The following is a 103,563-nucleotide window of genomic DNA, read 5'->3' on the forward strand; positions in this document are numbered from 1 at the left end:
CAGGCTGCCGCCCAGGCCTCGGACGGGCACCTCCCGCAACTGCTGCCGGTGCTGGACTGACCCTCCCGGGAGCGTCGCCGTCCCCCGGACCCCCGGGTGGCGGTACCGGCCCGGGACCCGGAACGCGAGCGGGTCCCGGTGCCGGAGCCGGGGAGGCCGGCCCGGGCGGCCGGCCGGGGCCGCGGGATGGCAGGGTGGCACGACGGGTGCCGTGCCGGTGTTCGAAGGATGCCGTCGATCGGTCCGCTTCTTCGAATACAGTGCCAGGGCGTGCGACCGGCCGAGCGTCGTGCGGCCCCCGTCCCGAGGAAAGGCGCCCCGTCGTGATGCCACTGTGGTCACGCGCCCAGCAGCAGGACTACCGCAGCCGGGTGCGGGGCTGCCTGCTCGGCGGGGCCATCGGCGACGCGCTCGGTGCCGGCGTCGAGTTCGAGGCGCTGGAGAAGATCCGGGCCCAGCACGGCCCGCAGGGCGTCACCGGCTACGTCCCCGCGTACGGGCGCACCGGCGCCGTCACCGACGACACCCAGCTGAGCCTGTTCACCGTCGACGGACTGATCCGCGCCCACATCCGACGCGACACCGGCAGCTGGCACCCGCCCACCGACCTGCACCTGGCCTACCTGCGCTGGGCCGCCACCCAGCGGGACTGGGGCCCGGACGAGCGCCGCCCCGACCTCGGCTGGCTGGGCCGCGAGGAGTGGCTCTACGCCCAGCGCGCCCCCGGCCAGGGCTGTCTGTCCGGGCTCAGCGGGCCCGACGCCGAGCGGCTCGGCACGCTGGAGCGGCCCAAGAACCCGCACTCCAAGGCCTGCGGCACGGTGGTGCGGGCAGCCCCCTTCGGGCTGCTCACCACCTGGGAGCCGGGCCTGGTGTTCCAGCTCGCCGTGGAGTGCTCGGTGCTCACCCACGGCCACCCGACCGGCTACCTCGCGGCGGGCGCGCTCGCGGTGATCGTCCAGTCGGTGGCCCGCGGCGGCACCCTGGAGGAGGGCGTCCACCTCGCGCTCGCCCTGCTCTCCGAGCGGCAGGCGCACGAGGAGACCACCGCCGCGCTGCGGGCCGCACTGGACGCCGTCCGGGCCGGCGAGCCCTCCGCGGAGCGGGTCGAGGCGCTGGGGGAGGGCTGGGTCGCCGAGGAGGCGCTGGCGATCGCGGTCTACTGCGCGCTGGTCGCCCACGACGTCCGCTCGGGCCTGCTGCTGGCCGTCAACCACTCCGGGGACAGCGACTCCACCGGGGCGATCTGCGGCAACCTGCTCGGAGTGCTGCACGGGGACACCGCGCTGCCGCCGGGCCTGGTCGCGGGCGTCGAGGGGCGCGCGGCGATCCTCGAACTCGCCGACGACTTCGTGCTGGAGCTGATGCACGGCACCGAACTGCACGACCAGCGGTCCCCGGAGGGCGCCACCTGGTCCGCCCGTTACCCGGTGACGGGCTGACGGCGGCCCGCCATACGGCAGTTGCCCGTAGCGCCGGCCGCCGCCGGTGGCGACGGACACCGCTACGGGCAACTGGTCCGAGTGCGGGAAGCCGGGGCGGGTCAGCCCGGGAGATCCCCGAAGGCGCCGCCCGCCGCCGCCGAGGCGAAGGCGTTCCAGGCCTCGGTGGTGAAGCGCAGTTGGGGGCCCAGGGGGTCCTTCGAGTCCCGGACGGCCACCTCCCCCGCGCCGGGGACGGCGACCTCCACGCAGGCGCCCTGGCCCCCGCTGTGACTGCTCTTGCGCCAACCGGTTCCGTACTCGGACGGGGTGATCATTCGTGGAATTCCTTCTCGATGTCGGCTATCAGCGACCGGCTCTCCGCGACACCGAGTGCGGCCGCTCTCAGGTAGTCGTACAGACCGGTATAGCGGCGCACATCAGCCTCCTTCTCCAGGTAGAGATCGCTCGTCACACCTTCGAAGTAGACAACCGTGGAATCGGCTGACTCCGGGAACTCCAGCAGGGAGAATGTCCCGGTCATGCCGGGATGCGCCCCGTGCGAGAACGGGATCACCTGGATGGTGATGTTCGGCCGGGTGCTGAGTTCCAGCATCCGCTGCAGCTGCTCGGCCATCACCGCCCTGCTGCCGACCTCGCGGCGCAGCACCGCCTCGTCTATGACGGTCCACAGGCTGCCCAGCTGGTTCTCGCCGTGGACCCGCTCCTGGCGCTTCATCCGGACCTGCACCCGGCGCTGCACGGCGATCGCGTCGGTGTCCGGCTGGGTGCCCTCGACCACGGCCTGGGCGTACTGCTCGGTCTGCAGCAGGCCGGGCACGAAGGAGGACTCGTACGCGCGGATCGAGGAGGCCTCGGCCTCCAGCCCGATGTAGACGCTGTACGGCGTCGGCATGTCGTTGAAGTCGTGCCACCAGCCGCGCTGGCGCGACTCCTTGGCCATCTCCATCAGGCTGGCGCGCATCTGCTCGTCGGTCACCTTGTACACGTCGCAGAGGTCGCGCACGTCCCGCTGGCTGATGCTGCGGCGACCGTTCTCCAGCCGACTGATCTTCGACTGGGAGACCATCAGCCGTCCGGCGACCTCCTCCGCCGTCATGCCGAGGCCCTCGCGGAGCTTGCGCAGCTCGGAGCCGAGGCGTCGGCGGCGGACGGTGGGATTGACGTTGGCGGACACTTCGACCTCCGGCCGGACCTCTCGTGATCGTTGGATCGGCAGTCCTCGGAACACTTCGGACATTGGGACCAACCCCCCTGACTTGGAGCAGCATGTCACCTTGGGCCAGGTCGGCGCCGGGGAATCCCAGCAGCGCGGTAGAACAGATCATCGGAAAAGCGCTTCCGCGAGACAGCGGAAGCCCCCAGGTGGTAATGCGGCTCGGCGACTCGTTCGGGCAGTGCGGTGGAGAGTCCCCGGACGGCGTCGCACGTGCCCCCGGCACGTGCGGGGGCGGGCGGCTGCGGCCTCCGGGGACGGCAAGAGGGGCGGTCGCCGGGCGACTTGCGTCGCGGGGCGACCGCCCCTCGGTGCTTCTGGTGGTGCTTCCGGTGGTGCTCGCGGTGCTGGTGGTGCTCATCGTGCTCGCGGTGCTGGTCGTGCTCGCGGTGCTCTTCGTGCGGGTGGTACCGGTGGTACCGGTCGCGCATCGGTGCGCTCAGCGCCTTCGAGGGGCGCGTGCGGTGCGGCGCGCGCTGTCGGGCGCGCGGTGGGGCGTCCTGCTCGACGTGCTGGGGGCGGCCCCGGAGCGCGGTTCAACGGGCGGTTCCGCGGCCGTGGTTCAGAGGCGGTGGTTCAGCGGACGCCCACCCGGGAGGCGGGGACCCGCCCGCCCGGACCCCGGCCCGCCGTACGGGAACCGGAGCGGCTGGGGGCCGCAGCGGTCCCGGGGCTCTGGGACGAACGGTTCTGCTGCGCCGGCAGGCCGTTCTGCACGTCCATCACGGCGTGCGCGACCATCCCGCCGAGCGGGTCGTACCGGATCAGGTCGCGCAGCCGCGACCGCGAGGACCGGCCCTCGTTGCCCGGGTACAGGTGCTTGCCCAGACCCACCGAGTGGGCGAGTGCGGCGAGCGCGGCGGTCCGCGGGTCCGGCGGCACGCCGGTGCGGATCGCGGTGTCCAGCCGTTGCTTGATCGCGGCGTTGGTGCAGTCGTCGGACGCCTGGTACCGGGTCGTCGGCAGCACTCCGCACACCTGGCCCGGCACGGCGGTCACCATGCCGCAGCGCTCCAGGTGCGCCAGATAGGTCTGCCGCAGCCCCAGCCGGGGCCCGCCGATCCAGTGCGCCGCGCGGACCGGACTGCCGCGTCGGCGCAGCAGTTCCAGTGCGTGGTCAAGGGTCGGGTCGCCGGTCGGCCGTGCGAGCACGACGGCGATCCGGTCTCCCTCCGGTACGATCCGTCCGGCCAGGGACAGCTCGACGAGCTGCGCCCCGGCGAGTCCGAGGTCGAGGGTCTGCGGCTGCGCCGTGGTACCCGTGGTCGGGTCCAAAGCGAGCAGCAAGAGTTCCTCGGGAACAGTTCTGCGGCTCTTGCCCATCCAAGCCTCCCCGCGTGGATGAGAGACAGGGTGACGCCTCTCACACGGGCTTGTCGAGTACGCCTCCGAATCGTGACCTTGCGGTGAAGGCGCGGAACCGGCGGCCGCAGGCCCGGCGTCTGACCGGTGAACAGGCCGCGGTACGGCTGTGCGATGGCAATAAGGGCCGGTCGGGCGGGGTGTGCGCGGTGGGATCGGCCGCCGGTGGCGGAGACTGTACAGGTACACGGGGCGGGGCGTCGGCTTCCCGAAATCGGGTTCGCCGGTGCCCCGCCGGGCGTTGAGGAGGCTGGGATACGTGGGCGAGTCCCCCGACAGGGTGCTGAGGGACGGCGAGCGGGAGCGGGACCGGGAGCGCGAACGGACCGGTGCGGCGGCGGCCGGCGGCGTCGGGTCCGCCGAGCCGGCCGAGTCCGCGGAGGCGGTCGAGTCAGCCGAGTCCGTCGAGTCAGCCGAGTCCGTCGGGTCGGCCGTGGGCGGGTCCGGCGCGACTGCTGCCGGGGCGTCAGCCGCGTCCGCCAGCGCGGCGGCCGACGGACCTTCGGCGGGGACCTCCGGCGAGGCGGCCTCGAAGGCGGCTTCGAGGACAACCCCGAAGGCGGCTCCGGCAGGGGCCTCGAAGGCGTCCGACGACGCTCCGGCGACGGGGGGCAAGGGCGGTTCGACCGTACAGCTCCGCGTCCGGGATGTGGACAGCAAGACGACGATGCTGCGGCTGCCGGTGGACGACAAGACCACCGCGCTGCGCCTGCCCGAAGAGCTGTTGAAGGGGGCCGGCAACGGCGGTTCCAGCGACGAGGGTGGGGAGAAGGAGCCGCTGACGGCAACCGACGCGGCCGAGAAGCCCGCCGGGCGTCCGGCCGCGGCCGACCCGCGTCTCGCCATGCGGACATCCGCTGCAGTCGCCAAGGGTGCGGCGGAGAAGGAGGAGAAGGAGGCGAAGGAGGAGCCGAAGAGGACGGCGGCCGAGCCCTCCGAGGCCGACTCCGAGGCCGACTCCGAGGCCGTCGTCGACGACGCGGACGACTCCGCCGACGAGGACCCCACCGCCGACTCCTCCGCGGGGACCTCCCTCCCCGCCGCTTCCGCTTCCCCTTCCGCCTCCGCCGCCCCCGACACGCTGACCGAGACCGGGCAGCCCGGTCAGAAGCCGGGCCGGGCCGAGAAGCTGGAGAAGCCCGAGCCGCTGCGCGTCCCCGCCGCCCCCGCGGCCCGCACCGTCCCCGACTCCGAGCCGGAGCCGCACCCGGAGCCCCGACCGGTCCCCGAACCCGAGCCGGCCCCCGGCCCGGAGCCGTTGCCGAAGCCTGCGCCCAAGCCCGCACCCGTGCCGCCGGCCCCGAAGCCGCTGCCCGAGCCGGACCCGCGCCCGGTGCCGCCGGCCCCGCCGCTGCCGAGGCCGGAGCCGCTGCCCGCGCCCGAGCCCGAGCCGCTGCCGTCGCCCGAGAACACCGCCGAGGCGATGGAGGTCCTGGCGACCCTCAACGCGCGCCCGGTCTCGCCGCTGCGCCGGGCCCTCAAGCGGATCACCATCTGGACCGTCTTCCTGGCCGTGGTGCTCGGCGCGGTCGTGGTGGCCCAGCTGCTGCGTCCGCTGCCGGACGCCACGGTGAAGATGACCGCCGCGGGCAGCTACAGCTTCGCCGGCGACCAGCTGGACCTCGCCTGGCCGGCCGCGGGCCAGTCCGCGGCCGAGGTGGTCGGCGTCGGCAGCCTCGGCAGCTCGGGTCAGGAGACCCCGGCCCCGATCGCCAGCGTCACCAAGGTGATGAACGCCTACCTGATCCTGCAGAAGTACCCGCTGAAGAAGGGGGAGAGCGGCCCCAAGATCACCGTCGACAAGCAGGCCGCGCAGGAGTCCGGAAACGTCGACGAGTCCAAGGTGACGCTCACCGAGGGCCAGGTCCTCACCGAGTACCAGGCGCTGGAGCTGCTGATGCTGCCGTCGGCCAACAACGTGGCCCGGCTGCTCGCCCGCTTCCACTCCGGCTCCGAGGCGGACTTCGTCAAGTTGATGAACGACACCGCGGCCAAGTTCGGGATGACCAACACCATCTACGCGGACCCGGCGGGCTACAACCGGGAGACCAAGTCCACCGCCAAGGACCAGCTGAAGCTGGCCGAGCAGGTCATGCAGGACGAGATCTTCCGGCAGATCGTCTCCACCCCGGAGACCAACTTCAACAACGTGAAGATCCCCAACACCAACAACCTGCTCAACGCGAAGACCGGAGTCATCGGCGTCAAGACCGGCTCCAGCAGCCCGGCCGGCGGCTGCCTGATGTGGGCCGCGTACAAGGAGGTCGGCGGCGTGAAGCGGCTGATCCTCGGCGTCACCCTGGGTCAGCCGGCCACGTCCCCGGCGCCGGGCGACGGCATCCTGCCCACGGTGCTGAAGGTCAGCGGCAAGCAGATCCAGGCCGCGCAGAACGGCGTGACCGGTCAGACCGTGGTGAAGAAGGGCGACGTGGTCGGCGCGGTCGACGACGGGCTGGGCGGCAAGGTCCAGGTCGTCGCGACCAAGGACCTGGTGGTGGCCGGCTTCCCGGGCGTCTCCGGCACGGTCACCCTGGACGCGGCGAAGATCGGCCACAGCGAGAAGGCCGGCAAGGAGGTCGGTGTCCTGCGGGTGGGCTCCGGTGACGGCAAGCAGGAGGTGCCGGTGGCCCTCCAGTCCGACCTCAACCCGCCGTCCATCCAGTCCCGGCTGCTGCGCGTGCTGTGAGCCGCTGAGCCGGTGAGCCGCTGAGCCGGCGCACCACCGCACCACCGCACGAACGCGGAAGGGGAGCCGGTCCGCACCGGCTCCCCTTCCGCGTTCCGTTCCCCGTTCCCGCCCCGTTCCTGCGGCTACGTGTCCGGGTCGAGCAGCGCGAGCGTGAACCCGCCGAGCGGCGTGACCTGGTCCGGGGTGCCGTACCGGGAGCGGAGCGCCTGCGCCTGGTCCGTCGGCACGGCGCCCAGCGGGTCCGGGGTGTCGCCGAGGACGAGCAGCCAGATCCGGGACGCCGTGCCCAGACAGGCCTCGGGCTGCGGGCACGGCGTGGGCGAGAGGTCCTCCGCGTCCTCGGCACTCCGGGCGACGAACACCGGGTACGGGCGGACGTCCGACGGCAGGTAGTAGCTGACCCCGGGCCACACCATCGCCCAGGACTGGTTGCCCAGGGGAGCCGCCATCCCGTCCCCGGCGCGGTAGCCCGCGGCGATCGTCCGGGCGGCCGCCTTGTACGGCTCCTCCGAGCGGCTGTGCGAGCCCACGTAGCGCACCGGGGGCTGCTCGGGCAGGGCCGCCACAGCCGGTACGGCCAGCAGCGCGCCCGCCAGCAGCCCGGCCGCCAGGACGGCCCGCCAGGGCGCGGTGCGGCGCCGCACGCGGGCCGCCAGTGCGCCGTACGCCGCCCCGACCCCGCCCCCGGCCAGCACCGCCCAGGCGGGCACCGTGAACAGCAGGTACCGGTCGACGAAGTACGAGGTCCCGCCCAGCCGGGACACCAGCCAGACGCTCACCACCGGCAGCTCGGCGAGCAGCAGCAGCTGCCAGGCCTGCAGCCGCCGGCCGGGCAGGGCCAGCGCGGGGAGCGCCAGCAGCACGAAGGAGTAGAAGACCAGGTCCGAGCCGAACAGCTGCTCGCCGAAGCGGGCCAGGCCGCGGAGGGAGGGCGTCATTATCCAGCCCAGCTGCCGGTCCGACTGGCGGCTGCCCAGCAGCATGATCGGCACCACCGGCACCGCCGCGACCGCGACCGCCAGCGGGTACTGCCACAGCAGCCGCCGGTCCGCCGCCTCCCGGGTGCGCCACAGGTGCAGCGCCACCACGGCGACCTGTCCGGCCACCGTGCTGAACGAGATCAGGTGCCCCGCGCCCGCCAGCGCCATGGCCGCGCAGTACGGCGCCCAGCGCCGCCAGGTCGGCCGCTCCAGTGCCCGCAGCAGGAAGAACGTGGCGGCCGCGATCGCGAGGGTCACCAGCGCGTACGAGCGTGCCTCCTGGGCGTAGCGGGAGACCAGCGGCGGCACCGCGAACAGCAGCCCCGCGCCGATCGCCGCCGCCCGGCCGCCGAACAGCCGCCGGGCGGTGAGCGCCACGAAGGCGGCCGCGCCCGCCATGGCCAGGACGGACGGTGCCCGCAGCGCCACCGCCGAGTCACCGAAGACCGCGGTCCAGCCGTGCATCAGCAGGTAGTACGCGCCGTTGCTGGCGTCGATGTGCTGGAGCAGCCGCAGCAGGTCGCCCAGCGAGCGGGTGGCCACCGTCGAGGTCGCGATCTCGTCCCGCCAGAGATCCGGCGTCCCCAACCGGTACCCGCCCACCGCCAGCATCACCAGCGCGGGCCACAACCAGACCTGCTCCGACAGCCGGACGACCGGGCGCACAGCAGGTCTCATCTGGTCCTTCGTCTCCTTCGCGGGGTGCGCCCGGGCGGATCGGGCTCCTCCCGGCAGGCTACTTGACCGCTCCTGACACCCCGTCGGCCACCCGTGCCCCCGGCCTGCGACGCCGCCTCCCACCCCTGATCCGGTACGCTGTGAGCGGCCTCGCCACACCCGGGGCCGCGCCTCAGTAGCTCAGGGGATAGAGCACGGCTCTCCTAAAGCCGGTGTCGCAGGTTCGATTCCTGTCTGGGGCACGACGAACACGCAGGTCGCAGGCCTCCGCCCACTCCGGGCGGGGGCCTGCCGCTTTTCCGGCCCAGGCGCCCCCCCCGGGCCGCCTGCGGCGCGGCCCGGACGCCTCCCCTCCGGCCCGCGTCCGGGCCGGGCCCGCCACGGGTCAGGTGAGCCGGACGAGGGTGCGGGGCTCGGCGGGGCGGGTGGTGGCGAGGGCGAGGTCGGCGAGCAGGGCCTCGTTCTCGCGGGTGGTGCGCAGGACGGCGGGGTCGAGGTCGACCAGCAGGACCTCGCGCCGGTCCTCGCTCGCCTCGGCGAGCAGGCGGCCGTCCGGGCCCCAGACCGCGCTGCCGCCACAGGTGTCCCAGGAGCCGGTACGGCCGATGTGGTTGGACAGCACCGTGTAGACGGTGTTGTCGAGCGCCCGGGCGGGGAACCAGGTGCGGGACTCGTGGTGGCCGTGGCCCTTGCTGAACAGCGCGCCGACCAGGTAGGCGTGGCAGCCGTCGAGGGCGGCGGCGCGGGCGTGCTCGGGGAAGCCGGAGTCGTAGCAGATGCCGAGGCCGAGCCGCCAGCCGTCCAGCTCCAGGGTGCAGCCGGCCGTCCCGGGCCGGTAGAGCTCGCGTTCGGACTTGAACAGGTACTGCTTGTCGTAGCGGGTGGCGAGGCCGCCGTCCGGGCCGAGGACGAGGGCGGAGATCCGCAGGTCGGCACCGTCCCGCACGGCGGCGCCGACGACGGCCACGGTCCCCGTCGCGCGGCAGGCCTCGGCGATCGGCGCGAGGCGCGGGTCGCCGGGCTGGACGGCGTACTCGCGGGGATCGCTGCGGATCAGCTCGGGCTCGTACCCGGAGAGGAACTTCTCGGTGAAGAGCACCAGCCGGGCTCCGGCGTCGGCGGCCTCGCGGATCAGCTCGGCGGCCTGGGCGGCGTTGGCGGATATGTCGCCCGCCACGGCCCGGGTCTGGACGGTGGCGATCCGCAGCGGCTGCCCGGGGTGTTCGGCAGGGGCGGTGGCGGAGGTGGGAGCAGCGGTGGTGGACATGGCCGTCACGCTAGCGGACGGCCTCGCTCCGCTGACGCGGCCTCAGTGGACGGGCCCCCGGTGCACGGCCTCGGCGGACCGCCTCGGTGGACGGTCTTCGCGCCGTCTCAGCGCACGGTCTCGTCGGGCCGGTCGGCGGCGCCCTCCGGCACGCCGCCGTCCGGATCCCCGTGCCGGGCCGCCGCGTCGCCGTCCAGCAGCGAGTCGTCCAGCAGTGGGCCGTCCAGCAGTGGGTCGTCCAAGGGCGAATCGTCCGCGGGTGAGTCGCCCAGCGGATCGGCGGCGCGGGGCGGCCGGCCGGGGGCCACGATGACCCGCTGGACCCGGGGCCGGGTGCGCCAGTTGACCCGCCGTACGTCGCGGGCCAGTGCGCCCGGGCGCCAGAGCTCGATCACGGCCGTGACGGTGCCCAGCACGATCCCGGCGGCCAGCCACCCGCCCAGGACGTCGCTGGGCCAGTGCACGCCGAGCGCGATCCTGGTCCAGCCGATGGTCAGCACCGTCGCCGCCGCCACCGCGCAGGCGGCGGTCCGGCCGCGGCGGTGGACCCGGTACCAGACCAGGCCGACCAGGACGGCGCAGGTGATCGCGGAGGCCATGGCGTGGCCGGACGGGAAGGCCGGGCCGCCGGCGTGCGAGACCGGGTCGGTGAAGGCGGGGCGGCCGCGGTCGAACGCCGCTTTCAGGGCCCACAGGGCGCCCCAGCCGACCAGGGTCTGCGCGGCCACCCAGCCGGCCAGCACCCGTGCGCCGATCAGCCAGAGCCAGACGGCCGCGAGCCCGAGGAGCGTACGCATGGTGATCGTGCTGCCGATGTCCGAGAGGGTCTGCACCGCTGCGGTCCAGATCCGGTGCTCCCGGGCGTAGGTGTGCAGTTCGCCGATCCACTCCTGGTCGAAGCGCTCCAGCGGGTGCCAGTGGCTCGTCACCAGAGCCGCCAGGAGGCCGAACAGCGCGGCACAGCCCACCGCGAGCGCGGCGTCCCGAAGGAGTCTGCGACTACGCGCAGTGACGGAGTTCGTGCTGTTGGTCAGGTGCATGGCTGACACCTTCCCAGTGTCCCGCGCCGATGAGGACCCCGGGTGATAGCGATTCGGCATCGTTTGTGCGGAGGTCCTGCGTGCGCGGGGGCGTGGGCGCGGGCGGACAGCGGGGGTGCGTGGGAACGCGTGCGGCCGGGCGCGGGTTCAACCGGTAGGCGACGTGCGCGTGAGGGCCGGGTGAAGAAATCGCTCCGGGGGCGGTCGGCCGAGGGCACGGGACGTGCCCGGGTGGTCACCGAGCGTCCAAAGTCGAGTGAAAAACGGCAGGATACTGCATCGCGCGGAAGAATCAGAGTGACTTGGGAATGTTGTCCGGAATCTGTTCGTTGGATCGTTACGTGTGAGCCCCCCGGGCCCGCACTCCTTGCCCTCGGGGGCAGGCAGGCAGACCTCGGCAACACCAGCAAAGGGAGCAAGCATGGCCACCCGTGCCGTCGTTCGCGACAGGGCCGACCGGACTCGCGCGGCCCGCCCGACCAACCTCGAGGCCGACCGTGACCTGGTCGGCATGTACCTCGACGAGATCGCCAGGACGCCCCTGCTCGATGCCGCCGAGGAGGTCGAGCTCTCGCTGCGGATCGAGGCCGGGGTGTACGCCCAGCACCTGCTGGACGAGGACGAACTCCCCGCCGGTGTCACGCGTGAGGAGCTGGAGGCGATAGCCGCCGACGCCGAGCGTGCCAAGGACGTCTTCATCCGCTCCAACCTCCGGCTCGTGGTGGCTGTCGCCCGCCGGTACCCGCGCAGCGGCCTCCCGCTGCTGGACCTGATCCAGGAGGGCAACGCGGGCCTGGTGCGCGCCGTCGAGAAGTTCGACTACGCCAAGGGCTTCAAGTTCTCCACCTACGCGACGTGGTGGATCCGGCAGGCGATCACCCGCTCCATCGCCGACCAGTCCCGGACGATCCGGCTGCCCGTGCACCTGGTGGAGGAGCTGGGGCGGATCCGGCGGGTGCAGCGCGAGAAGTCCAAGGAGCTGGGCCGCGAGGCCGAACCGGCCGAGATCGCGGCCGAGTTGGACACCACCGAGGCCCGGATCAAGGACGTGCTGGACTGGGCGCGCGACCCGGTCAGCCTCAACATGTCGGTGGACGACGAGGGCGAGACCCAGTTCGGCGACCTGGTGGAGGACACCGGGGCGACGTCCCCCGAGGACGCCGTGATGGTCATGCTCCGCCGTGAGGAACTGGACGACCTGATCGGACGGTTGGACGACCGCACGGCCTCGATCATCCGCTCCCGCTACGGGATGGAGGACGGCCGCGAGCGCACTCTCACCGAGGTGGGCAAGCAGCACGGGCTCACCCGCGAGCGGATCCGCCAGATCGAGAAGCACGCGCTGGCCGAACTGAAGAAGATCGCCGACCACGCGGGCTTCGAAGCCGCCTGACCGGCAGGCCTGCCGAGTTCCACCCGGGCCCTGGTGCGGAGCGCTCCGCACCAGGGCCCGAGGCGTGCCCGGCAGGCTCTTAGGCTGGAACGAGCAGGACGGGACGGACGTGGACGGACGGGACGGACGGACATGACGAACGACGGAGTGGACAGGGTGAGCGAGCAGGAGCAGGAGCAGGGCCAGGGCCAGGACCAGCGGGAGCAGGGCCGGGCCCCGCAGCAGACGCCCGCGGCCAAGGCCCGGCTGGTCTTCCGGGACCCGCTGGACCAGCAGTCCCGGGACGACACCGACGCCGGCTGGAACGAGCGCTCCGGGGCGGGGGAGAGCGGTGGGCGGGGGCTGGACTGGTACCTGAGCCAGCGCCCGCCGCACCACGGCGGCTGAGGGAAGGACGGGGCCGGTCGGCGGGTCAGCGCAGCGGCGCGACGAGCGCGTCGCGGATCTCGGTCAGTAGTTGGACCTCCTTGGCCTCGGCCTCCGCCGCCTGCTCGGCGAGGGTCTTGCGGCGCGCGGCCAGCCGGTTCATGGGCACGATCAGAACGAAGTAGACGACGGCGGCGGTGATCAGGAACTGCAGGACGGCACTGAGCACCGATCCCCAGAGGATGAGGATCCCGGACGTGACCTCACCGTTCGGGCCGACCTCGCAGGGGCCCTTGAGGCAGGAACTGTAGGAACCCAGGTCCTTCGTTCCGAAGACGCCGACAATCGGATTGATCACGCCTTTGACGAAGGCGTTGATGATGTTGGTGAATGCCGCGCCGATGACGACGGCGACGGCGAGTTCGATGACATTTCCGCGCAGCAGGAATTCCTTGAAGCCCTTCATGCCGCCTCGAACGACGAAGTCGTCACCGGGTTACGGGTGATCTTCCGCAGCTCCGGATTGACAACCCGTCCGGCCCAGTGCGCCCCCGCCCGGCGGCTGGCCGAGCCGCGCGGGCCCGAGCGCGAGCGCGCCGGCCACCGCCAGCAGCACCAACGCGGGCACCCCGGCCCGCCTGCGCACCGCGCTGCGCCATCGGTGCCAACCGCCGCACCCGCGCCGGATCGGCGGGAAGCTCGGCACCTCCTGCCGGGGCGGCACGGTGGGTGCGGGCAGGGGGACGGAGAAGCTCGCGGTCGTCATCGACGCACCTCCGGAAGGTCGGGTGGCCGGCCCGGGCGGACCGGCTGACGACCCCCACGATGCGCACCCCGGCCGACGGCGGAAAGCCCCTTTCCGCAGCCTGTGGAAAAACCCGCCCCTGTGGACGACTTCGTACGCTCACACAGGTGACTCCGGTTCGCCGAGCTGACGGGAAGCCCAGCCAGCGGGAGCCGAGCCTGCGGAAGCCCAGCCAGCGGGGAGCCGAGCCTGCGGAAGCCGAGTCGGCGGGGAAGCCGAGCCGGCGGGGAACGCGGAAAGGCCCGCCGCCCCCGCGTGAGAACGGGGGGCGACGGGCCTTTCCGAGGACTGCGGGGCGGCCGGTCTCAGCTCGCGGCCGGAGCCGGGCTGGCCGGCGCCGAGAAACCGCTGCCCGAGGTGGACGAAGCGGACGACGCGGGGGTCGACGTCGACGGGGTCGACGACGAGCCCGAGCTCACCGAGCTGCTGGAGGAGGAGCGGCTGTCGGTCCGGTAGAAGCCGGAACCCTTGAACACGACACCCACTGCGGAGAAGACCTTGCGGAGTCGTCCCTGGCAGTCGGGGCACGTGGTCAGCGCCTCGTCGGTGAACTTCTGCACCGCCTCCAGGCCGTTGCCGCACTCGGTGCACTGGTACTGGTACGTGGGCACTTGTCTTCCTCCTGGCACTCTCGCCTGATGAGTGCTAACGATGGTCAATGATGCGGCATTCCGCTGGATCAGTCCAGCGACTCCGGTGTGAGATCGGCCCCGCTCGCCGCCCCGGCGTCCGGGCCGCCGACCACCGCCCGCTCCCGCTCAGCCCTTGGCCGCGCCCACCAGCTGTCCGGCGCCGGTGCGCTCCCCGGAGCCGCCGGCCGAACCGGCAGCCGACCCGGCCGCCGGATCCTGCGCCGACCCGGCCGTCGAACCCGCGGCCGAACCCGTCGCGGCGGCGGACCCGGTGCCCGCGCCCGCCGCCGGCGCCACCAGCAGGTGCCGCAGCGAGAACAGCGCGAGCAGCCCCAGCCCGGCGCCGATCACCGGCACCAGGAACCCGGCCGACGGCCCGTGCCCGTCGATCAGCTTCCCCGCCACCATCGAGCCGACCGCCAGGCCCAGCCCGATGGCGCCGGTCAGCCAGGTGAAGGCCTCCGTCTTGGCGCCGTCCGCGACCAGCGTCTCGACCAGGGTGTAGCCGCTGATCAGGGTCGGCGCGATGGCCAGGCCGCAGACCAGCCCGGCGACGGTGAGCGCGATCAGGTTGGGCATCGCCCACAGCGTGGAGCAGCCCAGCACCAGCAGCGCGAAGCTGGCCAGCATCCGCTGCTGGACGGGCCGCCGCCAGGCGATCACGCCGTACAGCACGCCGGCCAGCATCGAGCCGCCCGCGAAGATGCCGTACACGGTGCCGCCCGCGTCGTGCTGTCCGACCGAGTCGGCGAAGGCGTTCACCGAGACCTGCATGCCGCCGAAGACCGCGCCGACCCCGAGGATGGAGCCGGCGAGCAGCCGGACGCCGGGGGAGGAGATCGCGGAGACGCGCTCGACGCCGGGCTGCGGCACGATCCGGGCGGGGGCGGTGCGCCGCTGGGCGGCGAAGGCCAGGCCGCCGACGACGGTCAGCGCGGCCTCGGCGATCAGGGCGGTCGCCGGGTTGGCGAGCGCGGCGATGCCGGAGGCCAGGATCGGGCCGATCACGAAGGTGAACTCGTCCGTGACGGACTCGAAGGCGAAGGCGGTGCTCACCCGGGCCGCGGAGGCGTCGGACGGGCCGTCGGCGGTGAACCGGGCGATCCAGCGGGCCCGGACCATCGCGCCGATCTGCGGCACGCTCGCACCGGCCGGCACGGCGGCCAGGAACAGGCTCCAGGCCGGCGCGTGGCCGAGCGCCAGCGCGATCAGCGCGGCGACCGAGGCGCCGTGCACCAGGACGGTCGGGACGAGCACCGCGGGCTGCCCGTACCGGTCGGCCAGCCGCCCGGTCTGCGGCCCGATCAGGGCCTGGGCGACGGCCGCGACGGCGGTGACGGTACCGGCGGTGCCGTACGAGCCGTGGGTCTGGGTGACGAGCAGCAGGATGCCCATGCTGAGCATCGCGTACGGCAGTCGGGCGACGAGGGCGGGCGCCAGGAAGGTCCAGGCCCCGGGGGTGCGCAGCAGCTCCCCGTACCCGACGCGGGTGGGGGCCTGGGCTGCGGTGGTGTCCGCGGTGCTGTCCGCGGAGGTGTCGACCGTTCGGCGGGCCGTCACGGTCGGTCCTTCCTGCTGCCTGGTAGCGCGGCAGGGCATGGGGTGGCCCCGACGCGCCGAGAGTCGTCCTCTCGCGCGTCGACCGGGGTAGATACCGGGTCGGCCCGGTGCGGTTGCCGGGGGCCGGACCGCGGCCGCCGAGCGGTCGCGCCAACTCTGCGTCAGGCAGATGCTGGGGGTGGTCTAGCGGGTTATACGGCGTGGTCGAACCAGCATACAGTTACGCGCGTAGATTCCGCCAGTCCAGCCCTTCCCCGGGGCACCTCCGGACCCGGTGGCCCCACCGACCCGGCCCGCCGGACCCGGTCCGCCCGGGCCCGCCGGACCCGGTCCGGGGCCCGGCTCAGCGGACCCCGGCCCGCCACACCGCACCGGCCTCCGCCGGTCCGCCTCAGCGCCCGTTGAGCCATCCGGCGAGCTTGCCGCCCCGGTCCACGGCCCGCAGCCGCCGCTCCGCCGCCTCGCTGACCTCGTCCGTGGTGACCACCAGCAGCTCGTCCCCGCCGCGCAGCACCGTCGTCTTGTCCGGGACGAAGGAGTTGCCCTCGCGCACGACCAGGGTGACCGCCGCCCCCTTGGGCAGCCGCAGCTCGCCGATCTCCACGCCGGACATCCGGGAGGCGGGGGAGAGTGCGACCGACAGCAGGTGGCCGTGCAGCTTCTCCAGCGGGGCGGACTCGATGCCCAGGTCCTGGCCCATCGCGCCCTCGCCGATCCGCAGCCGCTTGGCCACCCACGGCAGGGTGGGCCCCTGGAGCAGGGTGAAGACGACCACCAGGATGAAGACGATGTTGAACACGTCCTCGGCCTTGTGCGCGCCGGTCACCACCGGGATGGTGGCGAGCACGATGGGCACCGCCCCGCGCAGCCCGGCCCAGCTGAGCAGTGCCTGCTCGGCGGCCGGCACCTTGAAGGGGGTCAGCGAGACCACCACGGACAGCGGCCGGGCCAGGAAGACCAGCACCGCGCCGATGACCAGGGCGGGCACCACCGAGGAGCCCATGGTGGCCGGCGTGCAGAGCAGGCCGAGCAGGACGAACATGCCGATCTGCCCGATCCACGCCAGTCCGTCGGCGAAGCCGCGAACGGCGGGCCCGTGCGGCAGCTTGGAGTTCCCGAGGATCACCGCGCAGGTGTAGACGGCGAGGAAGCCGGAGCCGTGCAGCAGCGCGCCGCCGGCGTAGGCGAGCACGGTGAGCGCCATCACGGCGATCGGGTAGAGGCCCGAGGAGGGCAGGGCGACGTGCTTGATCCCGTACGCGCCGAGCTTGCCGACGGCGAAGCCGATCGCCGCGCCGATGGCCAGCTCGGCGAGGATGGTGCCGATCAGCACGTACCAGGGGTCCAGTTCCCCGGCGGTGGCGAAGGCGACGACCAGGATGACCACGGGGGCGTCGTTGAAACCGGACTCGGCCTCCAGCAGGCCGGTGAGCCGGTGCGGCAGCGGGACCATCCGCAGCACCGAGAAGACGGCCGCCGCGTCGGTCGAGGAGACGATGGCGCCGAGCAGCAGCGAGGTCCGCCAGTCCAGGCCGACCAGCCAGTGCGCGCCGGCCGCGGTGGCGAACACACTGACCGCGACGCCGACGGTGGCGAGCACGGTGGCGGCCGGCATCACCGGCTTGATCTCGCGCCAGCTGGTCTTGAGGCCGCCCTCGGCCAGGATCACCACGAGCGCCGCGTAGCCGATCACCTGGGTGAGTTCGGCGTTGTTGAAGGTGAAGCCGATCCCGTTCTGGCCCAGCGCCACGCCGATCCCCAGGTAGATCAGCAGGCTGGGCAGCCCCGACCGGGTGGAGATCCGCACGGCGACCACCGCGAAGAGGAGGATCACGGAGGCTTCGAGGAGGAGCTGGTTCAGATGGGAGACGTTCACGCAGGGGCACCTCGGGCAGGCAGGGGCGGGCGGGGTGTCTGGTGGTGCTGTGAGGTCGACCAGCGTTAAGAGGGCGTCAATGCTCCCCTTGCGGATCGTTACTCAGTCTAACATTTTGCCATATCTTTAGCTTGGTCCCCCGTTCACGGTGCCCGGCCGTCTCGGCCTAATGTGGTGCCCTGTCACGGCCGCAGGCCCTGAACACGCCCGCCCGCCCCGAAGTCAGGACCGCAAGGACCCAGATGCCCCGCTCGAAGAAGTTCCGGCGCGCCCGTCTGTTCGTGATCGTGCTGGTCGTGCTGCTGGTGGCCGGCGTCGGCTACGGCGGCTACCGCGGGGTCACCGCGGTCCGTGCCTCGTTCCCGGAGGTGGACGGCAGCGTCAAGGTCGCGGGCCTGAGCGCGCCGGTCGACGTCAAGCGGGACGCCAACGGCATCCCGCAGCTGTACGCCGACACCCCCGAGGACCTGTTCCGCGCCCAGGGCTACGTCCAGGCGCAGGACCGTTTCTGGGAGATGGACGTCCGACGGCACATCACCGCCGGCCGGCTCTCCGAGATGTTCGGCGACGGCCAGGTCGACACGGACGCCTTCATCCGCACCATGGGCTGGCGGCAGGTGGCGCAGAAGGAGTACGACACCAAGCTGGCGCCGGAGACCAAGAAGTACCTGCAGGCCTACGCGGACGGCGTGAACGCCTGGCTCTCCGAGCACCCGGGCGGCGAGAAGGCCTCACTGGAGTACGCCCTGCTCGGCGCCGTCAACAGCGGCTACACGCCCGAGCAGTGGACCCCGGTCGACTCGGTGGCCTGGCTCAAGGCGATGGCCTGGAACCTCTCCGGGAACCTCCAGGAGGAGGTCGACCGTTCGCTGCTGGCCCAGGACTTCAGCACGGACAAGATCGCCGAGCTGTACCCGGACTACCCGTACGCCCGCAACGGCACCATCGTGAAGACCGGCACGGTCAACGGCGACACCTACCGCCCCGCCGACGGCTCCGCGCAGCCGGGCGCCGGCAACGGCACCGCCACCGCCCAGGGCGCGGCCACCACCAAGGCGCTGCTGCAGGGCCTCACCGACCGGATCGACGGGATGCCGCAGCTGCTCGGCCGCCCCGGCCAGGGCATCGGCTCCAACTCCTGGGTCGTCGCCGGCACCCACACCACCACCGGCAAGCCGCTGCTGGCCAACGACCCGCACCTCGGCCCCGGCCTGCCCTCGGTCTGGTACCAGATGGGCCTGCACTGCCGGACGGCCTCCCCGGCCTGCCAGTTCGACGTCTCCGGCTTCACCTTCGCGGGCATGCCCGGCGTGGTCATCGGCCACAACAAGGACATCGCCTGGGGCTTCACCAACCTCGGCGCCGACGTCACCGACCTCTTCCTGGAGAAGGTCACCGGCCCGGACACCTACCAGGTCGACGGCAAGGACGTGAAGTTCGAGCTCCGCAAGGAGACCATCAAGGTCGCCGGCGGGGAGGACCGCACCATCACCGTCCGCACCACCCAGACCGGCGCCCCGCTGATCTCCGACCAGAGCAGCGAGCAGCAGAACGTCGGCAAGTACGCCCCCAACGGCCCCTCCGCCCCCGACCGCGGCACCAGCGGCTACGGCGTCGCCCTGCAGTGGACGGCGCTCAGCCCCGGCAAGACCATGGACGCCGTCTTCGAGCTGGACAAGGCCAAGAACTGGGACGACTTCCGCGCCGCCGCCAAGGACTTCACCGTCCCCGCGCAGAACCTGATCTACGCCGACGCCAAGAACATCGGCTACCAGGCCCCCGGCACCATCCCGGTCCGCGGCAAGGGCGACGGCACCTACCCCGCGCTGGGCTGGGACTCCGCGTACCAGTGGAAGGACCCGATCCCCTTCAACGCGCTGCCGTGGAGCCTCAACCCCTCCTCCGGCTACATCGTCACGGCCAACCAGGCCGTGGTGGACGCGGGCTACAAGTACAGCCTCACCAAGGACTGGGAGTACGGCACCCGCGCCAAGGAGATCACCGACCAGATCGAGGGCCTGCTCAAGAACAACGGCAAGATCTCGCCGGACGACATGCAGACCCTCCAGCTGGACAACACCAACGTGATGGCCAAGACGCTGGTCCCGCTGCTGCTCAAGCAGCAGATCGACGACCCGTACGTGCGCGAGGCCCAGGACCTGCTGAAGGACTGGAACTACCACCAGGACGCCGACTCGGCCGCCGCCGCCTACTACAACGGCGTCTGGCGCCAGCTGCTCACCCTCGCCTTCGGCCAGAAGTTCCCGGCCGACCTCCGGGCGAAGGACAACTGCCTGCTGGTCCGCCAGCAGGACGACCCGACCAAGCCGGACAGCGCCACCAAGATCGTCACCGAGTGCGGCACGCGGGACCCGGGCAAGGCCCAGCCGGACGGCGGCGACCGCTGGACCGAGGTGGTGCGCCAGCAGCTGGAGAAGCCCGACAGCTCGTGGTGGACGTACATCGACTCCCAGCACAACGTCCAGAAGGGCCTGGACAACCTGCTCAAGGAAGCGATGAAGAACGCCCGGCAGGAGCTGACCTCGCTGCTCAGCAAGGACGTCTCCAGCTGGAGCTGGGGCCGGCTGCACAAGCTGGAGCTCAAGGAGCAGACCCTCGGCACCGACGACTCCTCGATCGCCTCCGGCGTGCTCCACAAGCTGCTCAACCGCGGCCCCTACCGCCTCTCCGGCGGCTCGGCGGCGGTCGACGCGGCCGGCTGGAACGCGGCGGCCGGCTACCAGGTCGACTGGATCCCGTCGATGCGGATGGTGGTCGACCTCAACGACCTGGACTCCTCGCGCTGGATCAACGTCGGCGGTGCCTCCGGCCACGCCTTCCACGACAACTACAACGACCAGACCGACCTCTGGCTCAAGGGCAAGCTGCTCACCTGGGCCTTCGGGCCTGACGCGGTCGAGAAGGCCACCAAGCACAAGCTGGTGCTCACCACCGGCTGACGCCCGTACGGACACCCGGCGGCCCCGTTCCCCCAGGGAGCGGGGCCGCCGCCGTTCCGCCTCCGTCCCCGCCGCCGTTCACGCCTCCGGGCCCAGCCGCCGCACCCCCGAGGGCGTGACCGCCAGGTCCACCGGCCGGTCGTGCGGCTCGGCGGGCACCCGCTCCAGCAGCTCGTGCTCGTACAGCAGCACCGCCAGCACCGGCCTGACGCCCGCGCGCCCCAGCCGGGCCAGCACCCGGTCGTAGCTGCCGCCGCCCCGGCCCAGCCGCAGCCCGGCACGGTCCACCGCCAGGCCGGGCAGCAGCACCACCGAGGCCGCCGTCACCGCCTCCGGGCCCAGCCGCGGGCCGACCGGCTCCAGCAGCCCCCGCCCGGCCGGCGCCAGCTCCCGGGGGCCCGCGTACTCGGCCCAGTCCAGGTCGTTGTCCGCCAGCAGCACCGGCAGCAGCACCCGCACCCCGCGCTCCCGCAGCGCGTCCAGCAGCGGCCGCGTCCCGGGCTCGGCGCCCACCGAGACGTACGCGGCGACCGTGGCGCCCGGCCCGGCCAGCTCCCCGGCGTGCCCGGCCAGCGCGAGCGCCGCGTCCTCGCGCTCCCCGACGGGCAGTTCGCGCCGCCGCGTCAACAGCCGTGTCCTCAGGTCGCTCTTCTCGTTGTGCACCGGATCCTCCACGTCTCCAGACCGTCGACGCGCAGAGCCTGCCACGCGAAAGGGCGCCCCGATTGTCCACCCCGCTGCTGGTCCAGGCCCTGGCCGCGCTGAGCGCCCCCGCGGTGGCCGGCGCCACCGTGCTCGGCCTGCGGGCCCGGCGCGAGCGGGCCGAGGCGGCCGCCGAGGCGCAGCGGCAGGGCGCCCGGATCGCCGAACTGGAGGAGCGCTGCGCCGAACTGGAGCGCACCGCCTCCTGCGACCCGCTCACCGGCGTGTGGAACTACCGCCACCTGCAGCTCACCCTGGACCGGGAGATCGAACGGGCCCGCCGGGCCGAGCACACCGAGCACGGGGAGGGGCCCCGCCCGCTCGCCGTGCTGATGCTGGCCATCGCCGGCTTCGACACGGTCGTCGCCGAACACGGCCGCGCCCGGGCGGGCGCGATACTGCGCGACCTCGCCCAGCGCCTGGCGATGGAGATCCGCCGGTCCGACACCCTCGGCCGCTACAGCGGCGAGGAGTTCCTGGTGGTGCTGCCCGACACCGGCGCGGAGGGCGCCGCGCAGGTCGCCGAGCGGCTGGTCTGGTCGGTCCGCCGGCACCTGCTGCTCGACTGGTCCTCCGGGACGCGCGAGCCGCGGCCGGCGCACGGCAACGGCCTCACCGCCGCGGCCGGCGTCGCCGTCCTGCCGGAGGACGGCACCCACGCCGCCGTCCTGCTGCGCGCCGCGGACACGGCGCTCGCCGAGGCCCGCGCGGCCGGCGGCGACTGCTGGCGGATCTCGCCGCGCGCGGCCGGCCGCTCCGCCGACCAGCCCGCCGAGCCACCCGGCGACCAGCCCGCCGACCGGCCCGCCGACGCGCTTCCCGAGCCGGTCACTCGCCGTAGGGATCACCGCCCGACTGCCGAACGTGACCGTTCGGAAAAGCCGGGTAGTCTGTCGCCCTGTGCCGGCGGGGACCCCCTCGCCCAGCCGGTCCCATCCCATACGCCAGCCTCTGTGGCCGTGCCCCGCGACGTGCTGTCCTAGCCGTCCGAACGCGCTCGGTCGGGCGAAAACGTGCCTGAGTAAGGTAAACGCATGACGACGACCAACTCCCGAGTTCCGGTAACCAAGGCCGTGGTACCCGCGGCCGGACTGGGCACCCGCTTCCTCCCGGCGACCAAGGCCACCCCGAAGGAGATGCTCCCGGTCGTCGACAAGCCGGCCATCCAGTACGTCGTCGAGGAGGCCTCCGCCGCCGGCCTGTCCGACATACTGATGGTCACCGGCCGTAACAAGCGCGCGCTGGAGGACCACTTCGACCGCGCCTACGAGCTGGAGGAGCTGCTGGCGCGCAAGGGCGACGAGCAGCGCCTGGCCCGGGTCCGGGAGTCCGTCGAGCTGGCCAACATGCACTACGTCCGCCAGGGCGACCCGAAGGGCCTCGGCCACGCCGTCTCGGTCGCCGAGCAGCACGTGGCCGGCCAGCCCTTCGCCGTCCTGCTCGGCGACGACCTGATCGACCCGCGCGACCCGCTGCTCTCCCGGATGATCGAGGTGCAGCAGGAGCTCGGCGGCTCGGTCGTCGCCCTCATGGAGGTCGACCCCTCCCAGATCCACCTCTACGGCTGCGCCGCCGTCAAGGCGAACGGCTTCGGCGAGGACGTCTTCCAGGTGACCGACCTGGTCGAGAAGCCCGAGCCCGGCGAGGCCCCCTCGAACTACGCCGTCATCGGCCGCTACGTCCTCGACCCGCTGGTCTTCGACGTGCTGCGGGAGACCCCGCCCGGCCGCGGCGGCGAGATCCAGCTGACCGACGCCCTGCGCGAGCTCACCACCCGCGAGCCCGCCGACGGCGGCCAGGTGCACGGCGTGCTCTTCAAGGGCCGCCGCTACGACACCGGCGACCGCGCCGACTACCTGCGCGCTATCGTCCGTCTGGCCGCCGAGCGCGATGACCTGGGCCCGGAGTTCCGCTCCTGGCTGCGGGAGTTCGTCGGCTCCGAGATGCAGGACTGACACGACTGACACGACAGAGAGCGAGTCGCCGATGACCGGGTCCACCGAGCACAGCACCACGCCCGCAGCCTGCTGCGACGACGGAGCGGACCCGGCACCGGCGGCCCCCCGCCTCTGGACGGTGGACGAGCACCTCGCCGACGTGCTCGCCGCCGTCGGCCCGCTGCCCGCGATCGAGCTCGGCCTGCTCGACGCCCAGGGCTGCCGGCTCGACGAGGACGTGACCGCCGACGGCGACCTGCCGCCCTTCGACAACAGCTCGATGGACGGCTACGCGGTCCGCACCGCCGACACCGAGGGCGCCACCGACGCCTACCCGTCGGTGCTCTCGGTGGTCGGCGACATCGCGGCCGGTGCGGACGACCTGCCCAAGGTCGGCCCCGGCCAGGCCGCCCGGATCATGACCGGTGCCCCGCTCCCGCCCGGCGCCCAGGCCGTGGCCCCGGTCGAGTGGACCGACGGCGGCAGCGGCACCGGCGTGGCCGCCGCCGCGATGACCGCGCCCGTCCCGGACGAGGAGGTCCGCGTCCTGCGCCCGGTCGCCGACGGCGCGCACATCCGCCGCCGCGGCAGCGACGTCGCGGCCGGCGCCACGGTCCTGGAGGCGGGCACCCGGCTCGGCCCCACCCAGCTCGGCCTGCTCGCGGCGATCGGCCGGGCCACCGTGAAGGTCCGCCCGCGCCCGCGGGTCGTGGTGCTCTCCACCGGCAGCGAGCTGGTCCAGCCCGGGGAACCGGTCGGGCCCGGCCGGATCGCCGACTCCAACAGCTTCACCCTCACCGCCGCCGCCCAGGAGGCCGGCGCCATCGCCTTCCGGGTCGGCGCCGTCCCGGACGACGCGGACCGGCTGCGCGCCGTCCTGGAGGACCAGCTCGGCCGGGCTGACCTGATCGTCACCAGCGGCGGGGTCAGCGTCGGCGCGTACGACGTGGTCAAGGAGGTCTTCGAGAGCTACGGCGGCGTCGACTTCCGCAAGCTGCGGATGCAGCCCGGCAAGCCGCAGGGCTTCGGCCGGATCGGCGGCGCGGCCGGAGTGCCGCTGCTCGCCCTGCCCGGCAACCCGGTGAGCGCCTACATCTCCTTCGAGCTCTTCGTCCGCCCGGTCATCCGCACCATGCTCGGCGCCGCCGACGTGCACCGCCCGGTGGTCCGCGCGCTCTGCCCGCAGGCCCTGCGCTCCCCGGCCGGCCGCCGGCAGTTCCTCCGCGGCCGCCACTCGGCGGCGGACGGCACGGTCCGGCCGGTCGGCGGCGCGGAGTCGCACCTGGTCGGCGCACTGGCCCGGGCCGACTGCCTGATCGTCGTCCCGGAGGACGTCACCGACCTGCCCGCCGGCAGCGAGGTGGACGTGGTCCTGCTGGACTCCTGAGCGCCGGAGCCCGGGCACCGGGGCGAGAGCGCCCCGGAGGCGAGCGGGCGAGTGGCGGCTGTACGGTAGCGCGGTACTTCGACCCGCGCGCCCCTGGAGCCACCCGTGACGACACCTCCCCCCGGCGACCGCCTCACCCACGTCGACGACCAGGGCGCGGCCCGGATGGTCGACGTCTCCGAGAAGGCCACCACCGTGCGCACCGCCGTCGCGGCCGGGCGGGTGAGGGTCTCCCCGAAGGTGGTCGAGCTGCTGCGCGGCGAGGGCGTGCCCAAGGGCGACGCCCTCGCGGTGGCCCGGATCGCCGGGATCATGGGCGCCAAGAAGACCCCGGACCTGGTCCCGCTCTGCCACCCGATCGCGGTCTCCGGCGTCAAGGTCGACCTCACGGTCGCGGACGACGCGGTGGAGATCACCGCCACCGTGAAGACCGCCGACCGCACCGGCGTCGAGATGGAGGCGCTGACCGCCGTCGCGGTGGCCGGGCTGACCGTGATCGACATGGTCAAGGCCGTGGACAAGGGCGCCGCCATCGAGTCCGTCCGGGTGCTCGGCAAGACCGGCGGCAAGAGCGGCGACTGGTTCGCGCCGGAGGTGGGCGCGTGAGGACTCCGGCCGGGAGGGCGCTCGCCGTGACCGTCTCCAACCGGGCCTCGGCCGGGGTCTACGAGGACAAGGGCGGCCCGCTGCTGGTGGCCGGCCTGACCGCGATGGGCTTCACCGCCGACGGCCCCCGGGTCGTCCCGGACGGCGAGCCGGTGGAGGCCGCGCTGCGCGAGGCCGTCGCGGCCGGCTACGACGTCGTGCTGACCACCGGCGGCACCGGCATCTCGCCGATGGACCTCACCCCCGAGATGACCGCCCGGGTGATCGACCGGCAGATCCCCGGCATCGCCGAGGCCATCCGTGCGTACGGCCGGGAGAAGGTGCCCACCTCGGCGCTCTCCCGCGGGCTCGCCGGGCTCGCCGGACGTACCCTGATCGTCAACCTGCCGGGCTCGACCGGCGGCGTCAAGGACGGCCTGGCCGTCCTGGAGCCGCTGCTCGCCCATGCCGTCGACCAGCTCGGCGGCGGGGACCACCCCCGGCCCGACGCCCCGGCCCCCGGGGCTCCAGCACCCAGGAGACGGCACTGAACGCCGGCTGGCCGGTAGAACTCCACGAGGGGGAGGTCGTGCTGCGCCCGATCCGGGCCCGCGACCAGCGCGAGTGGCAGGAGGTGAGCCGCCGCAACCGGGACTGGCTGCGGCGGTGGGAGGCCACCGTGCCGCCTGGCCCGGCCGGTCAGGTCGCCGGGCCCCGACCGACGTACCGGCAGATGGTCCGGTTCCTGCGGGGCGAGGCCTCGGCGGGCCGGATGCTTCCCTTCGTCGTGCTCTACAAGGGCCAGCTGGTGGGCCAGTTGACCGTCGGCGGGATCACCTGGGGCTCGATGTGCTCGGCGAACATCGGGTACTGGGTCGACGAGGCGGTGGCCGGCCGGGGCATCATCCCGACCGCCGTGGCGCTTTCGGTGAACTACTGCTTCCGCACCCTCGGACTGCACCGGATCGAGGTCTGCATCCGCCCGGAGAACACCCCGAGCCGACGCGTGGTGGAAAAGCTCGGCTTCCGCTCGGAGGGAATCCGCCCGCGCTATCTCCACATCGACGGCGACTGGCGCGACCACCTGGTCTACGCGCTGACCGACGAGGAGGTCCCGGAGGGGATGCTGGAACGCTGGCGGGCGCTCAGTTCCGGCCGTGAAGCCAGTAATTGAATATATGTTCGAAAGAAATATCGATATGGCATCGGCCCGATGGCGGACCGTCACAAACACCGGCAAAATAGTCAGAGAATCAGCTTGATCACACGACACGCCGTGCCAAATTGCTGCCAGGCCTTCCCCGGCGCCCGTACGGTGTGAATCGTGAGCAGTAGCGGCCTTATCTACGCCGTCATCGTAGGGGCCTGGGCCGCCTATCTGGTGCCGATGTGGCTCCGCAGGCAGGACGAACTCAACGAGGCGCGCCCGACGGAACGCTTCAGCACCGCCATCCGCCTGCTGGCCGGGCGTTCGGCGCTGGAGCGGCGGGCAGCCCGGGCCCTGGGCGACGAACCGCGTGACGACGAGCACAGCAACGACGGCCCTCCCGGGCGGGACGGGGCCGCCTCCGGCGACCCCGCGGAGCGGGAGCCCGAACCCCCGGCGGAGCGCCCGGCCGAGCGGCCCGCCCCGGTGTCGCCGGGCGGAGCCGCGCGCCGGGCGCGGCTGCTGGCCCGCCGGCGCCGGATGGTCACCGTCCTCTTCCTCTCCTTCGCGCTCGGCGCGGTGGTCGCGGCGGTGGCCGGACTGGCCTTCCTCTGGGTCCCGGCCGTCCCGGCGGTCCTCCTCACCCTGTACATCGGCCACCTGCGCAAGCTGGAGCGCCAGCGGTACGAGGTGAAGCTCGACCGCGTCCGGGCCGCGCAGGCGGCCGAGCGGCTGCGCAAGCGCGAACAGCAGCGGGCCGAGGCCCCGGCGGCCGACGCCGCCCGGGCCGAGGCCCCCGGCGCGACGGACCAGGGCCCGGCCGCGCCCGCCGAGGCGCGGGCCGAGCGCCGCCCGCACCTGCGGCTGGCCGCCGCCCCCGAGGAGCCCACCGTCGCGGTCGCCTCCGCCTCCGCGGTGGCCGAGGCGACCGAGCACGAGGAGTGGGTCGACGGCATGCGCGAGCGCGGCGCGGCCGGCCCGGACTCCTGGGAGCCGGTGCCCGTCCCGCTGCCGACCTACGTGACCGCGCCGGTCGCGCCCCGGGTCTCCCGCGGCCTCGACCTGTCGGCCCCCGGCACCTGGACCGCAGGCCGCCCCGCGGAGCCCCGCAGCACCCCGCTGTTCGACCAGTACGCCGAGCCGCAGGCCCCCGAGGTCCGCCCCCGCGCGGCCAACGAATGACCCGGACCACCCCCCGGCCGGCACCCTGCCCCGGGGGGTGGTCACGGACCCCCTCCGAAAGGTGCTAGAGTTTCTTCTCGTTGGGGCTGTGGCGCAGTCCGGTAGCGCACCTCGTTCGCATCGAGGGGGTCAGGGGTTCGAATCCCCTCAGCTCCACCCAACGGACCAGCTCCGGCCGGTCCACCGAATCCCGCCGGGAGGCAACTCCCGGCGGGATTTCGCGTTTTGTGACACCGGGTCGGCTCCGGGCCGCCCCGGAGGGCGCTGTGGGCGAGATCACACCATCGGACGCGTGGGGTTTCTGACGCCGTTTGGGCTTCAGGGGTCTCGGTTATGGTGGGTGGGCCCAGACGCTGACGAGGGAACGATCTGGTCTATCTCAACGGGGTGCCATCGCGGTGCGCGAGTTCGGTCTGACACGGTGGGCGCGGCAGACGGACCCGGGAGGGCCGGGCCGGACCCCGGCAACCGGAAGATCGAATTCCTGGACCCTCGCGGCGACCTGCGTCGCGGCCGTGTCACTGGCGGTGTTCGCCTTCTTCCGTCACACCCACGGCGCCACCATGGTCGACATGCTGGTCTACCGGGCCGAGGGCCAGGCCGTCGTCCGCGGCGAGGACCTGTACGCGATGCGGCTGCCCGGCTGGGACCTGCCGGCCACCTACCCGCCGTTCGCCGCGATGCTCTTCGTGCCGAGCACCTGGTTCGACGTGAGCACCCTGCGCGTCCTGGTGATGCTCCTCAACTACGGGCTGCTCGCCCTGGCCGTGCACCTCTCGCTGAAGCTGGCCGGCTGGTCGAAGCAGCACCGGCCGGCCGTGGTGATCCTGGCGACCGGCCTCGGCATCTGGCTGGAGCCGGTCTTCACCACCTTCCAGTACGGCCAGGTCAACCTCGGCATCCTCTGCCTGGTCCTGTGGGACCTGACCCGCCCGGACCGCCACCGGTTCAAGGGCGTGGGCATCGGGCTGGCCACCGCCATCAAGATCACCCCGGGCCTGTTCGCGGTCTACCTGTTCCTGACCGGACGGGTCCGCGCCGCGCTGGTCTCGGCCGGCACCTTCCTGGCGGCGGGCCTGATCGGCTGGGCCCTACTGCCGGACGCCTCGTACGGCTTCTGGACCACGTACCTGTGGGACCCGAGCCGGGTCGGCGTGACCGTCCTGGTGGACAACCAGTCGCTGCGCGGCGCCGTGTGCCGGCTGCTCGACGTCAACGACCCGGGCGCGGTCGGGCTGGTCGCCTCCGCGCTGGTGGGCGCCTTCGGGCTCGGCGTCGCGGTGCTGGCCGGGCGCTCCGCGCGGGTGCTGCGCCGGGCCGACGCCTGGGGCGGGGTCTGCGCCGCGTTCACCGCGCTGCTGGTCTCGCCGATCAGCTGGACCCACCACTGGGTCTGGTGCGTGCCGCTCATCGCCCTGCTGGCGGTCGAGGCCCGCACCAGGGGCCGACAGGTGCTCCTGGGCGTGAGCCTGCTGGTCTTCCTCTCCCACGTCATGTGGACGGTGCCGCACCGGTGGGGGCGCGGGGTGGCCTGGTACTGGCAGCTGCCCGGGGCGATCTACCCGCCGATCGGGATCGCCGTCCTGGCCGTGCTGGGGGTGCGGCTGTACCGCGCCCGGCGGCGGGCCGTGGACGGGACCGGTGGCGGGGCCTGGGCGCTCCTGGCCGCCAAGCTCGACCGCGACCCCGCGCTGACCAACCGGACCTGACGGCCCGGACCCGACCGACCCGAGCCGACCGACCGACCCGACGGACCCAGACCGGACGGATCCGACTGACGTGACCACCCAGACCGCCCCCTCGCCGCCGCCCGCCGCCGCACCCGCCGCCCGCAACGCCGCCGCGGCCCTGCTGGTCGGCCCGGCCCGGCGCACCGCGCTGCTCACCGTGCTCTGCTTCGCGGTGATGTGCGCCATCGGCCTGCAGGGCTGGACGTCGGTGTCGCTCGGCGGCTTCGACCTCGGCATCTTCGACCAGGGCGTCCGCGGCTACGCCCACCTCGGGCTGCCCGTCTCCTCGCTGAAGAGCTACCACCACGAGTTCCCGCCCGGCTTCTCGCTGCTGGGCGACCACTTCTCGCCCGTCCTGGCGCTGCTCGCGCCGCTCTACTGGATCTGGGACGACCCGCGCTCGCTGATCATCGGGCAGTCGCTGCTGTTCGCGGCCGGGGTGCCGCTGGTCCGGCGGATCACCGCGCACGCCTTCGCCGACGCCCGGCCGCGCACCGGGCGTCGGGCCGCCGACCTGGCCGGGCTGGTGTACGCGCTCGGCTGGCCGCTGCTGGTCGCCGCCAGGGTCGGGTTCCACGAGGTCGCCTTCGCGGTGCCGCTGACCCTGCTGATGCTGGAGCGCGGCCTGGCCCGCCGGTACGGCACGGTGGTGCTCGCCGCCGTCCTGCTGTGCTGCACCAAGGAGGACCTCGGCCTGATGGTCGGGGCGTACGGGCTCGTGCTGCTGCTGCGCTCCCGGCGCACCGGAGACCGCACCGGGCGGTTCACCGGCCTCGGGCTGCTGCTGGGCGGGCCGGTCGCCTCGGCGGTGGCCATCACCTGGCTGATCCCGGCGATGGGCGGGGAGCCGGGCTACTACTGGAACTACGCGGCGCTCGGCACGGACGGCGGGGACGCGCTGCGCCACCTGCTGCACGACCCGTTCCTGCTGCTGCGGACGGCGTTCGACCGGCCGCTCAAGCCGCTGCTGCTGCTCTGGCTGTTCGGCACGACGCTGCTGCTGCCGCTGCGCTCGGCCACCGTGCTGTGCGCGGTGCCGCTGCTGGCCGAGCGGATCCTGTCCAGCAACCCCAACCACTGGTCGATCGCCCGGCACTACGACTCGCTGCTCTGGCCGCTCCTGCTCACCGCCGCGATCGAGGTGCTGGGGCGGATGAGCGCGGCCGAGCGGCCGCCGGGGACCCGCCGGCGGGCGCGCCTGCTGGGCCTCGCCGCGGCCGGCATCGCGCTGGTGGCCGCCGTACCGATCGGACTCCTGCAGCTGGTGGTGCCGTCCTCCTGGGAGGCCAAGCCCAGCGAGGCCGCGCTGGTGCAGGCGGCCGCGCTGATCCCGGACGGGGCCTCGGTGGAGGCGGACAACCAGATCGCGCCGCGGCTGACCGCCCGGACGGACGTGGTGCTGGTGGACGCCACGCCGCGGGGGCGCGAATACGTGCTCACCCGGTCGAACAAGCGGTCGTTCCCGTTCGCCGCGGACACCGAGCAGGCCGCGCGGATCGACCTGCTGCTGGCGCACGGCTACCGGCAGGTGTGGGCGCAGGACGGCGTGGTGCTGCTGCACCGGGAGGGCACCGAGCCGGTCCCCGGCGAGCACGTGCCGGGGCCGGACAGCAAACCCGTCCAGGACGTGGTGCCGTCCGACGTGGGGCACGACCTGTTCCGCGGCTGACGCCCGCGGCGGGCCGGACACGGCCGAGGGCCGGCCGGAGACGATCTCCGGCCGGCCCTCGGCCTGTGCGGGGCGGTCGGCGCCGGTCGGCGCCGGTCAGGGGCGGTCGGCGTAGGAGCCGCTCTGGTGGCTGCCCTGCGGCGGGACGGCGCCGTAGCGGCCGGGCCGCCGGCCGTGCGGGTGCCGGGTCAGGTTGTAGCCGATGACCCCCGCCAGGGCGGCCAGGAAGCCGCCGCCGATCGTCCAGTACCAGCGGCTGTTCCAGCCGGAGAACCAGCCGGTGTACCAGTGCTCCTCCTCCGCCACCGGGGCGGCGGCCCTGGCGGTGCTCGCGCCGCCGCCCGCCGGCGGGACCAGCGGGGCCTTCAGCTCCCCGCCCTCCGGCTGGGCGTTGTCGGAGTCGCCCTTGGCGGCCACGTGCAGCTGGACGGAGGCGGCGAGGCCGAGGTCCGGCTGCGGCACGTCGGTGACCGACAGCCGCACGTAGTAGGTGCCGGGCAGCGGGTCGCCGGACCACGGCTCGGCCCAGGTGCGGACCTCGCGCAGGGTGCAGTCGAGCGTCAGCGAGCCGACGTTCTGGTCACCGGTGGCGTTCTGGGTGCCGGCCGTGCAGGACTGGCGGCGGCGCAGGCCGTCGAAGACCTCGACGGACCAGGTCTGCGGGCCGTGCCGGTCGGCCGCCGGGGCCAGGTTCACGCTCAGCTTGACCGTCGGGGTCTGGCCCTCGGAGGCGCCGAACGCCCAGTACAGGTAGTCGCCGGTGGAGGCGGAGACCTTGGCGTCCTGGCCGGGGGACAGGTTGACGGCGGTCAGGAAGGAGGTGCCGGCCTTGGTGGCCGGGGCCGGGGTGCCGCTCCCGGTGGCCGAGGGGGACGGCGCGGCCGAGGCGGCCGGGGCTCCCAGGGCTCCCAGGGCGAGGGCGGGCAGCAGGGCGAGGGCGGCGAGGGCGCCGCGGATCGTCGTACGCATGGTCAGTTCTCCCGCCAGACGGAGATCCGCCACCGCGCGATCCAGCCGAACAGCAGGCCGAAGACCAGGCCCGCCAGGGTGAGGGTGAGCAGCAGGATCCAGCCGCGGCCGAGGCCCATCGCCGCGCCCTCGGGGGCGGGCGAGGAGGACGCCAGGTCCACGGTCAGCTCCAGCGGCAGGCCGGGGTCGGCCTGGACGCCGGCCTGCGGGGCCAGCGAGTTGCTGACGACCAGGCAGACGGTCGTCGCCGGCTTCTCCTTCGCGTCCTTCGAGGCGGTGGGGCCGGCCGTGACGTACCCCTGGGAGTCGTCGGTGGACCAGCGCAGGCCGGTGGAGATCACGTCGGTGCGGCCGCCGCCGGCGTCGGTGCCGCGGACCAGCTCCTGGCCGGTGGCGCTGGTGGCCTGCAGCAGCACGCCGTAGTCCCGGGCCACCGGGCGGTCGAGGCCGACGCTGACCGAGGCGCGCAGCTCCTGGCCGGTCTTGACCGGGACCTTGTAGACGCGGTGCTCGGAGAACTTCTCGCGGTCGGTGTAGACGCCAGGGGCGAGCACCGGGGCGCTCTCGCAGGTGTCGGTGCCGGCGGTCTTGACCGGGGTGACCGTGTAGGTGTCGTTGGAGCGGTCGACCAGCTGCTTCACCTTGTCGGTGAGCTGCTCCTGGGTGCGGACGTCGGTGTAGGTGCCGCCGGTCGCGTTGGCGATGCAGAGCAGCTGCTGGCGGGTCTTGTCGTCGTGGGCCAGGCCGAGGGTGTCGACCACCAGGTGGATGCCCTGGGAGGCGAGCTCGCGGGCCACGTCGCACGGGTCCGGCGGGGCGCAGGAGTCCTCGCCGTCGGTGATCAGCACCACGCGGCGGGTGGTCTCGCCCTTGCCGAGGTCCTGGGCCGCGCCGCGCAGGGCCAGGCCGATCGGGGTCCAGCCGGTGGGCCGCAGCGTGGCGACGGCGGTCTTGGCCTCGACCTTGTTGGTCTTGCCGACCGGGAAGAGCTGCTTGGTGTCCTGGCAGCCGAGGTTCTTGTCGTCGCCGGGGTAGTTCGCGCCGAGCGTGCGGATGCCGAACTCGGTCTCCGCGGGCAGCGCGTCGATCACCTCGTTCAGCGACTGCTGGGCCACCGAGATGCGGCTCTTGCCCTGGATGTCGGTGGCCCGCATGGAGCCGCTGACGTCCAGGATGAGGTCGACCCGGGGGGCCTCCTTGGACGCCGGAGCGGCACCGGCTGATGGTTCGTCGGCGTGGGCGGGCAGGCCGAGCAGCAGTGAGGCGCCCGTTATCGCCACTGCGGCCAGCAGGCTGCCGAGCCTGGTCTGTGGTCGTCGTCCGGTAGTCACCCGGCCGATCCTAGGGATCATCAGTTCGCCATGGCGAAACGAGCCCGGATCGTACGCCGACCACCCCCGGCGCGAACTCCGGCGCGCGGGTGGGCAATCCGCGCTCACGCCGGCCTTACGCGCGGTGGATAGCCTTCGTGGCCGACGGAGGAACGGGGGCGCGGTGGAGCTGGCGGCGGTCGGGAAGCGGTACGGGCGGGGCGGGCGGTGGATCCTGCGGGGGGTCGATCTGGCCGTCGGGCCGGGGGAGTTGGTACGGATCGCCGGCCCGAACGGGAGCGGCAAGTCGACGCTGCTGCGGCTGGCGGCCGGGATCGAGCGGCCGAGCACCGGCCGCGTGGTGCGGCCCGGCCCGGCGGCGTACGTGCCCGAACGCTTCCCGCCGGCGCTGCCGTTCGACGCCGCCTCGTACCTGCTGCGGGTGGGCCGGGTGCACGGGCTGTCGGCGGAGCGGGCCCGGCGGCGGGCGGGCGAGTGGCTGGAGCGCTTCGGCATCGCCGACCGGGCGGGCACCCCGCTGAGCCGGCTGTCCAAGGGCACCTGCCAGAAGGTCGCGGTCGCCCAGGCCCTGCTCGCCGAGGCCCGGCTGCTGGTGCTGGACGAGGCCTGGACCGGTCTCGACCCGCAGGCGCGGGCGGTGCTGGACGAGGCGGCCGCGGAACGGGCGGCGGCGGGCGGGACGGTGCTGTTCGTCGACCACGACCCGGCCCGGCTGGCCGGGCTGACCAGCGCCGCCTACCTGGTCGGCGCGGACGGCGGGCTGCGGGCCGTCGAGCACGCGGCGGCGACGCCGGCCGACGGCGGCCCGGTGATGGAGATCGAGGTGGACGTCCCGGACGGCGCCCCGCTGCCGGACCTGCTGCCGGGCGCGCCGGAGCGCACCGCCCTGGCCGGGACGGCGGTCCGGCTGGCCGTTCCGGCCGCGCACTCGGACGCGCTGCTGCGCCGGCTGCTGCTCGGCCGCCCGGCCGTCCGGGTGCTGGCGGTGCGTCGGCGCGGGGCTGCGGAGGGCGGCCGGTGACCGGGCGGATCGGCCCGCTGACGCGGTACCACGTGGAGCTGCTGCTGCGTTCGCACGCCTGGCTGCCGCCGTTCCTGGCGTACGTGCTGCTGCTGGTGGTCGGGGTGACGGCGGGCGACCCGCTGCTGGGCAGCCTCGGCCTCGGCGCGGGGGCGCTGCTGCCGGTGAGCGCCTGGTACGTGCGCGGGGCGCTGGCCGCGGAGCCGCCGGCCGCGCGGGCCTGCCTGGTCGCGGTGGCGGGCCCGGCCCGGGTGCACCTGGGCGCGCTGGCGGCGGCGCTGACGTTCTCGCTGGCGCTGGCGGTGGGTCAGGTGGTGGCGCTGGGCTGGGTCGGCGGGCCGGTCGCCGACCCGGGGGCGACCGGCCGGTCGGCCGTCGGGACGGCGCTGTCGGCGGGGCTGCTGACCTCGGTGGTCTGCGCGCTGCTGGGGGTGCTGGCTGGGGCGCTGGCCGGCCGGCCGGTGCTGACCGGCGGGCCGTACGGCATCCCGGCGGCGCTGACGCTGGTCGTGCTGTTCCTGGTGGTGCCGGTCTCGCCGGCCAACGCGGCGGTGAGCGGACTGGTGGAGTCGGCCCGGACAGGCCGGGTGGAGCTGCCGTGGGGGCCGCTGCTGCTCGCCGTCGTCCTGCTGGCCGCGGGTGGGGCGGGGGTCGCGGCGCTGGCCGGGCGGCGGCCGGAGTGAGCGGGCCGGTCGGGGCGGGACGGTGTGGGCGGGCCGGTGGGGGCGGGACGGTGTGGGCGGGACGGTGGGGGACGGTGCGGTCGGGACGGTGTGGGGGGCGTGCTGATTCCGTCAGGGGCGGACACACCGTACGGAAGAGCCCATATCCGTGGATAGTGCTCGTTAGGGTGACGAACCGGGGTGGGGGTGCCGCCGCAACCGGCGCCCGCGCCCCGGCCTGACAGCCGCTCACGTGTCGGGGCGGACCGGCTCCCGGTCCGCCCCGACCGGCATCCCCCGGACGGCGGCACCGGGCACCCCGCGATCCCCAGGACGGTCCGTGGCGACACCCTCCGCCGTGACGAGATCCGCCGCCCGGCCGGGCCGGCCGGTGCGCGCCGGGCGCACCACCGAACTCGTCCTGGTGCTCGCCGCCGTCCTGACCGCCGTGTTCGGCTACGTCGAGGTCGGCGTCGACCTGGACGGTGCGGCGCCGGCCGACGCGGCCGAGTACGGCGCGGCGCTCGGCGCGCTCGCCCTGGCGGCGCACGCCGTCGTCCGGTGGCGGGCCCGGTACGCGGACCCGCTGCTGCTGCCGATCGCGGTGCTGCTGAACGGGATCGGCCTGGTGGTGATCTACCGGCTGGACCGGGCCACCTCCGGCCGCGCCGCCGCCCCCGCCCAGCTGCTCTGGTCGGCCCTGGGGGTGGCGCTGTTCATCGCGGTCGTCCTGCTGGTGCGCGACCACCGGCGGCTGCAGCGCTACGCCTACCTCGGGGCCCTGGCCGCGCTGGTCCTGCTGGTGCTGCCGATCTTCTTCCCGCCGGTGTACGGCTCGCGGATCTGGATCGTGCTGGGGCCGCTCTCCTTCCAGCCGGGGGAGTTCGCCAAGGTCCTGCTGGCGGTCTTCTTCGCCGCCTACCTGGCGGTGCACCGGGACGCCCTGGCGCTCACCGGCCGTCGGGTGTGGCGCCGGCAGCTGCCGCGCGGGCGGGTGCTCGGGCCGGTCCTGCTGATCTGGCTGGCCTTCGTCGGGGTCCTGGTGCTGGAGACCGACCTCGGCACCTCGCTGCTCTTCTTCGGCCTGTTCGTGGTGATGCTCTACGTGGCCACCGCGCGCACCGGCTGGATCGCGATCGGGCTCGTCCTGGCGGCCTTCGGGGCGGTGACGGTGGGATGGCTCTCACCGCACGTGCACAGCCGGGTCGCGGACTGGCTGGACCCGCTGGGCTCGATCGCGGCGGGCCGGGGTGCCAACCAGATCGCCCAGTCGCTGTTCGCCTTCGCCTGGGGCGGTGAACTGGGCACCGGTCTCGGCCACGGGCACTCGGCGCTGATCGGCTTCGCCGCCAAGTCGGACTTCATCCTCGCCACCATCGGCGAGGAGCTCGGCCTGACCGGGCTGATCGCGGTGTTCCTGCTGTACGCGGTGCTGATCTCCCGGGGCTTCCGGACCGGCATCGCGCTGCGCGACCCGTTCGGGCGGCTGCTGGCGATCGGGCTGGCCGCGATCGTCGGGCTGCAGGTGTTCGTGGTCGCGGGCGGGGTGCTGGCGCTGATCCCGCTGACCGGGATGACCATGCCGTTCATCGCCCAGGGCGGCTCGTCGGTGGTGACCAACTGGATCATCGTGGCGCTGCTGGTGCGCATGAGCGATGTCGCCCGTCGGCCCGTGGCCCAGGAGGAGGTCTGATGGCGCGCCGACGGACGCGGGGGAACGGTCCGCAGGGGCTGCCCGGGATCTCCGTCACCGGGCGGCGCGCGGGCACCTTCTGCCTGCTGCTGGTCGCGGCGCTGTGCGTCCAGGCCACCCGGGTGCAGGTCTTCCGGGCGAAGGACCTCGACCACAACAGTGCCAACCAGCGGCTCACCATCGAGCGGTACGCCCGGCCGCGCGGCGACATCCTGGTCGGTTCCGAGCCGGTGACCGGATCGGAGCCCACCGGCGGCCGGTACGCGTACAAGCGCAGCTACACCGACGGCCCGACCTACGCGGCCGTCACCGGCTTCGCCTCCCAGGCGTACGGCAACAGCCAGCTGGAGGGCGTCGAGGACGACCTGCTGACCGGCACGGACGGCCGGCTGGCCGGCTGGGCGCTGTGGGACGCCGTGTCCCGCCGGCAGAACCCGGGCGGGGACGTGCACACCACGCTGCACCGCGCCGCCCAGGAGGCCGCGGTGCGCGGGCTCGGCCGCCGGCGGGGCGCGGTGGCCGCGATCGAGCCGGCCACCGGACGGATCCTGGCGCTGGCCAGCACGCCCTCGTACGACCCGGGCAGCTTCGCCGGCTACGCCGCCGCCGACCAGGAGGCCTGGAACCGGCTGCAGGCCGACCCCGGCCGGCCGATGCTCAACCGGGCGCTGCGCCAGACCTACCCTCCCGGCTCGACCTTCAAGGTGGTCACCGCGGCGGCCGCGCTCGCGAACGGGGTGGTCACCGACCTCGACGCGCCGACCGGGGCGCCCTTCCCGTACGTGCTGCCCGGGACGACCACGCCGCTGGTCAACGACACCCCGGCCTGCGACCGGCCCGGGCTGTCGCTGGACGCCGCGATGACCGCCAGCTGCAACAGCGTGCTCGGCCACCTCGGGGTGCGGACCGGGCTGGACCGCATGGTGGCGATGGCGGAGGCCTTCGGCTTCAACGACGCCGAGCTGGACAGCCCGGTGCGCGCGGCCCGGTCGAACTTCGACACCCGGATGGACGAGTCGCAGGTGGCGCTCTCCTCGATCGGGCAGTTCGACACCGCGGCCACCCCGCTGGTGATGGCGATGGTCGCGGCCGGGGTGGCGAACGACGGGACGGTGATGCGTCCACAGCTTGTGGACAAGCTGACGAGGAGCGACGGCACCACGGTGCAGCGGATGGAGCCGGAGACGTACCGGCGGGCGATGACCCCGGCGGTGGCCGCGCAGGTGCGCACGCTGATGACCGACGTGGTGGAGAACGGCACCGGGGGCAACGCCCGGATCGACGGGGCCGTGGTCGGCGGCAAGACGGGGACGGCCCAGCACGGGGTGGACAACAGCGGGACGCCGTACGCCTGGTTCATCGCCTGGGCCAAGCCGGCGGGCTCGGACGCGGTGGCGCCGGTGGCGGTGGCCGTGGTGGTCGAGGACGGTGACGCCACGGACGTCACGGGTGGTGCCCTGGCCGCTCCGATCGCCCGCTCGGTGATGCGGGCGGTGCTCGGCGGATGAACCGCCGCGAGGGCTCTGAGCTGCTGCTTTAGCTGCCCGGTGGCAGATGCGCCGTTTGCGAAGTGTCCGGTTTGTACAGCGATATACGCCGTTTCGGACAATGCGCGTATCCGGACTGTTCGTTTGCGACACTGGTGCTTTCGCCAGGTACTGTCCCATCTTTGTTCGGTTGGTCTTCCATGACACCTCCTGGCGTCTCGGGTGACCGGCCGCTAGGACACCCTCCCCCGCCTAGAAGGACCGCAGTTTTGGCCAGCAACACCCTCGGTGCGCGTCTGCTGCGACGCAAGCCCGTCTCGACCCTGATCGCGGAGAGCGAGGGGCGCGACGCCCTTCCGGCGGGCGCACCCGAGGAGGGCGGGCGTTCCGGTATCCACCTGCGCCGCTCGATCGGCCTCTGGCAGCTCTCCTCGATCGGCATCGGCGCCACCATCGGCACCGGCATCTTCTTCGTGCTGAACACCGCGGTGCCCGCGGCCGGCCCGGCCGTCATCCTGTCCTTCGTGATCGCCGCGGTCACCGCCGGACTCACCGCGCTCTGCTACGCCGAGATGGCCTCCGCGATCCCGGTCTCCGGCTCCTCGTACTCCTACGCCTACGCCACCCTCGGCGAGGGCGTGGCCTTCGGCGTCGGCATCTGCCTGCTGATGGAGTACGGCGTCTCCGCCTCCGCGATCGCGGTCAGCTGGGCCGAGTACCTGAACAAGTTCCTCGACCTGGCCTTCGGGGTGAAGATCCCCGAGCAGCTCTCCGGCGCGCCGGACAGCAGCCACTGGTTCAACCTGCCGGCGCTGCTGCTGGTCGCCATGGTCTGCTTCCTGCTGATCCGCGGCGTGAGCGAGTCGGTGAAGGTCAACGCGGCCATGGTCGGGATCAAGATCCTCATCCTGATCCTGTTCATCGGCGTCGCGCTGACCGGCTTCCACTCCGGCAACCTGACCCCGTTCATGCCGCTCGGCATCGGCGGCGTGCAGGTCGCCGCGTCCAGCATCTTCTTCTCCTTCATCGGCCTGGACGCCGTGTCCACCGCCGGCGAGGAGGTCAAGAACCCGCGCCGCACCCTGCCGCTGGCGATCATCATCTCGCTGGTCGTGGTGACCCTGCTCTACATCCTGGTCGCCCTGGCCGGCATCGGCGCCCAGCCCTGGCAGAAGTTCGACGGCCAGGAGGCCGGCCTCGCCCAGATCCTCCAGGACATCACCGGCCAGAGCTGGCCCGCGATGGTCTTCGCGATCGGCGCGATCGTCTCGATCTTCAGCATCACCCTCGTGGTGATCTACGGCCAGACCCGCATCCTGTACTCGATGGGCCGCGACGGCATGCTGCCCAAGCGCTTCGCCGAGCTCTCCCCGCGCACCGGCACCCCGATCTGGAACACCATCGTGGTCGGCCTCGGCGTGGGCGCGCTGGCCGCGTTCATCCCGCTGAACGTGCTGGCCGACATCACCAGCCTCGGGACGCTCATCGCCTTCTCGGTCGTCTCGATCGGTGTGATCGTCCTGCGCCGCACCCAGCCCGACCTGCCGCGCGGCTTCCGGGTGCCCGGCTACCCGGTCGTCCCGCTGATCAGCGTCGGCTTCTGCATCTACCTGATCACCGGCCTGCACGCCGACACCTTCCGGGCCGGCGCGATCGCCCTCGCCGTCGCCGTGGTCGTGTACTTCGGCTACAGCATCAAGCACTCGCGCCTGGAGCAGGCGGAGCCGGAGGCCGTCCCGGCCGACCGCACCGCCGGCTGACCCGCAGGCGAACCAGACGTGAAGGGCCGCCGACCGACAGGACACCCGGCGGCCCTTTTCGTGCCGTCATCCGCCCAGTGCCCCACGCCATGGCGACAGGGCCGGGCCCGCACCCCTAACCTTCCACCATGGTGAGCACCCGCACGCCCGGCTACCTCCGCCCGCGCGGCCGCTTCACCGGCCGCCGCAGAACGCCGGCCCAGACCTTCGTGACCGAGGCGTCGTCCAGACCCGGACGGCCCCCGAGGGGCTTCTCGGTCCGCCCGTTCCCCCGCCAGCGTGGCGAGAGCACCTTTCCGCCCACGCCCGATCGGCTGAATCCCGCCGCGCTCGCCGCGCTGGCCTCGATGCGGACCGTGCAACTCCTCGGCTGCCTGATCGCGGCCGGCTGGGCCGCGGCCTTCCCGCTCGTCTCCGACCTGCCCAACCAGCGCCAGTGGGGCCTGATCGCGGCCCCCGCCTACGCCCTCGCCGGGCTGCTCTGCCTGACCCTCCCGCGCCGCTTCGCGGCCCGCACGGCCGCCGCCGTCGCCCTCGTGGGCGCCGTCCTCGTACCGCTCGGACTGCTCGCCCTGCACGGCCGCCACCAGTCCGAGGTCATGGTGGTCGAACGCTCGGCCCACCTCCTGCTCACCACCGGCGACGCCTACCTGCCGCACCCGGCGGTGGTGACCGACTACAACCCGTACCTGCCGGCGATGGCCCTGTTCGGGCTCCCGCGCCAGGTGCTCGGCGACTCCACCGCCTTCGCCCGGGTCGCCGGTGACGCCCGGATCTGGTTCGCACTGACCTTCTTCGCCTGCCTGCTGGCCGCCTGGCGACTGCTGCGCCCCTCCCGCCCCGACGGTGCCGACCCGCGCGCGCCCCTGCTGCCGCTGGCCGTCCTCACCGCCTCGCCGCTGATAGCGCTCGCGCTGGTCGTCGGCGGTGTGGACCTGCCGCTGATCGGCGTCTGCTGCCTCGCCATGGCCCTCGCCGAGCGGGACCGCACCGTCGGTGCCGGGCTGGTGCTCGCCCTCGCCTGCACCCTGAAGTGGACGGCCTGGCCCGCGCTGCCGGTCGCCGTCCTGCTGCTCTGGCGGCTGTACGGCCGCCGGCCCGCCGCCCGGACCGCGCTGATCGGGACCGGGGTGAGCGCGGCGGTGATCCTGCCCTCCGTCCTGACCCAGGCGGACGCGCTGGCGGAGCAGGTGGTGCGCTTCCCGCTCGGGATGACCGCGATCCGCACGCCGGCGGGCAGCCCGCTGCCGGGCAAGGTGCTGGCCGGCTTCGGGCCGACCGGGCACTCCATCTCGATGGCGCTGATGACGGTGGCGCTGATCGGGGTCGCGATCTGGCTGCTGGCCCGGCCGCCGGTCTCCGCGATCGCCGCGGCCGACCTGCTGGCCGCCGGGCTCGCGATCGCCTTCATGCTGGCCCCGGCCGGGCGGTTCGGGTACCTGGCACTGCCGGTGGTGCTGATGATCTGGCCCAGGCTGGCGGCCCGGCGCTGGAGCAGCCGGCGCCCGGCCCCGCCGGGCCGGGTGCCCCAGCCGGTGGAGCCCGCCCTGCCGCGGAGCTGAGCCGAACGTCCGGAGCCCGGCCCCGCTGCTCAGCGGGGCCGGGCTCCGGACCGTACCGGTGGCCGTCAGCGGCCGGCGGCGGCCTTCAGGAGGGAGGCCACTGCGGGACCGGCCGCGTCGACGCCGTGGCCGCCGCCCTGGACCTCGGCCGCCACCGCGAGGTTGCCGCGGAAGGCGGTGAACCAGCTGTTGGTGGTGGACGCGCCCTGGACCTCGGCGGAGCCGGTCTTGGCGCCCGCGTTGTCGGTGATCCCGGCCATCACCTGGCTGGCGGTGCCGCCGACCGCGGTGGCGTTCATCATCGCGCGCAGCTTGGCGGCGACGTCCGGCGAGATCTGCCGGGCCGCGGCCTGCTGCGGCAGGCCGGCGACCAGGATCGGCTGCTTGAACGCCCCGCTCTGGACGGTGGCGGTGATCGAGGCGATGGCCAGCGGGTTCATCTGGACCTTGCCCTGGCCGATGTAGTTCATGGCCTGCTCGTCCTTGCTGCCCGGCGTCGCCGGCACCTTGCCGTCGGCGTTCGGCAGACCGGTCTTCCACTCCAGGCCGATGCCGAACACGTCCTTGGCCGTGGCGGACAGCGTCTCCGGCTTGAGGCTGGTCAGACCCTGGTTGATGAAGGCGGTGTTGCAGGACACCATGAAGTCCTGCTGGAGGGTGTTGTTCGGGAACGCGCCCGGGAAGTCGTTGGGGATCGGGACCGAGTTGCTGCTCTTCTCCGGGCAGGCCACCACGGTGTCCGGGTTGATCCCGGCCTCCAGCAACGCCGCCGAGGTGACGATCTTCATCGTCGAGCCCGGCGCGAGCAGCCCGGCGAAGGCCCGGTTCTGACCGTTGGCGGGCGAGTTGGCGAAGGCCAGCACCTGGCCGGTGCTGGGCTCGATCGCCACGATGGAGCCGGGCTTGCCCCCCAGGTCGGTCATCGCCTTCTCGGCCGCGGCCTGGATGGTGTTGTCGATGGTCACCTTGAACGGCTTGCCGGGCTTCGGCTCGACGATGGTGAACAGCTTGTCGGTGGCGCCCTTGCCGGCCGGGTCGCTGATCACCACGGCCTTGCCCGAGTCCTGGTCCCTGGCCGGGTCCGGCGGGAGCAGCTTCTGGGCGTTGTCCTGCAGGGTGTTCATCAGCGCCGGGGTGAGCGAGGCACCCTGCAGCGGCTTGCCGTTGCGGTCCACCACGGTGGACGGCGGGGCGAAGACCTGCTGGGCGGCGATGGTCTCGTTGCCGGACAGGTGCGGGTGGATCACCGACGGCGCCCAGTGCACGGCCGGGGTGTTGTCGCTCATCTTCACGACGCCCAGGAAGCCCTGGTAGTCCCAGGCGCGGTTGGTGCCCTCGAACTCGGCGCGCGCCTTGAAGCTCATCAACGTGCCGGTGGGCCCGGGGGTGGCGGAGGCGGACGGCGAGTCGGTGGCGCCCGGGGTGCCCGCCGACGGTGTCGCGGAGGCCCCGGCGCTCGGCTTGGCGGGGCCGGGGGTGCCGGTGGCGGCGGCGAAGACCTGCTGGGTGGTCGGACCGGTCGGGGTGAGGGTCAGCGCGCTCGGCTTCACCTGGTCCCGGAACGCCGTCAGCGCTGTGGTGGCCGCGGCCGGGTCGTCGGTCAGCGAGGCCGCCTTGGCGATGTCCCCGGCCGCCCAGGCCGCCAGGAAGTCCTTCGCGCCGGCCGCGGCCTGCTCGGCCGACGGCGGCTCGGCGACCACCGTGCGGGGCTTCTTGTCGGACCCGGAGCCGTCCGAGCCCATCAGGCTGTACGCGCCGTAGCCGCCGCCCGCGAGGACGGCGATGGACACGCCGGTGATGATGCCGATCTTCGCGCCACTGCGCATGGTGCAGGTCCCCCAGGGGTCTCGCGGCCGGGCGCAACCGGCCGGGGCCGGAAACGCGGTACGCCCCCACCCTAGGCAGGCGGAATCGGTGCGCCCGCGAAACGCCCGCCACTTGTGACGGATCTGGTACGTGTCGTGCACCGCGTACGGACGATTCGGGGGGAGCGGGTGTGCCCCGGGGTGCCAGCGGGGCCGGCTCCCGGTCCGGGGCCGGCTCGGTGCGGGCTCGGCGCGGGCTCGGCGCGGGCCGGGGGACCGGCCGTCAGATCCAGCTGTTGAACCACATCCGGCGGCGCCAGTCCTCCAGCGGGATGGTCTGGCCGGTGAACAGCGGGAAGAAGAACAGGAAGTTCCAGACGATCAGCAGGACCAGCAGGCCGGCCGTCGCGGAGCCGATGATCCGGCGGTCCCGGGAGGCGCCGGGCGGCCCGATCAGGGCGCCGACCAGCATCGTCACCGCGAGCACCAGGAACGGGACGAAGACCACCGCGTAGAAGAGGAAGATCGTCCGCTGCTGGTAGGCGAACCAGGGCAGGTAGCCGGCGGCCAGGCCGCACAGCAGGGCGCCGGCCCGCCAGTCCCGCCGCAGCGCCCAGCGCCACAGGCAGTAGACCAGCGCCACTACGGCCGTCCACCACAGCAGCGGGGTGCCGATCCCCAGCACCTCGCGGGCGCAGTCGGCGGCGGTGCAGCCGTCCTGGCCCAGCTTGGGGGACTCGTAGTAGAAGGAGACCGGCCGGCCCAGCACCAGCCAGGACCAGGGGTTGGACTGGTAGGTGTGCGGGTCGCTCAGGTGGGTGTGAAACTCGTAGACCGTCGAGTGGTAGTGCCACAGGGCCCGCAGGCCCTCGGGTATCCAGGGGTAGTCGGTGGACCGGCCGACCGCCCAGTCCCGGCCCCAGCCGCCCTTGCCCGGCACGTTGCTGCTGGCGAACCAGCCCCACCAGGACGCGACGTAGACCGTCATCGAGACCACGACGACGGAGACGAAGGCGGGCACCACGTCCCGGGCGAGCACCGCCCGGAACGGGTGCGGTGCTCCGGCCAGGCGGCGGGCGCCGACGTCCCAGAGCACGCTCATCAGGCCGAACGCCGCCATCACGTACAGACCGCTCCACTTGGTGGCGCAGGTCAGGCCGATGCAGACGCCGGCCGCGATCCGGTACGGGCGCCAGCCCAGGTTCACGCGCTGGGCGAGCTCCGCGTCCTCCACCCCGCCGAGCCGCTCGGCCAGCAAGGCCCGGGTGCGGTCGCGGTCCAGCAGCAGGAAGCCGAAGGCGGCGACGGTCCAGAACATCACCACGAGGTCCAGCAGCGCCGCCCGGCTGAGCACCAGGTGCAGGCCGTCCACCGCGAGCAGCAGGCCGGCCACGCAGCCCAGCAGGGTCGAGCGGAACATCCGGCGGGCGATCCGGGCCAGCAGCAGCACCGACAGGGTGCCGAGCAGCGCCACCGAGAACCGCCAGCCGAAGGGATTCATGCCGAACAGCTGCTCGCCGAAGCCGATGATCCACTTGCCCACCGGCGGATGGACCACGTACGAGGCCGTCGAGCGGTACGGGACGGCCGCACCGGGCGTCATGATCGTGGTGTTGGCGTCCTCCGGCCAGCTGATCTCGTAGCCGCCGTGCCAGAGCGCGTAGGCGTCCTTGGCGTAGTACGTCTCGTCGAAGATGATCGCGTGCGGCTGCCCGAGGTTGCCGAACCGCAGGATCCCGGCGAACACCGCCACCGCGACCGGGCCCAGCCAGCCGGCCCAGCGGCACAGGAAGAACCACAGGCCCTGCGGCAGCGCGAGGCCCATGCCCAGCAGCAGCGGGGACTGCGGCACGTCGCGCGGGGTCACCCGGGGGCCGTCCGGCATCGGCGGGACCAGGCGCTCGGCCAGCGGCGCCGTCGGGCGGGCGACGTACCCGTGGCGGGCCAGGCGCTCGCGCCAGGCGGGGGCCGCGGGGGCGGCGTGCACGGCGGGCTCCGCCGGGCGGGGGGACGGCAGGCCGAGGCCGCCCCGCCCGGAGTGGTCCGTACCGGTGGGCGTCTGGGCCGCCGTGTCGCCGTTCATCCGCCACATCGTAGGGGCGCTCTTCGTACGCGTGTCCGCTCCCTCGGAAGCTGCCCGAATCGTCACCAAAAGCCCCGCACGGTGGCAGCTGCGAGGATGGGGCCCGTGACAGGAGTACTCGTTCTCGCAGGCACCCCCATCGGCGACGTCTCGGACGCCCCGCCCCGACTGGTCCACGAACTGGCCACGGCGGACGTCATCGCGGCCGAGGACACCCGGCGGCTGCGCCGGCTCACCCAGGCACTCGGGGTGGCCCCGGCGGGCCGGGTGGTCTCCTACTTCGAGGGCAACGAGGTCGGCCGGACCCCCGAACTGGTCGACGCGCTGCTCGGCGGCGCCCGGGTGCTGCTGGTGACCGACGCCGGCATGCCCTCGGTCTCCGATCCCGGCTACCGGCTGGTCGCCGCCGCCGTCGCCGCCGAGGTCAAGGTCACCGCGGTGCCCGGGCCGTCCGCGGTGCTCACCGCGCTCGCGCTGTCCGGCCTGCCGGTCGACCGCTTCACCTTCGAGGGCTTCCTGCCCCGCAAGACCGGCGACCGGGCCCGCCAGCTCGCCTCGATCGCCGCCGAACCGCGCACGATGGTCTTCTTCGAGGCGCCGCACCGGATCGCCGAGGCGCTGGCCGCGATGGCCGAGGCGTTCGGGCCCGAGCGCCCGGCCGCCGTCTGCCGCGAGCTCACCAAGACCTACGAGGAGGTCAAGCGCGGGCCGATCGGCGAACTGGCGGCCTGGGCGGCGGACGGCGTCAAGGGCGAGATCACCGTGGTGGTCGCGGGCGCGCCGCCGGCCGCGCCGCAGGAGCTGACCCCGGCCGAGCTGGCCCGGCTGGTGGCCGTGCGCGAGGAGGCGGGGGAGCGGCGCAAGGAGGCCATCGCGGCCGTCGCCGCCGAGCTCTCGCTGCCCAAGCGGGAGGTCTTCGACGCGGTCGTGGCGGCCAAGAAGGAGGGCCTGGACGGGGCCCTGAAAAAGGCGTGAATTCCGGGGGGTTGCGTGGCGCACGGTGCGTCGTACCGTGGAGAGAAGGCCCCGGTAAACACCCGCTGAGCTGAAGTTTCGGTCGCGGTTTCCGGTCCCCGGGAGGCCCTTCGTATAGGGCTTCCCAACCGGCATCCAAGTCTTCACAAGTGGGGCGTCGGTCGAGGCGGTCCGGGCATTTCCTGGAATGGAAAGACCCAGCCGGGCGAGCGCCCGGCGGGCGCTGGGAGACGGCTATGAGTGACATTGTCGGTAACCCCCGCGGTGGCAACGCGCTGAGCACGGCCGGCCTGGCCGGGCGGGCGCACACTCCCGTCGAGACCGTGCGGGAGGCCTACTCCTTCGCGTGCCTGCGATGCGGGTACGGCTGGGAGCAGTCGTACGACATCGAGCACCACGTGGCCAAGGACGGGCACGTCGTGTTCGAGTACCACGCCAACGGTGTCCGGGTGCCGTCCCCGCTGCTCAAGCCGACCTGCCCGGGGTGCGGCGGCCACACCGTCCGGATCATGCGCGAGGGCCGGGTGGCCTCCGCCGACCAGCCCTGGCAGCACGCCCCCGGCTACCCGGCGCACGCCGAGCCGGCCGGGCCGTCCCCGGCGGTCGACCCCGCCAAGCCGCGCGGACGCTGGGCCCGGTTCTGGTCGCGGCTGCTGGGCTGACCCCGAGGACGCGGGAGCACCGCCCCCGGCCGGGACGCAACTCGGTCGAGGGCGGTGCGCGTGCCCGACTAAGCTTGCCGACCATGGCGGCCACTGCAGACCACAGCACCACCGGGGCGAGCGCCCCGGCGTACTACGTTTCCACCCCGATCTACTACGTCAACGATCGCCCCCACCTGGGCCACGCGTACACCACCGTGGCGGGCGACGTCCTCACCCGCTGGCACCGCCAGCGCGGCGAGAAGGTGTGGTACCTGACCGGCACCGACGAGCACGGCCAGAAGATCATGCGGACCGCCGAGGCGAACGGCGTCAGCCCGCAGGAGTGGTGCGACAAGCTGGTCGAGGAGGCCTGGAAGCCGCTCTGGGAGCACCTGGAGATCGCCAACGACGACTTCATCCGGACCACCCAGCAGCGGCACACCGACCGTGTGCAGGAGTTCGTCCAGGACCTGTACGACAAGGGCGAGATCTACAAGGGCGGCTACTCCGGCCCGTACTGCGTCGGCTGCGAGGAGTACAAGCTCCCCAACGAGCTGCTCGACGGCGCGACCGCGGACGAGAAGCTCTGCCCGATCCACAAGAAGCCGGTGGAGTGGCTGGAGGAGGAGAACTACTTCTTCCGGCTGTCCGCGTACACCGAGAAGCTGCTGGAGTTCTACGCCGAGAACCCCGGCTTCATCGCCCCGGAGACCGCCCGCAACGAGGTGCTGCGCTTCGTCGAGCAGGGCCTGCAGGACCTCTCCATCTCCCGCTCCACCTTCAACTGGGGCGTGCCGCTGCCCTGGGACGAGAAGCACGTCCTCTACGTCTGGGTGGACGCGCTGCAGAACTACATCACCGCCGCCGGCTACGGCAGCGACCCGGAGCGCTTCGCCGAGCTGTGGCCCGCCTCCGTGCACCTGGTCGGCAAGGACATCCTGCGGTTCCACGCCGTCATCTGGCCCGCCATGCTGATGGCCGCCGGACTGCCGCTGCCCAAGCGGGTCGTCGCCAACGGCTGGCTGATGGTCGGCGGCGAGAAGATGTCCAAGTCCAACCTGACCGGCATCGCGCCCACCGACCTGACCTCGCACTTCGGCGTGGACGCCTACCGCTACTACTTCCTGCGGGCGATCCCGTTCGGCACGGACGGCTCGTTCTCCTGGGAGGACTTCACCGCCCGCTACACCTCCGAGCTGGCCAACGACTTCGGCAACCTGGCCTCCCGGGTCGCCGCGATGGTCGGCAAGTACTTCGACGGGGTGCTGCCCGCCGCCGCCGCGCCGGGCGACGCCGAGCAGGCCGTCGCGGACGGGCTGGCCAAGGCCGTCGAGGCGGCCGACCGGAAGATCGGCGAGGAGCTGGACTTCGCCGGCGGCATCGCGGCGGTCTTCGACTTCGTCAAGCAGGTCAACGGCTACATCACCGAGCAGGAGCCCTGGAAGGTCGCCAAGGACGACTCGGAGGAGGGCCGGGCGCGCCTCGCGACCATCCTCTACACCGCCGCCGAGTCGCTGCGCGCCACCGCCGTGCTGCTCAACCCGGTGATGCCGTCCACCGCCGCGAAGCTGTGGGACTCGCTGGGCGCCGAGGCCGCCGGCCTGGGCGCGCTGTCCGCGCAGACCATCGCCACCGCGGCCGACTGGGGCCGGCTGCCCGCCGGGGCCACCGTCACCAAGGGCGAGATCCTCTTCCCGCGCCTCGAAGAGAAGCCGGCCGCCTGACGTGACCGCCAAGGCCGCCAAGGCCGACGACCGGTCGACCCCGCCGCCGCTGCCGGAACCCCTGGCAGTGGCGGTGGCCGACTCGCACACCCACCTCGACATGCAGTCCGGCAGCCCGGCCGAGGGCCTGGCCCGCGCCGCCTCGGTCGGGGTCACCACGGTGGTCCAGGTGGGGTGCGACATCCCCGGTTCGCGCTGGGCCGCCGAGCTGGCCGCCCAGTTCGAGCAGGTCCACGCGGCCGTCGCCCTGCACCCCAACGAGGCGCCGCGGATCTTCCTCGGCGACGCGGACGGCTGGTCCGGGCAGCAGCGGGAGGCCGGCGGCGCCGCCGCGCTGGACGAGGCGCTGGCCGAGATCGACCGGCTGGCAGCACTGCCGCAGGTGCTGGCGGTCGGCGAGACCGGACTGGACTACTTCCGCACCGGGCCGGAGGGCGTGGAGATCCAGAAGGAGTCGTTCCGACGGCACATCGAGATGGCCAAGCGGCACGGCAAGGCCCTGGTCATCCACGACCGGGACGCCCACGAGGACGTCATCGCCGTCCTGCTGGAGGAGGGCGCCCCGGAGCGGACGGTCTTCCACTGCTACTCCGGCGACGCCGAGATGGCCAAGACCTGCGCCGAGCACGGCTGGTACCTGTCCTTCGCCGGCCCGGTCACCTTCAAGGCCAACCAGCCGCTGCGGGACGCCCTGCTGGCCACCCCGCTCGACCGGATCCTGGTCGAGACCGACGCCCCCTTCCTCACCCCGCACCCCTACCGCGGCCGGCCCAACGCCCCGTACCTGATCCCGGTCACGGTGCGCTCGATGGCGGCCACCCTGGGGCTGCACGAGGACGAGCTGTCGGCGGCCATCGCCGAGAACACGGCGCGGGCCTTCGGGTACTGAGCCGCTCCGCGCGGGGCGGTGGCCGACGCGTTTCGCGCGCGGCAGCAGCCCGTCCCGCACGGTGGCGCGCCCGGGCGGCGGGGTCCCCGAGGGGTGCCCCGGGTGGACGGCCGTCCGGGTCGACGCGTCCGGGCGGCGGCCCCCGCGCCCGTATCCTTGGCGCGTGAGCACCACCGACCCCACCCCTGACAGCGCCCCCCAGCCTCCGGCCGGGGGGACCCCCTTGCTGGGCGGCGCCGACATCCGGGAGCTGGCCGCCGCGTTCGGCGTGAAGCCGACCAAGCAGCGCGGGCAGAACTTCGTCATCGACGGCAACACCGTGCGGCGGATCGTCCGGGCCGCCGAGGTGACGGAGCAGGACGCGGTGGTGGAGGTCGGGCCGGGGCTCGGGTCGCTGACGCTCGCGCTGTTGGAGGTCGCGCGGCACGTGACGGCGGTCGAGATCGACCCCGTGCTGGCCCGGCACCTGCCGGACACCGTCGCCGCCCGGATGCCGGGCAAGGCGGACTCCTTCGACCTGGTGTTCAGCGACGCCATGGAGGTCACCGAGCTCCCGGGGCCGGCGCCCACCGCGCTGGTCGCCAACCTCCCGTACAACGTGGCCGTGCCCGTCCTGCTGCACATGCTGGCGACCTTCCCCAGCATCGAGCGGACCCTGGTGATGGTGCAGAGCGAGGTCGCCGACCGGCTCGCCGCCAAGCCGGGCAACAAGGTGTACGGCGTCCCCTCCGTCAAGGCCAACTGGTACGCCGACGTGAAGCGGGCCGGCGCCATCGGGCGCAACGTCTTCTGGCCCGCCCCCAACGTCGACTCCGGGCTGGTCTCGCTGGTCCGCCGCGAGCCGCCGAAGACCAGCGCCAGCCGCGAGGAGGTGTTCGCCGTCGTCGACGCCGCGTTCGCCCAGCGGCGCAAGACCCTGCGCGCCGCCCTGGCCGGCTGGGCCGGCTCCGCCGCCCGGGCCGAGCAGGCGCTCGCCGCCGCCGGGATCGACCACAAGCTGCGCGGCGAGATGCTGACGGTCGAGCAGTTCGCCGCGATCGCCGAGCACAAGCCCCCGAAGGACGAGGACAGCGAGTGATCACCGTACGGGTGCCGGCCAAGGTCAACGTCCAGCTCGGGGTCGGCGGACTGCGCGCCGACGGGTTCCACGACCTGGCCAACGTCTTCTTCGCGGTCGCGCTGGGCGACGAGGTCACGGCCACCCCGGGCGAGGGCGTCACGCTCAGCTGCTCCGGACCGGACGCCGCCGTCGTCCCGCTCGACGACAGCAACCTCGCCGCCCGCGCCGCCCGGCTGCTCGCCGCCCACCACGGCATCGCCGACCCCGGCGTGCACCTGCACATCGCCAAGGCCATCCCGGTGGCCGGCGGCATGGCCGGCGGCAGCGCCGACGGAGCGGCCGCACTGGTCGCCTGCGACGCGCTGTGGCAGCTGGACACCCCGAGGGAGACGCTGCTGGAACTCGCCGCGGAACTGGGCTCGGACGTGCCGTTCGCCCTGCTCGGCGGAGTCGCGCTCGGCCGCGGCCGGGGCGAGATCCTGGAGCCGCTCACCGTCGAGGGCACCTACCACTGGGTCTTCGCGGTCGCCGACGGCGGCCTGTCCACCCCCGCCGTCTTCCGCGAGTGCGACCGGCTGCGCGAGGAGGCCGGCACCGGCTCCCGCCACACCGACGTCGCCACCCCCGACGCCGACCCGGCCCTGCTCGCCGCGCTCGCCCAGGGCGACGCCGTCGCCCTCGCCGCCGCGCTCGCCAACGACCTCCAGCCCGCCGCGCTCTCGCTGCGCCCCGCGCTCGCCGACACCCTGCGGGCCGGCACCGAGGCGGGCGCGCTCGGGGCACTGGTCTCCGGCTCGGGGCCGACCTGCGCCTTCCTCGCCAAGGACGCCGACGCGGCGGGCGCCGTCGCCGAGGCACTGCGGGCCTCCGGCACCTGCCGGACGGCGCACGCGACGTACGGGCCGGTGGCGGGGGCCGCGGTCGTGGCGTAGCGCTCGGGCGCCTCGCCGTGGCGGGTCCGTGCTGCGGCGGCGGGTCCGGCATGCGGCGGGAGGTTCGTGCTGCGGGGGTCCGTGCGGTGGCGGGTGGTTCGCGCTGCGGGGGTTCGTGCGGTGGCGGGTGGTCCGTGCTGCGGCGGGTGGTCTGGGCGGACCGCGGGGGCAGCAGCGCGGTGAGGGTGTCGCCGCTGGCCCATTAGGCTGGGGAGATCGGGGTGTCCCCGATTCAGGGGCGGCGGGCCGCCCCGCGACCGCCGAACCCAGGAGCGCAGCACACGTGGCCGTCAACCTCGCCACCATCGAGTCCGTCACGAAGGTCTACGGCACCCGCACCCTGCTGGACGCGGTCAGCCTGGGCGTCAGCGAGGGCGACCGGATCGGCGTCGTCGGCCGCAACGGCGACGGCAAGACCACCCTCATCCGGATGCTCGCCAAGCTGGAGGAGCCGGACAGCGGTCGGATCACCCACTCCGGCGGACTGCAGATGGCCGTCCTCACCCAGCACGACTCGCTCGACCCCGAGGCCACCATCCGGCACGAGGTGATCGCCGACCGGGCCGACCACGAATGGCTCGGCGACGCCCGCATCCGCGACATCATCGAAGGCCTCTTCGGCGGCCTCGACCTGCCCGGCTTCGCCGACGGCCTCGACACCGTCATCGGCCCGCTCTCCGGCGGCGAGCGCCGCCGGATCGCCCTCGCCAAGCTGCTGCTCGGCTCGCCCGACCTCATCGTCCTGGACGAGCCCACCAACCACCTCGACGTCGAGGGCATCAACTGGCTCGCCGAGCACCTGCAGAAGCGCCGCTCCGCCCTCGTCTGCGTCACCCACGACCGCTGGTTCCTCGACCAGGTCTGCACCCGGATGTGGGACGTCCAGCACGGCGAGGTGCACGAGTACGAGGGCGGCTACTCCGACTACGTCTTCGCCCGCGCCGAGCGCTCCCGGATCGAAGCCGTCGAGGAGCAGAAGCGCCAGAACCTGGCCCGCAAGGAGCTCGCCTGGCTGCGCCGCGGCGCCCCCGCCCGCACCTCCAAGCCGCGCTACCGGATCGAGGCCGCCAACGCCCTGATCGCCGACGTGCCGGAGCCCCGCGACAAGTCCGAGCTGATGAAGTTCGCCAACGCGCGGCTCGGCCGGACCGTCTTCGACCTGGAGGGCGTGACCGTCAAGGCGGGCCCCAAGCTGCTGCTGGAGAACCTCACCTGGCAGCTCGGCCCCGGCGACCGGATCGGCCTGCTCGGCGTCAACGGCGCCGGCAAGACCTCGCTGCTGCGCGCCCTGCGCGACGCCTACGCGAGCGAGGGCGACGTGCAGCCCGCGTCCGGCCTCATCAAGGTCGGCAAGACGGTGCGGCTGGCCTACCTGTCGCAGGAGGTCGCCGAACTCGACCCGGCGACCCGGGTGCTGCAGGCCGTCGAGCAGGTCCGCTCACGCGTCGACCTCGGCAAGGGGCGGGAGATGAGCGCCGGCCAGCTCTGCGAGCAGTTCGGCTTCGGCAAGGACAAGCAGTGGACGCCGGTCGGCGACCTGTCCGGCGGCGAGCGGCGCCGCCTCCAGCTGCTGCGCCTGCTGATGGACGAGCCCAACGTGCTGTTCCTCGACGAGCCCACCAACGACCTGGACATCGAGACCCTCAACCAGCTGGAGGACCTGCTCGACGGCTGGCCCGGCTCGATGATCGTCATCAGCCACGACCGCTTCTTCATCGAGCGGACCACGGACACCGTCCACGCGCTGCTCGGCGACAAGAAGATGCGGATGCTGCCGAACGGCGTCGACGAGTACCTGGAGCGGCGGGCCCGGATGGCCGCCGAGGCCGCCGCCGCCAGCGCCGCTCCGGCCGCCGCACCGGCGGCCGAGACCGCCGCGACCGGGCTCTCCGGCGGAGACCTGCGGGCGGCGAAGAAGGAGATGCAGAAGCTGGAGCGGCAGATCGCCAAGCTGGACGAGAAGGAGTCCAAGCTGCACGCCCAGCTCGCCGAACACGCGGCCGACTTCTCCAAGGTCGCCGAACTGGACGCGCAGCTGCGCGCGGTCCGGGAGGAGAAGGAGGAGCTGGAGATGAGCTGGCTGGAGCTGGCCGAGCAGGTCTGAGCTCCGCTCCCTCGGGGCGGCCGAACGCTGCACCGGGTCGGTGGCTTCACCGGGTCGGTGGCTTCATCGGGTCGGGCGCTTCATCGGGTGGGCCGCTGCACCCGGTCGGCCGGTCGTCTCACGGGATCGGCCGACCGTCCTGCCGGAGCGGTCGGCCGTCCTGCCGGAGCGGTCGGCCGTCCGAGGAGCGATTCGAGCTCGTCCGCCGCACGGCCCAGCGCGCTGCGCGTCGGATCGTGCGGGCCGGTCGGACGGTCCGCCGGCGTGGTCGGCGGCCGGTGCGCGCGGGCGGCGGCGGTCAGTTCGTCCAATGCCCGGCGGACCCGGTCGACCTCGGCCGGGTCCGGCACCCGGTCGCCGTACCGGACCTGCGCCGCGAACGCCGCCACCGCGCCGCCCAGCCGCTCCAGCGCAGCCGTCGCCGGCAGCCACCGCTCGGCCAGCCGACCGGCGGGCGGTGGCTCGGCCAGCCCCTGCCGCACCTCCTGGCGGGCGTCCGCCAGTGAGCGGTACGCCGTACGGCGCAGCCACACCTCGGCCCGGTCGGCGCTCCCGGTGACCACGTCGGCCCGGTCGGTGCTCCCGGTGACCACCGCGTCCAGGTAGGCCCGCAGCGCCGTCGTCGCGTCCACCAGCCGGGGCTCGATCCGGTGACGCGGACGCTCCGGCCACAACAGGTACCCGAAGAGCAGGACGATCGCGCTCGCCAGCACGGAGTCCAGGACCCGGGGCCCGAACTCCGCCGCGCCGCTCTGGCCGCCGAGTTGGAGCAGGACCAGCGCCATCGGCGTCATCACCACGGTGTTCAAGCCGTAGTGCACCGCCGTGACGTACGGCAGCAGGGCCACACAGAGCGCGGTGACCGCCGTCAACGCCCAGCGGTCGGTGGTCAGCACGAGCAGCCCCGCCGTCACCGCGACCCCGAGCACGGTGCCGACCGCACGGCTCACCGCGCGCAGGAACACCGAACCGAGGTCCGGCTTGAGCACGAAGGCGATCGTCATCGGGACCCAGTAGCCCTTGCTGAGCGGGTAGTTGACGGTGACCGCCGCCCCGGCCGCGATGCACAGCGCGACGCGCAGGCCGTAGCGGAGGGACGACCGGGACAGCGGGCCCGGTACCGGCGCGGGTGGTGGCGCGGGCGCGGCGCCGAGACGGGTGGCACGGCCCGCCACGGTGTCCGCGGCGGCGCGCAACGCCACGTCCAGGGCCCGCCGGGCAGGCGTGTCCGGCCGCCAGTCGGGAACGTCGACCTCGCCGCCGCCCCGGCGAACCGCCGCCGCCAGACGGCCCGGCACCCCGGCCACCTCCGGCGGGACGGGACGACGCGCCCACAACAGGCCCGTCGCCGCCTCGGTGGCGGCGAGCACGGCCTCGTACCGGCCGTCGGAACCGCGGCCCCCGGGACCCCTCTCCGGGAGGAGGTCCTGGACCTGGCTCAGGCGGGCCGTCAGCACCTGCCGCGAGCCCGCCGCCCGCGACGTGCCCACGTCGGCGAGCGTACGGCCGAGCGCGTCGTACGCGGCCGCGAGCGCCCGAACCCGCGGATCGGCGCCCGGCCGACCCGGAACCCCCGCCGGCAGCCCCAGCACCACCACCAACGCCGCACCGGCCAGCACCATCGGCGCCGCCGCCCACCACGGGTGCGGCAGCGGCATCCCGCTCCCCAGCGCGGCCGACACCAGCAACAACATTCCGGCCGCCGACCCGCGCGGACCCGTCGCACTCAGCGCACCGGAGACGACAGCCGTCAACGTCAGCGCCACCCCGAGAGCGACCCCGCCGACCCCGGCGTACTGAAGGGCCGTGCCCACCAGCATGCCCAGCGCGGAGGCCGACACCGCCGCCCCGATCCGGACCACCCGCAGCCGCGAAGGCTCCACCCGGTCGTTCATCGTCGCGTGCATCGCCCCGAGCCCGGCGAACACCCCCAGGTCCACCCGGTGCGCCAGCAGACCCGCCGCCAACGGCACCGCCATGCCCACCGCCGCCCGGACCATCAACGCCCACGGCACCGGCACCCGCGCCGGCCGTACGGCACGCACCCACCAGGGGGCGGCGGTCTCCGGGGAGCCCGAACTCATGCGGTCACGTCCGTTCTGCGGCCTCGGATCGCTGCTGTGCGACGCTGCGCGGCAGATGGGCGTACCGGACCAGTCTAACGAGGCCCCGGCCGCTGCTTGTACGTGTCAAGTTCGTACCGATCGCGTACGGGCCGCCCAAGGTCCCTGCCCGCCCGACAGGGGCGGTGGCTACCATGACGGAGGCGAAAAACCGCCCCACGGCGGGCGGTAGGCCGAGTAGGACGGTACGACCGAGAAGTTGACGGTGTGTTGCGGCAAGGAACCGCCCGGGTACGCCCGGGCCGGTGCCCGGCCGTACGGGGGAGAGGTGAACTGCTGTGGCAGATGACGGCAAGCCGGGGACGACCACCAACCCGACGGGGACCGCGGGAACCAACCCGGCGCCTCCGTCCACGGATGCCAAACCGTACGTGCTGCCCACCAATCCGAAGATGTACGGCCCCACGATCAGCGAGTCGCAGACCTACGGGGACGCCAACGCGCTGGTCGCGGCCTTCGGCAACCACGACGTCAAGGTCGAGCTGGATACGCTGACCGAGTTCTCGAAGAAGGTCGAGGCCCTGCTGCAGGTCATGGAGGGCTCGGCGGCGGCGCCGTACAAGGTCCAGGAGCAGAAGCTCACCGAGCAGAGCTTCGCCAGTGCGAAGTTCGCGGAGGCGACGGCGCTGACGACCGCCTACGAGAAGGTCCACGCCCAGCTCGTCCAACTGCACAAGGATTTCGCGGCCCAGATCCAAGCGATGCAGACGGCGGTCTCGAAGACGGCCAGCAACTACGCGACCAACGAGGACCACACGACGGCGGCGCAGAACGCTGTCGCCGCCGGCGCGGATGCCGCCGCACCGACGCCGCGGTCGGACGACATCAAGTACTGATGGCGGTCTGGGGAGAACCCTACGGGGAAACGGGGAGCAAGTAGTGTCAGGCGGAACGAACTTCGAAAGCATCGACCACGCCCAGTTGCGGAAGATGGTCGACAGCACGGATCCTGCGACGGTCCTCAGCCGGGGCACCCAGCTCCAGGCGGCCGGCAGGGTGCTGAAGGAGCTGAGTTCGGCACTCAAGTCGCACGTCAGCAGCGTCACCTGGGAAGGGCCTGCCGCCGAGAACTTCAAGACGTGGGCGACCAACCTCCAGCAGTCGGCGCAGATCATCGGCGACCACGCCACGACCGCCGGTGACGCGATGCACCAGGCAGGTGAGGCGCTCAGCACCGCCAAGTCCGCTGTCCCTGCGGTGCCACAGACGGAGATCGACACGGTCGCCAAGCGCAACTCGCAGACGGTCTACATTCCGGCGGGAGCGCAACTCGCCGTCGGGCAGTCCGTCGACGACTACATGAAGTCCGTCAACAAGAACTGGGTCACCGAGTATCAGGCCAACCAGGCGCAGGCGAAGATCGCCAAGGAGCACCAGGACGCCGTTCTCCAGATGGAGAAACTCGCCCAGGCGTACAGCGCCGCGACGACGACGCTGAACGGGATCCCCACTGATGTGGTGCTGCCGGGCACGCCAGATGCAGAGAGCACCAAGCACGAGTCGACGACTGTCGCGGGCGGCGGGGGCGGCTACAGTGGTTCCGCGGGGAGCCCTCGCACGCGTGGTAGCAGCGTCGCGAACAGCTACAGCCCGTCGGGCGGGGGCAGTTACGGCGGCGGTGGCTCGGTCACGCCGTACCACCCGGGATCGGACCCTAGCGGTCCGTCCGGCGGCCACACCAGCCTGACCCCGCCGCAGGGCGGTGGTCAGCTGCCGCCAGCGCCGCAGGACCCGGGCTCCACGATCCCGCCGTCCCACCCGTCTGACCCGGTCAACCGTCCGGGCACCGGCCTGGACAGCCTCCCGACCCTGCCGACGCAGACCGGTCCTGGCGGCGGTCCACTGCCGACCGACGGGCCGACCACCACCCCCGTCTACCCGAGCGGCCCCGCCGGCCCCGGTGGCGGCCCCAACGGTCCCGGCGGAGGGCCGATGCCCGGCCTTCCGGTCGGACCGGGTGGGGGTTCGGTGAAGTCCAAGGGCGGTGGCAGCGACTACTTCCCCGGCAAGGGTGGCCTCGTCAACCCCCGCCCGCCGTTCGGCGGTCAGACACCCGGGAAGAACGGCACCCCGGGTATTCCGACCGGGACGGTCTTCGGTTCCCGTGAAGCGGGGCCGGGGGGCGGCCGGGTCGGGGGCGGGCCCAACGGCAGCGGCATGGGCATGCACCCCGGCATGGGGGGCGGCCACGGCGGAGCCGGCGGGGCAGGCGGAGGCTCGCGCGGTCGAGGCCTGGCCTCGACCGCCGGTGGCGCGGTCGGAGGGCGCAAGGGACCGACCGTCGGCGGGGAGTTCACCCCCGGCGGTACGGGCTTGCGCAACCGCGCCGCCGCATCGGGGGCCGCCGAGGGCGGCGGTCGATCGGCGCAGAACGGCATGATGACGCCCGGCACGGGCGGCCACGGAAGCCGCAAGGAGCGAGACCGACGCAATCGGGCCGACTACCTCCACGAGGACGAGGAGACCTGGACCAGCGGTACGCCGCAGAGCAACCCGGACGTGATTGAGTAGGACGGCAACGACTGCCCGGCCACTGGGCTACCCCAGTGGCCGGGCAGGCTTGTTCGGGGCACGCTTCCCGGTCGGTGGAGAGAGTGACGAGGAGTTGTGATGGGGCGGACGAGCACGCGCATGCACGGGCGAGCGGCTGCTGCGGCACTTCTGGCAGCGGGAATCGTGGTCGGCCCGGTCGCACCGCAGGCTGTTGCCGAAGACACGATCCGGCAGCAACAGTGGCACTTGGACGCCATGCATGCTCCGGAGATGTGGAAGACGTCCCAGGGGCAGGGCATCACGGTTGCGGTGATCGATAGCGGCTTCAAGCTGGATCACCCGGATCTGGAAGGGCAGTTCCTGCCCGGCAAGGACTTCAGCGGGAGCCCTGGCGGCGTGGGGTCGTTCGCGGACGGCCACGGTACAGGCATGTCCAGCCTTATCGCCGGTACCGGCAAGGGAATGAGGGGGACCGGAGCGCAAGGCCTCGCGCCGGGTGTGAAGATTCTGCCGCTGAAGATCAACACGGGCTCAGTCGGGGCACTCGTCTCGACCGACTTCCTCGGCCAGGTCGGGCAAGCCATCGCCTATGCGACGGAGCAGGGCGCAAAGGTGGTCAACATCTCGCAGGGGATCGGTGCCGTCACGGCCTTTCCGGAGGATGTTGCGAAACTGAATCAAGTCATCGCAACTGCCAACGCCAAGGGGGTGCTCATCGTTGCAAGCGTCGGGAACGAAGGCGACAAGGGAAATCCGATCGAGTACCCCGGCGCCCTTCCGGGGGTCGTCGGCGTTGGTGCCTCGGACCAGAACGGTTCAGTCACGGCAGAGTCCGAGCGGGGATCGCAAGTAGTTCTTGTCGCGCCCGGTATGGACATGATCGCGGCTTGTACTTCTCCTACTGGCTATTGCAAGAGTCACGGCACCTCGGACTCGACCGCATTGGTATCGGCCTCGGCGGCGCTGGTCTGGTCGGTGCATCCGACCTGGACCGCCAATCAAGTTCTCCGTGTCCTCATCAACACGGCTGGTAAGCCCGCCAGCGGAGCGAATCGGACCGACACTGTGGGATACGGAGCGGTGCGGCCGCGTATCGCGCTGACGGATCCGGGGGATCCCGGTCCTGCCGATGTCTCGCCGCTTCCCCCTGCCGCGACGGCTGTGCCCTCAGCCGCCCCGCCGGCTTCACCATCTGATACTCCGGCGCCGAGTCCGAGCGAGGTGGCGGTCGGTGCGCCGACGGTGGAGCCGAAGGCTGGTGCGTCGTCTGGGTCGGGCGGTAGTGCGGTGCCGATCGTGGGCGGCGTGGTGGCCGGGTTGGTGTTGGTGGCCGGGGTGGTGTTCGTCGTGGTGCGGCGGCGGAAGGTGGCCGCGCAGACCGGGGGTCAGGTGCCGCCGGTGCCGGCGCAGCAGCCGGCCGGGGTGGTGCCTCCGCCGCCGTCGTACCGGCCGCCGGTGCCTCCGGAGGAGAACCCGTACGCGAAGTAGCTCGATCGGGAGTCACCGGACCTGGGCTCAGCGGCTTGCCGGCCGCGTCGTGCCTGATGCTCCAGGGCTCCCGGCCGGCTGGTGCGTCGCCCTGCGCAGGGCCGGGGGAGTGCGGCCCGGGCGCGGGGTGCGGGGTGTGCGCCGGGGTCACTCGGGTGGGGGCTGGTGGGGGTGAGGGCGGGGTGGTGAGGGTGGTGGTATGGATGCGGAAGGTGCCTGGCAGGCGGGGCAGTTGCGGCGGGCGGCGGTTGCGGCGCTGATCGGGACGGCGATCGAGTTCTACGACTTCTTCCTCTACGGGACGGCGGCCGCGTTGGTGTTCGGCCCGCTGTTCTTTCCCGGGCTGGGTGCGGTGGGGGCGTTGTTGGCGGCGTTCTCGGTGTACGCGGTGGCGTTCTTGGCCCGGCCGCTGGGGGCGGTGGTGTTCGGGCACTTCGGGGACCGGGTGGGGCGGAAGGCGACCTTGGTGGTGTCGCTGCTGCTGATGGGGTTGGCGACGGCGGCGGTGGGGGTGCTGCCGGGGTTCGCGGTGTGGGGGTGGTGGGCGCCGACGGTGCTGGTGGCGTTGCGGGTGTGCCAGGGCGTGGGCTTGGGCGGTGAGTGGGGCGGGGCGGCGCTGTTGATCGCGGAGAACGCGCCGGCCGGGCGGCGGGGGCGGTACGGGGGGTTCCTGCAGTTGGGGCCGACGGCGGGCTTCGTGTTGGCGAACGGGGCGTTCCTGGCGCTCCAACTCGTCATGGACGAAGGGGCGTTCCGCGCGTGGGGTTGGCGGGTGCCGTTCCTGGCCTCGTTCGCGCTGGTGGCGGTGGGGCTGTTCGTGCGGTTGCGGATCGAGGAGTCGCCGTTGTTCCGGTCGGCGGAGCGCGGATTGCGGCCGCCGGTGCTGGAGGTGGTGCGGGAGCACTGGCGGCCGGTGGTGGCGGGCGGCGGGGCGATCACCGTCGGGTACGCGTTGTTCTACCTGACCACGACGTACGCGCTGGCGTACGCGACGTCCGGGCTCGGGGTGGCGAGCACGGTGGTGCTGTCGATGCTGCTGGCCGGTGCGGTGGGGATGGCCGCGACGGTGTGGTTGAGCGCCTCGCGCAGTGACCGGTGGGGGCGGCGGCGGACGCTGCGGTGGGCGACGGGCCTGGCGGCGGGGTGGTCGCTGGTGTTGTTCCCGCTGCTGGAGACGGCGAGCCGGTCGCTGATGTTCGTGGCGCTGGCGGGGGCGATGGTGGCCTTGGGTTGTCTGCTCGGGCCGGTGGCGGCGTTCCTGCCGGAGCTGTTCCCGACCCGGGTGCGGTACACGGGTGCCGCGTTGACGTACAACCTGGGCGGGGTGGTCGGCGGTGGGGCGACGCCGTTGGTGGCGACGCGGCTGACCGAGGCGTACGGGACGGCGCAGCCGGCGGGCTGGTACCTGGCGGTGCTGGGCGTGCTGGCCCTGGGGTGCCTGCGGTTGCTGCCGGAGACCACCGGCACCGAGTTGGCGGCGGTGGACGGCGGACGCCGCCGGGCGCCCCTGCTGGGGGCGGATCCGGCGGCGTAGCGCGGCACGGGAGCGGCGTCGGTGCCGCGTGGCCGTGCGCGAGGGCCCGGTCAGCCGGCCAGGGCGGCGCGACCGGCCAGGACGACGGCGGTGTGCCGGGCGACGCGCTCGCCGAGGTGCTCGGCGGTCGCGATGTCGGCCTTGTGGACGGCCTCCGGGCCGGCGTCGGACGGGCTGGAGGCGGCGGCGCCGTTGAAGAAGCCGAGGCGGTTGAGGTCGTTCTCGGAGGCGGTGGTGGCGTTCCAGCCGGGCTTGAGGCCGAGGTTGACCCAGTTCATGCCGTGCTGGGCGGCGAGGGTCTGGAAGAACCCGAGGGTGCCGGCCTTGTCGCCGCTCTTGGAGGCGGAGTTGGTGAAGCCGGCCGCGACCTTGTCCTTCCAGGCGTCGATGAACCAGCGCTTGCTGCTGGCCTCGGCGAAGACGTGGAAGGCGCCGGAGGCGGTGCCCATGTAGGTGGGGGAGCCGAAGACGATCGCGTCGGCGGCGTCCAGCTGGGCCCACTGCTCCTCGGTGATGGTGTCGACGGCGATGGTGATGACCTCGGCTCCGCCGGCGGCGGCGCCCCGGGCGACGGCCTCGGCGATCACGGCGGTGTGGCCGTAGCCGGAGTGGTAGGCGAGGGCGACGGTCGGGCGGATGGCGGTCATGCGGGCACTCCAGGGGGACGGGGGCCGGTACTGGCCGGCGGTGCAGGCGGGTGGACGGGCCGGGGCGGGACGCGCTGGGCGGCCCCGAACCAGGTCGGTCTCCAATATAGACCAGGTCTCTATTAGTTACCAAGAGTGGATTGGAGACCGGAGGACTACCCTGGAGGGCATGACGACCGAGGAAGCGGCCCGGAGCAGGGGGCGCGAACGCGAAGAGGCGCAGCAGTCGGAGCAGCCGTACGACGTCTTCGGCCGGCTCTGTCCGAGCCGTGAGCTGTTCGCCGAGCTGGCCGACAAGTGGTCGCTGCTGATCCTGATGAGCCTCTCCGCCTGTGGGCCGCAGCGCTTCTCCGAGCTCCAGCGCGGGGTCGGCGGGGTCAGTCGCAAGATGCTGACCCAGTCGCTGCGCAACCTGGAGCGCAGTGGCCTGGTGCTCCGCACGGTCTTCCCGGAGACGCCGCCGCGGGTGGTCTACGACCTGCTGCCGCTCGGCCGCGAGCTGGCCGGGCTGGTCACGCCGCTCGGTCGGTGGACGGAGGGCCGGGCCGGGCAGATGATGGCGGCCCGTGCGGAGTTCGACGCGGCGCACGCCGAGGGCTGAGGCCGTCCGGAAGGGGGAGCGGGGGGCGGGTGCGGCCCCGGACCGGGCCGATTTCCCTTCCGGGCCGACGGCCGTGTAATGTCTTCCTTGTTCGACCGGCCCGGTGAAAACCCGGCAAGCCCCTATAGCTCAGTCGGTAGAGCGTCTCCATGGTAAGGAGAAGGTCTGCGGTTCGATTCCGCATGGGGGCTCAACTGAAGGACCCCCGCCTGATGGCGGGGGTCCTTCGCGTTTCCGTCGGCGGCCGTCGCCCGACGGGCTGGCGGGTCGGGTACGGAATGCGCTGTGATGGTGCGTCATCGGCCGTCCGCCCGAAGGTGCGGGCCGCGAGCCGGACCCCGACCGGGAGGGCGTCATGGGCGTTCGACTCGTGGTGGTGGACGACCACCGGCTGTTGGCCGAGGCGCTGGCCACCGCGCTCCAACTGCGCGGTCACCGGGTGCTCGCCGTCGGCTCGCCGTCCGGTGTCGCCGCCGACCTGGTGGCCGGGCGGCGGCCCGAGGTGTGCCTGCTGGGGGTGGCCGCACCGGGGGAGCCGGGTGCGTTCGACGGGCTGCGCCGGATCCACCGGGAACGTCCCGAGGTGTCCGTGATCGTGCTCGGGCCGGTCGGTGAACTGCGCGGCGTGGCCGCGGCGTTCGCCGCGGGGGCGGCCGGTTACGTGCCCAGCGACGAACGCATCGAGGTGGTCGAGCGGGCCATCGGACGGGCCCGGGCGGGCGAGGCGGCGGTCGCCGTGGACATCCTGCGCGGGGCGTTCGACCAACTGCTGCGCCCGGCGGCCGAGCCGGACGACGAGGCCGTCCGGCTGCTGCGGCTGCTGACCCGTCGTGAGGTCCAGGTGCTGGCCCGGATCGCGGACGGCGAGGACACCGCCGCGATCGCCGCCGGGATGCGGATCGCCGCCAGCACCGCCCGGACGCACGTCCAGCGGGTGCTGATGAAGCTCGGCGCGCGGACCCGGCTGGAGGCGGCCGCGGTGGCGGCACGCACCGGCCTGCTGGAGCGGATGGCCGGGCCCTGAGTCTCCGCAGCCGGATTCCGCGGTCCGGGGTCCCGGAGCCGGATCCCGCGGCCCTGAGTCCCGGAGCCGGATCCGCGCCCCCGGGTCCCCGCAGGCCGGATCCCGTGGCCCCGAGGCCCCGAGCCCCCAAAGCCAAACCGCGAGCCCCGGGGCCGGACGGCGAGCCCCGGCGGGACGCGGCGCACGCCGCGGGCCAGGATGTCCACCCGCTGAGGAGTTGGTGAAAAGCCTGCGCGCGGCCCCCCGCGTGGTCCGGAGCACCCCGGCGGATTGGGAGAATGGCCGCAGTCGTACGCATTCCGTCGATGGCCCCCGACCGGGCGGCCATCGCCCGCTGGAGGTCTCAACATGAGTAAGTACCTGGTCACGGGTGGCGCCGGCTACGTCGGCAGCGTGGTGGCCGCCCACCTGCTGGAGGCGGGGCACCAGGTGACCGTCCTGGACGACCTCTCGACCGGCTTCCGCGAGGGCGTGCCGGCCGGCGCGGAGTTCGTCGAGGGCCGGATCCAGGAGGCCGGCGAGGTGCTGGACGGCTCCTTCGACGGCGTGCTGCACTTCGCCGCCTCCTCGCAGGTCGGCGAGTCGGTCGCGGACCCGGAGAAGTACTGGCGCAACAACGTGGCCGGCTCGCTGGAGCTGATCAGCGCGATGCGCGCGGCCGGTGTGCGCAAGCTGGTGTTCTCCTCCACCGCCGCGACCTACGGCGAGCCGGAGGCCGTGCCGATCGCGGAGACGGCCCGCACCGCCCCGACGAACACCTACGGCGCCACCAAGCTCGCCGTGGACCACCTGATCACCAGCGAGGCCGTCGCGCACGGCCTGGCGGCCGTCTCGCTGCGCTACTTCAACGTGGCCGGCGCGTACGGCGCGTACGGCGAGCGGCACGACCCCGAGTCGCACCTGATCCCGCTGGTCTTCCAGGCCGCGCTCGGGCAGCGCCCGCACATCGCGGTGTACGGCGACGACTACCCGACCCCGGACGGCACCTGCATCCGCGACTACATCCACGTCGCGGACCTGGCCGAGGCCCACATGCTCGCGCTGGACGCCGCCAAGCCGGGCGAGCACCTGATCTGCAACCTGGGCAACGGCAGCGGCTTCTCGGTGCGCGAGGTGATCGAGTCGGTCAAGCGCGTCACCGGCCGGGAGATCCCGGTGCAGGTGGCCGCCCGTCGCGCCGGGGACCCGGCGGTGCTGGTGGCCTCGGCCGCCCGCGCGCACGAGGCGCTGGGCTGGACCCCGCGCCGCCCGAACCTGGACGACATCGTCGCCGACGCCTGGAAGTTCACCCTGGAGAAGAACGCCGGCTAGTCCGGCCGCGCACCCGCACTCGCACTCGCACTGCACCCCGGCCCCGGCCCCGGCCGCGGGCGCCGCGCCCCGACCGTACGGGTGCGGCGCCCGCGGCCGGGGGAGCGCCGGCCCCGCGTACAAGTCCGTCCACTCACGCACCTTCTGACGAAACTTCACCAAATCGCCACGAAGGCGTTTCCCGACCCCGTACGCTGAGTTCGGTACCGGTGGGGGCCGGCGCCCTTTCGACCTCACCGACCACCGGTGGGGCGGGCGGAGCGGCGGATCCGGAACGCGGACGCCGGACCGGTCCCCGCTTTCCCGGGCTCGAGCGGTCTGAGCAGGGGAGGGACGATGGGGCGGATTCGCGTCCTGGTGGTCGACGACCACCGGATCTTCGCCGAGGCACTGGCCGCGGCGCTCGCCGCCGAGCCCGACGTGGAGGTGGGTGCGGCCGGCAGCGCGGCAGCGGCCGAGCGGGCGTTGGAGCGCGCGGCGGCCGAGGGCCGGGCCTATGACGTGGCGCTGATCGACGCCGACCTCGGGGCCGGCGGATCGGCCGGTCCGCCGGGGGCCGCTCCGCCGCCGGCCCGGCGACGGCCCGGGCCGCCCGTGCCGCCGCCGCGACGCCCGGCGGCGCCGCCCGGGGCGCCCTCCCCGCCGTCGTCCCTGTCGGCGTCCGTGCCGGCGTCCGTGCCGTCGGGCGCGACGCCCGGCGGGGTCCGCCCGGGGGTGGATCCGATCCGGACGGACCAGCTGAGACCCGCGGCCCCGCCGCCCGACGGCATCAGCCTGCTCGCCCGGCTCCGCCGCGGCCACCCCGGACTGCGTGCCGTCGTGCTGGCCACCGCCGACGACCCGCACCGCGCCGCCCGCGCCCTGCACGCGGGCGCCACCGGCTGGGTGGCCAAGGAGAGTTCACTGGCCCGGCTGCTCGCGGTGGTCCGGGGCGTGCTGCGGGACGAGACGCATCTGCCGCCGGCGCTGCTCACCGGGGTGATCCGCGAACTCACCACCGCCCGGCGGGACCGCACCGAGAGCGAGCGGCTGGTGGACACCCTCACCCCGCGGGAGAAGCAGATCCTGCGCTGCATGGTCGCGGGCCTGGGCCGCCAGGCCGTCGCGGAGCGGCTCTACCTGTCGCCGCACACCGTCCGGACGCACATGCAGAACGTGCTCGGCAAGCTCGGGGTGCACTCCACACTGGCCGCCGTCGCGGTCGCCCGCCGGGCCGGGGTCAGCCCCGCCGAGCCGGTCGTCCTGCCCGCGTCGCCGCCCTCCGTGGCGGCCGCCGTCGAGCGGCCGTGACTCCGGTGGGCGGTGAGCCGACGGGGGCCGGCCGAGGGCGCCCGATCACGTGAGCCCGGCCGGGGGAGGCCGGTCGAGGGGCCGGGGTGACCGGGCCCGGGCGACCGAGCCCGGGTGACGGAGCACGCTCGCGGTTCAGCCCGGGATGTTGTCGAACGGCGCGACCAGCTGCCGCAGCAGCGCGGCGAGTTCGGTCTGCTGGCCGGCGGTGAGCTGGGCGAGCAGTTCGCGCTCGTGCGCGAGCAGTCCGGCGAGCGCCTGGTCGGCGCGGTCCCGGCCGTCGTCGGTGAGCCGGACGAGGACGCCGCGCCGGTCGTCCGGGTCGGGCAGCCGCTTGACCAGGCCCTTGCCGGTGAGCCGGTCGATCCGGTTGGTCATGGTGCCGGAGGTGACCAGGGTCTGGGTGAGCAGCTGGCCGGGCGAGAGCTGGTACGGGGAGCCGGCCCGCCGGAGGGCGGTCAGGACGTCGAACTCCCAGGGCTCCAGGCCGTGCTCGGCGAAGGCGGTGCGGCGGGCGCGGTCCAGGTGCCGGGCGAGCCGGCTGACCCGGCTGAGCACTTCGAGCGGTTCCACGTCGAGGTCGGGGCGCTCCCGGCGCCACGCTGCGACCAGCCTGTCGACCTCGTCCTCCATGACGATCAGTGTATCGGGGGATGTGTCGATGTGAAGTCTCTTGACATCGAGAAATGTGCCAGCGAGGCTACGCCGGGATATCTTGATATCGAGATACTTCGAGGTGATGCCATGACCACCCCCGTCTGGGACCCCGCGCAGTACCTGCGCTTCGCCGACGAACGCACCCGCCCGCTGCGCGACCTGCTCGCCCGGGTCCCCGCCCTCCCGCACCCCGGCGAGGAGACGATCCTCGACATCGGCTGCGGACCCGGCAACTCCACCGCCGTCCTGCGCGAGCGCTGGCCGCACGCGCGCATCACCGGCGTCGACAACTCCGCCCCGATGCTCGCCGCCGCCCGCACCGAGGGCGAACCCACGGCCGACTACCTGCTCGCCGACGCCCGCGACTACGACCCGGCCCCGGCCCGGCCGGACCTGGTCGTCTCCAACGCCACCCTGCAGTGGGTGGACGGCCACCTCGGGCTGCTGCCGCGCTGGGCGGCCGCGCTGCGCCCCGGCGGGGCCGTCGCGTTCCAGGTGCCGGGCAACTTCGACGCCCCCAGCCACACCCTGCTCGCCGAACTGCGCCGCAGCCCGCGCTGGCGCGACCTGCTCGGTGAGGACGCCGTCCGCGCCGGGGTGCACCCGCCCGAGCGCTACCTCGACGCCCTGGCCGCCGCCGGCTGCCGCCCGGACGTCTGGGAGACCACCTACCTCAGCCCGCTCCCGGGCCCGGACCCGGTCCTGGAGTGGGTCAAGGGCACCGCGCTGCGCCCGGTCCTGACCCGGCTCACCGACCCGGCGGACCGGGCCGCCTTCCTCGCCGAGTACGGGCGGCTGCTGCGCGAGGCCTACCCGGCCGGGCCGTCCGGGACGGTCTTCCCGTTCCGGCGGATCTTCGCCGTCGGGGTCAAGCGGTAGCGCCCGGGGCACGCGGTGGTGCCGGGCTCAGGCGGTGAAGGGAAAGGGAAGGGGGAGGAAGAGGAGGGGGCGGCTCAGCCCTGGCGGTCGCCGACCAGCTTCGGGTGCCGCTCCAGGCCCTCCAGCCCGTGCCAGGCGAGGTTCACCAGGTGTGCCGCCACGGTCGCCTTGTCCGGCTTGCGGACCTCCAGCCACCACTGGCCGGTCAGGGCGACCATCCCGACCAGCATCTGCGAGTACATCGGGGCCAGCCGCGCGTCGAAGCCTCGGGACTTGAACTCCAGGCCCAGGATGTCCTCCACCTGCGTCGCGATGTCGCTGATCAGCGAGGCGAAGGTGCCGGTCGACTGGGCCACCGGGGAGTCCCGGACGAGGATCCGGAAGCCGTCCGTCGAGGTGTCGATGTAGTCCATCAGCGCGAAGGCCGCCTGCTCCAGCAGCTCGCGCGAGTGCCCGCCGGTCAGCGCCCCGGTCACCATGTCCAGCAGCAGCTGCATCTCGCGGTCCACGACCACCGCGTACAGCCCCTCCTTGCCGCCGAAGTGCTCGTACACCACGGGCTTCGACACCCCGGCGCGCTCGGCGATCTCCTCCACCGAGGTGCCGTCGTAGCCGCGCTCCGCGAAGACCGTCCGGCCGATCTCCAGCAGCTGCTCGCGCCGCTGCTTGCCGGTCATCCGGACCCGGCCGCCCCGGCGGCGCGGGGCCGGGGCACCGCCGGCGACCCGGTCCGCGGCTCCGTCGACGGCCCCGCCCGCCGGTGCAGCGGCGCGCGGACGGGCCGACGCCGTGGCGGTCGCCGGGTCCGTCCGCGTGCTCTGGTGACCGCCTGTGCTGTCTGCGCTGCTCCCGTTCACCCCTACATCATGCTGGAAGCGCCGCCTCATGCGGCGCGGCGGGCGGCGATCCGCTGTGCGTCCGGCCAGCGGACGTCCCGGACCCAGCCGGCCAGCTCGAACCAGCGGATCAGCCGTGCCGAGGAGTCGATCTGTCCGCGCAGCACCCCGTGCCGGGCCGCGGTCGGGTCGGCGTGGTGCAGGTTGTGCCAGGACTCGCCGCAGGAGAGCACCGCGAGCCACCAGACGTTGCCGGAGCGGTCCCGGGAGCGGAACGGGCGCCGGCCGACGGCGTGGCAGATCGAGTTGATCGACCAGGTGACGTGGTGCAGCAGGGCCACCCGGACCAGCGAACCCCAGAAGAAGGCGGACAGCGCGCCCGCCCAGGAGAGCGTCACCAGGCCGCCGACCAGCGGGGGGATCAGCAGCGAGATCGTGGTCCAGAGCCAGAACAGCCGGGAGATCCGCCTCATGGCCGGGTCGCGGACCAGGTCCGGGGCGTACGTCAGCTGCGGGGTCTGCTCCTCGTCGAACATCCAGCCCATGTGGGCCCACCACAGGCCCTTCATCAGCGCCGGGACGCTCTCGCCGTAGCGCCAGGGCGAGTGCGGGTCGCCGTCCTTGTCGCTGTACCGGTGGTGCTTGCGGTGGTCGGCCACCCAGCGCACCAGCGGTCCCTCGACCGCGAGGCTCCCGACGACCGCGAGGGCCAGGCGCATCGGGCGGCCGGCCTTGAACGCGCCGTGGGTGAAGTAGCGGTGGTAGCCGACGGTGATGCCGTGGCAGGTGAGGAAGTACATGGCGACGGTGATCGCGACGTCCGTCCATCCGAGCCCCCAGCCCCAGGCCACCGGCACGGCGGCCAGCAGTGCGGCGAACGGCACGAGGATGAACAGTCCGAGCGCGATCCGCTCGGCCGGGCCCTGCTTCTCCCCGCCACGGGTGGCGGAGAGTCGGGTGGCTGCGGTGTCGGTGTCGTCGGTGGGATCGGGAGACGGAGTGCGGGATGTGACGGTCCCCGCGCGCGCCTCACCTGCCTGAATGGTCATGGGCGTCCCTTTGCGGCGTCCCGGAACGGGAGAGAAGCGGAGGCTACGATGGCGTAACCTACGGCATCGTAGGTTGCGCTCCGTGTCGAGGGGAACACCTCGCCGCGCGGCGCTTGAGTGAATTCACCCGACTGGATGGATGAACCGGGGACCCGGGGAGTTCGACCGGTGACGGCGCGTCCGGGACGGCCTGGCGGCCGGGTGCACGGCGGATCCGCGGTGTGCGGAATGGTGCAAGTCGATACCCACGGCGGGGTCCACTCGGGTAGGGTCTGACACGACTGTCCGCCGTGGTGTAATGGCAGCACAGGGCCCTTTGGAGGCCTTTGTCTGGGTTCGAATCCTAGCGGCGGAGCCTCTGTACGCCTCCGGTTCGGGCGTCTTCCACCGCGCCGGTATTGTCGGTGCTGCTCGGCGGACTGTGCGTGTGGCGACCGGCCTGGGTCCCGGCCGGGTCCGCTCTGCCCTCTCTGTGAACCTACCGAGGAGCCTCCCCGCATGGGTGCCAATTCGCTTGCCGCCGTTGTCGTGCTCGCCGCCGGTGGCGGGACCCGGATGAAGTCGAACAAGCTGCCCAAGGTGCTGCACGAGGTGTGCGGGCGGTCGCTGGTGGGTCACGCGGTCGCGGCGGCCGGGGAGCTGACGCCGGAGCAGCTCGTGGTGGTCGTCGGGCACCAGCGCGAGCAGGTGCAGGCGCACCTGGCGGAGCACTACCCGGTGGTGCGGACGGCCGTGCAGGAGCAGCAGAACGGCACCGGGCACGCGGTGCGGACGGCGCTGGAGGCGCTGGCCGCGGAGGGCGTGCTGCTGGACGGCACGGTGATCGTCACCGCCGGCGACTCGCCGCTGCTGACCGGGGCGACCCTGCGCCGGCTGGCCGACTCCCACGAGGCCCAGCAGAACGGCGTCACCGTGCTGACCGCCGTCGTGCCGGACCCCTTCGGCTACGGCCGGATCCTGCGCGACGAGGACGGCGCCGTCGCCTCGATCGTCGAGGAGCGGGACGCCAGCGACACCCAGCGCGCGATCGCCGAGATCAACTCCGGCGTCTTCGCCTTCGACGCCAAGCTGCTGGTCGAGGCGCTGGCCGAGCTCACCACGGACAACTCGCAGGGCGAGGAGTACCTGACCGACACCCTGGAGATCCTGCGCAAGGCCGGCCACCGGGTCGGCGCCGTGGTCGCCGAGGACCACCGGGACATCCTCGGCATCAACGACCGGGTTCAGCTGGCGCAGGCCCGCCGGCTGCTGAACGACCGCCTGCTGGAGCGGGCGATGCGCGCCGGCGTCACGGTGGTGGACCCGGCGACCACCTGGTTCGACGTGCAGGTGACCTACGAGCCGGACGCCGTGGTGCTCCCCAACACCCAGCTGCAGGGCGCCACCCACCTGGCCGAGGGCTGCGAAGTGGGCCCGAACTCCACGCTGAAGGACACCCTGGTCGGCGCCGGCGCCCGTGTGAGCAACACCACCGCCGACCGCGCCGAGGTGGGCGAGCTGGCCACCGCCGGCCCGTACGCCTACCTGCGGCCGGGCGCGAAGCTGGGCCGCAAGGCGAAGGTCGGCACCTACGTCGAGGTGAAGAACTCCGAGCTGGGCGAGGGCGCCAAGGTGCCGCACCTGTCGTACATCGGCGACGCCACGATCGGCGAGGGCACCAACGTCGGCGCGGCCTCGGTGACCGTGAACTACGACGGCGTCAACAAGCACCGCACGGTCATCGGCGCGCACTGCCGGACCGGTTCGGACAACATGTTCATCGCCCCGGTGACCGTCGGCGACGGCGCCTACACCGCCGCGGGCTCGGTGATCACCTCCGACGTCCCGCCCGGCGCACTCGGCGTGAGCCGGGCGCACCAGCGCAACATCGAGGGCTGGGTCGAGCGCAAGCGCCCCGGGACCGCTTCGGCGCAGGCGGCGAAGGCCGCGACGGACGGGGCACGGGAAGCCTGACGCGGCGGGCGGCCGCCCGAGGGGTGGTCCCGGGGCGGACGGTTTCTGCGCGGGCGCGTAACCTTGGGGACATACGTGCGCCACTGGGCTTACCGCCCGCGTCCAGGCGTACCGACATTTCCCCGACCCCGTACCGCGCGTGGGCCTCGCCTGCCCGCAACGGGTGAGGGGTTCAGCGTCCGCAAACGCGAGGAGACGGTGCAGTGAGCGGGATCACGACGTCGGGTGAGAAGAAGCTGAAGCTCTTCTCCGGCCGTGCCCACCCGGAACTGGCGAAGGAGGTGGCCGCGGCGCTCGGGACCGAGCTGGTCCCCACCAAGGCCCTGGACTTCGCCAACGGTGAGATCTACGTCCGCTTCCTGGAGTCGGCCCGCGGCGCGGACTGCTTCGTGATGCAGAGCCACACGGCTCCCATCAACCAGTGGATCATGGAGCAGCTGATCATGATCGATGCTCTGAAGCGGGCCTCCGCCAAGAGCATCACCGCGATCCTGCCGTTCTACGGCTACGCCCGCCAGGACAAGAAGCACCTCGGCCGCGAGCCCATCTCGGCCCGCCTGGTCGCCGACCTGCTGCGCCAGGCCGGCGCCGACCGCCTGATGGCCGTGGACCTGCACACCGCGCAGATCCAGGGCTTCTTCGACGGCCCGGTGGACCACCTCTTCGCGCTGCCGCTGCTGGCCGACTACATCGGCGGGAAGGTGGACCGCTCGAAGCTGACCGTCGTCTCCCCGGACGCCGGCCGGGTGAAGGTGGCCGACCAGTGGTGCGACCGCCTGGACGCCCCGCTGGCGATCATCCACAAGCGCCGCGACATGACCCAGGCCAACACCATCCTGTCGGCCGAGGTCGTCGGTGACGTCGAGGGCCGGGTCTGCGTCCTGGTCGACGACATGATCGACACCGCCGGCACCATCTGCGCCGCGGCCGACGCGCTGTTCGAGAACGGCGCCTCGGACGTCCTGGTGGCGGCCACCCACGGCGTGCTCTCCGGCCCGGCCGCGGACCGCCTGAAGAACTCGCGGGTCAGCGAGTTCGTGTTCACCAACACGCTGCCGACCCCGGCGCAGCTCCAGCTGGACAAGATCACCACGCTGTCCATCGCCCCGTCGATCGCCGCCGCGATCCGTGAGGTGTTCGAGGAGGGTTCGGTCACGAGCCTCTTCGAGGGCGTGCACTGACGAAGCCCGCGCAGGCGGCCCCGGTCCCCCAGGGGGCCGGGGCCGCCGCCGATTTCGCGGCAGGCGGGGAGTGCGGTTAGACTCGTGAGACTGCTCGGCGAGGGATGCCGTGCGCCTGCTTGCCGGGCGCCCGCTCCGTGATCGACGCGCTGCCGGTGCCGGATTCCCGTCCGCCGGCAGGCCGTTGCCGCCGAGTGACCCCCGAACGTACTGAGGGTGTGGTCCCGGCGGTTTTTCGCGTTGCCTGCACCCCCGCGCCATCTTCCACGAGGAGTGCAGTCGTGTCCGAGATCCGTCTTGCCGCTGAGACCCGTACCGAGTTCGGCAAGGGTGCCGCCCGTCGCGCCCGCCGCGCCGGCTTCGTCCCCGGTGTCGTCTACGGCCACGGCCACGCCCCGGTCCACCTGAACCTGCCCGGCCACGACCTGATGATGGCCCTGAAGACCCCGAACGCCCTGCTGGTCGTGCCGATCGACGGCAAGGACGAGTACGTGCTGCCGAAGGCCGTCCAGCGCGAGGCCATCAAGCGTTCCATCGAGCACGTCGACCTGCTGCTGGTCAAGCGTGGCGAGAAGGTCACCGTCGAGGTTCCGGTCCACACCGAGGGCGAGCTGGCCCCCGGCGGCAACCTGCTGGAGCACGTCCTGCAGGCCCTGCCGATCGAGGCCGAGGCCACCCACCTGCCCGAGGCCGTCACCGTCTCGGTCGAGGGCCTGGAGGCCGGTGCCTCGGTCCACGCCAAGGACATCGCCCTGCCGGCCGGCGTCGCGCTGGCCGTCGAGGCCGACGCCGTCGTGCTGCAGGTCATCGCCGCCCAGGCCGCCCCGGCCGACGAGGAGGCCGCCGAGGCCGAGGGCGCCGAGGCCTGAGCCTCGTCGCACTGATCCGATCAGGACCGCTGCCCCGGTCGCTCCCGCTGGAGCGGCCGGGGCAGCGGTGCGTCCGGGACGCGCGTCCGCGGGGATGATGGCGTCGAGCACGAAGGCGAGGAGTGGGAGCACGATGGCGGACGAGTACGAGGGCCCCTGGCTGGTCGTCGGGCTGGGCAATCCGGGGGAGCAGTACGCCCGGAACCGGCACAACATCGGGTTCATGGTGGTGGACCTGCTGGCGCAACGGATGGGCGCCAAGTTCAAGGCGCACAAGAGCCGGGCGCAGGTGGCGGAGGGACGGCTCGCGGGCAAGCGGGTGGTGCTGGCCAAGCCGATGACCTTCATGAACCTCTCCGGCGGGCCGGTGACGGCGCTGCGGGACTTCTACAAGGTGCCGGCGGCCGCGCTGATCGCCGTCCACGACGAACTGGACGTCGACTACGCGGCCCTGCGGCTGAAGCTCGGCGGCGGGGACAACGGCCACAACGGGCTGAAGTCGATCACCAAGTCGCTGGGCCCGGACTACCACCGGGTGCGCTGCGGGATCGGCCGCCCGCCGGGCCGGATGGAGGTCGCGGACTTCGTGCTGAAGGACTTCTCCTCGACCGAGCGCAAGGAGCTCGACTGGTTCGTGGACCGCTCGGCGGACGCGGTGGAGGCGCTGCTCTCCGAGGGACTGGAACGGGCCCAGGGGACGTACAACTCCTGAACGCCCGTCAACCACCCGGCCGGGTACGCAACAGTCGTACAACGCTTGCCCGGCCGGGCCGGAATCCGTGTGAGAACCCCGGACGGGATCGGATAGCGTCGGCCCGGTACGCGAGCGAGTCCTGGGGGTTCTCGATGCGGAGTTTGCGTCCGGTCCGCCGACTGCGGCGGAACCGGGTGGTCCGGCTGAAGCAGCTCGGACGGAAGGTCGGTAAGGCCGGCGCGCTGGGGGCGGCCGGAGTGCTGTTGTCCGGCGGTGCGGTCGCGCACGCGGACCCGGTGGCGGATCCGGACCCGGCGGTCGCCCCGGAGCCGGCGGCGGCCCAGTTCGCGCCGGTGCTCGGTGAGTCGATGGGCCCCGACGCGGGGCTGCTGGCGGTCGGCGGCGGCCTGGTGGTCGCGGCCGGCGGTGCGGCGCTGTGGTTGAAGCGCAAGCGCGCGGGCGGTTCCGCGGAGTAGCGGAGTGAGAGGAGGGCCGGCGTCCACGGGAGTGGGCGCCGGCCCTTCGTCGTCCGGTCATCCGTTCGCGGCGGGCGGGGCGTCGTGAGGGCAGGACGCCCTCGTGACGCCCCCCGCGCGTTCCCGGGTCAGCCGGTGTTGCGCAGGCCGGCCGCGATGCCGTTGACGGTGAGCAGCAGCGCGCGGGCGCGCAGCGGGTCGTCGGGGCGGCCGGCCTCGGTCTCCTCGCGCTGGCGGCGCAGCAGCGCGACCTGGAGGTAGGAGATCGGGTCGAGGTAGGCGTCGCGGACGGCGAAGGTCTGCTTCAGCACCGGGTTATGCTCCAGCAGTTCGCTCTCGCCGGTGAGCCGGAGCACCTCGCGCAGGGTGAGCGCGTGCTCGTCCTTGATCTGGTCGAAGACGTGGTGCAGCTCGCCGGGCACCAGCTGCTCGACGTAGTGGCGGGCGATCCGCAGGTCGGTCTTGGCCAGCGTCATGGCGACGTTGGACAGGAAGTTGCGGAAGAAGTGCCACTCCCCGTACATCTCGTCGAGCACGTCGCCGAGGCCGGCCGCGCGGGCGGCGGCGAGGCCGGAGCCGACGCCGTACCAGCCGGGGACGATCTGACGGGACTGGGTCCAGCCGAACACCCACGGGATGGCCCGCAGGCCGTCCAGGCCCGCGCCGGAGTCGGGGCGGCGGGACGGGCGGGAGCCCAGGTGCAGCGAGGCGAGCTGGTCGACCGGGGTGGAGGCGAAGAAGTACTTCGGCAGGTCCTCCTGCTCGACCAGTCCGCGGTAGGCGGTGTGGGCGGCCGCGGAGACCTGGTCCATCGCGGCGTCCCAGCGGGCCAGCGACTCGGGGGCCTGGCGCGGGGCGGTGTGCAGCGCGGAGGCGGAGAGGGTGGCGGAGAGGGTCAGCTCCAGGTTCTCCCGGGCGAGGGAGGGGAGCAGGTACTTGTCGGAGATGACCTCGCCCTGCTCGGTGACCTTGATCTCGCCCTCCAGGGTGCCCCAGGGCTGGGCCAGGATGGCCTCGTGCGAGGGGCCGCCGCCGCGCCCGACGGTGCCGCCGCGGCCGTGGAAGAGGCGCAGCCGGATGCCGTAGCGGTGGGCGACGTCGCGCAGCCGGCGCTGGGCGCGGTGGATCTCCCACTGGGAGGTGGTGATGCCGCCGAACTTGGAGGAGTCGGAGTAGCCGAGCATGACCTCCTGGACGTCGCCGCGCAGCGAGACGAGCAGCCGGTAGGAGGGGTCGGAGAGCATCTCGTCGAGGATGCGGTCGGCCTGCTGGAGCTCGTCGGTGGTCTCCAGCAGCGGTACGATGCCGATCTTGGCGATGCCGGCGTGCAGGTCGATCAGGCCGGCCTCGCGGGCCAGGACGGTGGCGGCGAAGACGTCGTCGGCGCCCTGGCACATCGAGATGATGTAGCTCTCGACGATCTCGTCGCCGAAGCGCTCGAAGCCCTCGCGGATGGTGTTGAAGACGCCCAGGGTCTTGGTGCCGGCCTCGTCCAGCGGGGCCGGGGTGGGGGCGAGCGGGCGGCGCGAGCGGAGTTCCTTGGCGAGCAGCTTCTGCCGGTACTCGCGGGGCATGTCGGCGTAGCGCCAGGCCTCCTCGCCGAGGCGGTCGAAGAGCTGGCCGAGGGCGTGGTGGTGGGCCTCGGCGTGCTCGCGCACGTCCATGGTGGCGAGCTGGAGGCCGAAGGCCTCGATAGTGCGGATGGCGCGGGCGAGCCGCCCGTCGGCGATCAGCTCGCCGCGGTGGGTGCGCAGGGAGTCCTGGATGAGCCGCAGGTCGGCGATGAGCTCGCGGGTGCCGAGGTAGTCGCGGCCCGGGACGTGCGGGGTGCCGCCGGCCAGGCGCTCGCGGGTGTTCTCCAGCTTGAGCCGGATGCAGGTGGCCTTGAGGCGGTAGGGCTCCTCGGCGTTCATCCGCTTGTAGCGCGGGCTGAGTTCGGGGAGCAGGTGCAGGTCGGTGTTGAGCGAGGCGAGGAGCTCGACCGAGGCCCCGGCCAGCCGCTCGGAGGTGGAGAGGGTGTTGCGCAGGTCGTCGATGGCGGCCAGGGCGTCCTTGATGCCGTACTCGTGCTGGAGGTTGAGGACGTCCCAGGTGACCCGCGGGGTGACGTTGGGGTTGCCGTCGCGGTCGCCGCCGATCCAGGTGCCGAAGGTGAGCGGGCGGACGCCGTCGGGCAGGGTGAGGCCGACCCGGGCGAGTTCCTCGTGCAGCTCTTCGAGGACCTCGGGGACGGCCTCGCGGTAGAGCTCGTCCAGGTAGTAGACGGCGTTGCGGGCCTCGTCGGTGGGCTCGGGACGGGCGATGCGCAGCTCGTCGGTCTGCCAGAGCAGGTCGATGACCTCGGCGAGGCGGCGGTCGGCGGAGCGCTTGGCGCTGCTGGTGCGGGCCGGGCCGGCGGCGACGAGTCCGGAGGCGAGCTCCTCGCGGTGGATGCGGTCGAGGAGTTCGCCGATCCGGCGCAGCTTGTTGAGGACGCTGCGGCGGGCGGCCTCGGTGGGGTGCGCGGTGAAGACCGGACGGACCGCGAGGTGGGCCAGGGTGTCTTCGAGGTTCTTGGGGTCGGCCTCGGCGAGCTGGTCGGCGGTCTGCGCGAGCAGCGAGCCCTCGCGGGCGCGGCGGGTGGCGAACTCGCGGCCGCGGTGCACCTGCTCGGTGACGTTGGCGAGGTGGAAGTAGGTGGAGAAGGCCCGGACCAGCTTGGCGGCGGTGTCCAGGTCGATGTCGGAGAGGAGTTCGGCGGTGGCCTCGCCGTCGGTGCGGCTGAGCAGGCGGACCTGTTCGACCAGGCCCAGCAGCTGCGGGCCCTCCTGGCGGACCAGCGTCTCGCCGAGCAGGTCGCCGAGGCGGCGGATGTCCGCGCGCAGGGCGGTGTTGTCGGCGATCACGCCGGCTGCGACGCCGGGGCTGTCCGCCTGGTTGGGGACCGGAGCGGTCACGGCTGGCTCCCTGGGGTGGTGGGGTTCGGCAACGGCTCATCGTCACAGGTCCGCCCGCGGGTGGCGGTTGTGGCGCGTGCGGACCGCGCTGTCCGACGCGATCAGCATAGGCGGCGCGACGGTCACTGTCCGAGACGTGGCCGGATGGCGGACAGAGCTGCCGACCGGCCCATGTGGTCTGGACCACTTGGCGGACCGGGAAGGTGTGCCGGACAATCCCGGTGGGGAGGGGTGGGGGTTGCCGCATAGTCTGTCGGGCATGAGCAAGTCGCCTGGGGAGCGCGCGCAGGACCGGTCGTTCTGGTGGTGGAAGCGGCCGCGCAGCGCCCTCCTGGACATCGGGCTGGCCCTGCTCGCCGCGCTGGAGTGCTCGGTCAGCACGATCGCCTTCCTGTCGACGCGGGTCGACCTGAGCACGGCGGGCGAGGTCGGGGTCGCGGTGCTCGGCTCGCTGGCCGGCGGCTCGCTGGTGCTGCGCCGTCGCTGGCCGGCCGTCCCGGTGCTGGTCACCCTGCTCGTGATGCCCGGGATGCTCGGCGTGCTGCTGCTGGTGGTGGCGCTGTACACGCTCGCGGAGACCTGGGAGTGGCCCTCGCGGCGGCTGCGGGTGGTGGCGCTGTCCGCGCTGGCCTTCGCCGAGGCCGTCGCCGTGATGATGGTGTCGATGCTGACCCCCGGCGATTCGACGGTGGAGCAACCGCCGTTGTGGGGGCAGGTGCTGATCGCGGTGCTGGTGGCGGTCGGGCTGACCGTCCCCCCGGTGGTGACCGGCCTGTACGTGGGAGCGCGGCGGCGCCTGATCGAGTCGCTCAAGGACCGCGCGCACGGCCTGGAGACCGAGCTGGACCTGCTCGCCGAGCAGGCGCGGGAGCGCGCCCGCCGGGCCCGGCTGGAGGAGCGCACCCGGATCGCCCGGGAGATGCACGACGTGGTCGCGCACCGGGTGTCGCTGATGGTGGTGCACGCCGGCGCGCTGGAGCGGATCGCCGTCAAGGACCCGGAGAAGGCCGCGCAGAGCGCCAAGTTGATGGGCGAGGTGGGCCGCCAGGCGCTGAACGAACTGCGCGAGATCCTCGGAGTGCTGCGGATGGACGACGAACGGCCGCCGGAGCCGGACTCGCTGGCCGGACTCCCGCGGCTGGTGGACCAGTCCCGGGCGGCCGGGATGGCGGTGACGCTGACGGTCAGCGGCAGCCGGCAGGAGTTCACCGGCGAGGCCGAGCAGACCGCCTACCGGGTCGTCCAGGAGGGGCTGACCAACGCGCACAAGCACGCGGGCGGCGCCCAGGTGTCCGTCCTGCTGGCGTACGCGCCGAACGGGGTGCGGGTGAGCGTGGTGAACGCCTGCCCGGGCGGGGAGCGCGGCGCGGCCCAGCTGCCCAGCGGCGGGAACGGGCTGGTCGGCATGCGGGAGCGGGTGATCGCGCTGGGCGGCACCTTCTCGTCCGGGCCGGAGGCGGACGGCGGGTTCCGCGTCGAGGCGGTGCTGCCGTCCCGGCTGGCGGTCCGGGCCGAGAAGCTGGGGTAGCCGCCGGGCCGCGGCCCGTCCGCTCCTGCGGCCCCGGCTACTCCCCGGCGGTGCGCAGCCGTTCCGGCGCGGTGCCGAGGACCAGGGCGGTGATCGCCTGGTCGATGCCGTGGCCGAGGAACCACTCGCCGGTGTGGTCCAGGCTGTAGACCCGCCCCTCCTCGTCGACGGCCAGCAGGGCCTGCCCGTACGCCTCCTCGCCGAGCGGGGCGACCTGGGTGCCCAGGGCCCGGCCCAGGTCGTGCAGGGTGCGCGGCTGGTGCAGGCCGCACAGCGGGTCGATCAGGAACGGGGTGCGGGCCAGCTGGCGGCCCGGACCGGACAGGTCGAAGGCGAGGGCGCCGAACTCGGCCCACGCCTCCACCGCGGCCGGGAACACCGCGTGCGCCACGCCGGTGGGGGCGCCGTACCCGACCAGGGTGTCGGCCCACTCCTCGGCCTGCTGGATCTGCCAGCGGCCGGGGTGCCAGCCGACCGCCTTGAGCTCGGCGGCGACGTCGGCGGGGAAGCGCGGGCGGGTCCGCCCGAGGGTGCCGGTGGCGCCGCCGGGGGAGCCGTCGGAGACGGCCGGGGCGGTCGGCGGCGGCGGGGGCGGGCTGGGCGGGTTCAGGGCGGACTCCAGGGATCGGGGACGGGGGACGGGTTGGGCCGGTGGTCGGCCGGTCAGCGGGCGGGCGGCCCGACGGCGACGCTCTGCACGGTGAAGTGCTCCAGCATCGGGACGCAGGAGCGGCACGGCGGGGCGTGGGTACCGTGCGCCGGGTCGCCTTCCTCGCGGATCCGGACGGTGGTCATCCGGGAGCCCTTGAGCGCCTTGCGGGCCTCGTGGAGCGTCATCGGCTTGCGGGCGGCGCGCTTGGAGCGCCGGCCGTCGACCGAGGCCAGGTACTGGGAGAGCAGGACGGCCTCCGGGCAGCGGCCGGTGAACCGCTCGCGGGCCTCCAGCGGCAGGGTGTCCAGGAAGCCGGTGACCAGGTGGTGCAGCACCGGGCGGCGGGCGTCCTTGCCGCCCGCCAGGGTGTGCACCTCGCCGCCCTTGAGCGACAGCGCGGCGGCGACGGCGGGCAGCAGGCTGTCCCGGTGGTGGCGCAGCACGGGCGGGTCCGCCGGCTCACCGGTGGTCATCCGTCGTCCTCCTCCTTGTCACCCGGCGTCCGCCGGAGTGGCCTTGCCGTTCCGGGCAAGCCTGTCAAACGACACCGACATCCGTACAACCGGGGTGCGGAGGCGGCGGATACCGGGCGGACCGGACGGCCGGTCACCCGGTACGGGTCGAATGTGCACGCCGTCGTCACGACATGTCCGTGGATTCACCGAAAACGCCCTCAGGCCGGGACGGCGGCCGGTACCGTCCCCGGCCGCGCGCCGGGGGAGCGGGCCCGGCCGGGGCGGCCGGCGCCGGGGCCGACTCCGCTGCGGACGCCGGGTGTTGGGCGCCGGGCGGCGGGCCGGTCCGCCGGGGCGGTGGTTCCGCAAAGCCGGGGGTCCGCCCCCCGGAGGGACCCCCTAGGCTGGTGCCCAGCAAGCACCGAGTATTTGCAGCAGCCAGTGGGGGCTCCCAGATGACGACAGGTCGGCCCGGCGTCGCCGCCGCACCGAACGCGGCGTACGCAGGTCAGGTGGTGCAGTTCCCGGATCCGGTCCGTGCCGAGCGACACCCCGACGGGGTCCGCGTGGACGCGTACGGCTACCCGGACTTCGGCCCGTACGCCGCCGCCGCGGCCGAGGTCGCGGACCCGCCCGAGGGCTTCGGTGTGGACGAACTGCGGCTGACCGACTACGTCTCGGCCAACGCCGCGCTCTACACCCAGGGCCACCCGCTCTGGGCGGACCTGGAGACCGCCGTGGCCACCCCGCCCGGCTGGACCTGGCACCACGCAGTCGGCCGGGCCGCCCCCGGCTGGCGGCGGATGGAGCTCGTCCCGGTCGAGGTCAAGGCCCTGCTGCGGCACCACGCCGGCCTGGCGACCTCCGCCGCCGACCACAACCGCCGCGGCACCCGCCCGCTGCAGGAGCGCCGGGCCGTCCACTTCTCCCTGGCCAAGGACGGCGGCGACCCGATCGGCGTCCCCGAGGACCTGGTGCAGCGCGCCGAGGAGCGCCTCGGCTACCGGCTGCCCGGCGCCTACCGCACCTTCCTCAAGCTGGGCGGCGGCCGCGCCCCGGTCGGGGTGGCGCTGGACACCGAACTCGGGCTGCTGCTCGACCAGCCGTTCCTCACCCTCACCGAGGAGTACGGCACCGAGGACGTCGTGTACGCCAACAAGTGCCTGCGCGACCACCTCACCAAGGACTACCTGGGCATCGCCTACGCGCAGGGCGGCCTGGTCGCGCTCAAGGTGCGCGGCGAGCGGACCGGCTCGGTCTGGTTCCACCTCTACGACGACGCCCGCGACACCGGCGCCCCGGAGGCCCCGGAGGACCGCCTCGCCCGGCTGCTGCTGCCCTGCGGCGAGGACTTCGACGCCTTCCTGCTGCGGCTGGCCGGCAGCCCGCCGGAGCTGGAGACGGTCGCGGAGCTGATGGTGGACGGCGGGTTCGCCCGGGCCGTCCCGGTGGGCTGATGCGCGGCGTCGCGGTGAGCGGGGCGCCGGGGACGACCGAGGCGGTCGCGGTGGTGCTGGTGGAACGGGGGACGACGAGGATGCGGACAGGGGTGAACCGGGCGTGGTGACGTACGCGCAGGCGCAGGAGCTCGCCGAGGAGTGGATCAACGGCGGGGTGCCGCGCTCGCAGCAGCGCGAGGTGCGGGTCCGGGAGTTCGACCTGGGCTTCGTCTGCTGGGCGATGCCGCCCGGCGGCGGGGACGGGGCCGCCGGGGCGGGCGCCCCGGGTGCGGGATCCGGCTCCGGCGGTTCGGGGTCGGGTGAGGCGCGGTTGGTGATCGCCCGGGACTCGGGCGCCAGCTCGCTGTGGCCCGCGCTGCCCGTCAACGAGGTGGTCCGGCAGTACGAGGAGATCTACGGGCGACCGGTCGCGGCCAACCCGGCCGGCGCGGCGAAGCCCGCGCCCGGGCCGGTGGAGGCGACCTCCTTCCTGCTCAGCCCGCCGCAGTGGCTGCAGGAGGCGGGGGCCGCGGCGATCGCGGCGGAGGCGGAGCGCCTGGGGGCCGGTTCGGCCGGCGCTCCCGCGCCTGCCCCGGCGCCTGCCGCCGCGCCCGCCCCGGCGCCTGCTCCCGTGCCGGCGCCTGCCGCCGCGCCCGTGCCGGTGGCCGCCGAGGACCCGTTCGCGCCTCCGGTGCCGCCCGCGCCCGCCGTGCTGACCGAGCCCCCGGTCTCCGACCGGCCCGCCGGGGACGCGCCGACCATGCTCGCCCCGCCACCCGGCCACGGGGAGCCGGTCATCGCGCCGCCGCAGCCGGGGACGGCCGGTCCCCGTCCGCCGCAGCCGGTCGAGCCCGTCGCCCCGTTCGCGCCGCCGGCCGGCGCCGAGGCGGCGACCGTCCTGATGCCCGACGGCCTGCGGACCACCGGCTCGGACCTGCCCGACGCGCCCGCGCCCGTCGGCGCCGAGGCCGCGACCATGCTGATGCCGCCGACGAGCGGTGGTCACGGCATGCCCGCGGCCCCGCCGCCGGGCACCCAGCCGCCGGCCGCGCCGCCGGCCCAGGCCCCCGCGCCCGCCCCGGCCGCCGAACCGGCGCCGACGCTGCTCGCCCCGCCGGACGCGGTGCCCGGCCTGGCCGGCCTGCCGGGTGCTCCGGGCACTCCGTCCGGTCCGCCCGCGGGCGGTGCGCCGGTGGATCACGCGCCGACCATGCTGGCCCCGCCCGGTGGCGTGCCCGGCCTGGCCGGCCTGCCCGGCGCCCCGGACGCGGGAACGCCCGCCGGCGGCCCGCCGCAGGGCGGCCTGGGCCGCAACCCGGGCTCGGCCCCGCCCCCGCCCCCGCCGGCCGCGCTGCGCGGTGGCGCCGCGGGCGCGCCCGGTGCCGGCGCCGCCGCCGGCGCCCTGGGCCGCAACCCCGGTTCGGCCCCGCCACCGCCCCCGCCCGCCGGGCTGAAGCACACCCCGGGCTCCGGCACGCCCGTCGGCGGCCCCGGCGGCCGTTCGGCCGGTTCCACGCCGCCGCCCCCGCCGCCGGCGGGCCTGCGCGGTGGCGAGGCCCCGGCCCCGCAGGGCACGCCGGGCGGCGGCACCCCCGCGGCCGGAATGGCGTACGAGGCGACCCAGCTGGCCGGCGCGATCGACCCGGCGCTGCTGGGCGCCCCGGCGGACCCGGGCACCCCGCCGTCCGGCGGCCCCGCCGTCCCGCCGCCGCCCGGTGGTCCGGCGGCCCCGGCCGCGCCCGCGGCCGGCTACGGCTACCCGAACGCGGGCGGCCCCGCCGGGGTCGTCCCCCCGGCGGCGGTGACCGGCCCGCCGCAGGCCGCACCGGTGCCCGCCGGGGTCCCCGCGGTGGGCCCGGGCTACTTCGCCGCGCTCAGCTACCGGGGCCCGGACGGGTCGGAGCAGAAGCTGCTGCACCGCAGCGAGCCCGGCACCCCGCACCCGGAGTGGAAGATCCTGCAGGACCTGCGCCGGCTCAACGTGCCGCCGGAGCAGGTGCTGGAGCTCTACACCGAGCTGGAGTCGTGCGACCTGCCGGGCGGCTACTGCAACCGCATGATCGCCGCGTCCTGGCCGAACGTCCGGCTCACCCACACCGCCCCGTACGGCCGTGACCACGCGTCCCGGCAGGCCGGGATGGCCGAGCTGCTCGACCACCTGGACGAGCTGCACCAGCTGGCCTCCGGCGCCCAGCGGGTCCGCCCGTTCCGGGTGCCGCTGCCCGCGCCCGGCACGGTCCAGGCGCTGCCGCCGCTTCCTCCGCAGCAGCTCGCGCAGGAGGTCGGCGCGGCCTTCGGGCAGAACGTGTTCCGCTACGAGCAGCGCGCCGTCTCCCGCCAGGGCGTCCCGGAGCCGGTGTCGCAGAGCCTGATGTGGGCCGGGTTGCCGCGCGACTTCGGGCCGTTCTTCTGGGCCCAGGCGCAGGAGGGCCGTCCGATCCCGACGCTCGCCGAGCTGGCCGCCGAGCGCGGCCTGTCCGGCGGTCCGGACTTCGGCGGCTACCTGGTGCTCGGCAACGACTACGGCCGCCAGCTGTGCGTCCAGTACGGCACCGCGAACGTGGTCGCCGTGGACATCGATGGAACCGGGCAGCCGCCCCGGTTCGTCAACAGCGGTGTACCGGAGTTCGTCCGCGCGCTGGCCCTGCTGGGCCGGATGTGGCGGCTGCGGTACGGGCTGACGCCGGACCAGGCCGGTCGCTGGACGACCGACTTCCAGGCCCAGCTCGCCGCGATCGACCCGGCGGCCCTGCAGAACGCGGACACGTGGTGGGCCGTGCTGCTGGAGCAGTTCTGGGACGGTCTGCTGTAGCGGACCGTCGCGGATCCTCGCAGGTGGGGAGGGGTCGTTCCGGTGTCCGGAACGGCCCCTCCGGCGTATCGGCGCGGCTGTGCCTCGTTGGGGTTTCGTCCGGATCTGCGCAAAATAGGTCAAGAGGATGGGTCTATTCGTCCCGTCCTCGACGTATTCCGGTCCGCACGACGACCGAATCCGGCCCCGGACTCCGAACCGGTTCCGGATCCGGCCGTTCCGTCCGATCATGGGCTCCGCAGCCCGCGAAACGAGGGGAAGAGCCCATGAGCGACGCCGTCCCCCAGTACGGCTTCACCCAGGCCCGGCGCGGCTACGCGCCCGATCAGGTCGAGCGAGCCCTCGCCGCGCTCACCGCGCAGCGCGACGAGGCGTGGGAACGGCTGAGCGTCCTCGGCGCCGGCATCCGGCAGATGGAGGCCCGCCTGGCCGACATCCGCAGGGCCGCCGACGAGGCCCCGGAGCCCGACTACCAGGTGCTCAGCGAGGAGGCCGCGGCCCTGGCCGTGATGGCCGAGAACGAGGCGCGCGCCGTCCGGGAGAAGGCCGAGCGCTTCGCCGAGGACCTGCGGGACGAGGTCTACGAGGCCGGGCAGGCGGCCGACCGGGCCGCCAAGGAGTACGCCACCACGGTCCGCGCCGAGGCCGACGCCTCGGCCCGCCGCACCGAGGAGCGCACCCGCGCCGAGGCCGAGGGCATCCGCGCCGAGGCCGACCGGGAGAGCCGCGCCACCCGGGACGCCGCGACCGCGTACGCCGCGAAGGTGCGGGTCGCCGCCGCCGAGGCCGGCGAGCAGGCCGAGGCCGAGCTGGCCGCCCGGCGCCGCAAGGCCGACGAGACCTTCGCCGCGCTGGAGGCCCAGGCCGACGCCGAGGACGCCGAGGTCTCCGCGACCGCGGAGCGCCGGCTCAAGGAGGCGGAGCAGCACCGCGAGACCGTGCTGAACCAGATCAAGCAGCTGGAGACGGACGCCCAGGCCAAGGCCGACCAGCTGATCGAGCAGGCTCGCCGGGAGGCCGAGAAGATCAACGCGGCGAGTGAGCGGGAGCACCGCGAGTTCGACGCCCGGCTGGAGACGGTGCAGCAGCACCTGGACCACATCAAGGCCACGCTGGCCTCGCTCACCGGGGCGGCGGTCGGTCAGATCGAGACCGCGGGGGCCGTGGCGGCGGCTTCGACCGCCTCGGCGGATCCGGAGCCGGCCGACCCGGCTCCGGTGGACGCGGCCGCCGACGCGGCCCCGCCGGACTCGGAGGCGGACACCGGTGAGATCCCGGTGGACAACCTGCGGAAGGCCTCGGCGAAGGTCGCGGCTCCCGCGCAGACCAAACTGACCAAAGACAAGGCCACGGCGGTGCTGCGGGCGCCGGTGGTCGGCGGGGGCGCCGCGGCGGCCGTCAGGGCTTCCGGTGAGGCGTCCGGCGAGGGCGTGGTGACCGGTCCGGTCGCCCCGGCGGCCGTCCCGCCGAAGCCCGCGTCGCCGCCCGCCGTTCCGCCCGCCGTGCCGTCCGAGGCGGAGGCCGGCGCGGAGGCCGGCGCCGAGCAGGAGCCGGAGGACGAGACCCGGATCATCCCGAAGATCATCATCGTGGACGACGGCAGCGACTACGCGACCCCCAACACCGTCAGCTACCGACGCCGTTGACGGAGCGCCCGGCCGGCCCCTGCGGGTCGGGCGGGCTTCGCGTGCCGGGGCCCTGACCGCCTGCGCCGGGTGGTCGGGGCCCCGGCGTGCTCCGCTGGTGGCGGTCGGCGGTCGGCGGTCGGCGGTCGGCGCGCGGTTCGCCTCGCGGCCGCGGGCGGCGCGGGCGTGGACGTCCGGAGCCCCGGACGGGACGGCGCGGACGGCCCGGCGAGGGCGCGCGGGGGGGTGGACGAAGGAGGCCGAGACCCGTGGCGCCCTCCAGGAAAGGGCGCCACGGTTCCCGGCGCTTGGGCGGGCGCCCCCACCCAGGGTCGCCCGGCCTCGCACCTCCGACCCCCATCGGGGGTGCGACAGTGCCGCCACAGCCATCCCCCACGGTTGGGTGCGGCGGGCACGTTCACCATGGTGCGCGATCTCCATGGACGGCCAGTGACAGGAGTATGTCCAGTTCGTGGCGGATAGCCGTGCCCGGACCGGCTCCCGCGGCCGCCCGGTTCGTCCACCGGTCGGTCCGGTGTTCCGTCCGGTGGTTCGTCCCCGCCCGGCCCCGCCGGGGCCGTACGCCGCGTGCCCGTCCGTGCCGCGGCGTAGGCTGGAGACCCCCGGCCGCTCGGCGTGCCGGGCCGTTCGCGTTGCCCTGGCGGCCCTCGCCGCCCGGGGGCAGCTCCAGCCACGGGACGAAGAAGAGACCCCAGATGAGCCTGACCGGACTGCTCGATGTCGTCGCGCGGGACGCGGCGCTCGCCGAGGCGATCGAGGCGGCCACCGCCGCCGGAGCCGCGGCCGGTGGACGCCGCCACCTGGACCTGGTCGGACCGCCCGCCGCCAGGCCGTTCGCCATCGCCGCGCTGGCCCGGGCGCTCGCCGGGCAGGCCGCGGGGGACCGGGGCCGCCCGGTGCTGGCCGTCACCGCGACCGGCCGGGAGGCCGAGGACCTGGCCGCCTCGCTGCGCTCGCTGCTGCCCCCCGACGCCGTCGCCGAGTACCCGGCCTGGGAGACCCTGCCGCACGAGCGGCTGTCGCCGCGCTCGGACACCGTCGGCCGTCGGCTGGCCGTGCTGCGCCGGATCGTGCACCCGCGGGCGGACGACCCGGCGGCCGGGCCGGTCCAGGTGATCGTCGCCCCGGTCCGCTCGGTGCTGCAGCCGCAGGTGAAGGGGCTGGCCGAGCTGGAGCCGGTGGCGGTGCGGCGCGGGGAGTCGCACGACCTGGAGGAGGTGGCCCGCCGGCTCGCCGCGGCCGCCTACGCCCGGGTCGAACTGGTCGAGAAGCGCGGCGAGTTCGCCGTCCGCGGCGGCATCCTGGACGTCTTCCCGCCGACCGAGGAGCACCCGCTGCGGGTGGAGTTCTGGGGCGACGAGGTCGAGGAGATCCGGTACTTCAAGGTCGCCGACCAGCGCTCGCTGGAGATCGCCGAGCACGGCCTGTGGGCACCGCCCTGCCGCGAGCTGCTGCTCACCGACGAGGTGCGGGCGCGGGCCGCCGAGCTGGCCGCCGAGCACCCGGGGCTGGCCGAGATCCTGGACAAGATCGCCGAGGGCATCGCGGTCGAGGGCATGGAGTCGCTGGCGCCGGTGCTGGTGGACGACATGGAGCTGCTGCTCGACGTGCTGCCGCTGGGCTCCGTCACGGTGGTCTGCGACCCGGAGCGGGTCCGGACCAGGGCCGCCGACCTGGTGGCGACCAGCCAGGAGTTCCTGCACGCCTCCTGGGTCGCGGCCGCGGCCGGCGGGGACCGGCCGATCGACCTGGAGGCGATCGACGTCTCCGCCGCCTCGCTGCGCTCGCTCGCCGAGGTGCGCGAGCACGCCGACCAGATCGGGCTGCCCTGGTGGTCCGTCAGCCCGTTCGCGACCAGCGAGTCGACGGTGGACGGCATCCTGGAGTTCGACGCCAACACGCTGACCCTCGGCATGCACGCCGTCGAGGCCTACCGGGGCGACACCGCCCGGGCGATCGCCGACGCCAAGGAGCGGCTGGCCGCGGACTGGCGGGTCGTCATGGTGACCGAGGGCCACGGCCCGGCCTCCCGGCTCGCCGAGGTGCTGGGCAACGAGGGCATCCCCGCCCGCCTGGTCGCCGACCTCGCCGAGGCGCCCACCCGGGACGTCGTGTACGTCTCCTGCGGCTCGATCGAGCACGGCTTCGTGGACGAGGCCCTGAAGCTCACGGTCATCACCGAGACCGACCTGTCCGGCCAGAAGTCCTCCACCAAGGACATGCGCCGGATGCCCTCGCGCCGCCGCAACGCCATCGACCCGCTGGCGCTCGTCGCCGGCGACTACGTCGTCCACGAGGCGCACGGCGTCGGCAAGTACGTGGAGATGGTGCAGCGCACCGTCCAGGGCGCCACCCGCGAGTACCTGGTGCTGGAGTACGCCCCGGCCAAGCGCGGCCACCCCGGCGACCGGCTGTTCGTGCCGACCGACCAGCTGGACCAGGTCACCAAGTACGTCGGCGGCGAGGCCCCGACGCTGCACCGGCTCGGCGGCGCGGACTGGGCGAAGACCAAGCAGCGGGCCAAGAAGGCGGTCAAGGAGATCGCCGCCGACCTGATCAAGCTGTACTCGGCGCGGATGGCCGCCCCCGGCCACTCCTTCGGTCCGGACACCCCGTGGCAGCGCGAGCTGGAGGACGCCTTCCCGTACGCGGAGACCCCGGACCAGCTGACCACCATCGCCGAGGTCAAGTCCGACATGGAGAAGTCCGTCCCGATGGACCGGCTGATCTGCGGCGACGTCGGCTACGGCAAGACCGAGATCGCCGTGCGGGCCGCCTTCAAGGCCGTCCAGGACGGCAAGCAGGTGGCGGTGCTGGTGCCGACCACGCTGCTGGTGCAGCAGCACTTCTCGACCTTCGCCGAGCGGTACGCCAACTTCCCGGTGACGGTGAAGGCGCTGTCCCGCTTCCAGACCGACAGCGAGGCCAAGGCCGTCCTGGAGGGGCTGTTCGAGGGCTCGGTGGACGTCGTCATCGGCACCCACCGGCTGTTCTCCTCGGAGACCAGGTTCAAGGACCTCGGCCTGGTCATCGTGGACGAGGAGCAGCGGTTCGGCGTCGAGCACAAGGAGCAGCTGAAGAAGCTGCGCGCCAACGTGGACGTGCTCACGATGTCCGCGACCCCGATCCCGCGCACCCTGGAGATGGCGGTCACCGGCATCCGGGAGATGTCCACCATCACCACCCCGCCGGAGGAGCGGCACCCGGTGCTGACCTTCGTCGGACCGTACGACGAGAAGCAGATCTCGGCCGCTATCCGGCGTGAACTCCTGCGCGAGGGCCAGGTGTTCTACATCCACAACCGGGTGGAGTCGATCGACAAGGCGGCCGCCAGGCTGAAGGACCTGGTGCCCGAGGCGCGGATCGCCACCGCGCACGGACAGATGGGGGAGACCCAGCTGGAGAAGGTCGTCGTCGACTTCTGGGAGAAGGAGTTCGACGTCCTGGTGTCGACCACGATCGTGGAGTCCGGCATCGACATCTCCAACGCCAACACCCTGATCGTCGAGCGCGGTGACACCTTCGGCCTCTCCCAGCTGCACCAGCTGCGCGGCCGGGTCGGGCGCGGCCGCGAGCGCGGCTACGCGTACATGCTGTACCCGCCGGAGAAGCCGCTCACCGAGACCGCGCACGAGCGCCTGGCCACCATCGCCCAGCACACCGAGATGGGTGCCGGCATGTACGTCGCGATGAAGGACCTGGAGATCCGCGGCGCCGGCAACCTGCTCGGCGGCGAGCAGTCGGGGCACATCGCGGGCGTCGGCTTCGACCTCTACATGCGGATGGTCGGCGAGGCGGTGGCCGAGTTCCGCGAGTCCCTGGCGAGCGGCGGGGAGCCGGAGGAGGAGCCGCTGGAGGTGAAGATCGAGCTGCCGGTCGACGCGCACGTGCCGCACGACTACGCGCCCGGCGAGCGGCTGCGGCTGCAGGCGTACCGCTCGATCGCGGCGGTCAACTCGGAGGACGACATCAAGCAGGTCCGCGACGAACTCGTGGACCGCTACGGCAAGTTGCCCGAGCCGGTGGAGAACCTGCTGCTGGTCGCCGCGCTGCGGCTGTACGCCCGGCGGTGCGGCATCGCGGACATCACCCTGCAGGGCTCCAACGTCCGCTTCGGGCCGGTGGAGCTGCGGGAGTCCCAGCAGCTGCGGCTGAACCGGCTCTACCCGCGCAGCCAGGTCAAGGCGGCGGCCCAGCAGCTGCTGGTGCCGCGGCCGAGCACCGGGCGGATCGGCGGCAAGCCGCTGGTCGGCCGGGAACTGCTGGGCTGGTGCCGGGAGTTCCTGTCGGCCATGTTCGACGACCTGGCGGGGGCGAAGAAGTAGCACCGCCCGCCCCCGCGGTCCGCGGCGGTTCCGGGCGCCGCCCCGGGGCCGCCGTTGCCGCGTCCCGGGCCTTTCCGACCGGTCGGGCCTCCGGCGTTCCGCCCGGACCCGGACGGCTGCCGGCCCGACTCCCCCGCAGGGCCGCCGGCCGGGGGGCCCGTCGCGGCCCCTGCGTGAACCGGGACGTCGGCGGGTCCGACTTCCCGCGCCCGGGGAACGGCCGAGCCGCGACCCGCGGGCCCTTCGCCGTCCCGGCCCCGCCGGGCGGTTCGCCGGGACGCCCCGCCGACCGCCCCCTTCGCCGTCCCGGCTCCGCCGGGCGGTTCGCCGGGACGCCCCGCCGACCGCCGGGCCCCGACCCTGCGCGGCCTCCGGGGCCTCCGGGGCCTCCCGGGCCGCCGCCGACGGGGAGCGGGACGACGGCGGGTCCGACCGGCTGCGCGGTGGGCCTCCGCCCGGGCCTCGACCTCCGGTGCCGGGGGCGGGCGGGTAGGTTCGAGGGTGTGATGACGAATGCTCCCGGCGCGAAGTTGATCCTGCTGACCACCACCCACCGGGTGGCCCCCGGGCTGCTGGCCTGGCCGGCGTGGGAGGCGTTGCGGTCGGCGGGGCGGGTGCTGGCGGGGTACGAGGGGCATCCGCAGGTGGCGGCGGTGCGGCAGGCCGGGGTGGCGGTCGAGGTCGTGGACGCCGGGTCGGCGCCCGCACTGGCGCGGCTGCTGACCGAGCAGCCGGCCGCGGTCGGGCCGACGGTGTGGCTGGGGAGCCCGGACGGGGACCCGGGGCTGACCGACGCGCTGGCGCGGCTCGCGGTGGAGCGGGCCGGTGAGGTGCCGGAGATCGAGGTGCTGCCGGGCTCGTACGACCTGCCGGGGTCGCGGCTGCTGGACCTGGTGACGGTGATGGACCGGCTCCGCTCGCCGGGCGGCTGCCCGTGGGACGCCGAGCAGACGCACGAGAGCCTGGTGAAGTACCTGGTCGAGGAGGCCTACGAGTTGGTCGAGGCGATCGAGGAGGGGGACCGGGAGACGCTGCGCGAGGAGTTGGGCGACGTGCTGCTCCAGGTGTTCTTCCACGCCCGGATCGCCGAGGAGCACCCGACCGAGCCGTTCACGGTCGACGACGTGGCCGGCGACATCGTCGAGAAGCTGGTGTACCGGCACCCGCACGTGTTCGGGGACGTCGAGGCCGGCGGCGCCGCCGAGGTGGAGGCGAACTGGGAGCAGCTGAAGGCCGCGGAGAAGGCGGACCGCGAGTCGGTCCTGGACGGCGTGCCGGCCGGACTGCCCTCCCTGGCGTACGCGGCGAAGCTGGTGTCGCGGGTGCGCCGCGCGGGCTTCACGGGTGTGCCGGACGAGCCGTACGAGCTGCCGGCCGAGCTGACCGCGCGGTCGGCGGGCCGGCTGCTGCTCGCGGTGGCGCAGCGGGCGCACGACGCCGGGGTGGACGTGGACGCGGCGCTGCGCGCGGCCGCGCGCGGCTACCGGGACGCGGTGCGCGCGGCCGAGGGCCTCGCGCCGGACGAGGCGTGACCGGGGCAGCAGCCGGCAACCGCCGATCCGCCGGCGGACAGGCGACAGACGGACGATAGGCGGACGGACGGACGGGCGGGCGGAGGGCCCTCAGGCCGCCGTGGCGGTGTGCTCGACCGGGCGCCGCTGCGGCGGGACGACGTCCCCGATGGCCTCGCCGATGAGCACGACGAGTTCGGCGAGGCGCTCCAGGTCGAGGTGGTCGGGCAGGTCGGCGAGGGAGATGATCCGCTCGCCGGCCGGGCCGGCGACGGCGAACAGGTCGATCGGCCCGAGGTGCTTCTCCGCGGTGTCGACCAGGGCGGCGACGTCGCTGGGGCGGCGGATGTCGCCGGAGACGCCGACGACGGGGCAGCCCGGCCGGTCGAGTTCGGCGGCGAGGTCCTCGGCGACCCCGACGTGCTGGTCGGCGATCAGCATTCCGGCGGCGCCGGCCGCGGCGAACCGGCGGGCGAGGTCGGCGCCCGACCCGCCGTCGAGTACCGCGATGACGACGACTGACCCGCTGACCCGCATGGTCTGCTCCTCCCTGTGGGCGACACCGCACCGGCGCCCACGCGTACTGCGGAGGATCGTAGGCACGTCCTGACCCTCCGCAACAGGGATTACCCCTCAGGTGACCAGGCTCACGCCCGGTGTCCGGCCAAGAGCTGCCCAAGACCCGGCCACGGACTGTCCACGGGCCGTCCACGAACCGGCCACGCGTCGTCCACGGAGCGTTGGCGCGCCGGTCGCACGCCGTTGACGAGGGGGTCGCGGGCCGCCGACGGACGGGGCGCGCGCACCCACCGGATACGGTCGTCCCATGCCAGCTCAGCCCGACCCCGCGCGGCCCGCCGCCACGCCGTCCGACGCCTCCGACCGACCCTCCGGCGCGCAGCCCGGCGCCCCCGCCCCGGAGCTGTTCACCTGGGAGTTCGCCGCCGATCCGTACCCCGCCTACGCGTGGCTGCGGGAACACGCCCCGGTGCACCGCACCACGCTGCCGAGCGGCGTCGAGGCGTGGCTGGTGACCAGGTACGCGGACGCCCGGCAGGCGCTCGCGGACAGCCGGCTGTCGAAGAACCCGGCGCACCACAGCGAGCAGGCGCACCGCACCGGCCGGGTGGGCATCCCGGGGGAGCGGCAGGCGGACCTGATGACCCACCTGCTGAACATCGACCCGCCGGACCACACCCGGCTGCGCCGGCTGGTGTCGAAGGCGTTCACCCCGCGCCGGGTGGCGGAGTTCGAGCCGCGGGTGCAGCAGCTCACCGACCGGCTGATCGACGGCTTCGCGCAGCGCGGCTCGGCGGACCTGATCCACGAGTTCGCCTTCCCGCTCCCCATCTACGCGATCTGCGACATGCTGGGCGTGCCCGCCGAGGACCAGGACGACTTCCGCGACTGGGCCGGGATGATGATCCGACACGGTGGCGGTCAACGCGGCGGCGTGGGGCGGGCGGTGAAGCGGATGCGGGCGTACCTGCTGGAGCTGATCCACCGCAAGCGCGCGGACCTCGGGGACGACCTGATCTCGGGCCTGATCCGGGCGAGCGACCACGGGGAGCACCTGACCGAGAAGGAGGCCGCCGCGATGGCGTTCATCCTCCTGTTCGCGGGCTTCGAGACGACCGTGAACCTCATCGGCAACGGGACGTACGCGCTGCTGCGCAACCCGGGGCAGCGCCGGCTGCTGCAGGAGTCGGTGGCGCGCGGGGAGAGCGCGCTGCTGGAGACGGGGATCGAGGAACTCCTGCGCTACGACGGGCCGGTGGAGCTGGCGACCTGGCGGTTCGCCACGCAGCCGCTGTCCATCGGCGGGGTGGACATCCCGGTCGGCGATCCGGTGCTGGTGGTGCTGGCGGCCGCGGACCGCGACCCGGCCCGGTTCGCCGACGAGAACACCCTGGACCTGGCCCGAACGGACAACCCGCACCTGGGCTTCGGGCACGGCATCCACTACTGCATCGGCGCCCCGCTGGCCCGGTTGGAGGGCCGGGCCGCGCTGGCCACGCTGCTTTCCCGGCTGCCGGATCTGCGGCTCGCGGAAAGCCCGGAGAATCTGCGCTGGCGAGGCGGCCTCATCATGCGTGGCCTGCGGGAACTCCCGGTGGAATTCAGCCCGGAGAGCCGCTCCCCGCATACGCCTCCGCGCGCCGTCCCGCGCCCTTGACGAATCGGCGGGAGCGGACTCCGGCCGGGTCGACGCGCTGACGGACCGTCGCCGTAGCGGCTCCGGCGGGGGTGTGAACACCCATCAATCCGGACATAGCGCCGCCGTTGGTAGGCGATCGGACACGCGCCGTAATTTCTGTGTGATATCCGTGATATGAGCTTGTGATTGGTCTGAGGATCTGTCTACTCTCCCTGGAGTTCGCAGCTGCGGACCTCGTGCGCGGAACGCCGAATCCTGCCCGCCGCGTCACGGGAAACCGACCAGAACCCTGGGCAGGGGCGGGGGACCCAGGTTTGTTGCCGTCCCCACGGCTTGGGGTGAAGCCGCCCGCGCGGAACCGATTCCGCGTACGGCGGCCGGGCCACCTCCCGGTCCGAACCCGACAGCTCACCTCGCAGGCGTGCGGAGAGGGACCTCTTCATGCTGTTCGTTGGAACTGGCCGTCATCGTCGTCGCACCCAGGCCGAGAAGGCCATCGCCGTCGCCGGTGTGGCCGGCGTCGGACTCGCGCTGCCGCTCCTCACCGCCACCGGCGCCTCCGCCGCCCCGGCCTCCACCTGGGACTCCGTCGCCCAGTGCGAGAGCGGCGGCAACTGGAGCATCAACACCGGCAACGGCTTCTACGGCGGCCTGCAGTTCACCTCCAGCACCTGGAAGGCGTACGGCGGCACCGCCTACGCTCCGCAGGCCCACCAGGCCAGCAAGGGGCAGCAGATCGCGATCGCCGAGAAGGTGCTCGCCTCGCAGGGCCCCGGCGCCTGGCCGGTCTGCTCCAAGAAGGCCGGTCTGACCAAGGGCGGCGCCCCGGCGTCGGTCGACACCTCCTCGGACGCCAAGCCGCAGTCCGCCCCGCAGCAGCAGACGCCCAAGCGGCAGGCCCAGAAGCCGGTGGAGAAGCCGGTCCAGAAGTCCGAGGCCAAGCCCGTCCAGAAGCAGGCCCCGAAGCACGCCGCCCCCCAGCAGGCCGAGAAGCCCGTCGACCCGTCGGCGCAGCAGTACGTCCCCAGGCACGCGGCCCCGAGCCCCGCGCAGCCGTCCGCGCAGAGCGGTCACGACTACACCGTCCGCGCCGGTGACACGCTGTCGACCATCGCCGCCGCCCAGGGCGTGTCCGGCGGCTGGCACGCCCTGTACGAGCAGAACCGCTCCACCGTCGGCGGCGACCCGGACCTGATCCTGCCGGGCCAGGTGCTGCACCTCGGCTGACCCGCCACGCCCGGGCGCGGAGGGGGCCGGCCGTACCGGTCCCCTTCGTCCGCATTCGCCCGGCGCGGTGGGACAAGGTGGGACAAGCAGGTGAACTACCGGTGGGTAGCGGGGCCACACGCTGAGACGGGACCGAGGCGGAGGTGGCCCCGGGAGCCCGGGCGGTTAGGCTCTGGTCCGTAACGACTCCGCAATCGTCCTGGCGACAGCACCACCGTCAGCCGGACCCTGCTTCCGCAAGGAGATGCTTCGTGCCGTCCATCGATGTCGTCGTAGCCCGTGAGATCCTCGACTCCCGCGGCAACCCCACGGTCGAGGTCGAGGTCGGCCTCGACGACGGCAGCACGGGTCGTGCCGCTGTCCCGTCGGGTGCCTCCACCGGTGCCTTCGAGGCGCTGGAGCTGCGCGACGGTGACAAGAACCGCTACTTCGGCAAGGGCGTGGAGAAGGCCGTCCTGGCCGTCATCGAGCAGATCGGCCCGGAGCTGGTCGGCTACGACGCCACCGAGCAGCGCCTGATCGACCAGGCCATGCTCGACCTGGACGCCACCCCGGACAAGTCCTCGCTCGGCGCCAACGCCATCCTCGGCGTCTCGCTGGCCGTCGCGCACGCCGCCTCCGAGGCCAGCGACCTGCCGCTGTTCCGCTACCTGGGCGGCCCGAACGCGCACGTCCTGCCGGTCCCGATGATGAACATCCTCAACGGCGGCTCGCACGCGGACTCCAACGTCGACATCCAGGAGTTCATGATCGCCCCGATCGGCGCGGAGTCCTTCTCCGAGGCCGTCCGCTGGGGCGTCGAGGTCTACCACACCCTCAAGGGCGTGCTGAAGGAGCGCGGCCTGTCCACCGGCCTCGGCGACGAGGGCGGCTTCGCGCCGAACCTGGACAGCAACCGCGAGGCTCTGGACCTGATCACCGAGGCCATCCAGAAGGCCGGCTACGTGCCCGGCCGGGACATCGCGCTGGCCCTGGACGTCGCCGCCTCCGAGTTCTACCAGGACGGTGCCTACCAGTTCGAGGGCAAGGCGCTCTCCTCCGCCGAGCTCATCGAGTACTACGCCGGGCTGGTCGCCGCCTACCCGCTGGTCTCCATCGAGGACCCGCTGGACGAGTCGGACTGGGACGGCTGGAAGGCCATGACCGACAAGCTGGGCGACAAGGTCCAGCTGGTCGGCGACGACCTGTTCGTCACCAACCCGGCCCGCCTGGCCAAGGGCATCGAGACCGGCACCGCCAACGCCCTGCTGGTGAAGGTGAACCAGATCGGCTCGCTGACCGAGACCCTGGACGCCGTCGAGCTGGCCCAGCGCAACGGCTACCGCTGCATGATGTCGCACCGCTCCGGCGAGACCGAGGACGTCACCATCGCCGACCTGGCCGTCGCCACCAACTGCGGCCAGATCAAGACCGGCGCCCCGGCCCGCTCCGAGCGCGTCGCCAAGTACAACCAGCTGCTGCGCATCGAGGAGATCCTCGACGACGCCGCCGAGTACGCCGGCCGCGGCGCCTTCCCGCGCTTCCGCTCCGCGGAGTAGTCGGCACGGCGAGCACGAGGCCGAGCACCCGCGAGTAGCGCAAGCCTGACCGGTGCCCCGCCGTTCACCCCGTAGGGTGGACGGCGGGGCACCGTCGCGACCAGGAGGGGATACCGGAGATGGCAGGCTGGAGGATCCCGGGCTTGGCGGCCCGGCCTCGGTTCACGAGCCGGGCGACCGTCCTCGTCCTGGTGCTCTGCTCGCTGGTGGCGATCCTCGCCTACCCGACGCGGCAGTTCATCTCCCAGCGCGCCGAGATCTCCGCCCAGCGGGCGAAGGCCGACCACGCGCGCCAGCAGGTCGAGCAGTTGCGCCGGGACAGGGCCCGCTGGCAGGACCCGGAGTACGTCAAGGCGCAGGCGCGCGCCCGGCTGCACTACGCGGTGCCGGGGGAGACCCCGTACATCGCGGTGGACCCGGCCGGGCAGGACTCCGCCAAGCCGTCCTCGTCCGCCGTCGGCGCCCCCGCCACCGGTGCGGCCGCCGGGCAGGCGAAGGCCGCCAAGCCCTGGTACAGCAGCATCTGGGACTCGGTCGACGCCGCCGACACGGCCGCGCAGGCCCCCACCCACCCCCTTCCGCTCCCACCGTCCCCCGTTGGAGACACCTCCCCCCATGACCACTGAGAACCACCCCGCCGTCTCCGACGCCGACGTCGCGGCCATCGCCGCCCAGCTCGGCCGGGTGCCGCGCGGCCTGCGCGGCGTGGCCCACCGCTGCCCCTGCGGCAACCCTGACGTCGTCGAGACGGCCCCCCGACTGCCGGACGGCACGCCCTTCCCGACGCTGTACTACCTGACCTGCCCCAAGGCCGCCTCGCTGATCGGCACCCTGGAGGCGGACGGCGTGATGAAGGAGCAGACCGCCCGGCTCGCCGAGGACCCGGAGCTGGCCGCCGCCTACCAGAAGGCGCACGAGGACTACATCGCCCGGCGCGACGCGATCGAGGTGCTGGAGGGCTTCCCGAGCGCCGGCGGCATGCCGGACCGGGTGAAGTGCCTGCACGTGCTGGTCGGCCACTCGCTGGCGGCCGGCGAGGGCGTCAACCCGCTCGGCGACGAGGCGATCGGCATGCTGGAGGACTGGTGGGCCAAGGGCCCCTGCGTCTCCCCGGCCGAGGTCGAGGCGGCCGGTGAGCGGGTCGCCCGCAACCGCGCCAAGGAGCAGGACCACGAGGCCGTGATCGCCGCCAAGCAGCGGAAGGCGGCCGAGCGCGCCGCGAAGAAGCGCGCCGCCGAGGACGCCGCGGAGCAGGAGTCCGAGTGACCATGACCCGTGTGGCCGCGATCGACTGCGGCACCAACTCGATCCGGCTGCTGGTCGCCGACCTGGACCCGGAGACCGGCGAGATCACCGACCTCGACCGCCGGATGATCGTCAACCGGCTGGGCCAGGGCGTGGACCGGACCGGCCGGCTGCACCCGGACGCGCTGGCCCGCACCTTCGCGGCCTGCCGGGAGTACCAGGAGGTCATCTCCGGCTTCGGCGTCGGCCCGGAGCGGGTCCGCTTCGTCGCCACCAGCGCCTCCCGGGACGCCGAGAACAGCGACGAGTACGCCAAGGGCGTGCACGACATCCTGGGCGTCGAGCCGGAGGTGGTGAGCGGCGAGGAGGAGGCCCGACTGTCCTTCCTGGGCGCCACCAAGGAGTTGACCGGCGATCGGTTCCCCGGCCCGTACCTGGTGTTCGACCTGGGCGGCGGCTCGACCGAGTTCGTGCTCGGGACGGACGACGTCCAGGCGGCGCGCTCGGTGGACATCGGCTGCGTGCGGCTCACCGAGCGGCACTTCGGCGGCGCCGAACTGCCCTCCGCCGAGCAGATCGCCGAGGCCAGGGCGCACGTGCGGGCCGAGCTGGACAGGGCCGAGGAGGTCGTCCCGCTGACCGGCGCGGCCACCCTGGTGGGCCTGGCCGGGACGGTCACCACGGTGTCCGCGATCGCCCAGGGCCTGCCGGACTACGACTCGGCGGCGATCCACCACTCGCGGATCAGCCGGGAGCGGGTCGCCGAGATCGCGCACGAGCTGCTGGCCGCGACGCACGCCGAGCGCGCGGCGATCCCGTCGATGCATCCGGGCCGGGTCGACGTGATCGCGGCCGGAGCGCTGGAGCTGCTGGAGATCATGGAGCGCACCGGCGCCGCCGAGGTGGTCGTGAGCGAGCACGACATCCTGGACGGCATCGCCTGGGGTATCGCCCGCTGAGCCCTTGCGGGACTTACCCGACCGGCCCCGGCGCCCCTTTCGGGGAGCCGGGGCCGGGACGCGCCCGGGGCCGTGCGGAAAAGTTCGTGAATTTCTTCACATGGCGATCCGGCCATTCGTCGTACCGACCCGCCCGCTACGTCCGAATTGTGGGACCGAAGGCCCGCCGGGTACGGGGCCCGCTGGATCGCAGGCCAGGACTCGTCCGGGGTTTGAAAATCGAAATCACCTGCGGGAACCCGGGCCCTGTACGGATCGTTGCTGCTCAACGGGGTGGTGCCCCGGCGCACGTTCCCGGGGGGTCGCCAGGGGTCGGAGAGGTGAACACCCGGCCCGGATTTGTGGCCGCGCAGTGTAGCACGGGGGGTCCGTGAGCTTGTGACCGGGCTCACGAAGGCTGCTCCGGACGGTGCTGGATACTTTCGGATATGAGCACCACGGAGCGTCCTCGCATCCTCATTGTCGGCGGTGGTTACGTCGGCCTGTATGCCGCGATGCGCATCCTCAAGAAGATGCGCTACGGCGAAGCGACCGTCACGGTCGTCGACCCGCGGTCGTACATGACGTACCTGCCCTTCCTCCCCGAGGCGGCCGGCGGCAACGTCGCGCCCCGCAACCTCGTCGCGCCGCTGCGCAGCGCCCTCAAGCAGGCGGAGGTGCTGACCGGGTCCGTCACCGGCATCGACCACGCCCGCAAGGTCGCCACCATCCAGCCCGCGGCCGGCGACAGCTACGAGCTGCCCTTCGAGTACCTGGTCGTCGCGACCGGCTCGGTCTCCCGCACCTTCCCGATCCCGGGTCTGGCGGAGAACGGCATCGGCATGAAGACGGTCGAGGAGGCCATCGGCCTCCGCAACCACGTCATGGCCCAGCTCGACAAGGCCGAGTCCACCACGGACCCGGAGGTCCGCCGCAAGGCCCTGACCTTCGTCGTCATCGGCGGTGGCTTCGCCGGCATCGAGACGATCGCCGAGATCGAGGACATGGCGCGCGACGCGTCCAAGCTGTACCGGACCGTCAGCCGTGACGACATGCGCTTCGTGGTCGTCGAGGCCGCGAACCGCATCCTCCCGGAGATGGGCCCGGACCTCGGTCTGTGGACCAAGGAGAAGCTCGAAGAGCGCGACATCGAGGTCTACATCGAGACCTCCATGGACTCCTGCGTCGACGGCCACGTCATGCTGAAGAACGGCATGGAGATGGACGCCTCCACCATCGTGTGGACGGCCGGCGTGAAGCCCAACCCGGTGCTGGCCGACTTCGGCCTGCCGCTGGGCCCGCGCGGCCACGTCGACACCGCGCCGACCCTGCAGGTCCAGGGCTTCGACTACGTCTGGGCCGCCGGCGACAACGCCCAGGTGCCGGACCTCGCCGCGGGCGAGGGCGCCTGGTGCCCGCCGAACGCGCAGCACGCCTGCCGCCAGGCCGTCGTCCTCGGCGACAACGTGATCTCCGGCATGCGCGGCTTCCCGCAGAAGGAGTACAAGCACAAGAACCTGGGTGCGGTCGCCGGTCTCGGCCTGCACAAGGGCGTGGCGATCCTCTTCGGCAAGTACAAGCTGAAGGGCCGTCCGGCCTGGTGGTTCCACCGCCTGTACCACGGCGCGATGGTGCCGACCTTCAACCGCAAGGTGCGCGTCTTCACCGACTGGACCCTCGCGATGTTCCTGAAGCGCGAGATGGTCGGCCTCTCCCAGATGGAGAAGCCGCAGCTTCCGATCCAGGAGGTCACCCCGCCCACCAAGCCCGTCGAGGCCGCCAAGCCGGCCGCCGACAAGGAACTCGCGAGCAAGTAAGCGACTGAGACCCCGGTGTGGGAGCGCCGGGGTATGAGTCGGAGGCCCTCCGCCCGGCAGCGTTGCCGGACCACGACCTCCGTGGTGCTCAGCCGGCCCTGCGACCGGGCGGAGTACAGCAGTAGAAGAGCCCCTGCCGATGGTTCGGCAGGGGCTCTCTCTGTGTGTTCGTCCCGCCGCCCGCCTCCGGGCGGTCGGGATCCGTGGTCCGCCGGCCGGCCGCGGGTTCAGTCGGTCTTGATGCTCGACAGGATGTCCAGCCTGGACGCCCGGCGGGCCGGCCAGATCGCGGCCACCAGGCCGACCACCCCGGCCAGCGCCAGGAACAGCGCCAGCTGCCCGTACGGCAGGACGGTGGTCAGACCGGCCAGGCTGGACTTCAGGGTGCCGTTGATCGCCCAGGCGATGAAGCAGCCGAGCGCCAGGCCGATGCCGGCACCGAACAGCGAGATCACCACGGACTCCAGACGGACCATCCGCTTGATGCCCCGGCGGTCCAGGCCGATCGCCCGCAGCATCCCGATCTCGCGCTTGCGCTCGAAGACCGACATCGCCAGCGTGTTGATCACGCCCAGGATCGCGATCAGGACCGCCATCCCCAGCAGGCCGTACATCAGGTTCAGCGCGAAGGTGATGGTCTGGCTGAAGTCGTCGCGGACGTCCTGCCGGGACTTCACCTCGATCACCGGGTTGGCGCCGGTGGCGTCCTTGATCGTCTGCTTGAGCGTGTCCGTGGCGCCGTCCGCGCCCTTGACCAGGACGTCGGAGACGAACGGCTTCGGCTCGTGCTTGGCGATCTCGCTGTTGGCCAGGACGACCGAGCCGAGCATGCCGCCCTTCTCGTAGACGCCGCCGACGGTCAGCTGCCCCGTGGACTCGTCCGGGTAGGAGACGGTCAGCACCGAGCCGGTGGTGACCTTGAGCTCCTTGGCGGCGTCCTGGTCGACCAGCAGCTGGCCCTTGCCGAGGGCCGCGGTGGAGCCGCTGGTCAGCTTGACCCGGACGAGCTGGTCGAAGCTGTCCGCGTTCAGGCCGGAGACCGTCCTCCCGGCGCCGTTGAGCTCCAGGTAGGTCTTGGTCTGCGGCGAGGAGGCGGTCACCCCGGGGGACTTGGCGATCTGGGCGGACACCTGCTCGGAGAGGCTCATGTCGTTGGCGGCCCCGACGACGAAGTCGGCCTTCATCGAGCTGGTGACGGCCTTGTCCACCACGTCGCCCACCGAGGCGCCGATCACCGTGAGGCCGCTGACCAGGGTCAGGCCGATGGTGAGCGCGGCGGCGGTGGCCGCGGTGCGGCGCGGGTTGCGCACCGCGTTCTGCTGGGCGAGCTTGCCCGGGGTGCCGCCGAGGCCGCGCAGCAGCGGGCCGATCAGCGCGACCACCGGCCGGGAGAGCAGCGGCAGCAGGACGAACACGCCGACCAGGGCGAGGAGGGCGCCGATGCCGACCGGCATCCGGCCGCTGGTGTCGCCGGTGGAGGCACCGAGGCCGATCAGGGCCAGGCCGCCGGCGGCGAGCAGCGAGCCGATGGTGTTGCGGACCACCAGGCTCTTCTGGGAGGCGGGCTGGTCGCCGCTGCTCATCGCGGCCACCGGGGCGATCCGGGCGGCCCGCAGGGCGGGCAGCAGGGCCGACAGCACCGTCACCACGACGCCGACCACCAGGGTCACCACGACGGTGAGCGGCTTGACCACCAGGGAGCCGCTGGGCAGGTTCTCGTTCAGGGTGCCGAGCAGGGACTGCATCCCCGCGCCGATCCCGATGCCCGCGACCAGACCGGCCGCCGCCGAGGCGGTGCCGATCACCAGGGCCTCGACCAGCACCGAGCGGGTCACCTGCTTGCGGCTGGCGCCGATGGCGCGCAGCAGGGCCAGCTCCTTGGTGCGCTGGGCGACCAGCATGGTGAAGGTGTTGGCGATGATGAAGATGCCGACGAAGAGCGAGATGAAGGCGAAGACCAGCAGCATGGTGCGCATGCTGTCGGTGCCCTTGGTGATCATCTCCTGCTCGTCGGCCTTGAGCTTGGTGCCGGTCTCGACGTCGAACTGGTGGCCGGCGGGCACCTTGACCGTGGCCTGGGCGAGCAGCGCGTCCTCGGAGGTGCCGGGCTTGGCGGTGAGGACGATGCTGCTGTAGCGGCCGGGCTCCAGCAGCAGCTGCTGGGCGGTCGCCTTGTCGAAGAGGGTGAGCGTGCCGCCGGTGTTCACCACCGGGTCGTCGGTGGTGAAGACGCCGGTGAGCCTGGCCTCGATCACGGGGCCGTTGGCGGCCACCCGGACGGTGTCGCCGACCTTGTAGCCGGCCTTGTCGGCGGTCTTGCGGTCGAGCGCGATCTCCTTGCCGCTCTTCGGGCCCTGGCCCTCGGCCATCGGGTAGCGCGGGTCCTTGCCGTCCTGGCCGGGCGCGAAGTTGGCGCCCCGCGCGGCCCAGAACTGGCCGACCAGGTTCCCCTGGTGGTCGGCGACACCGGTGAAGCCGCTCACCACGCCGCGGGCGCCGGCGGTGCCCGGCAGGGCGGCCAGCTGCTGGACGGTGGCGTCGGTGAGCGCTGCGGAGTTGCTCTCGCCCTTCGTCTTGGCGCCGGCACCGGAGCCGGCCGTGCGGTCCACCACCTGGACCGAGACGTCGGAGTAGCTCGTGGAGTTGCTGTCCCGCATGGCCTTGCCGAAGGTGTCGGAGAAGACCATGGTGCCCGCCACGAAAGCGGTGCCGAGCATGACGGCGAGCGCCGTCATCAGCAGTCGGCCCTTGTGGGCCAGCACGTTGCGCAGTGCGGTGCGATACATGGGGTGTCCTGGGGAGTCGTGGGTCGGGCTGCGGGCCGGTGGGTCCGGGCTGGCGTGGTGTCAGCTGGTGCGGCCCTTGGCGTCGAAGCGGCGCATGCGGTCCAGGACGGTGTCGGCGGTGGGGTGGTGGAGTTCGTCG

At 73.5% G+C, this 103,563-nt stretch carries 80 protein-coding genes, 4 tRNA genes, 1 pseudogene and 1 riboswitch (1 of these 86 cut by a window edge); of the genes and pseudogenes, 59 read left to right on the forward strand and 26 right to left on the reverse strand.

The features are described 5' to 3' along the window. Nucleotides 1-60, forward strand: the final stretch of a protein-coding gene (locus ACZ6Y7_RS27065; protein ID WP_465760535.1) for a bifunctional FO biosynthesis protein CofGH. Its footprint begins 2,529 nt before the window's first position; only the last 60 of its 2,589 coding nucleotides appear in the window; the start codon falls outside the window, past its left edge; it ends in the stop codon at nucleotides 58-60. Nucleotides 61-326: 266 nt separating this feature from the next. After that, nucleotides 327-1,442, forward strand: a complete 1,116-nt coding sequence (locus tag ACZ6Y7_RS27070) for an ADP-ribosylglycohydrolase family protein (RefSeq protein WP_465760536.1) — start codon at nucleotides 327-329, stop codon at nucleotides 1,440-1,442. Nucleotides 1,443-1,543: 101 nt separating this feature from the next. Here the strand turns inward: ACZ6Y7_RS27070 and ACZ6Y7_RS27075 are convergent, their stop codons facing one another. The 3 genes from ACZ6Y7_RS27075 to ACZ6Y7_RS27085 form a co-directional block, all read right to left on the reverse strand. After that, nucleotides 1,544-1,759, reverse strand: coding sequence for a DUF397 domain-containing protein (locus ACZ6Y7_RS27075; protein ID WP_402222781.1), 216 nt, complete (start codon nucleotides 1,757-1,759; stop codon nucleotides 1,544-1,546). Then, complete coding sequence (locus ACZ6Y7_RS27080) at nucleotides 1,756-2,619, reverse strand: helix-turn-helix domain-containing protein (protein ID WP_465760537.1); 864 nt, start codon at nucleotides 2,617-2,619, stop codon at nucleotides 1,756-1,758. The genes ACZ6Y7_RS27075 and ACZ6Y7_RS27080 overlap by 4 nt, the downstream gene beginning before the upstream one ends. A 615-nt stretch (nucleotides 2,620-3,234) precedes the next feature. Continuing rightward, nucleotides 3,235-3,981 (reverse strand): GOLPH3/VPS74 family protein, encoded by a 747-nt coding sequence (locus tag ACZ6Y7_RS27085; protein WP_465760538.1) that lies wholly within the window; start codon nucleotides 3,979-3,981, stop codon nucleotides 3,235-3,237. A 688-nt stretch (nucleotides 3,982-4,669) separates the two neighbouring features. On the opposite strand from ACZ6Y7_RS27085, the gene ACZ6Y7_RS27090 reads away from it, so the two are divergent. Continuing rightward, nucleotides 4,670-6,706, forward strand: coding sequence for a serine hydrolase (locus ACZ6Y7_RS27090; RefSeq protein ID WP_465760539.1), 2,037 nt, complete (start codon nucleotides 4,670-4,672; stop codon nucleotides 6,704-6,706). A gap of 125 nt (nucleotides 6,707-6,831) precedes the next feature. On the opposite strand, the gene ACZ6Y7_RS27095 is transcribed toward ACZ6Y7_RS27090, so the two are convergent. Then, nucleotides 6,832-8,367, reverse strand: coding sequence for a glycosyltransferase family 39 protein (locus ACZ6Y7_RS27095; RefSeq protein ID WP_465760540.1), 1,536 nt, complete (start codon nucleotides 8,365-8,367; stop codon nucleotides 6,832-6,834). Nucleotides 8,368-8,536: 169 nt separating this feature from the next. Here ACZ6Y7_RS27095 and ACZ6Y7_RS27100 point away from each other — a divergent pair. Continuing rightward, nucleotides 8,537-8,609 (forward strand) — tRNA-Arg (locus ACZ6Y7_RS27100). A 143-nt stretch (nucleotides 8,610-8,752) separates the two neighbouring features. Here the strand turns inward: ACZ6Y7_RS27100 and ACZ6Y7_RS27105 are convergent. Next, nucleotides 8,753-9,634: a carbon-nitrogen hydrolase family protein gene (locus tag ACZ6Y7_RS27105; RefSeq protein ID WP_465760541.1), complete on the reverse strand. Its 882-nt coding sequence runs from the start codon at nucleotides 9,632-9,634 to the stop codon at nucleotides 8,753-8,755. A gap of 107 nt (nucleotides 9,635-9,741) precedes the next feature. Continuing rightward, nucleotides 9,742-10,674 carry a phosphatase PAP2 family protein gene (locus ACZ6Y7_RS27110; protein WP_465760542.1) on the reverse strand — a complete coding sequence of 311 codons (933 nt, stop codon included), beginning with the start codon at nucleotides 10,672-10,674 and terminating at the stop codon, nucleotides 9,742-9,744. A gap of 421 nt (nucleotides 10,675-11,095) precedes the next feature. Between ACZ6Y7_RS27110 and ACZ6Y7_RS27115 the strand changes: the two genes are divergently transcribed. Both ACZ6Y7_RS27115 and ACZ6Y7_RS27120 read left to right on the forward strand, forming a co-directional pair. Then, a complete protein-coding gene (locus tag ACZ6Y7_RS27115; RefSeq protein WP_465760543.1) occupies nucleotides 11,096-12,067 on the forward strand; it encodes a sigma-70 family RNA polymerase sigma factor in 972 nt (323 codons plus the stop codon). Nucleotides 12,068-12,199: 132 nt separating this feature from the next. Then, nucleotides 12,200-12,454 (forward strand): hypothetical protein, encoded by a 255-nt coding sequence (locus ACZ6Y7_RS27120; RefSeq protein WP_465760544.1) that lies wholly within the window; start codon nucleotides 12,200-12,202, stop codon nucleotides 12,452-12,454. Between the two features lie 25 nt (nucleotides 12,455-12,479). Here the strand turns inward: ACZ6Y7_RS27120 and mscL are convergent, their stop codons facing one another. The 4 genes from mscL to ACZ6Y7_RS27140 form a co-directional block, all read right to left on the reverse strand. Next, the gene (gene mscL, locus ACZ6Y7_RS27125) at nucleotides 12,480-12,899 is read right to left on the reverse strand and encodes a large conductance mechanosensitive channel protein MscL (protein ID WP_465760545.1); all 420 of its coding nucleotides are present in this window, start codon (nucleotides 12,897-12,899) and stop codon (nucleotides 12,480-12,482) included. Between the two features lie 644 nt (nucleotides 12,900-13,543). Beyond that, on the reverse strand, nucleotides 13,544-13,849 hold the full coding sequence (locus ACZ6Y7_RS27130) for an FmdB family zinc ribbon protein (RefSeq protein ID WP_465760546.1): 306 nt from the start codon (nucleotides 13,847-13,849) through the stop codon (nucleotides 13,544-13,546). 147 nt (nucleotides 13,850-13,996) lie between these two features. Then, nucleotides 13,997-15,430 (reverse strand): MFS transporter, encoded by a 1,434-nt coding sequence (locus tag ACZ6Y7_RS27135; RefSeq protein ID WP_465760547.1) that lies wholly within the window; start codon nucleotides 15,428-15,430, stop codon nucleotides 13,997-13,999. A gap of 391 nt (nucleotides 15,431-15,821) precedes the next feature. Continuing rightward, nucleotides 15,822-17,306 carry a potassium/proton antiporter gene (locus ACZ6Y7_RS27140; protein WP_465760548.1) on the reverse strand — a complete coding sequence of 495 codons (1,485 nt, stop codon included), beginning with the start codon at nucleotides 17,304-17,306 and terminating at the stop codon, nucleotides 15,822-15,824. A 242-nt stretch (nucleotides 17,307-17,548) separates the two neighbouring features. Here ACZ6Y7_RS27140 and ACZ6Y7_RS27145 point away from each other — a divergent pair, with 242 nt between their 5' ends. Beyond that, the gene (locus ACZ6Y7_RS27145) at nucleotides 17,549-20,266 is read left to right on the forward strand and encodes a penicillin acylase family protein (protein WP_465760549.1); all 2,718 of its coding nucleotides are present in this window, start codon (nucleotides 17,549-17,551) and stop codon (nucleotides 20,264-20,266) included. A gap of 78 nt (nucleotides 20,267-20,344) precedes the next feature. On the opposite strand, the gene ACZ6Y7_RS27150 is transcribed toward ACZ6Y7_RS27145, so the two are convergent. Further along, nucleotides 20,345-20,929 (reverse strand): 5-formyltetrahydrofolate cyclo-ligase, encoded by a 585-nt coding sequence (locus ACZ6Y7_RS27150; protein WP_465760550.1) that lies wholly within the window; start codon nucleotides 20,927-20,929, stop codon nucleotides 20,345-20,347. Between the two features lie 62 nt (nucleotides 20,930-20,991). Between ACZ6Y7_RS27150 and ACZ6Y7_RS27155 the strand changes: the two genes are divergently transcribed. The 10 genes from ACZ6Y7_RS27155 (at nucleotide 20,992) to ACZ6Y7_RS27200 (ending at nucleotide 30,605) form a co-directional block, all read left to right on the forward strand. Beyond that, on the forward strand, nucleotides 20,992-21,951 hold the full coding sequence (locus ACZ6Y7_RS27155; RefSeq protein ID WP_465760551.1) for a GGDEF domain-containing protein: 960 nt from the start codon (nucleotides 20,992-20,994) through the stop codon (nucleotides 21,949-21,951). A 51-nt stretch (nucleotides 21,952-22,002) separates the two neighbouring features. Beyond that, complete coding sequence (gene galU / locus ACZ6Y7_RS27160; protein WP_402222753.1) at nucleotides 22,003-22,923, forward strand: UTP--glucose-1-phosphate uridylyltransferase GalU; 921 nt, start codon at nucleotides 22,003-22,005, stop codon at nucleotides 22,921-22,923. Between the two features lie 31 nt (nucleotides 22,924-22,954). Next, a complete protein-coding gene (gene glp, locus ACZ6Y7_RS27165; RefSeq protein ID WP_465760552.1) occupies nucleotides 22,955-24,292 on the forward strand; it encodes a molybdotransferase-like divisome protein Glp in 1,338 nt (445 codons plus the stop codon). 165 nt (nucleotides 24,293-24,457) lie between these two features. Further along, nucleotides 24,458-24,898 (forward strand): cyclic pyranopterin monophosphate synthase MoaC, encoded by a 441-nt coding sequence (gene moaC, locus ACZ6Y7_RS27170; RefSeq protein WP_465760612.1) that lies wholly within the window; start codon nucleotides 24,458-24,460, stop codon nucleotides 24,896-24,898. After that, entirely contained in the window at nucleotides 24,895-25,428 is a 534-nt protein-coding gene (locus ACZ6Y7_RS27175) for a MogA/MoaB family molybdenum cofactor biosynthesis protein (protein WP_465760553.1), read from the forward strand. Before moaC ends, ACZ6Y7_RS27175 begins: the two co-directional genes overlap by 4 nt. A gap of 38 nt (nucleotides 25,429-25,466) precedes the next feature. Next, a complete protein-coding gene (locus ACZ6Y7_RS27180) occupies nucleotides 25,467-26,051 on the forward strand; it encodes a GNAT family N-acetyltransferase (protein WP_402222748.1) in 585 nt (194 codons plus the stop codon). 150 nt (nucleotides 26,052-26,201) lie between these two features. Beyond that, on the forward strand, nucleotides 26,202-27,206 hold the full coding sequence (gene sepX, locus ACZ6Y7_RS27185; protein ID WP_465760554.1) for a divisome protein SepX/GlpR: 1,005 nt from the start codon (nucleotides 26,202-26,204) through the stop codon (nucleotides 27,204-27,206). Nucleotides 27,207-27,288: 82 nt separating this feature from the next. Beyond that, nucleotides 27,289-27,362: transfer RNA gene (locus ACZ6Y7_RS27190), tRNA-Ala, on the forward strand. A 359-nt stretch (nucleotides 27,363-27,721) separates the two neighbouring features. After that, the gene (locus ACZ6Y7_RS27195) at nucleotides 27,722-28,915 is read left to right on the forward strand and encodes a glycosyltransferase 87 family protein (RefSeq protein WP_465760555.1); all 1,194 of its coding nucleotides are present in this window, start codon (nucleotides 27,722-27,724) and stop codon (nucleotides 28,913-28,915) included. A gap of 70 nt (nucleotides 28,916-28,985) precedes the next feature. After that, complete coding sequence (locus tag ACZ6Y7_RS27200; RefSeq protein WP_465760556.1) at nucleotides 28,986-30,605, forward strand: DUF2079 domain-containing protein; 1,620 nt, start codon at nucleotides 28,986-28,988, stop codon at nucleotides 30,603-30,605. 96 nt (nucleotides 30,606-30,701) lie between these two features. Here the strand turns inward: ACZ6Y7_RS27200 and ACZ6Y7_RS27205 are convergent, their stop codons facing one another. Continuing rightward, nucleotides 30,702-31,574: a peptidase gene (locus ACZ6Y7_RS27205; RefSeq protein ID WP_465760557.1), complete on the reverse strand. Its 873-nt coding sequence runs from the start codon at nucleotides 31,572-31,574 to the stop codon at nucleotides 30,702-30,704. Nucleotides 31,575-31,576: 2 nt separating this feature from the next. Beyond that, nucleotides 31,577-32,905 carry a VWA domain-containing protein gene (locus tag ACZ6Y7_RS27210; RefSeq protein ID WP_465760558.1) on the reverse strand — a complete coding sequence of 443 codons (1,329 nt, stop codon included), beginning with the start codon at nucleotides 32,903-32,905 and terminating at the stop codon, nucleotides 31,577-31,579. 163 nt (nucleotides 32,906-33,068) lie between these two features. Between ACZ6Y7_RS27210 and ACZ6Y7_RS27215 the strand changes: the two genes are divergently transcribed. The 6 genes from ACZ6Y7_RS27215 to ACZ6Y7_RS27240 all read left to right on the forward strand — a co-directional run bounded on the left by ACZ6Y7_RS27215 (nucleotide 33,069) and on the right by ACZ6Y7_RS27240 (nucleotide 41,090). Next, nucleotides 33,069-33,926 (forward strand): ATP-binding cassette domain-containing protein, encoded by an 858-nt coding sequence (locus tag ACZ6Y7_RS27215; RefSeq protein ID WP_465760559.1) that lies wholly within the window; start codon nucleotides 33,069-33,071, stop codon nucleotides 33,924-33,926. Further along, nucleotides 33,923-34,609: an ABC transporter gene (locus ACZ6Y7_RS27220; protein ID WP_465760560.1), complete on the forward strand. Its 687-nt coding sequence runs from the start codon at nucleotides 33,923-33,925 to the stop codon at nucleotides 34,607-34,609. The genes ACZ6Y7_RS27215 and ACZ6Y7_RS27220 overlap by 4 nt, the downstream gene beginning before the upstream one ends. Before the next feature lie 337 nt (nucleotides 34,610-34,946). Beyond that, nucleotides 34,947-36,281: an FtsW/RodA/SpoVE family cell cycle protein gene (locus ACZ6Y7_RS27225; RefSeq protein WP_465760561.1), complete on the forward strand. Its 1,335-nt coding sequence runs from the start codon at nucleotides 34,947-34,949 to the stop codon at nucleotides 36,279-36,281. Further along, the gene (locus ACZ6Y7_RS27230) at nucleotides 36,281-37,789 is read left to right on the forward strand and encodes a penicillin-binding transpeptidase domain-containing protein (protein ID WP_465760562.1); all 1,509 of its coding nucleotides are present in this window, start codon (nucleotides 36,281-36,283) and stop codon (nucleotides 37,787-37,789) included. The genes ACZ6Y7_RS27225 and ACZ6Y7_RS27230 overlap by 1 nt, the downstream gene beginning before the upstream one ends. Nucleotides 37,790-37,968: 179 nt before the next feature. Next, nucleotides 37,969-39,528, forward strand: coding sequence for an amino acid permease (locus ACZ6Y7_RS27235; RefSeq protein WP_465760563.1), 1,560 nt, complete (start codon nucleotides 37,969-37,971; stop codon nucleotides 39,526-39,528). A gap of 128 nt (nucleotides 39,529-39,656) precedes the next feature. Next, a complete protein-coding gene (locus ACZ6Y7_RS27240) occupies nucleotides 39,657-41,090 on the forward strand; it encodes a glycosyltransferase 87 family protein (protein ID WP_465760564.1) in 1,434 nt (477 codons plus the stop codon). A gap of 65 nt (nucleotides 41,091-41,155) precedes the next feature. Here ACZ6Y7_RS27240 and ACZ6Y7_RS27245 read toward each other — a convergent pair whose 3' ends face one another. Both ACZ6Y7_RS27245 and ACZ6Y7_RS27250 read right to left on the reverse strand, forming a co-directional pair. Then, nucleotides 41,156-42,916, reverse strand: coding sequence for a penicillin-binding transpeptidase domain-containing protein (locus tag ACZ6Y7_RS27245; protein ID WP_465760565.1), 1,761 nt, complete (start codon nucleotides 42,914-42,916; stop codon nucleotides 41,156-41,158). Nucleotides 42,917-43,178: 262 nt separating this feature from the next. Further along, nucleotides 43,179-44,978: a dolichyl-phosphate-mannose--protein mannosyltransferase gene (locus ACZ6Y7_RS27250; RefSeq protein ID WP_465760566.1), complete on the reverse strand. Its 1,800-nt coding sequence runs from the start codon at nucleotides 44,976-44,978 to the stop codon at nucleotides 43,179-43,181. A gap of 105 nt (nucleotides 44,979-45,083) precedes the next feature. On the opposite strand from ACZ6Y7_RS27250, the gene rsmI reads away from it, so the two are divergent. From rsmI to ACZ6Y7_RS27285, 7 genes are all read left to right on the forward strand, one after another. After that, nucleotides 45,084-45,953, forward strand: coding sequence for a 16S rRNA (cytidine(1402)-2'-O)-methyltransferase (gene rsmI, locus ACZ6Y7_RS27255; RefSeq protein WP_465760567.1), 870 nt, complete (start codon nucleotides 45,084-45,086; stop codon nucleotides 45,951-45,953). A gap of 236 nt (nucleotides 45,954-46,189) precedes the next feature. Further along, complete coding sequence (locus ACZ6Y7_RS27260) at nucleotides 46,190-46,615, forward strand: hypothetical protein (RefSeq protein WP_465760568.1); 426 nt, start codon at nucleotides 46,190-46,192, stop codon at nucleotides 46,613-46,615. 83 nt (nucleotides 46,616-46,698) lie between these two features. Next, the gene (metG, locus tag ACZ6Y7_RS27265) at nucleotides 46,699-48,321 is read left to right on the forward strand and encodes a methionine--tRNA ligase (protein WP_465760569.1); all 1,623 of its coding nucleotides are present in this window, start codon (nucleotides 46,699-46,701) and stop codon (nucleotides 48,319-48,321) included. A gap of 1 nt (nucleotide 48,322) precedes the next feature. Continuing rightward, nucleotides 48,323-49,210: a TatD family hydrolase gene (locus ACZ6Y7_RS27270; protein ID WP_465760570.1), complete on the forward strand. Its 888-nt coding sequence runs from the start codon at nucleotides 48,323-48,325 to the stop codon at nucleotides 49,208-49,210. A 163-nt stretch (nucleotides 49,211-49,373) separates the two neighbouring features. Beyond that, nucleotides 49,374-50,288, forward strand: a complete 915-nt coding sequence (rsmA, locus tag ACZ6Y7_RS27275) for a 16S rRNA (adenine(1518)-N(6)/adenine(1519)-N(6))-dimethyltransferase RsmA (protein WP_465760571.1) — start codon at nucleotides 49,374-49,376, stop codon at nucleotides 50,286-50,288. Beyond that, the gene (locus ACZ6Y7_RS27280) at nucleotides 50,285-51,202 is read left to right on the forward strand and encodes a 4-(cytidine 5'-diphospho)-2-C-methyl-D-erythritol kinase (RefSeq protein WP_465760572.1); all 918 of its coding nucleotides are present in this window, start codon (nucleotides 50,285-50,287) and stop codon (nucleotides 51,200-51,202) included. The genes rsmA and ACZ6Y7_RS27280 overlap by 4 nt, the downstream gene beginning before the upstream one ends. Nucleotides 51,203-51,485: 283 nt before the next feature. Then, a complete protein-coding gene (locus tag ACZ6Y7_RS27285; RefSeq protein ID WP_465760573.1) occupies nucleotides 51,486-53,306 on the forward strand; it encodes an ABC-F family ATP-binding cassette domain-containing protein in 1,821 nt (606 codons plus the stop codon). A gap of 80 nt (nucleotides 53,307-53,386) precedes the next feature. On the opposite strand, the gene ACZ6Y7_RS27290 is transcribed toward ACZ6Y7_RS27285, so the two are convergent. Further along, nucleotides 53,387-55,390 (reverse strand): FUSC family protein, encoded by a 2,004-nt coding sequence (locus tag ACZ6Y7_RS27290; protein WP_465760574.1) that lies wholly within the window; start codon nucleotides 55,388-55,390, stop codon nucleotides 53,387-53,389. Nucleotides 55,391-55,707: 317 nt separating this feature from the next. On the opposite strand from ACZ6Y7_RS27290, the gene ACZ6Y7_RS27295 reads away from it, so the two are divergent. From ACZ6Y7_RS27295 to ACZ6Y7_RS27310, 4 genes are all read left to right on the forward strand, one after another. Next, nucleotides 55,708-56,265: a hypothetical protein gene (locus ACZ6Y7_RS27295; RefSeq protein ID WP_465760575.1), complete on the forward strand. Its 558-nt coding sequence runs from the start codon at nucleotides 55,708-55,710 to the stop codon at nucleotides 56,263-56,265. A 43-nt stretch (nucleotides 56,266-56,308) separates the two neighbouring features. Then, nucleotides 56,309-57,940 (forward strand): WXG100 family type VII secretion target, encoded by a 1,632-nt coding sequence (locus ACZ6Y7_RS27300; RefSeq protein WP_465760576.1) that lies wholly within the window; start codon nucleotides 56,309-56,311, stop codon nucleotides 57,938-57,940. A 99-nt stretch (nucleotides 57,941-58,039) separates the two neighbouring features. Beyond that, nucleotides 58,040-59,410: a S8 family serine peptidase gene (locus ACZ6Y7_RS27305; protein WP_465760577.1), complete on the forward strand. Its 1,371-nt coding sequence runs from the start codon at nucleotides 58,040-58,042 to the stop codon at nucleotides 59,408-59,410. 199 nt (nucleotides 59,411-59,609) lie between these two features. Further along, entirely contained in the window at nucleotides 59,610-60,944 is a 1,335-nt protein-coding gene (locus ACZ6Y7_RS27310) for an MFS transporter (RefSeq protein WP_465760578.1), read from the forward strand. 50 nt (nucleotides 60,945-60,994) lie between these two features. Here ACZ6Y7_RS27310 and ACZ6Y7_RS27315 read toward each other — a convergent pair whose 3' ends face one another. Beyond that, nucleotides 60,995-61,591 (reverse strand): flavodoxin family protein, encoded by a 597-nt coding sequence (locus ACZ6Y7_RS27315; protein ID WP_465760579.1) that lies wholly within the window; start codon nucleotides 61,589-61,591, stop codon nucleotides 60,995-60,997. 169 nt (nucleotides 61,592-61,760) lie between these two features. Between ACZ6Y7_RS27315 and ACZ6Y7_RS27320 the strand changes: the two genes are divergently transcribed. The 5 genes from ACZ6Y7_RS27320 (at nucleotide 61,761) to ACZ6Y7_RS27340 (ending at nucleotide 65,817) form a co-directional block, all read left to right on the forward strand. Next, complete coding sequence (locus tag ACZ6Y7_RS27320) at nucleotides 61,761-62,192, forward strand: winged helix-turn-helix transcriptional regulator (protein ID WP_465760580.1); 432 nt, start codon at nucleotides 61,761-61,763, stop codon at nucleotides 62,190-62,192. A gap of 118 nt (nucleotides 62,193-62,310) precedes the next feature. Further along, a tRNA-Thr gene (locus ACZ6Y7_RS27325) sits at nucleotides 62,311-62,383 on the forward strand. A 164-nt stretch (nucleotides 62,384-62,547) separates the two neighbouring features. After that, complete coding sequence (locus ACZ6Y7_RS27330; RefSeq protein WP_465760581.1) at nucleotides 62,548-63,216, forward strand: helix-turn-helix domain-containing protein; 669 nt, start codon at nucleotides 62,548-62,550, stop codon at nucleotides 63,214-63,216. Between the two features lie 348 nt (nucleotides 63,217-63,564). Beyond that, nucleotides 63,565-64,527, forward strand: a complete 963-nt coding sequence (gene galE / locus ACZ6Y7_RS27335) for a UDP-glucose 4-epimerase GalE (RefSeq protein ID WP_465760582.1) — start codon at nucleotides 63,565-63,567, stop codon at nucleotides 64,525-64,527. A 336-nt stretch (nucleotides 64,528-64,863) separates the two neighbouring features. After that, a complete protein-coding gene (locus tag ACZ6Y7_RS27340; protein ID WP_465760583.1) occupies nucleotides 64,864-65,817 on the forward strand; it encodes a LuxR C-terminal-related transcriptional regulator in 954 nt (317 codons plus the stop codon). 135 nt (nucleotides 65,818-65,952) lie between these two features. Here the strand turns inward: ACZ6Y7_RS27340 and ACZ6Y7_RS27345 are convergent, their stop codons facing one another. Then, nucleotides 65,953-66,450 (reverse strand): MarR family winged helix-turn-helix transcriptional regulator, encoded by a 498-nt coding sequence (locus ACZ6Y7_RS27345; protein ID WP_402222688.1) that lies wholly within the window; start codon nucleotides 66,448-66,450, stop codon nucleotides 65,953-65,955. Between the two features lie 111 nt (nucleotides 66,451-66,561). Here ACZ6Y7_RS27345 and ACZ6Y7_RS27350 point away from each other — a divergent pair, with 111 nt between their 5' ends. After that, a complete protein-coding gene (locus ACZ6Y7_RS27350; protein ID WP_465760584.1) occupies nucleotides 66,562-67,353 on the forward strand; it encodes a methyltransferase domain-containing protein in 792 nt (263 codons plus the stop codon). Between the two features lie 74 nt (nucleotides 67,354-67,427). On the opposite strand, the gene ACZ6Y7_RS27355 is transcribed toward ACZ6Y7_RS27350, so the two are convergent. Together ACZ6Y7_RS27355 and ACZ6Y7_RS27360 are read right to left on the reverse strand one after the other, a co-directional pair. Further along, complete coding sequence (locus ACZ6Y7_RS27355) at nucleotides 67,428-68,030, reverse strand: TetR/AcrR family transcriptional regulator (RefSeq protein WP_363576138.1); 603 nt, start codon at nucleotides 68,028-68,030, stop codon at nucleotides 67,428-67,430. Between the two features lie 206 nt (nucleotides 68,031-68,236). Beyond that, on the reverse strand, nucleotides 68,237-69,238 hold the full coding sequence (locus tag ACZ6Y7_RS27360; RefSeq protein WP_465760585.1) for an acyl-CoA desaturase: 1,002 nt from the start codon (nucleotides 69,236-69,238) through the stop codon (nucleotides 68,237-68,239). Nucleotides 69,239-69,522: 284 nt separating this feature from the next. Between ACZ6Y7_RS27360 and ACZ6Y7_RS27365 the strand changes: the two genes are divergently transcribed. The 6 genes from ACZ6Y7_RS27365 to ACZ6Y7_RS27390 all read left to right on the forward strand — a co-directional run bounded on the left by ACZ6Y7_RS27365 (nucleotide 69,523) and on the right by ACZ6Y7_RS27390 (nucleotide 74,411). Continuing rightward, a tRNA-Gln gene (locus ACZ6Y7_RS27365) sits at nucleotides 69,523-69,593 on the forward strand. A 143-nt stretch (nucleotides 69,594-69,736) separates the two neighbouring features. Further along, entirely contained in the window at nucleotides 69,737-71,191 is a 1,455-nt protein-coding gene (gene glmU, locus ACZ6Y7_RS27370) for a bifunctional UDP-N-acetylglucosamine diphosphorylase/glucosamine-1-phosphate N-acetyltransferase GlmU (RefSeq protein ID WP_465760586.1), read from the forward strand. A 203-nt stretch (nucleotides 71,192-71,394) separates the two neighbouring features. Continuing rightward, complete coding sequence (locus tag ACZ6Y7_RS27375) at nucleotides 71,395-72,372, forward strand: ribose-phosphate diphosphokinase (RefSeq protein ID WP_465760587.1); 978 nt, start codon at nucleotides 71,395-71,397, stop codon at nucleotides 72,370-72,372. 281 nt (nucleotides 72,373-72,653) lie between these two features. After that, nucleotides 72,654-73,241, forward strand: coding sequence for a 50S ribosomal protein L25/general stress protein Ctc (locus ACZ6Y7_RS27380; RefSeq protein WP_465760588.1), 588 nt, complete (start codon nucleotides 72,654-72,656; stop codon nucleotides 73,239-73,241). A 133-nt stretch (nucleotides 73,242-73,374) separates the two neighbouring features. Beyond that, on the forward strand, nucleotides 73,375-73,953 hold the full coding sequence (gene pth / locus ACZ6Y7_RS27385) for an aminoacyl-tRNA hydrolase (protein ID WP_402222675.1): 579 nt from the start codon (nucleotides 73,375-73,377) through the stop codon (nucleotides 73,951-73,953). A 134-nt stretch (nucleotides 73,954-74,087) separates the two neighbouring features. After that, a complete protein-coding gene (locus tag ACZ6Y7_RS27390) occupies nucleotides 74,088-74,411 on the forward strand; it encodes a hypothetical protein (protein WP_465760589.1) in 324 nt (107 codons plus the stop codon). Nucleotides 74,412-74,539: 128 nt separating this feature from the next. On the opposite strand, the gene ppc is transcribed toward ACZ6Y7_RS27390, so the two are convergent. Beyond that, nucleotides 74,540-77,296: a phosphoenolpyruvate carboxylase gene (gene ppc / locus ACZ6Y7_RS27395; RefSeq protein WP_465760613.1), complete on the reverse strand. Its 2,757-nt coding sequence runs from the start codon at nucleotides 77,294-77,296 to the stop codon at nucleotides 74,540-74,542. A 310-nt stretch (nucleotides 77,297-77,606) separates the two neighbouring features. Here ppc and ACZ6Y7_RS27400 point away from each other — a divergent pair, with 310 nt between their 5' ends. Next, complete coding sequence (locus ACZ6Y7_RS27400; protein ID WP_465760590.1) at nucleotides 77,607-78,875, forward strand: sensor histidine kinase; 1,269 nt, start codon at nucleotides 77,607-77,609, stop codon at nucleotides 78,873-78,875. A gap of 37 nt (nucleotides 78,876-78,912) precedes the next feature. On the opposite strand, the gene ACZ6Y7_RS27405 is transcribed toward ACZ6Y7_RS27400, so the two are convergent. Both ACZ6Y7_RS27405 and ACZ6Y7_RS27410 read right to left on the reverse strand, forming a co-directional pair. Further along, the gene (locus ACZ6Y7_RS27405) at nucleotides 78,913-79,611 is read right to left on the reverse strand and encodes an SUKH-3 domain-containing protein (protein ID WP_465760591.1); all 699 of its coding nucleotides are present in this window, start codon (nucleotides 79,609-79,611) and stop codon (nucleotides 78,913-78,915) included. After that, nucleotides 79,539-80,000: a YwqJ-related putative deaminase gene (locus tag ACZ6Y7_RS27410; protein ID WP_465760592.1), complete on the reverse strand. Its 462-nt coding sequence runs from the start codon at nucleotides 79,998-80,000 to the stop codon at nucleotides 79,539-79,541. Before ACZ6Y7_RS27410 ends, ACZ6Y7_RS27405 begins: the two co-directional genes overlap by 73 nt. Nucleotides 80,001-80,437: 437 nt before the next feature. On the opposite strand from ACZ6Y7_RS27410, the gene ACZ6Y7_RS27415 reads away from it, so the two are divergent. From ACZ6Y7_RS27415 to ACZ6Y7_RS27435, 5 genes are all read left to right on the forward strand, one after another. After that, complete coding sequence (locus ACZ6Y7_RS27415) at nucleotides 80,438-81,439, forward strand: SMI1/KNR4 family protein (RefSeq protein ID WP_465760593.1); 1,002 nt, start codon at nucleotides 80,438-80,440, stop codon at nucleotides 81,437-81,439. Nucleotides 81,440-81,542: 103 nt separating this feature from the next. Continuing rightward, entirely contained in the window at nucleotides 81,543-84,233 is a 2,691-nt protein-coding gene (locus ACZ6Y7_RS27420) for an SUKH-4 family immunity protein (protein WP_465760594.1), read from the forward strand. A 266-nt stretch (nucleotides 84,234-84,499) separates the two neighbouring features. Further along, nucleotides 84,500-85,879 carry a hypothetical protein gene (locus tag ACZ6Y7_RS27425; RefSeq protein ID WP_465760595.1) on the forward strand — a complete coding sequence of 460 codons (1,380 nt, stop codon included), beginning with the start codon at nucleotides 84,500-84,502 and terminating at the stop codon, nucleotides 85,877-85,879. A gap of 695 nt (nucleotides 85,880-86,574) precedes the next feature. Beyond that, nucleotides 86,575-90,204, forward strand: coding sequence for a transcription-repair coupling factor (gene mfd, locus ACZ6Y7_RS27430; protein WP_465760596.1), 3,630 nt, complete (start codon nucleotides 86,575-86,577; stop codon nucleotides 90,202-90,204). Nucleotides 90,205-90,710: 506 nt separating this feature from the next. Beyond that, a complete protein-coding gene (locus ACZ6Y7_RS27435) occupies nucleotides 90,711-91,736 on the forward strand; it encodes a nucleoside triphosphate pyrophosphohydrolase (RefSeq protein WP_465760597.1) in 1,026 nt (341 codons plus the stop codon). A gap of 90 nt (nucleotides 91,737-91,826) precedes the next feature. Here the strand turns inward: ACZ6Y7_RS27435 and ACZ6Y7_RS27440 are convergent, their stop codons facing one another. Next, entirely contained in the window at nucleotides 91,827-92,252 is a 426-nt protein-coding gene (locus tag ACZ6Y7_RS27440) for an SDR family NAD(P)-dependent oxidoreductase (protein ID WP_465760598.1), read from the reverse strand. 289 nt (nucleotides 92,253-92,541) lie between these two features. On the opposite strand from ACZ6Y7_RS27440, the gene ACZ6Y7_RS27445 reads away from it, so the two are divergent. The 7 genes from ACZ6Y7_RS27445 to ACZ6Y7_RS27475 all read left to right on the forward strand — a co-directional run bounded on the left by ACZ6Y7_RS27445 (nucleotide 92,542) and on the right by ACZ6Y7_RS27475 (nucleotide 100,638). Next, entirely contained in the window at nucleotides 92,542-93,891 is a 1,350-nt protein-coding gene (locus ACZ6Y7_RS27445) for a cytochrome P450 family protein (protein ID WP_465760599.1), read from the forward strand. Between the two features lie 251 nt (nucleotides 93,892-94,142). Then, nucleotides 94,143-94,309, forward strand: a riboswitch (cyclic di-AMP (ydaO/yuaA leader). Between the two features lie 5 nt (nucleotides 94,310-94,314). Next, nucleotides 94,315-95,100, forward strand: coding sequence for a transglycosylase family protein (locus tag ACZ6Y7_RS27450; protein ID WP_465760600.1), 786 nt, complete (start codon nucleotides 94,315-94,317; stop codon nucleotides 95,098-95,100). 251 nt (nucleotides 95,101-95,351) lie between these two features. Beyond that, nucleotides 95,352-96,638, forward strand: coding sequence for a phosphopyruvate hydratase (gene eno, locus ACZ6Y7_RS27455; RefSeq protein WP_465760601.1), 1,287 nt, complete (start codon nucleotides 95,352-95,354; stop codon nucleotides 96,636-96,638). 143 nt (nucleotides 96,639-96,781) lie between these two features. Further along, nucleotides 96,782-97,264: an FtsB family cell division protein gene (locus ACZ6Y7_RS27460; RefSeq protein WP_465760602.1), complete on the forward strand. Its 483-nt coding sequence runs from the start codon at nucleotides 96,782-96,784 to the stop codon at nucleotides 97,262-97,264. Continuing rightward, nucleotides 97,236-97,904 (forward strand): DUF501 domain-containing protein, encoded by a 669-nt coding sequence (locus ACZ6Y7_RS27465; protein WP_465760603.1) that lies wholly within the window; start codon nucleotides 97,236-97,238, stop codon nucleotides 97,902-97,904. Before ACZ6Y7_RS27460 ends, ACZ6Y7_RS27465 begins: the two co-directional genes overlap by 29 nt. A gap of 2 nt (nucleotides 97,905-97,906) precedes the next feature. Next, on the forward strand, nucleotides 97,907-98,842 hold the full coding sequence (locus tag ACZ6Y7_RS27470; protein ID WP_465760614.1) for a Ppx/GppA phosphatase family protein: 936 nt from the start codon (nucleotides 97,907-97,909) through the stop codon (nucleotides 98,840-98,842). A 428-nt stretch (nucleotides 98,843-99,270) separates the two neighbouring features. Further along, entirely contained in the window at nucleotides 99,271-100,638 is a 1,368-nt protein-coding gene (locus ACZ6Y7_RS27475; protein ID WP_465760604.1) for an NAD(P)/FAD-dependent oxidoreductase, read from the forward strand. A 227-nt stretch (nucleotides 100,639-100,865) separates the two neighbouring features. On the opposite strand, the gene ACZ6Y7_RS27480 is transcribed toward ACZ6Y7_RS27475, so the two are convergent. Both ACZ6Y7_RS27480 and ACZ6Y7_RS27485 read right to left on the reverse strand, forming a co-directional pair. After that, nucleotides 100,866-103,424 (reverse strand): ABC transporter permease, encoded by a 2,559-nt coding sequence (locus ACZ6Y7_RS27480; RefSeq protein WP_465760605.1) that lies wholly within the window; start codon nucleotides 103,422-103,424, stop codon nucleotides 100,866-100,868. A 60-nt stretch (nucleotides 103,425-103,484) separates the two neighbouring features. Next, nucleotides 103,485-103,563: pseudogene (locus tag ACZ6Y7_RS27485) on the reverse strand (ABC transporter ATP-binding protein); the annotation flags it as partial.

Source organism: Kitasatospora sp. NPDC053308 (genome assembly GCF_055585785.1).

Coding starts and splice junctions, on each gene's coding strand:
- ACZ6Y7_RS27075 (WP_402222781.1), bottom strand. CDS start 1,759: ATGATCACCCCGTCCGAGTACGGAACCGGTTGGCGCAAGAGCAGTCAC.
- galU (WP_402222753.1), top strand. CDS start 22,003: ATGACGACGACCAACTCCCGAGTTCCGGTAACCAAGGCCGTGGTACCC.
- ACZ6Y7_RS27450 (WP_465760600.1), top strand. CDS start 94,315: ATGCTGTTCGTTGGAACTGGCCGTCATCGTCGTCGCACCCAGGCCGAG.
- ACZ6Y7_RS27435 (WP_465760597.1), top strand. CDS start 90,711: ATGACGAATGCTCCCGGCGCGAAGTTGATCCTGCTGACCACCACCCAC.
- ACZ6Y7_RS27410 (WP_465760592.1), bottom strand. CDS start 80,000: ATGACCACCGGTGAGCCGGCGGACCCGCCCGTGCTGCGCCACCACCGG.
- ACZ6Y7_RS27110 (WP_465760542.1), bottom strand. CDS start 10,674: ATGCACCTGACCAACAGCACGAACTCCGTCACTGCGCGTAGTCGCAGA.
- ACZ6Y7_RS27440 (WP_465760598.1), bottom strand. CDS start 92,252: ATGCGGGTCAGCGGGTCAGTCGTCGTCATCGCGGTACTCGACGGCGGG.
- ACZ6Y7_RS27240 (WP_465760564.1), top strand. CDS start 39,657: ATGGTGAGCACCCGCACGCCCGGCTACCTCCGCCCGCGCGGCCGCTTC.
- ACZ6Y7_RS27145 (WP_465760549.1), top strand. CDS start 17,549: ATGCCCCGCTCGAAGAAGTTCCGGCGCGCCCGTCTGTTCGTGATCGTG.
- ACZ6Y7_RS27350 (WP_465760584.1), top strand. CDS start 66,562: ATGACCACCCCCGTCTGGGACCCCGCGCAGTACCTGCGCTTCGCCGAC.
- ACZ6Y7_RS27475 (WP_465760604.1), top strand. CDS start 99,271: ATGAGCACCACGGAGCGTCCTCGCATCCTCATTGTCGGCGGTGGTTAC.
- ACZ6Y7_RS27115 (WP_465760543.1), top strand. CDS start 11,096: ATGGCCACCCGTGCCGTCGTTCGCGACAGGGCCGACCGGACTCGCGCG.
- glp (WP_465760552.1), top strand. CDS start 22,955: ATGACCGGGTCCACCGAGCACAGCACCACGCCCGCAGCCTGCTGCGAC.
- ACZ6Y7_RS27230 (WP_465760562.1), top strand. CDS start 36,281: ATGGCGCGCCGACGGACGCGGGGGAACGGTCCGCAGGGGCTGCCCGGG.
- ACZ6Y7_RS27105 (WP_465760541.1), bottom strand. CDS start 9,634: ATGTCCACCACCGCTGCTCCCACCTCCGCCACCGCCCCTGCCGAACAC.
- ACZ6Y7_RS27260 (WP_465760568.1), top strand. CDS start 46,190: ATGAGTGACATTGTCGGTAACCCCCGCGGTGGCAACGCGCTGAGCACG.
- ACZ6Y7_RS27070 (WP_465760536.1), top strand. CDS start 327: ATGCCACTGTGGTCACGCGCCCAGCAGCAGGACTACCGCAGCCGGGTG.
- ACZ6Y7_RS27250 (WP_465760566.1), bottom strand. CDS start 44,978: ATGAACGGCGACACGGCGGCCCAGACGCCCACCGGTACGGACCACTCC.
- mfd (WP_465760596.1), top strand. CDS start 86,575: ATGAGCCTGACCGGACTGCTCGATGTCGTCGCGCGGGACGCGGCGCTC.
- ACZ6Y7_RS27330 (WP_465760581.1), top strand. CDS start 62,548: ATGGGCGTTCGACTCGTGGTGGTGGACGACCACCGGCTGTTGGCCGAG.
- pth (WP_402222675.1), top strand. CDS start 73,375: ATGGCGGACGAGTACGAGGGCCCCTGGCTGGTCGTCGGGCTGGGCAAT.
- ACZ6Y7_RS27445 (WP_465760599.1), top strand. CDS start 92,542: ATGCCAGCTCAGCCCGACCCCGCGCGGCCCGCCGCCACGCCGTCCGAC.
- ACZ6Y7_RS27355 (WP_363576138.1), bottom strand. CDS start 68,030: ATGACCGGCAAGCAGCGGCGCGAGCAGCTGCTGGAGATCGGCCGGACG.
- galE (WP_465760582.1), top strand. CDS start 63,565: ATGAGTAAGTACCTGGTCACGGGTGGCGCCGGCTACGTCGGCAGCGTG.
- ACZ6Y7_RS27095 (WP_465760540.1), bottom strand. CDS start 8,367: ATGAGACCTGCTGTGCGCCCGGTCGTCCGGCTGTCGGAGCAGGTCTGG.
- ACZ6Y7_RS27345 (WP_402222688.1), bottom strand. CDS start 66,450: ATGGAGGACGAGGTCGACAGGCTGGTCGCAGCGTGGCGCCGGGAGCGC.
- ACZ6Y7_RS27085 (WP_465760538.1), bottom strand. CDS start 3,981: ATGGGCAAGAGCCGCAGAACTGTTCCCGAGGAACTCTTGCTGCTCGCT.
- ACZ6Y7_RS27390 (WP_465760589.1), top strand. CDS start 74,088: ATGCGGAGTTTGCGTCCGGTCCGCCGACTGCGGCGGAACCGGGTGGTC.
- mscL (WP_465760545.1), bottom strand. CDS start 12,899: ATGAAGGGCTTCAAGGAATTCCTGCTGCGCGGAAATGTCATCGAACTC.
- ACZ6Y7_RS27120 (WP_465760544.1), top strand. CDS start 12,200: ATGACGAACGACGGAGTGGACAGGGTGAGCGAGCAGGAGCAGGAGCAG.
- ACZ6Y7_RS27205 (WP_465760557.1), bottom strand. CDS start 31,574: ATGCGTACGACGATCCGCGGCGCCCTCGCCGCCCTCGCCCTGCTGCCC.
- glmU (WP_465760586.1), top strand. CDS start 69,737: ATGGGTGCCAATTCGCTTGCCGCCGTTGTCGTGCTCGCCGCCGGTGGC.
- ACZ6Y7_RS27360 (WP_465760585.1), bottom strand. CDS start 69,238: ATGACCATTCAGGCAGGTGAGGCGCGCGCGGGGACCGTCACATCCCGC.
- ACZ6Y7_RS27245 (WP_465760565.1), bottom strand. CDS start 42,916: ATGCGCAGTGGCGCGAAGATCGGCATCATCACCGGCGTGTCCATCGCC.
- moaC (WP_465760612.1), top strand. CDS start 24,458: ATGGTCGACGTCTCCGAGAAGGCCACCACCGTGCGCACCGCCGTCGCG.
- ACZ6Y7_RS27425 (WP_465760595.1), top strand. CDS start 84,500: ATGAGCGACGCCGTCCCCCAGTACGGCTTCACCCAGGCCCGGCGCGGC.
- metG (WP_465760569.1), top strand. CDS start 46,699: ATGGCGGCCACTGCAGACCACAGCACCACCGGGGCGAGCGCCCCGGCG.
- ACZ6Y7_RS27470 (WP_465760614.1), top strand. CDS start 97,907: ATGACCCGTGTGGCCGCGATCGACTGCGGCACCAACTCGATCCGGCTG.
- ACZ6Y7_RS27315 (WP_465760579.1), bottom strand. CDS start 61,591: ATGACCGCCATCCGCCCGACCGTCGCCCTCGCCTACCACTCCGGCTAC.
- ACZ6Y7_RS27340 (WP_465760583.1), top strand. CDS start 64,864: ATGGGGCGGATTCGCGTCCTGGTGGTCGACGACCACCGGATCTTCGCC.
- ACZ6Y7_RS27400 (WP_465760590.1), top strand. CDS start 77,607: ATGAGCAAGTCGCCTGGGGAGCGCGCGCAGGACCGGTCGTTCTGGTGG.
- ACZ6Y7_RS27415 (WP_465760593.1), top strand. CDS start 80,438: ATGACGACAGGTCGGCCCGGCGTCGCCGCCGCACCGAACGCGGCGTAC.
- ACZ6Y7_RS27305 (WP_465760577.1), top strand. CDS start 58,040: ATGGGGCGGACGAGCACGCGCATGCACGGGCGAGCGGCTGCTGCGGCA.
- ACZ6Y7_RS27480 (WP_465760605.1), bottom strand. CDS start 103,424: ATGTATCGCACCGCACTGCGCAACGTGCTGGCCCACAAGGGCCGACTG.
- ACZ6Y7_RS27320 (WP_465760580.1), top strand. CDS start 61,761: ATGACGACCGAGGAAGCGGCCCGGAGCAGGGGGCGCGAACGCGAAGAG.
- ACZ6Y7_RS27290 (WP_465760574.1), bottom strand. CDS start 55,390: ATGAGTTCGGGCTCCCCGGAGACCGCCGCCCCCTGGTGGGTGCGTGCC.
- ACZ6Y7_RS27310 (WP_465760578.1), top strand. CDS start 59,610: ATGGATGCGGAAGGTGCCTGGCAGGCGGGGCAGTTGCGGCGGGCGGCG.
- ACZ6Y7_RS27235 (WP_465760563.1), top strand. CDS start 37,969: ATGACACCTCCTGGCGTCTCGGGTGACCGGCCGCTAGGACACCCTCCC.